102 protein-coding genes (2 of these 102 only partly in view) are annotated in these 115343 nt (G+C 40.5%); 36 read left to right on the forward strand and 66 right to left on the reverse strand.

Features of this window, described 5'->3' with window-relative positions:
• The 3 genes from PASHI_RS22000 to PASHI_RS09985 all read left to right on the forward strand — a co-directional run.
• On the forward strand, positions 1 to 43 hold the 3' end of the coding sequence (locus PASHI_RS22000) for a hypothetical protein (protein WP_130167504.1). It extends 194 nt beyond the left edge of the window; the window shows 43 of its 237 coding nt (coding positions 195–237); its start codon lies beyond the left edge, outside the window; it ends in the stop codon at positions 41 to 43.
• Positions 44 to 120: 77 nt separating this feature from the next.
• Positions 121 to 465, forward strand: coding sequence for a DUF3302 domain-containing protein (locus tag PASHI_RS09980; protein WP_054552213.1), 345 nt, complete (start codon positions 121 to 123; stop codon positions 463 to 465).
• Between the two features lie 3 nt (positions 466 to 468).
• Positions 469 to 1599: an HlyD family secretion protein gene (locus PASHI_RS09985; protein ID WP_062565480.1), complete on the forward strand. Its 1131-nt coding sequence runs from the start codon at positions 469 to 471 to the stop codon at positions 1597 to 1599.
• A 75-nt stretch (positions 1600 to 1674) separates the two neighbouring features.
• Here the strand turns inward: PASHI_RS09985 and dnaJ are convergent, their stop codons facing one another.
• The gene (gene dnaJ / locus PASHI_RS09990; RefSeq protein ID WP_054563084.1) at positions 1675 to 2814 is read right to left on the reverse strand and encodes a molecular chaperone DnaJ; all 1140 of its coding nucleotides are present in this window, start codon (positions 2812 to 2814) and stop codon (positions 1675 to 1677) included.
• Positions 2815 to 3047: 233 nt separating this feature from the next.
• On the reverse strand, positions 3048 to 4970 hold the full coding sequence (gene dnaK / locus PASHI_RS09995; protein WP_055021216.1) for a molecular chaperone DnaK: 1923 nt from the start codon (positions 4968 to 4970) through the stop codon (positions 3048 to 3050).
• Between the two features lie 239 nt (positions 4971 to 5209).
• Between dnaK and PASHI_RS10000 the strand changes: the two genes are divergently transcribed.
• Positions 5210 to 6010, forward strand: coding sequence for a thioesterase family protein (locus PASHI_RS10000; protein ID WP_062565481.1), 801 nt, complete (start codon positions 5210 to 5212; stop codon positions 6008 to 6010).
• Here the strand turns inward: PASHI_RS10000 and PASHI_RS10005 are convergent.
• The gene (locus tag PASHI_RS10005; protein WP_240701529.1) at positions 5999 to 6775 is read right to left on the reverse strand and encodes a substrate-binding periplasmic protein; all 777 of its coding nucleotides are present in this window, start codon (positions 6773 to 6775) and stop codon (positions 5999 to 6001) included. The two genes, PASHI_RS10000 and PASHI_RS10005, sit on opposite strands and share 12 nt — an antisense overlap.
• A gap of 140 nt (positions 6776 to 6915) precedes the next feature.
• On the opposite strand from PASHI_RS10005, the gene PASHI_RS10010 reads away from it, so the two are divergent.
• The 3 genes from PASHI_RS10010 to PASHI_RS10020 are packed head-to-tail and all read left to right on the forward strand — an operon-like array spanning position 6916 to position 10417.
• Positions 6916 to 8154, forward strand: a complete 1239-nt coding sequence (locus tag PASHI_RS10010; RefSeq protein ID WP_062565482.1) for a PqiA/YebS family transporter subunit — start codon at positions 6916 to 6918, stop codon at positions 8152 to 8154.
• Positions 8151 to 9806, forward strand: a complete 1656-nt coding sequence (pqiB, locus tag PASHI_RS10015; protein ID WP_062565483.1) for an intermembrane transport protein PqiB — start codon at positions 8151 to 8153, stop codon at positions 9804 to 9806. The genes PASHI_RS10010 and pqiB overlap by 4 nt, the downstream gene beginning before the upstream one ends.
• Positions 9806 to 10417 carry a PqiC family protein gene (locus PASHI_RS10020; RefSeq protein ID WP_062565484.1) on the forward strand — a complete coding sequence of 204 codons (612 nt, stop codon included), beginning with the start codon at positions 9806 to 9808 and terminating at the stop codon, positions 10415 to 10417. The genes pqiB and PASHI_RS10020 overlap by 1 nt, the downstream gene beginning before the upstream one ends.
• Here the strand turns inward: PASHI_RS10020 and PASHI_RS10025 are convergent.
• Both PASHI_RS10025 and PASHI_RS10030 read right to left on the reverse strand, forming a co-directional pair.
• The gene (locus tag PASHI_RS10025; RefSeq protein ID WP_062565485.1) at positions 10400 to 10891 is read right to left on the reverse strand and encodes a GNAT family N-acetyltransferase; all 492 of its coding nucleotides are present in this window, start codon (positions 10889 to 10891) and stop codon (positions 10400 to 10402) included. The genes PASHI_RS10020 and PASHI_RS10025 overlap by 18 nt on opposite strands.
• Before the next feature lie 3 nt (positions 10892 to 10894).
• Positions 10895 to 11299: an NUDIX hydrolase gene (locus PASHI_RS10030; protein WP_062565486.1), complete on the reverse strand. Its 405-nt coding sequence runs from the start codon at positions 11297 to 11299 to the stop codon at positions 10895 to 10897.
• A gap of 285 nt (positions 11300 to 11584) precedes the next feature.
• Between PASHI_RS10030 and PASHI_RS10035 the strand changes: the two genes are divergently transcribed.
• Positions 11585 to 12967 carry a Na+/H+ antiporter NhaC family protein gene (locus PASHI_RS10035; protein WP_062565487.1) on the forward strand — a complete coding sequence of 461 codons (1383 nt, stop codon included), beginning with the start codon at positions 11585 to 11587 and terminating at the stop codon, positions 12965 to 12967.
• Between the two features lie 49 nt (positions 12968 to 13016).
• Here PASHI_RS10035 and PASHI_RS10040 read toward each other — a convergent pair whose 3' ends face one another.
• Entirely contained in the window at positions 13017 to 15902 is a 2886-nt protein-coding gene (locus PASHI_RS10040; protein WP_062565488.1) for an insulinase family protein, read from the reverse strand.
• A gap of 166 nt (positions 15903 to 16068) precedes the next feature.
• Here PASHI_RS10040 and PASHI_RS10045 point away from each other — a divergent pair, with 166 nt between their 5' ends.
• Positions 16069 to 16482, forward strand: a complete 414-nt coding sequence (locus PASHI_RS10045) for an MAPEG family protein (RefSeq protein WP_062565489.1) — start codon at positions 16069 to 16071, stop codon at positions 16480 to 16482.
• 123 nt (positions 16483 to 16605) lie between these two features.
• On the opposite strand, the gene PASHI_RS10050 is transcribed toward PASHI_RS10045, so the two are convergent.
• Positions 16606 to 17343, reverse strand: coding sequence for a peptidylprolyl isomerase (locus PASHI_RS10050; RefSeq protein WP_062565490.1), 738 nt, complete (start codon positions 17341 to 17343; stop codon positions 16606 to 16608).
• 247 nt (positions 17344 to 17590) lie between these two features.
• Here PASHI_RS10050 and PASHI_RS10055 point away from each other — a divergent pair, with 247 nt between their 5' ends.
• Entirely contained in the window at positions 17591 to 17788 is a 198-nt protein-coding gene (locus PASHI_RS10055) for a hypothetical protein (RefSeq protein ID WP_054563072.1), read from the forward strand.
• A gap of 75 nt (positions 17789 to 17863) precedes the next feature.
• Entirely contained in the window at positions 17864 to 19471 is a 1608-nt protein-coding gene (gene ushA / locus PASHI_RS10060; protein ID WP_062565491.1) for a bifunctional UDP-sugar hydrolase/5'-nucleotidase UshA, read from the forward strand.
• Between the two features lie 57 nt (positions 19472 to 19528).
• Here the strand turns inward: ushA and PASHI_RS10065 are convergent, their stop codons facing one another.
• Together PASHI_RS10065 and PASHI_RS10070 are read right to left on the reverse strand one after the other, a co-directional pair.
• Entirely contained in the window at positions 19529 to 20476 is a 948-nt protein-coding gene (locus tag PASHI_RS10065; RefSeq protein WP_062565492.1) for a hypothetical protein, read from the reverse strand.
• Positions 20463 to 21365, reverse strand: a complete 903-nt coding sequence (locus PASHI_RS10070; RefSeq protein ID WP_054563069.1) for a type 2 periplasmic-binding domain-containing protein — start codon at positions 21363 to 21365, stop codon at positions 20463 to 20465. The genes PASHI_RS10065 and PASHI_RS10070 overlap by 14 nt, the downstream gene beginning before the upstream one ends.
• A gap of 219 nt (positions 21366 to 21584) precedes the next feature.
• On the opposite strand from PASHI_RS10070, the gene PASHI_RS10075 reads away from it, so the two are divergent.
• The 3 genes from PASHI_RS10075 to PASHI_RS10085 all read left to right on the forward strand — a co-directional run bounded on the left by PASHI_RS10075 (position 21585) and on the right by PASHI_RS10085 (position 26489).
• Positions 21585 to 22448: a S1/P1 nuclease gene (locus tag PASHI_RS10075; protein WP_062565493.1), complete on the forward strand. Its 864-nt coding sequence runs from the start codon at positions 21585 to 21587 to the stop codon at positions 22446 to 22448.
• Positions 22449 to 22482: 34 nt separating this feature from the next.
• Positions 22483 to 25605, forward strand: a complete 3123-nt coding sequence (locus PASHI_RS10080; RefSeq protein ID WP_062565494.1) for a TonB-dependent receptor — start codon at positions 22483 to 22485, stop codon at positions 25603 to 25605.
• A 347-nt stretch (positions 25606 to 25952) separates the two neighbouring features.
• Complete coding sequence (locus PASHI_RS10085; protein ID WP_062565495.1) at positions 25953 to 26489, forward strand: hypothetical protein; 537 nt, start codon at positions 25953 to 25955, stop codon at positions 26487 to 26489.
• Between the two features lie 45 nt (positions 26490 to 26534).
• On the opposite strand, the gene PASHI_RS10090 is transcribed toward PASHI_RS10085, so the two are convergent.
• The 5 genes from PASHI_RS10090 to PASHI_RS10110 all read right to left on the reverse strand — a co-directional run bounded on the left by PASHI_RS10090 (position 26535) and on the right by PASHI_RS10110 (position 31459).
• Complete coding sequence (locus PASHI_RS10090) at positions 26535 to 27545, reverse strand: ABC transporter ATP-binding protein (protein WP_062565496.1); 1011 nt, start codon at positions 27543 to 27545, stop codon at positions 26535 to 26537.
• Between the two features lie 11 nt (positions 27546 to 27556).
• Positions 27557 to 29056: an ABC transporter permease gene (locus PASHI_RS10095; protein ID WP_054552193.1), complete on the reverse strand. Its 1500-nt coding sequence runs from the start codon at positions 29054 to 29056 to the stop codon at positions 27557 to 27559.
• Positions 29056 to 30096: an extracellular solute-binding protein gene (locus PASHI_RS10100; RefSeq protein WP_054563064.1), complete on the reverse strand. Its 1041-nt coding sequence runs from the start codon at positions 30094 to 30096 to the stop codon at positions 29056 to 29058. Before PASHI_RS10100 ends, PASHI_RS10095 begins: the two co-directional genes overlap by 1 nt.
• Positions 30096 to 30908 carry a hypothetical protein gene (locus tag PASHI_RS10105; protein WP_062565497.1) on the reverse strand — a complete coding sequence of 271 codons (813 nt, stop codon included), beginning with the start codon at positions 30906 to 30908 and terminating at the stop codon, positions 30096 to 30098. Before PASHI_RS10105 ends, PASHI_RS10100 begins: the two co-directional genes overlap by 1 nt.
• 95 nt (positions 30909 to 31003) lie before the next feature.
• Positions 31004 to 31459 (reverse strand): MarR family winged helix-turn-helix transcriptional regulator, encoded by a 456-nt coding sequence (locus PASHI_RS10110; protein ID WP_062565498.1) that lies wholly within the window; start codon positions 31457 to 31459, stop codon positions 31004 to 31006.
• 103 nt (positions 31460 to 31562) lie between these two features.
• Here PASHI_RS10110 and hmgA point away from each other — a divergent pair, with 103 nt between their 5' ends.
• Together hmgA and maiA are read left to right on the forward strand one after the other, a co-directional pair.
• Entirely contained in the window at positions 31563 to 32867 is a 1305-nt protein-coding gene (gene hmgA, locus PASHI_RS10115) for a homogentisate 1,2-dioxygenase (protein WP_062565499.1), read from the forward strand.
• Positions 32867 to 33496, forward strand: a complete 630-nt coding sequence (maiA, locus tag PASHI_RS10120; RefSeq protein WP_054563060.1) for a maleylacetoacetate isomerase — start codon at positions 32867 to 32869, stop codon at positions 33494 to 33496. Before hmgA ends, maiA begins: the two co-directional genes overlap by 1 nt.
• Positions 33497 to 33549: 53 nt before the next feature.
• Here maiA and PASHI_RS10125 read toward each other — a convergent pair whose 3' ends face one another.
• Positions 33550 to 33780 (reverse strand): TIGR02647 family protein, encoded by a 231-nt coding sequence (locus tag PASHI_RS10125; protein WP_054563059.1) that lies wholly within the window; start codon positions 33778 to 33780, stop codon positions 33550 to 33552.
• A 77-nt stretch (positions 33781 to 33857) separates the two neighbouring features.
• Between PASHI_RS10125 and PASHI_RS10130 the strand changes: the two genes are divergently transcribed.
• Positions 33858 to 34157 carry a DUF1496 domain-containing protein gene (locus PASHI_RS10130; RefSeq protein WP_062565500.1) on the forward strand — a complete coding sequence of 100 codons (300 nt, stop codon included), beginning with the start codon at positions 33858 to 33860 and terminating at the stop codon, positions 34155 to 34157.
• Between the two features lie 56 nt (positions 34158 to 34213).
• Complete coding sequence (locus PASHI_RS10135) at positions 34214 to 34480, forward strand: VF530 family protein (RefSeq protein WP_054552185.1); 267 nt, start codon at positions 34214 to 34216, stop codon at positions 34478 to 34480.
• 4 nt (positions 34481 to 34484) lie between these two features.
• On the opposite strand, the gene PASHI_RS10140 is transcribed toward PASHI_RS10135, so the two are convergent.
• Entirely contained in the window at positions 34485 to 36107 is a 1623-nt protein-coding gene (locus PASHI_RS10140; RefSeq protein WP_062565501.1) for a diacylglycerol kinase family protein, read from the reverse strand.
• A 304-nt stretch (positions 36108 to 36411) separates the two neighbouring features.
• Between PASHI_RS10140 and PASHI_RS10145 the strand changes: the two genes are divergently transcribed.
• Both PASHI_RS10145 and PASHI_RS10150 read left to right on the forward strand, forming a co-directional pair.
• Positions 36412 to 37116: an anti-sigma factor gene (locus PASHI_RS10145; RefSeq protein ID WP_062565502.1), complete on the forward strand. Its 705-nt coding sequence runs from the start codon at positions 36412 to 36414 to the stop codon at positions 37114 to 37116.
• 162 nt (positions 37117 to 37278) lie between these two features.
• Complete coding sequence (locus tag PASHI_RS10150) at positions 37279 to 38376, forward strand: HupE/UreJ family protein (protein ID WP_062565503.1); 1098 nt, start codon at positions 37279 to 37281, stop codon at positions 38374 to 38376.
• Positions 38377 to 38384: 8 nt separating this feature from the next.
• On the opposite strand, the gene PASHI_RS10155 is transcribed toward PASHI_RS10150, so the two are convergent.
• From PASHI_RS10155 to PASHI_RS10185, 7 genes are all read right to left on the reverse strand, one after another.
• A complete protein-coding gene (locus PASHI_RS10155) occupies positions 38385 to 39002 on the reverse strand; it encodes a TetR/AcrR family transcriptional regulator (RefSeq protein WP_058584303.1) in 618 nt (205 codons plus the stop codon).
• Between the two features lie 128 nt (positions 39003 to 39130).
• On the reverse strand, positions 39131 to 40534 hold the full coding sequence (locus tag PASHI_RS10160) for an efflux transporter outer membrane subunit (protein WP_062565504.1): 1404 nt from the start codon (positions 40532 to 40534) through the stop codon (positions 39131 to 39133).
• Complete coding sequence (locus PASHI_RS10165; RefSeq protein ID WP_062565505.1) at positions 40534 to 43665, reverse strand: efflux RND transporter permease subunit; 3132 nt, start codon at positions 43663 to 43665, stop codon at positions 40534 to 40536. The genes PASHI_RS10160 and PASHI_RS10165 overlap by 1 nt, the downstream gene beginning before the upstream one ends.
• Positions 43666 to 43677: 12 nt before the next feature.
• Positions 43678 to 44841 (reverse strand): efflux RND transporter periplasmic adaptor subunit, encoded by a 1164-nt coding sequence (locus PASHI_RS10170; protein WP_062565506.1) that lies wholly within the window; start codon positions 44839 to 44841, stop codon positions 43678 to 43680.
• Positions 44842 to 45055: 214 nt separating this feature from the next.
• Positions 45056 to 46144, reverse strand: coding sequence for a 6-phosphofructokinase (locus PASHI_RS10175; protein ID WP_062565507.1), 1089 nt, complete (start codon positions 46142 to 46144; stop codon positions 45056 to 45058).
• A 75-nt stretch (positions 46145 to 46219) separates the two neighbouring features.
• Entirely contained in the window at positions 46220 to 46654 is a 435-nt protein-coding gene (locus PASHI_RS10180) for a hypothetical protein (RefSeq protein ID WP_156426478.1), read from the reverse strand.
• Between the two features lie 63 nt (positions 46655 to 46717).
• Positions 46718 to 48412, reverse strand: coding sequence for a cyanophycinase (locus PASHI_RS10185; protein WP_156426479.1), 1695 nt, complete (start codon positions 48410 to 48412; stop codon positions 46718 to 46720).
• 343 nt (positions 48413 to 48755) lie between these two features.
• Here PASHI_RS10185 and PASHI_RS10190 point away from each other — a divergent pair, with 343 nt between their 5' ends.
• The 3 genes from PASHI_RS10190 (at position 48756) to iadA (ending at position 54413) form a co-directional block, all read left to right on the forward strand.
• Positions 48756 to 51683 carry a TonB-dependent receptor domain-containing protein gene (locus tag PASHI_RS10190; protein ID WP_062565510.1) on the forward strand — a complete coding sequence of 976 codons (2928 nt, stop codon included), beginning with the start codon at positions 48756 to 48758 and terminating at the stop codon, positions 51681 to 51683.
• Positions 51684 to 51825: 142 nt separating this feature from the next.
• The gene (yfcC, locus tag PASHI_RS10195) at positions 51826 to 53235 is read left to right on the forward strand and encodes a putative basic amino acid antiporter YfcC (protein ID WP_062565511.1); all 1410 of its coding nucleotides are present in this window, start codon (positions 51826 to 51828) and stop codon (positions 53233 to 53235) included.
• 11 nt (positions 53236 to 53246) lie between these two features.
• Positions 53247 to 54413: a beta-aspartyl-peptidase gene (gene iadA / locus PASHI_RS10200; RefSeq protein WP_062565512.1), complete on the forward strand. Its 1167-nt coding sequence runs from the start codon at positions 53247 to 53249 to the stop codon at positions 54411 to 54413.
• Positions 54414 to 54429: 16 nt separating this feature from the next.
• On the opposite strand, the gene paeA is transcribed toward iadA, so the two are convergent.
• The 4 genes from paeA to PASHI_RS10220 form a co-directional block, all read right to left on the reverse strand.
• Entirely contained in the window at positions 54430 to 55716 is a 1287-nt protein-coding gene (gene paeA / locus PASHI_RS10205) for a polyamine export protein PaeA (protein ID WP_062565513.1), read from the reverse strand.
• Positions 55717 to 55855: 139 nt separating this feature from the next.
• Positions 55856 to 56548, reverse strand: coding sequence for a substrate-binding periplasmic protein (locus PASHI_RS10210; RefSeq protein ID WP_062565514.1), 693 nt, complete (start codon positions 56546 to 56548; stop codon positions 55856 to 55858).
• A gap of 124 nt (positions 56549 to 56672) precedes the next feature.
• The gene (locus PASHI_RS10215) at positions 56673 to 57782 is read right to left on the reverse strand and encodes an arginase family protein (RefSeq protein WP_062565515.1); all 1110 of its coding nucleotides are present in this window, start codon (positions 57780 to 57782) and stop codon (positions 56673 to 56675) included.
• A 289-nt stretch (positions 57783 to 58071) separates the two neighbouring features.
• On the reverse strand, positions 58072 to 58851 hold the full coding sequence (locus PASHI_RS10220) for a DUF2189 domain-containing protein (protein ID WP_062565516.1): 780 nt from the start codon (positions 58849 to 58851) through the stop codon (positions 58072 to 58074).
• Between the two features lie 145 nt (positions 58852 to 58996).
• Here PASHI_RS10220 and udp point away from each other — a divergent pair, with 145 nt between their 5' ends.
• On the forward strand, positions 58997 to 59752 hold the full coding sequence (gene udp / locus PASHI_RS10225; RefSeq protein ID WP_058584290.1) for a uridine phosphorylase: 756 nt from the start codon (positions 58997 to 58999) through the stop codon (positions 59750 to 59752).
• On the opposite strand, the gene cdd is transcribed toward udp, so the two are convergent.
• Complete coding sequence (gene cdd, locus PASHI_RS10230; RefSeq protein WP_062565517.1) at positions 59744 to 60670, reverse strand: cytidine deaminase; 927 nt, start codon at positions 60668 to 60670, stop codon at positions 59744 to 59746. The genes udp and cdd overlap by 9 nt on opposite strands.
• Before the next feature lie 165 nt (positions 60671 to 60835).
• The gene (locus PASHI_RS10235; RefSeq protein WP_062565518.1) at positions 60836 to 61204 is read right to left on the reverse strand and encodes a hypothetical protein; all 369 of its coding nucleotides are present in this window, start codon (positions 61202 to 61204) and stop codon (positions 60836 to 60838) included.
• A 337-nt stretch (positions 61205 to 61541) separates the two neighbouring features.
• Here PASHI_RS10235 and PASHI_RS10240 point away from each other — a divergent pair, with 337 nt between their 5' ends.
• Complete coding sequence (locus PASHI_RS10240; protein ID WP_062565519.1) at positions 61542 to 63581, forward strand: tetratricopeptide repeat-containing sensor histidine kinase; 2040 nt, start codon at positions 61542 to 61544, stop codon at positions 63579 to 63581.
• Here the strand turns inward: PASHI_RS10240 and ppc are convergent.
• Positions 63578 to 66223, reverse strand: a complete 2646-nt coding sequence (ppc, locus tag PASHI_RS10245; RefSeq protein ID WP_062565520.1) for a phosphoenolpyruvate carboxylase — start codon at positions 66221 to 66223, stop codon at positions 63578 to 63580. The genes PASHI_RS10240 and ppc overlap by 4 nt on opposite strands.
• A 423-nt stretch (positions 66224 to 66646) precedes the next feature.
• On the opposite strand from ppc, the gene PASHI_RS10250 reads away from it, so the two are divergent.
• Both PASHI_RS10250 and PASHI_RS10255 read left to right on the forward strand, forming a co-directional pair.
• Positions 66647 to 67393: an SDR family oxidoreductase gene (locus tag PASHI_RS10250; protein WP_062565521.1), complete on the forward strand. Its 747-nt coding sequence runs from the start codon at positions 66647 to 66649 to the stop codon at positions 67391 to 67393.
• A 10-nt stretch (positions 67394 to 67403) separates the two neighbouring features.
• Positions 67404 to 68012, forward strand: a complete 609-nt coding sequence (locus PASHI_RS10255; RefSeq protein ID WP_062565522.1) for a flavin reductase family protein — start codon at positions 67404 to 67406, stop codon at positions 68010 to 68012.
• A 15-nt stretch (positions 68013 to 68027) separates the two neighbouring features.
• Here PASHI_RS10255 and PASHI_RS10260 read toward each other — a convergent pair whose 3' ends face one another.
• Entirely contained in the window at positions 68028 to 69107 is a 1080-nt protein-coding gene (locus PASHI_RS10260; RefSeq protein ID WP_062565523.1) for a M24 family metallopeptidase, read from the reverse strand.
• Positions 69108 to 69236: 129 nt separating this feature from the next.
• On the opposite strand from PASHI_RS10260, the gene PASHI_RS10265 reads away from it, so the two are divergent.
• Together PASHI_RS10265 and PASHI_RS10270 are read left to right on the forward strand one after the other, a co-directional pair.
• Entirely contained in the window at positions 69237 to 70457 is a 1221-nt protein-coding gene (locus PASHI_RS10265) for a M24 family metallopeptidase (RefSeq protein ID WP_062565524.1), read from the forward strand.
• A 152-nt stretch (positions 70458 to 70609) separates the two neighbouring features.
• Positions 70610 to 72016 carry a YfcC family protein gene (locus PASHI_RS10270; RefSeq protein ID WP_062565525.1) on the forward strand — a complete coding sequence of 469 codons (1407 nt, stop codon included), beginning with the start codon at positions 70610 to 70612 and terminating at the stop codon, positions 72014 to 72016.
• 88 nt (positions 72017 to 72104) lie between these two features.
• Here the strand turns inward: PASHI_RS10270 and PASHI_RS10275 are convergent, their stop codons facing one another.
• The 8 genes from PASHI_RS10275 to PASHI_RS10310 form a co-directional block, all read right to left on the reverse strand.
• Positions 72105 to 72866 carry a hypothetical protein gene (locus PASHI_RS10275; RefSeq protein WP_062565526.1) on the reverse strand — a complete coding sequence of 254 codons (762 nt, stop codon included), beginning with the start codon at positions 72864 to 72866 and terminating at the stop codon, positions 72105 to 72107.
• Between the two features lie 331 nt (positions 72867 to 73197).
• Positions 73198 to 73476 (reverse strand): peptidylprolyl isomerase PpiC, encoded by a 279-nt coding sequence (gene ppiC / locus PASHI_RS10280; RefSeq protein WP_055021968.1) that lies wholly within the window; start codon positions 73474 to 73476, stop codon positions 73198 to 73200.
• A 63-nt stretch (positions 73477 to 73539) separates the two neighbouring features.
• On the reverse strand, positions 73540 to 74172 hold the full coding sequence (locus tag PASHI_RS10285) for a lysoplasmalogenase (RefSeq protein WP_062565527.1): 633 nt from the start codon (positions 74170 to 74172) through the stop codon (positions 73540 to 73542).
• Positions 74173 to 74230: 58 nt separating this feature from the next.
• Complete coding sequence (locus tag PASHI_RS10290) at positions 74231 to 74629, reverse strand: thiol-disulfide oxidoreductase DCC family protein (RefSeq protein ID WP_062565528.1); 399 nt, start codon at positions 74627 to 74629, stop codon at positions 74231 to 74233.
• Between the two features lie 2 nt (positions 74630 to 74631).
• Positions 74632 to 75654 (reverse strand): zinc-binding dehydrogenase, encoded by a 1023-nt coding sequence (locus PASHI_RS10295; RefSeq protein WP_062565529.1) that lies wholly within the window; start codon positions 75652 to 75654, stop codon positions 74632 to 74634.
• A gap of 13 nt (positions 75655 to 75667) precedes the next feature.
• Positions 75668 to 77074 (reverse strand): TolC family protein, encoded by a 1407-nt coding sequence (locus PASHI_RS10300; RefSeq protein ID WP_062565530.1) that lies wholly within the window; start codon positions 77072 to 77074, stop codon positions 75668 to 75670.
• Positions 77067 to 80213: an efflux RND transporter permease subunit gene (locus tag PASHI_RS10305; RefSeq protein ID WP_062565531.1), complete on the reverse strand. Its 3147-nt coding sequence runs from the start codon at positions 80211 to 80213 to the stop codon at positions 77067 to 77069. The genes PASHI_RS10300 and PASHI_RS10305 overlap by 8 nt, the downstream gene beginning before the upstream one ends.
• Positions 80214 to 80219: 6 nt before the next feature.
• Positions 80220 to 81386, reverse strand: coding sequence for an efflux RND transporter periplasmic adaptor subunit (locus PASHI_RS10310; protein ID WP_062565532.1), 1167 nt, complete (start codon positions 81384 to 81386; stop codon positions 80220 to 80222).
• A gap of 118 nt (positions 81387 to 81504) precedes the next feature.
• Here PASHI_RS10310 and PASHI_RS10315 point away from each other — a divergent pair, with 118 nt between their 5' ends.
• Entirely contained in the window at positions 81505 to 82449 is a 945-nt protein-coding gene (locus PASHI_RS10315; protein ID WP_055199166.1) for a LysR family transcriptional regulator, read from the forward strand.
• 21 nt (positions 82450 to 82470) lie between these two features.
• On the opposite strand, the gene PASHI_RS10320 is transcribed toward PASHI_RS10315, so the two are convergent.
• The 3 genes from PASHI_RS10320 to PASHI_RS10330 all read right to left on the reverse strand — a co-directional run bounded on the left by PASHI_RS10320 (position 82471) and on the right by PASHI_RS10330 (position 86415).
• Positions 82471 to 83502, reverse strand: coding sequence for a GGDEF domain-containing protein (locus PASHI_RS10320; RefSeq protein WP_062565533.1), 1032 nt, complete (start codon positions 83500 to 83502; stop codon positions 82471 to 82473).
• A 117-nt stretch (positions 83503 to 83619) separates the two neighbouring features.
• Positions 83620 to 85473: a serine hydrolase domain-containing protein gene (locus PASHI_RS10325; RefSeq protein ID WP_082710905.1), complete on the reverse strand. Its 1854-nt coding sequence runs from the start codon at positions 85471 to 85473 to the stop codon at positions 83620 to 83622.
• Between the two features lie 93 nt (positions 85474 to 85566).
• The gene (locus PASHI_RS10330) at positions 85567 to 86415 is read right to left on the reverse strand and encodes a DUF6279 family lipoprotein (RefSeq protein WP_062565535.1); all 849 of its coding nucleotides are present in this window, start codon (positions 86413 to 86415) and stop codon (positions 85567 to 85569) included.
• A 546-nt stretch (positions 86416 to 86961) separates the two neighbouring features.
• Here PASHI_RS10330 and PASHI_RS10335 point away from each other — a divergent pair.
• The gene (locus PASHI_RS10335; RefSeq protein WP_054563984.1) at positions 86962 to 87684 is read left to right on the forward strand and encodes a tetratricopeptide repeat protein; all 723 of its coding nucleotides are present in this window, start codon (positions 86962 to 86964) and stop codon (positions 87682 to 87684) included.
• Between the two features lie 21 nt (positions 87685 to 87705).
• On the opposite strand, the gene PASHI_RS10340 is transcribed toward PASHI_RS10335, so the two are convergent.
• The 13 genes from PASHI_RS10340 to PASHI_RS10400 all read right to left on the reverse strand — a co-directional run bounded on the left by PASHI_RS10340 (position 87706) and on the right by PASHI_RS10400 (position 101954).
• Complete coding sequence (locus tag PASHI_RS10340) at positions 87706 to 89058, reverse strand: coniferyl aldehyde dehydrogenase (RefSeq protein ID WP_082710934.1); 1353 nt, start codon at positions 89056 to 89058, stop codon at positions 87706 to 87708.
• Between the two features lie 191 nt (positions 89059 to 89249).
• Entirely contained in the window at positions 89250 to 90680 is a 1431-nt protein-coding gene (locus PASHI_RS10345) for an SLC13 family permease (protein WP_058584394.1), read from the reverse strand.
• Between the two features lie 57 nt (positions 90681 to 90737).
• Positions 90738 to 91697 (reverse strand): porin, encoded by a 960-nt coding sequence (locus PASHI_RS10350; RefSeq protein ID WP_062565537.1) that lies wholly within the window; start codon positions 91695 to 91697, stop codon positions 90738 to 90740.
• Positions 91698 to 91910: 213 nt separating this feature from the next.
• On the reverse strand, positions 91911 to 93281 hold the full coding sequence (locus tag PASHI_RS10355) for a sigma-54-dependent transcriptional regulator (protein WP_062565538.1): 1371 nt from the start codon (positions 93279 to 93281) through the stop codon (positions 91911 to 91913).
• Positions 93278 to 95017: a sensor histidine kinase gene (locus PASHI_RS10360; RefSeq protein WP_062565539.1), complete on the reverse strand. Its 1740-nt coding sequence runs from the start codon at positions 95015 to 95017 to the stop codon at positions 93278 to 93280. Before PASHI_RS10360 ends, PASHI_RS10355 begins: the two co-directional genes overlap by 4 nt.
• Before the next feature lie 23 nt (positions 95018 to 95040).
• Complete coding sequence (locus PASHI_RS10365) at positions 95041 to 97023, reverse strand: TonB-dependent receptor plug domain-containing protein (protein ID WP_244269391.1); 1983 nt, start codon at positions 97021 to 97023, stop codon at positions 95041 to 95043.
• A gap of 183 nt (positions 97024 to 97206) precedes the next feature.
• The gene (locus PASHI_RS10370) at positions 97207 to 97476 is read right to left on the reverse strand and encodes a CBU_0592 family membrane protein (RefSeq protein WP_054552127.1); all 270 of its coding nucleotides are present in this window, start codon (positions 97474 to 97476) and stop codon (positions 97207 to 97209) included.
• A gap of 147 nt (positions 97477 to 97623) precedes the next feature.
• Positions 97624 to 97875 carry a hypothetical protein gene (locus PASHI_RS10375; protein WP_054563976.1) on the reverse strand — a complete coding sequence of 84 codons (252 nt, stop codon included), beginning with the start codon at positions 97873 to 97875 and terminating at the stop codon, positions 97624 to 97626.
• A gap of 39 nt (positions 97876 to 97914) precedes the next feature.
• Positions 97915 to 98319: a DUF1761 domain-containing protein gene (locus PASHI_RS10380; RefSeq protein WP_054563975.1), complete on the reverse strand. Its 405-nt coding sequence runs from the start codon at positions 98317 to 98319 to the stop codon at positions 97915 to 97917.
• A 152-nt stretch (positions 98320 to 98471) separates the two neighbouring features.
• The gene (locus PASHI_RS10385) at positions 98472 to 99005 is read right to left on the reverse strand and encodes a response regulator transcription factor (protein WP_062565540.1); all 534 of its coding nucleotides are present in this window, start codon (positions 99003 to 99005) and stop codon (positions 98472 to 98474) included.
• Positions 99002 to 100213: a sensor histidine kinase gene (locus tag PASHI_RS10390; RefSeq protein ID WP_062565541.1), complete on the reverse strand. Its 1212-nt coding sequence runs from the start codon at positions 100211 to 100213 to the stop codon at positions 99002 to 99004. The genes PASHI_RS10385 and PASHI_RS10390 overlap by 4 nt, the downstream gene beginning before the upstream one ends.
• Before the next feature lie 17 nt (positions 100214 to 100230).
• On the reverse strand, positions 100231 to 100635 hold the full coding sequence (locus PASHI_RS10395) for a nuclear transport factor 2 family protein (RefSeq protein ID WP_054563972.1): 405 nt from the start codon (positions 100633 to 100635) through the stop codon (positions 100231 to 100233).
• 8 nt (positions 100636 to 100643) lie between these two features.
• Positions 100644 to 101954, reverse strand: a complete 1311-nt coding sequence (locus tag PASHI_RS10400; protein ID WP_062565542.1) for a metal-dependent hydrolase family protein — start codon at positions 101952 to 101954, stop codon at positions 100644 to 100646.
• A gap of 151 nt (positions 101955 to 102105) precedes the next feature.
• Here PASHI_RS10400 and PASHI_RS10405 point away from each other — a divergent pair, with 151 nt between their 5' ends.
• Together PASHI_RS10405 and gloA2 are read left to right on the forward strand one after the other, a co-directional pair.
• On the forward strand, positions 102106 to 103179 hold the full coding sequence (locus tag PASHI_RS10405) for a ketoacyl-ACP synthase III (protein WP_054563970.1): 1074 nt from the start codon (positions 102106 to 102108) through the stop codon (positions 103177 to 103179).
• A gap of 69 nt (positions 103180 to 103248) precedes the next feature.
• Positions 103249 to 103635, forward strand: coding sequence for an SMU1112c/YaeR family gloxylase I-like metalloprotein (gloA2, locus tag PASHI_RS10410; protein WP_062565543.1), 387 nt, complete (start codon positions 103249 to 103251; stop codon positions 103633 to 103635).
• Between the two features lies 1 nt (position 103636).
• Here gloA2 and PASHI_RS10415 read toward each other — a convergent pair whose 3' ends face one another.
• Positions 103637 to 104998 carry a leucyl aminopeptidase family protein gene (locus PASHI_RS10415; RefSeq protein WP_054563996.1) on the reverse strand — a complete coding sequence of 454 codons (1362 nt, stop codon included), beginning with the start codon at positions 104996 to 104998 and terminating at the stop codon, positions 103637 to 103639.
• A gap of 88 nt (positions 104999 to 105086) precedes the next feature.
• Entirely contained in the window at positions 105087 to 105497 is a 411-nt protein-coding gene (locus tag PASHI_RS10420; RefSeq protein WP_054563995.1) for a hypothetical protein, read from the reverse strand.
• A 106-nt stretch (positions 105498 to 105603) separates the two neighbouring features.
• Here PASHI_RS10420 and PASHI_RS21825 point away from each other — a divergent pair, with 106 nt between their 5' ends.
• From PASHI_RS21825 to PASHI_RS10430, 3 genes are all read left to right on the forward strand, one after another.
• Positions 105604 to 105756, forward strand: coding sequence for an oxidoreductase-like domain-containing protein (locus PASHI_RS21825; RefSeq protein ID WP_082401749.1), 153 nt, complete (start codon positions 105604 to 105606; stop codon positions 105754 to 105756).
• 297 nt (positions 105757 to 106053) lie between these two features.
• Positions 106054 to 108639, forward strand: a complete 2586-nt coding sequence (locus PASHI_RS10425; RefSeq protein ID WP_062565544.1) for a TonB-dependent receptor plug domain-containing protein — start codon at positions 106054 to 106056, stop codon at positions 108637 to 108639.
• Between the two features lie 145 nt (positions 108640 to 108784).
• Positions 108785 to 110269 carry a tetratricopeptide repeat-containing sulfotransferase family protein gene (locus PASHI_RS10430; protein WP_062565545.1) on the forward strand — a complete coding sequence of 495 codons (1485 nt, stop codon included), beginning with the start codon at positions 108785 to 108787 and terminating at the stop codon, positions 110267 to 110269.
• Here PASHI_RS10430 and PASHI_RS10435 read toward each other — a convergent pair.
• From PASHI_RS10435 to PASHI_RS10470, 9 genes are all read right to left on the reverse strand, one after another.
• Entirely contained in the window at positions 110202 to 111104 is a 903-nt protein-coding gene (locus PASHI_RS10435; RefSeq protein WP_062565546.1) for an alpha/beta fold hydrolase, read from the reverse strand. The two genes, PASHI_RS10430 and PASHI_RS10435, sit on opposite strands and share 68 nt — an antisense overlap.
• Before the next feature lie 488 nt (positions 111105 to 111592).
• Entirely contained in the window at positions 111593 to 111808 is a 216-nt protein-coding gene (locus PASHI_RS22005) for a hypothetical protein (protein WP_063527368.1), read from the reverse strand.
• Between the two features lie 199 nt (positions 111809 to 112007).
• Positions 112008 to 112406, reverse strand: a complete 399-nt coding sequence (locus PASHI_RS10440; RefSeq protein ID WP_062565547.1) for a hypothetical protein — start codon at positions 112404 to 112406, stop codon at positions 112008 to 112010.
• A 134-nt stretch (positions 112407 to 112540) separates the two neighbouring features.
• A complete protein-coding gene (gene catB, locus PASHI_RS10445; RefSeq protein WP_062565548.1) occupies positions 112541 to 113170 on the reverse strand; it encodes a type B chloramphenicol O-acetyltransferase in 630 nt (209 codons plus the stop codon).
• Positions 113171 to 113299: 129 nt separating this feature from the next.
• Positions 113300 to 113551 carry a hypothetical protein gene (locus tag PASHI_RS10450; RefSeq protein ID WP_062565549.1) on the reverse strand — a complete coding sequence of 84 codons (252 nt, stop codon included), beginning with the start codon at positions 113549 to 113551 and terminating at the stop codon, positions 113300 to 113302.
• A 109-nt stretch (positions 113552 to 113660) separates the two neighbouring features.
• Positions 113661 to 113993: a hypothetical protein gene (locus PASHI_RS10455; protein ID WP_062565550.1), complete on the reverse strand. Its 333-nt coding sequence runs from the start codon at positions 113991 to 113993 to the stop codon at positions 113661 to 113663.
• A 115-nt stretch (positions 113994 to 114108) separates the two neighbouring features.
• Complete coding sequence (locus PASHI_RS10460; RefSeq protein ID WP_062565551.1) at positions 114109 to 114615, reverse strand: hypothetical protein; 507 nt, start codon at positions 114613 to 114615, stop codon at positions 114109 to 114111.
• A gap of 116 nt (positions 114616 to 114731) precedes the next feature.
• Positions 114732 to 115010, reverse strand: a complete 279-nt coding sequence (locus PASHI_RS10465) for a hypothetical protein (protein ID WP_055022527.1) — start codon at positions 115008 to 115010, stop codon at positions 114732 to 114734.
• Positions 115011 to 115125: 115 nt separating this feature from the next.
• Positions 115126 to 115343, reverse strand: the 3' portion of a protein-coding gene (locus PASHI_RS10470) for a hypothetical protein (RefSeq protein WP_062565552.1). It continues 202 nt past the right edge of the window; only the last 218 of its 420 coding nucleotides appear in the window; the start codon falls outside the window, past its right edge; it ends in the stop codon at positions 115126 to 115128.

The raw sequence follows: 115343 nt of genomic DNA on the forward strand, positions 1-115343 counted from the left end.
CCGTTGTCTTGCTGATACCGACTACTACGTTGTGCTGAACTAAATCTGAAAATACCGACTAGGAATTAGGGAAATTTCACGTATTATTAAATTGATTATAAGTTAAACAAAGGAAAGTACATGTTTTTAGACTACTTTGCACTGGTCATGCTAGTGTTTGTAACGGTAGTAATATTTTATGGTGTTATTGCCATTCACGATATTCCCTACGAAATTGCCAAAAAGCGTAATCACCCTCATCAAGATGCCATCCATTATGCAGGCTGGGTTAGCCTATTTACCCTACACGTGCTGTGGCCATTTTTATGGGTTTGGGCGACATTATGGCGTGATGACCGCGGTTGGGGTTTTAACCAGATCCAAAAGGAACAAGAAGACTTAGCTGAAAAAGTGGCAAGCCTGACAGCCACAGTGGCAGCGCTACAAGCACAAATAAATGCTCAATCGAATAATAAAGAGAAATAGAATATGGATTTGTTATTAATACTCACCTATACCGCATTGTGCATTGGTATCTTTAAAGTTTTTAAAATCCCACTAAATAAATGGACGGTACCTACCGCGGTACTTGGTGGTGTGGTGCTGATCGGCGCTTTGATCCTGTTAATGAACTATAACCATCCACATTCAAATATGGCCAGCAGTGCCTATGTCACAACACCTATTGTGCCAAATGTACGCGGAACCGTTGAAGAAGTGGCTGTTAAGCCAAATCAGCCCGTTAAAAAAGGTGAGTTATTGTTTCGCCTAGACGATACCTTATATCGAGCCAAACTAAATCAAGCGATTGCCGCTTTGCAAGATGCAAAACAGTCAGTGCTTGGTTTAGAAGCGGCCTATAAATCAGCACAAGCCAGTGCACTAATGGCTAAAGCTGAATATGATCGCAGTAAGAAAGAATACGAACGTTATGAAAAAGGGGCAAAAAGCGGTGCTTACTCAAAAGGCCAAGTTGATAATAAATTAGGTGTATACTTAGCAGCAAAGGCAAGTTACGAAGCAGCACAGGCCGAAGAGCTACGTCAAAAACTTGCATTTGAGTCTGAAATAAACGGCGAACAAACTAAAATTGCCGCAGCTCGCGCTAATTTAGAGCAAGCTCAATTTAACTTAGACAGCACAAGCGTTTATGCACCTACCGATGGCTATGTTACACAACTAACATTACGCCCTGGGATGATTGCAGTACCAATGCCACTACGCCCAGTAATGACCTTTGTGCACAAAGAAGATACCGTTTACGTCGCTGCATTTAGACAAAATTCACTATTAAGACTCGAACCAGGCTACAAAGCAGACTTTATCTTTAAAGCTATTCCTGGCAAAACCTTTGCGGGTGAAGTAATCGATGTATTACCTGCTATTGGTGAAGGGCAAGTACAAGCACAAGGCACACTGATGGGCACTGAGTTTTTTGCTCGCCAAGGCCGCGCAATTGTCACCTTAAAAATCACAGACGACATGAGTGAATATAACCTACCACAGGGGACAAGCACAGAAGTCGCTGTTTATTCAGAACACTTCGAGCACGTATCAGTAATGCGTAAAGTATTGATCAGAATGAAAAGTTGGCAAAACTACCTATTCTTAGATCACTAAAGTAGGCAATTACCAATAAAAAAAGGCGCTTATTAGCGCCTTTTTTACTATCTAACTAAAGTTACTTAACTAGAGTTACTTAGTTAGGTCATCGAAAAACTTCTTAACACCGTCAAAGAAACCTTTTTCTTTTGGACGATTTTTAGAGCCATCTTTACCCATGCTTTGCTCAAGTTCTTCAAGCAATTCACGTTGACGATCATTAAGATTAACCGGCGTTTCAATAACCACTTTACAGATCAAGTCACCTTGAGCGCCACTACGTACAGACTTAACGCCTTTACCACGCATACGGAACATCTTGCCCGTTTGGCTTTCTGATGGGATCTTCAGTTTTGCACGGCCATCCAGTGTCGGTACTTCAATTTCACCGCCCAGTGCTGCTGTTGTGAAGCCAATAGGCACTTCACAATACAGGTTATTACCATCACGTTGGAAAATCGGATGTTCACGTACAGAAACCTGAACGTATAAATCACCTGCTGGTGCTCCATGCATGCCCGCTTCACCTTCGCCCGATAGACGAATACGGTCACCTGTATCAACACCCGCTGGGATCTTAACTGATAAGGTCTTAGTTTTTTCTACGCGACCTTGGCCATGACAGCTGTCACATGGATCAGAAATAATTTGACCTGTGCCCTGACACGTAGGACAAGTTTGCTGAACCGCGAAGAAACCTTGGCGCATTTGTACTTGGCCTGCACCATGACAGGTAGTACATGTTTTTGGTTTAGAACCCGCTTTTGCACCGCTACCGTCACATGGCTTACAGCTAACCCAGGTTGGTACTTTAATTTCGACATCTTTACCACGAACAGCCTCTTCAAGGCTTAAGTCCATGTTGTAACGTAAGTCCGAACCACGTTGTTGACGCGATTGACGACGACCACCGCCACCACCAAAGATATCTCCAAACACATCACCGAAAATATCACCAAAATCACCATGACCGCCGCCGAAGCCACCGCCATGACCGCCACCACCTTGTTCAAAGGCTGCATGGCCGTACTGATCATACATTTGACGCTTTTGCGGATCAGTTAGTACTTCGTAGGCATCTTTTACTTCCTTAAATTTAGCTTCAAGGTCTTTATCGCCTGCGGTACGGTCTGGATGATATTTCATCGCTAAGCGCTTATACGCTTTTTTTATGTCTCGTTCGCTGGCATCTTTGCTCACGCCGAGAACTTCATAATAATCGCTTTTTGACATATCTATCACACTACTCTTTTTACTGCAGCTACACTGCGTAAGGTAAATCGACTGATACAAATCGTATTATGGTCATAACCATTTAAGAGGATTAGCAACTTATCAATTTACCGTTTATATACATGCAAAAGGCGCGTCAAGCGAAATCGCTGGCGCGCCTCAATCATTTCATCCTAACTTAATTGGCTAAACAAAGCAGCCATTATTACGTTAGGCAGAAGCGAAACAAGCAATTACTTGTCGTCTTTCACTTCTTCGAACTCTGCATCAACAACATCGTCGTCTTGTTTTGCAGAAGATTGCTCAGCACCTGCATCCGCACCGCCTTGTTGCTGCTGTGCTTTAGCTTGTGCAATTTCCATTAGCTTTTGCGACTTCTCAGCAAGAGCTTGAGTTTTCGCTTCAATCTCTTCTTTGTTGTCACCTTTAATCGCCGCTTCTAGCTCTGTAAGCGCAGCTTCGATTGCTTCTTTATCTTCTGCAGGTAATGCATCACCCGCTTCTTCGATTTGCTTACGTGTACCGTGAACCATTGCATCAGCTTGGTTACGAGTTGCTACTAGCTCTTCGAATTTCTTATCTTCTTCAGCGTGCGCTTCAGCATCACGAACCATTTTTTCTACTTCATCGTCGCTTAGACCTGAAGAAGCTTGGATTGTGATCTTCTGCTCTTTACCTGTATCTTTATCTTTAGCAGATACATGTAAGATACCGTCCGCATCTACGTCGAATGTTACTTCGATTTGTGGAGTACCACGTTGTGCTGGACGAATGCCTTCTAGGTTAAATTGACCTAGTGACTTGTTATCGCTTGCACGCTTACGCTCACCTTGTAGTACGTGAATCGTTACCGCTGATTGGTTGTCTTCAGCTGTTGAGAAAACTTGTGATTTCTTAGTAGGAATCGTCGTGTTTTTCTCGATTAGAGCTGTCATTACTTGACCCATAGTCTCGATACCTAGTGATAACGGAGATACGTCAAGTAGTAGTACGTCTTTAACGTCACCAGCTAGTACACCACCTTGAATCGCTGCACCTACTGCAACTGCTTCATCTGGGTTAACATCTTTACGTGGCTCTTTACCAAAGAACTCAGCAACTGTTTTTTGTACTAAAGGCATACGTGTTTGACCACCAACAAGGATGATGTCATTTACGTCGCTTACTGATAAATCAGCATCAGCTAGTGCACGCTTAAGTGGCTCGATTGACTTAGTTACTAAGTCTTCAACAAGTGACTCAAGTTTTGCACGAGTAACTTTAACGTTCATGTGCTTAGGACCAGTTGCGTCGGCAGTCACGTACGGTAAGTTAACTTCTGTTTGCTGTGCAGAAGAAAGTTCAATCTTCGCTTTTTCAGCAGCTTCTTTAACACGTTGCATTGCAAGTGGATCAGTTTTAAGGTCGATACCTTGATCTTTCTTAAACTCTTCAACTAAGTAGTTGATAACACGGTTATCGAAGTCTTCACCACCTAAGTGAGTGTCACCGTTAGTTGCTAGAACTTCAAACGTGTGCTCGCCTTCAACTTCGTCGATTTCGATGATAGAGATATCAAAAGTACCACCACCTAAGTCATATACAGCAACAACGTTTTCACCTTTGTTTTTGTCCATGCCGTATGCAAGTGCAGCGGCAGTTGGCTCATTGATGATACGTTTAACTTCAAGACCAGCAATACGACCAGCATCTTTAGTAGCTTGACGTTGTGAGTCATTGAAGTATGCAGGTACTGTGATTACTGCTTCAGTAACCGCTTCACCTAGGAAGTCTTCTGCTGTTTTCTTCATTTTTTTCAGCACTTCTGCTGAAATTTGTGGTGCAGCACGTTTCTCGCCACGTGCTTCAACCCATGCATCACCGTTATCAGCTTTTACAATTTTAAAAGGCATGATACCGATATCGCGTTGTACTTCTTCGTCTTCAAAACGACGACCAATTAGACGCTTGATTGCAAATAATGTGTTAGTTGGGTTAGTTACTGCTTGGCGTTTTGCAGGTTGACCAACTAATGTTTCACCGTCTTGCGTATATGCAATGATCGATGGTGTTGTGCGATCGCCTTCCGCGTTTTCGATAACGCGTGCTTTATCACCGTCTAGTACTGCTACACAAGAGTTAGTAGTACCTAAATCGATTCCAATAATTCTACCCATGAATCTTCTCCAACTTCAAAATTCGTTAAAACGTTCGATGACTAGTAAATAGGGGTGCAGGAAACTGAATTCAACTGTAAAAATGAAAAAAATTTACTTTTTTTTGAAATATTTTCGAAATGGGCGTTTTTTCCACAAAAAGCGCTGTTTTCTCAACCTGCTTGCAGGATAAACAAACTGGTCTGATGACTTTAGCTATGCTATAACAAACACCATAACAATAAATGTTAAGGAAAATTATGCATTTTGAACAATTACTCGCCATGGCAGCTGAACTAGGCAAAGACAAAACAAAAGTGATGCAGTTTCCAGAAAACTGGTGCCAAGGCCGCACAGCGTTTGGTGGATTATCTGCAGCTTTATTATATCAAGCTATACGTCAGCATATCGATAGCTCTCGCCGCTTACTATCTTTAAGCACTAACTTTGTTGGCCCGTTAATCGCTGACAATGATTTTTCAATCGACGTTGAAGTCTTACGTGAAGGCAAAAACAGTGCGCAGGTACTCGCTAAAGTGATTCAAAATGGCGATGTTTGTGTGATTACACAAGCCTGTTTTGGGGCTGAGCGTCAGTCCGATGTTCGTGTAGATGTCACTAAGACCATGCAGCTAAAACCTGTTGATGAGCGTTTCACTCTACCTTATAAAGAAGGCGTGATGCCGGCATTTTTCCGACATGTGGCACTGTGTTTACAAGACGGCAATATGCCATTCTCTGGAGCAGACACCTCACATTTAGGTGGTTGGATGAAATTCAAACATGTACCAGAGCAAATGACTGAAGCCCATATCATCGCTCTAACAGATGCATGGCCACCAACCTTATTACAAATGTATAAGCAACCTGCACCTGCAAGTAGTATGTCGTGGTACATAGAATTTGTTGAAGAACCTTCAATTGCCCATGATGCTTGGATTGGCTACGAAGCAGTAACACATCATAGTAAGGATGGCTATGGGCTAGAAGATGGCTGCATTTGGAGTGAAGACGGCAAGCTAATTGCGCTAAGCCGCCAAACCGTCGCGTTATTCGCGTAACTCAGGCTCTGAAAGTTGCGCATACTCAGTACCATCAAGGCGAATAATTGCTTGGTACTGGCCTGACTCAATAATCTCACCAAGACCCAAATTAAAGGTGTTTTTTAACGTTTTACTGTAAAAAAACGCAGGTCTTGGTGCTTCTTTAAAGATTGCATGCACAATAAAAGGTTTTACCTCAGCGCTTTGTTTATATTTTTCTAAATAATATAAAAACACCCGTCGCTCTAAAATAATTACATCGACCCAGCCTTTCATAAGGTGATCAACTTGTGCTTCTTGGTTAACTACTTCTTCGTAAGAACGCAAAATATTGGTAACCGATTTAAAAGGTGCTTCAATGAAATTCGTCGCATTTTGAAAGGCAAGCACGCTTTTACCTGCTAAATCGTAAATACTATTAATTTTCAGCTCTTTATTGGCAAGGCTAACCGCCACATTTTGGTAGCTCAGTAGCTCGTCACTTTTATAAACATGCGGCGTGAGTACGGGTGGAAAATTTAATGCAATATCTACTTTGCCCTGCATAAGCTGCTGCTCAGCACGCTTATTAGACATGTAATGGATATCGATATTAGAAATGCCTTGCGATTTAAAAGCAGCTTTCAATATTTCGAGTTGAATACCGCTGTTAGTGTCTTGAATGACGTAAGGAGGCAAAGAGGCGCTTGCAGCAACAACTATAGGCTTTTGCGTATTTGGCTCAGATAAACACTCACCTTTAACACTAACAAACAACATTAAAAGGATAAATAATTGCTTCACTGATCACCTTAAAGAATTAAATGTATTAAAAAGCGTAATCGCTTTGTACAAATATTAGCTTATATTAAACAAAGGTGCATTTGAATTTATACACTATTTGATGCAAACTTAACTAAGTTCTTGTTTAAGAGACCCTAAGTTTGCAAACAGCCTGTCCTAGCTGCGATCTTGTCATTGAGATCCCACACTTAAGTGCAAAACAAGTGGCAATATGCCCTCATTGCAATACAAAGCTTTCGGCATCGCAAGCTAACCAAGATAGTATGGTGGTCGCACTAAGCTTAAGTGCTATTGTTATGCTACTGAGTAGTATGTTTTACCCATTTCTGTCTTTTACCAGTAGTGGTATTACCCAAACAATCACCTTACCCGATGCCGCACGTATTCTCTTTAATTACGACAACGACTTTTTAGGTTTGTTCATCGACACCAGTATTATTGGTCTGCCACTACTTTTATTAGTACTCATAATTCCTCTGCATTTAGGCTTACTAAAAGCGCTGCCGTATCAATGGGGAAAAAGACTGTTAAAAACCACCTTTGCGTTAGAGCCTTGGATCATGTCTGAGATTTTCTTAATTGGTGTGATGGTCAGTATGGTTAAAATTATGTCGATGGCCGATATTGAATTTGGTGTAAGCTTTTGGGCCTATAGCGCTTTTGTTATCTGTTATGTGGCAGCCACAGCAAAATTAAATAAGCACACCTTATGGCAACAATTAAAAGAACCAGAATATATAGAGCAAACACAGCCAAATACGCGTGCTATTGATCAAGGATTAAGAGCATGTCATGTTTGTGGACAACTGTGTGCGACCGAAACCTGTTCACGCTGCGACTCTAAAACTTACAGTCGTAATCCTTTTAGTGTGCAAAAAGCCGCTGCGTGGTTATTAACCTCAGTGGCCTGTTATATTCCAGCCAATGTCTATCCTATTATGTACACCACAAGCCTTGGCGATGAAACTCCATCGACCATTATTGGTGGGGTAATGATTTTATGGAATAGTGGCTCGTACCCTATCGCAATGATCATCTTTTTAGCGAGTGTGGTTGTTCCCCTTGCCAAAGCGCTAATATTAAGTTTTTTATGCTTTATGGTGATGAAGCCAGCAAACAGACAAACTAAAAGCTATACACGTATCTACCAATTGACTGAATTTATTGGTAAATGGTCAATGATCGATGTATTTGTTGTGGCGATTCTAGTAGCCTTAGTACAACTAGGAAACTTAATGTCAGTAACACCTGGCATTGGCACAATATTTTTTACAACCATGGTTATTTGCCAAATGTTGGCAGCCCATGCGTTTGATCCACGTTTATTGTGGGATAACCCAGATAACTTAAGTACTGCGAAACAAGAGACCTTGGCATGAGCGAAACTGCTAAAATAAAAACAGCGCCAAATATATCGGCCATCTGGATCATTCCAGTTATTGCCTTATTAATTGGCGCATGGATGTTGTACCAGTATCAAGCAAATAAAGGCACCACCATCTTCATCAAAATGCCTCATGCAGAAGGTATTGTGGCTGGTAAAACAGAAATAAAAGTACGTAGCGTGAAGATTGGCCAAATCGACCATGTTCGTTTATCAGATAAACAAAATAGCGTTATCGCACGGGCGCAAATCGATAAACATTACGACGATTTACTCACAGATGATGCTAAAATTTGGGTTGTAAAACCACGGATTGACGATACCGGCATAAGCGGCATGAGTACCCTACTCTCTGGTGTGTATTTAGAATTTGCACCGGGTGAAAGTAAAAAGCTGGCCGAAAGATTTGAGCTACAAGATGAACCGGCTCTAATTGGTAAAGATGTAAAAGGTGGGCGCTTCACCCTATTAAGTTATAACGCAGAAGTGCTTGATGTGAGTACCGGTATTTACTTTAAAGATTACAAAATTGGCCAAATAGAAACCGCCACCTTTGATTGGAAGAATCAAGCGATGAAATATGGCATTTTTATCAATGAGCCATATCAAAACTTGATCACCTTAAACTCTATTTTCTGGGTAAACTCAGGCATCGAAATAGACCTCTCTGCAGATGGTATTAATGTTAATACAGGCTCGTTAAGTAAATTGCTCAAAGGCGGTATTTCTGTTGGTATTCCTGAGCAACAAGCGCCCGGTGAAGTTGCCAGTAACGGCCATAGTTTTTCTTTAAGTAATAGCTACAAAGCCGCCTTAGAAGAACGCTTTTATGATTTTGACTACTACTTAATCGACTTTGAGCAATCAATTCGCGGCTTACGCGCTGGCGCTCCTGTAGAATACCGAGGTATGCGTATCGGTAGTGTAGTTGAAGCACCTGCAAGTGTCATAATAGATGGTAAGCCCGCACACTTTAGAACTGATAACACCGCAGTACCTGCCCTGATAAAGATTGAGTATGGGCGCCTCTACCACGACAGTACAGCAGCACGCGAGTTTTGGCATTCGAGTTTAAATGGCTGGATCAAAAATGGTCTTCGAGCATCTTTAAAGCCGGGTAACTTACTCACTGGCGCCGTGTACGTTGACTTAGATATTTACGATAATGCAGAGCCTGCCGAATTAAAGACAATAGCCGAGTACACTGTATTCCCGAGTGTATCAAGCGGTATTACAGTCATAGCAGACCAAGTCTCTGATGTATTAAATAAAGTAAATAACCTTAAAATTGAAGATAGCTTGGCACAAATGCAGACCACCTTTGCCGAGTATCAAGCGCTTGCTCATGACATGAGAGAGCTACTAAATAAGCAAGATACGCAAGACTTACCGGGTGATATTAATCGCAACTTTGCAGAAATGACTAAGAGCATGCAACAGTTCGATAAAACCATGAAACAATTCGAAAAAACTATGGCAAGTTATGAGCAAGGTTCAACATTCCACCAGCAGTTGCAAACAACTTTATCTGAATTTAAACGTTTAAGTGAAGAGCTACAGCCACTCACACGAGGTTTAAACCAGCAACCTAATATGTTGATCTTTGATAAAGAGCTACCAGCAGACCCAACGCCGAGGAAACAATAATGAACTATAAACTCTGTGCTTCAGTGGCATCAGTGCTGTTACTTTCGGCCTGCAGTCAGACTTCGTTCTCAACCATTGAGTATTATCAATTTTCGCAGCCAATTGTAGCAATGCAGCGCTTAGCTGAGAATACGCAAGCTCAGCTCAGAATTAACACCGTACAGTTACGTGGTGCGCTGAATAATCGCGGCATTGCTATGGTTCTCGACAACAACCGTGTCAATGCTGCTAACTACCATTTATGGAGCGAATCACCTGATTTAATGTTAACCGCCAGTGCCCATCAACAGCTTTATACTGAACTTGATAATTGGATGGTAATAAAAGGTTTACCGGTGATAACCGATTTAGATCAGCAAAGTTTCTATGAATTAGAATATGAGCTACATCACTTCAACGGCGATGAACAAGGCAATGCCAACATTGCCGGGCTTTGGCGTTTGTACTATACAAACCCTGAGTCGGGCCGAAAGTTAAAAGCAGTCAATTACTTCAATGAGCTTACGCCATTACAAGACAGTGATTACGAAGGGCTTGTTGCAACACTTGAGTCAACCTGGCTAAAGGTCAACAAACAGGTTGCAAACGAGGTATCAAAGCTTGCTCTTTAATAAGAGTTTTAAAGGCTGATTGTCATCATTAATGATGACATCGCCTAGAAACTCAAAACCGAGTTTCTGTAACACCTTCTGTGAACCAATATTTGTTTGCGAGGTTATTGCAGCAAGCACACCAAGCTCTAATACGTGTTTTTTTGCCATCAATAACCGAGCAGCAGCTGTAATGATACCCTTACCTTCATATTTAGCTAACAAGGCAAATCCTAAATCGGGGATAGCTAACGCATCGCGCTGAAAGAGCCCCACCATTCCAACTGGTGTATCATCAGCTAAACAAACAATATAACTGCCAAAGCCCAATTGCTGGTGGCTATTTATAAAGGTTTGTTGAATATAATGCTCAGCTTGTACGGGCGTATTAATGTTTTTATTACCAATGTGCTCTAAAAATGTTGCTTGGTTTAAAAGCTCAACGATAAAAGTCGCATCATCAGGCTGCCCGGCACGTAAATATATATCTAACATTTATTAAAACACCTTACTAACGACATCATTGGTAAAATTAAGGCAATCAAGAACACGCTCTTTTTGTACTTTAGATAACTCGTCAATATCGAAATAGCCGAACTCTGTGTGCTCATCGCTCAACATTATCTCTGCGTCCTCAGCTATATAAGCACGGAAAATAAACGCATGAGAGTTAAACGCTGTATGATAATAAACACCACTTAAATAAGCTATTTCTACGTCACAATTAAGTTCTTCTTGGCATTCGCGAAGTAACGCTTGATGAATGGTTTCACCTTTATCTAAAGCGCCGCCAGGTAACCCCCAACTTTTTTGACCGTAATCAGCTTTTAGTAATAACACCTGACCTTGGTTGTTGGTGATAACCGCATGGCTACTGAGTCTGTAAGTATCTGAAAATGCCATAATCCCTTTGCTCAATTAATAAAAAGTGACGTTATTGATGAGTGTAAAATAATTATCATCGCAATAAAAATTGTTATTGACTAAATTAATATTCAGGATTATTTTTCTTGCGATGTTTTGGGCAAAACAAAAGCAGTATACCCTCTATACTGTCTGGCGCCAGCCAACGCAGGCACTTTCCCTAATGGGTCCATAAAAGTGTGTTCGCGTAAAGCAGTTACTTGAGTCTATAGACTTTTGATTTCTGTAAGCAATCTCGCATTGCTTAACTGTGTGAAAAATATAATGCAAGAACCTTCTGCGTTAAGTTTACTGCCGCCAGTATTGGTGGTGGTTTTGGCCGTATTTTTACGCCGCCCTATTTTATCTTTACTAATTGGTGCTTTGTTTGGTTTAGCCATGCTAGGTCCAACCGCTGTGTTAGCCAATTTTGCTGATATTTCATTAAAAGTAATGCAAGACGAAACCATTGCCTGGCTAATTTTAGTCTGTGGTGGATTTGGTGCATTAATCGCTTTATTAGTAAGAACCGGGGGGGCAAGTGCCTTCGCCGAATTAGCGTTAAAGTTTGCCAAAGGCCAGCGCTCATCGTTAGTGATGACCTTTGTGCTAGGTGTGATTATTTTTATTGATGATTACTTAAATGCGTTAACCGTCGGTGAAACCATGAAACGTATCACCGATAAGTTTAAAATTAGCCGTGAAATGCTCGCTTATGTTGTTGACTCAACCGCTGCGCCTATCTGTGTGCTTGTACCACTCTCAACATGGGCCGTTTTTTTTGGTGGCTTGTTAGTTGACAATAATGTTGCACCAGAAGGCCAAGGTATTGCCGTCTACATTCAAGCAATCCCTTATATGTTATACGCTTGGTTTGCAGTAATTGTGGTATTACTGGTTAGCTTAAATGTGATCCCTGCTTTTGGTCCGATGAAAAAAGCACAACTACGTGCCATGAATAATCAAATCGAGATCTCGAATAGCCAATACACAGATATTCAAACAGCAGATGAATACGCAGTGAAAGCAGCGGAAGAAAACTTTGAAACAGCAGCATCAAACGGCAAACTCTATAACTTTTTAGTGCCGATAGTTTTACTTGTTGCGTTTACTGTTTACTTTGACATTGACGTATATAAAGGGTTGCTTGCAACCTTTGCCGTTGTTTTACCTTTTTACATGTTACAAAAGTTAATGACATTGTCAGAACTCGTTGAGCGTATGCTCGATGGTTTTAAAAGTATGATCCCCGCTATTGGGACTGTGGTTGCTGCATTTATATTTAAAGATGTGTGTGACCAATTAATGCTTCCGCAATATGTCATTAATACATTAAGCCCTTATATGACAGCACAGTACTTACCTGCCGTGGTGTTTTTAGCAATGGCAGTCCTTGCTTTTGCAACGGGTTCAAGCTGGGGTATTTTCGCGGTAACGATTCCTATTGTAATGCCACTGGCTTACGCTATAGATGCCAACATTCCTTTAGTGATTGGTGCTTTGTTGTCAGCGTCATCGTTTGGTAGTCAAGCCTGTTTTTATTCTGACTCCACGGTACTTGCTGCACAAGGCTCAGGGTGTGATTTAGTCAGCCATGCTATCACACAACTGCCTTATACCTTACTTGCAGCAAGCGCTGCATTTATAGGGTTTTTACTTATCGCATAAATCAAAAAGCCCAAGCAATTGCTTGGGCTTTTGTTTATCAACTATTAGGTTACTTTTGGAATTTGATCCCTTTGTAATAACTCTCTAAGTTTTCAACTTTTGTTTGGTCTTTCAGATCAGCAAATGGCTTATCTGCAAACTTACTACCACGCATTTGAATATTTAAACGTGCAGCTTCACTATTGAACATCGTTTTCTTGTAGTAATCTTTCAGATCAGCCAATGTCACTTTTTCAACTTCAGCGATAAGCTTTTCTTTAGAGTCAAAGTTGAAGTTTTCACGGTACCAATCAGAAATAAGCGGTGACATTTCATCACTTAAATTCTTAGGTTGCTCTTTTAAAGACACAAGCGTTGCATTTTTAAGTTGTGCAAATGTTTCTTTTGTCATGTTATCAAGCTCAACAGCGTATTGCTTTTTGAACTCATCAAAACGCGCTTGCATTTCTTTAGGGCCTTTAACCGGTGTTTGAATATAAAGGCCCAAAGCAGAGTAGTCTTCGATAGGACGTGCAAGCGCACCAACCGCATAAGCTAACTGCTCTTCTGTACGTAACTTATCAAACGCAACGGTTCTAAAGTGGCTTTGTAAAATTTGTGCCTGTGCTTTTTGCTTATAACCTGGGGTTGGGTGAACAACCATATCAATAATTGCTACATCAGCTACATCAATATCTTTTTGCAGTACAATACGTTCACCAGGCTGAGGTAACCAGGCTTTGCTTCTGGCAAACTCAGTCGCTTCATGACCTTTAGGTAGTATAGCGGTTAGCTTACTCGCAATAGATTCAACATCGTTTTGGTTATAGTTACCAAACGTGAATACGCGTAGATCATTGGCTGCAAGTGTTGATTGTTTAATAGCCGAAAAATCGGCAAGGGTTAGTGCATCTGCCGCGGCAATCAAGGTTTCGGTGTCAAATTTACCACTACGAGTAAGCTTAGAGTACTCACCGAATGCTTGATAGAACGGGAACTGTTTTTGCTGATTGAGTAAATCACGCTTAAAACGATCGATTGCTTGGGCAAAACCTTCTTCAGACACATCTAGCGTTAGATTTTCAAGCGCCTGAGCTAAAAGTACGTCTTGTTTATCAGTAAAACCACTTAGTGATAACACAAGGCCGTTACTTGGTTGTAGCCCTAAGCTCATACCTGCAACGGCTGCTTCTGTGCTTAGTTTGCTTTGTTGTAAGTTATAAAGATCAGCCCACACTGCATAAAGAACTTGTGATTTAACATTCACAAGGGCATCAGGTGTATTAATATAAACTTCAACAAGACCTTTTGGTTGCTCAGCAAATTGCTGACTTGCTTGGCGCCAAACTTTTACACCCTGCTTATCAAATACCAGTTCAGGATGCGCTTGTTGTTTAAACTCCGCCGTTTTAATTGCAAAGCTTTCTGGTAATAAGCGGTTTACTGTTGGTAATGCTAAAGCGTATTCGCTCGGTTTGCTCCAGCTTGCAACTTCTGCTTCGCTGATATCTTCAATGCGGTATTTACCATCGTAAAAATGCAGCTGTGAATCTGTTTCTTCTTGCTTTGAAATATACCAAATACGTAGCGTATCTTCGTTTAATTGTGAAAGCACATTTTGCACCGCATCTGCATCAAACTTTGCATAATAATAAGGTGCGTTAATTGCGTTGTTCACAGGGAATTTTTGCATGCTATCAGTTAAGTTACTGACATAACCAAACTCATCACCTTTTTCGAGGAATTGAAATTCATTGTTTAATGATGTACGAATTTCATTAAAGTATTTGCTATCAACACCCTGCTCTTTAATAAGCGCAATGTACTGCATAACCATAGCGACAATTTCTTCGCGGTTTTGCATGCCAGCATCAGTCAATTCAATATTAACCGTTAAGCTGCCGTAGTTACCATATTGTGTTGGAGCATCAGAAGCAGATAAACGTGACACCCAGCCTTTATCACGCAAGATTTGCGCAGGACTACCTTGCATTTCGTTACTTAAAAGGTATGAAACAAAACGATTTGGTTTAACCGCAAACTGTGAACTGTTATCAGCAATTGTGAACTCTAACTGTAGTTGTTTTACATCTTCATTTGGTGAGTAGTAAACACGCTTTCCGCCAGCAACAGAAAAGTCTAACTTATCAGTCACCGTTGGTTTTTCGATTTTTTTATTTTCAATATCAGCAAAATACTGTTTAGCTTTTGCTTCCATTTCAGCAAGTGGACGATTTGAGATCATCGCCACTTTCATAATGTTCGATGAATAATATTTGTTATAGAAAGCAACGGTTTCTTTATGCAGATTGCTGCCTTCTTTGTCCCCTAAAGTTTCTAGGTTACCAATTAAGAAACGGTTTGCAGGGTGTGAGCCCATCATTTGACGCGCTAGTTTAAATTGGCCAAAAAAGTCCATTTCACGACGCATTGACCACTCTGCGTTTACTGCATTTTTTTCTTTGTCTGTGTATTCAGGGTAAAGCTTTGGTGATTTAAAAAAGTCTGCAAAGCGGTCAAGTGCTTCGTCGTAGGCATCATTGTTCACTTTGAACATGTAGTTTGTGATATCTAACCAGGTGTAAGCGTTATGTGCGCCACCATTTTTGGTCATGAAATCACTGTAACCTTTAGTGTCTGGGTAGCGGTCTGTACCAAGGAACAGCATATGCTCTAGGTAGTGCGCCATGCCTTGTTGCGACATAGGATCGTGCAATAAACCAACGCCTACACTCAAAGCAGCAGCTGATTTTTCAGCACTAGGATCTGAAATTAAAATTACATCAATTTCGTTATCTAGTTTTAATGTTTTGTACTCACGGGTGTCGTTTGGGCTGATAACTAACGAGTCAGGAATAAGGTTAGTATTAGCTGCAGGAGGCGTTGTGGTAGAAGTAGAAGAACAACCAGCTAACACTGCAAAAGCGATTGCACTGAGTCCAATTATTTTTTTCATTATTTTGTATCCATTAGAAATTGAATAAATTTTTATTTATCATGTGTTTTCGAGCGCCGCAATTCAATGCTTTTTAGCTAAGTTACAGCAAAACTTTGTAACACATTGTGAAAATGCAATACTTACGGTTAAGATTAATAGCAATAACTATAACAAAGGATGAGCTATGGAAAAGTGGCTAATTGTAGCAATGTTCACTCAGGTCTTTCTGACTTTTTCAGTCATGTACATTATGGGTAAGCGTCGTTTTCGTGCGGCAAAACAAAAAACCATCGAGATGAAAGACTTCTTAACAATGGAGCTTGAAAAGGCTGGGGATAATGTTCGCGTAGCAGATCGGAACTTTATCAATCAATTCGAAATGCCTGTGCTGTTTTTTATTGCGTGTTTAACAGCTCTGCAAGTCAATGCTGTAGGTACTGTATTTGTTGCCCTTGCTTGGGTTTATGTTGCATTAAGAATTATTCATAGCGTAATACACTTAACTTCAAACACCTTGAAGGCGCGCTATTATAGTTTTGTTGTCAGTAGCTTTATAATGCTAGTAATGTGGGTGCTTATTTTAGTTAGAATCTTCTAATAATCATCAATACAAAGAAATAAGGCGCTTTTTAGCGCCTTATATATACCCAAGCCACCTCAAGATGCAGAATTCAGCGTTTCTCAGGAGCTTAATATCAAGGCGTTACTTTGTTGGTTGGAATTATTTACGACGACTAAAGCCTGCAAGAGCTAATAAAGATAGCATCCACGCAAGACTCCCGCCTGAGCTACCACCGCCATTGTCTGAAGAGTTATCTTCATCAATTAGCGTGTTCTCTTTTGGTGATAAAGAAGCAGACGAATTCGGATCATCATCAATCACTGTCACACTGTTAATGTAAAATAAGTTTTCACCACTGAAACCTGATGTTGTATCTGGGCACTGCTCTTCATTAAGATTTACTACTGGGATTTCTCCACAGTGAACTAAAGAGGTGATTTGTTCTAAAACATCCATACTCTGTACAGTTACTTCACCAAAAACAGTAAAGCCACCATTTTGTAAGTCGAGGTTAGCGCTGTTATCTTTTAAATTGAAAAACCACTGACTTGTCGCACTATTAGCATTACCACCAAGCTTGGCCATTGCAATGGTACCTTTAACATTCGACAGCTCTGGCTCATTGGTAATAGCGTCAGCAGTTTCTATCGCCTCAAAATCAGTATCAAATTTAAAACCACCACCTTGCAATACAAAGTTATCAACTGAGCGATGGATAACCGTACCGTCGTAGCTGCCATCTGCAACATAGTTTAAAAAGTTTTCAACGGTAACAGGTGTATGTTGATCATAAAGGTGAACAGTAATACTGCCCAGATCTGTCTGCATTTCAACAATAGTAGCATTGGCTGTAAAACAGCTAGCCAATAAAGCAGGTGCAAGTAGATGTTTTTTCATTGTTTATCTTTCCTGATAATTTTTATTATAAAACTGCAAGAAGCTTAAACAAAATAAACGGCCGCTTAAATAGCAAACAAAACAGTTACACAAAACGCGCCAAAGCAATTACATCTCAGTTACATTAATTTACACCATGTATTCATTATGGTTATAAAAAATTTAAAGAATAAATCAAAATCGTCTTATCAAATAGGCTCAGTTTGTTAGTATCAGCACGACAACAATGAACACACAGGAATGAACCATGGCGAATGAAGAGAACGCAATATGCGATTTTGGCTTACACCAAGGTGAGCCTTACAGTAAGTTACCCGCTAGTTTTTTAAATTGGATGGTCGGCAATAATCATCAAAAGTCTCATTACGCAGAACAAGAACTACAACGCAGACAACTTGCCGCAACAGGACAACTAAATACAGAAAATAGCGACAAAAGTTTATAAAAGACATTTAATTTAAACTTAAGTCGTTTAAACTAAGCGCATAATTAACCTACTGCTCTATTCAGGCAAACAATTATGCGCTTTTTTTTACTAACATCGCTACTGGTTACCCTAACCGCATGTAGCTCCTCTTCTAATAATACTGATTCAGCCCAATATTTAACTCTGCTTCATACTAATGATAACCATGGTCGTTTTTGGCATAACGAACAAGGTGAATATGGCATGGCTGCTCGTAAGACTTTAATTGATCAACTAAAAGCCGAAGCCAAAGCACAAGGTCATGCTGTTTTACTGCTTTCTGGTGGCGATATCAATACGGGTATTCCAGAGTCTGACTTACAACACGCGGAACCAGATTTTAAAGGTATGTCGTTAATTGGTTATGATGCCATGGCAATTGGTAACCATGAGTTTGATAATCCACTGGCAGTACTTGATCAACAACAAAAATGGTCAAACTTCCCTTTTTTATCAGCCAATATCATCGATAAAACAACTGGTGAAACTCGTTACCAAGGCTATAAAATCTTTGAAAAGAATGGGCTTAAAATTGCGGTAATCGGCTTAACTACCACAGATACCGCTAAAATCGGTAACCCGCAATATATCGGTGGCCTAGAATTTAAAGACCCTACAGACGTTACTGCAAAGTTAGCTCCAGAAATTGATAAACAGTACAACCCAGATATTACCATCGCTGTTACTCACATGGGTCACTATGTTGATGCTAACTTTGGTATTAATGCACCCGGTGATGTGACTATGGCGCGCAACTTACCAAAAGGGATGCTTGATATTATTGTTGGCGGTCATTCACAAGAGCCTGTGTGTATGAAAGAAGCCAATGTTGCTGACAAAAGCTTTATGCCAGGTAAAGAGTGTAAGCCTGACCAACAAAATGGTACTTGGATCATGCAAGCCCATGAGTGGGGTAAATATGTTGGTAAAGCTGAATTCAAATTAGAAAACGATGAATTAACTTTGCTCAATTACTCACTTATTCCTGTAAATCTTTATATCGATGATGAAAACGGCAATAAAAAGCTAGCGGCTGAGTACATTGAACCAAACAAAAACTTACAAGACATCCTTGCGGTTTATCAGCAAAAAGGCGCAGCACAAATTGCTGGTAAAATAGGTAACGTGGATGCAAAACTTGAAGGTGACCGCAATAAAGTACGCTATGAGCAAGTAAACTTAGCACGCGTTATTATTGCTGCACAAATGCAGTCTGTGGGTGCTGATTTTGGTTTGATAAGCGGTGGCGGTATTCGCGATAGCATTCAAGCAGGCGATGTAAGTTATAAAGATATTTTAAAAGTTCATCCTTTTAAAAACCGTATCACCTATATTGATATGACAGGCCAAGAACTATTTGACTACTTACAGGTTGTTACTTCTTTCCCTCCTGATTCAGGTGCCTACTTACAATATTATAAGCTAAGCTTTAAACGCGATAACGACACTTTATCTGATGTTAAAATTGCTGGTAAACCACTTGATATGGCTAAAACTTATCGTATGAGCATTAACAGCTATAATGCCTCTGGTGGTGATGGTTACCCTACTCTTACCAGTAAAAAAGGCTTTGTGAGTACAGATGATACAGATGCACAGGCATTAAAACGCTTCTTTGAGCAAAATAGTCCTGTTAAAGCGGCTGATTACGCCCCTAAATAAAGACTACTTAAATAGAAAAAGGGAAGTCAGTGACTTCCCTTTTACTTTTAAACTAGATTACTTCCCAATGACTTCAATATCGGCAATCTCAATCGCTTTCAATCCGTAATGATGTAATCGAGAACGGGAGCCTTCACCATGGGCCTTAGGTGGATAATAGGTTTCTTTTATCTCAGGCTGCTCTTGCCAAACTTCATCAAGTGCTGCCCGAATTTCACTTAATGTTTTTTCTAAACTATTGGTAAAGTTTGGGCGCTTACGTATTGTGTGACCAAGCTCTACTAACCGGTAAAAATACTTGTTCGCTAAAGTAAGTAATTCTTCTGGTACATCTTTATTTTGATTAAGCACTACATCAGGATGTTCTATACAAAACTCAACCAATGCAAGGTAAAAGCACAGCGGTTTATTAGCAAGCGCAACTGTTTTATCAACAGCACAGCTAGCAGCCAAGGTTTTATTTTGAAGATCGACTATCAATTTAGGCTTTTCTTCTGCCTGAACAGCAACTTCTGGTTCGTGTTTTGCAATTTGGATTTTAGTGCGTTCACTTATAAATAATAAATAAGTAAATGCAGCTGCAAATAAACACACCAAAATCAACACAGCGATATCATCTTTAGCAAATAAAGACGATGCCACAACAAAGCTAACCGTTAATGATTTTTGTGGTGCATGCAATTGCTTAGTGATTAAATCTGCACGAGCAGGATAATCAGAGATCCCCTCAATGGAGTAAACCATCACGCCTGAGTCAGCTAATTGTGCATTAAGACGCGCGATATAATTGAGTACCATATCTTTACTACCTGAATGCTTTAAAAAGTCATCAGGTAAATTTAAATGGTTTAAATCAAGAGCAATGCGGTTTTCAACTTTTGCTAGAGTCAGGGCATCATTAGTTGTTGTCTTATAAGCTTTTGCTGTAATAAAGCTGGCAAATAAAACCAGGCAACAGCTTATAAATACTCCGCCATAAGCAAGTTTTACTCTAATTGGCAGCATTGCTATCCCCTACTTTCATTGTTTGCTGAGTCGACTCACATTCCCAAAAAGACTCAACATGATTAAAGTAATGAGAATTTTGATTGTGTGCCAATTGGGTTAACTGCGCTTGAACAGCACATAAAAGGTCGGTGTTCTCATCTTGCATTTTTAAATACCAACGACTGCCACTTATATTGTCGCGTATAGGCGTAATGTAGTTTTTAGAAAAACGTTGCTGATCACTGTCTTGCCAATAAGAAGAAATTAAATCGACCTTACCACTTGCAAGCAGCTCTCTTAATTCAGTATGGGAACTTGCGTAAGTGATATTAAGGTTTTCTAGGTTGATATCTAATTTTTTAAATAATTGTTTAGGGAGAATGTGTCCAGAGCGGCTCGTTGGGTAATCAAGCAAACCAATACGTTTATCTAAAAAGTAGCTTTTTTCAATGCGAGGCTTTTCTTTACTAGAAATTAAATAAGCAGTGTAGTCAGGAAAGCCAACAACCGCTTGGTAGTTATAGGTTGACTCGGCCATAAAGGCATTAATCAAGTTTTCTTTAGCCAGAATCAAATCTGCAATCCCTTTACCTAAAAACTCAATTGTGTCAGAAGTTTTATAACCCCAATAAGAGGTGACCTTGCCGTATTGTTTACTAATGATGTCATCAGCGCACAAAGTTTTAGCAACATCCTCAGCCAACACTTTGCCAGATGAATACACCACCAGCTCGTTAAGGTTAACCTCTGATTTAGTATCACATTGAAAAGACGTTTCAATAAATGCATCTATATCAGATACAGCCGGTTTACCCTGCAAAATTCCGATATAAAAAAACAAAATAACTGCTAGAAACAAAAATGTAACAATCGACGATTTTTTTATTAGTATTGTTCTTAAATTCAATTTTAATAGCCAACAACGCTCCGTTGTCTCTATTTGAACAATTATTCTTACTTATTACAACAAGTAATTTTACCTGAATATTTTAAGTTATTGATAAATAACATATATGAACAAGAAATTATGAATCTTATTGAGTCCTTTCTATTTGCTTTTAAATTCAGGAAAATATGCATCAAGAAATCGTGCTTCAGGGCACATTCATTTTTGGACACTGAGTCAATGTTACAAAAAACAATAAAAATGTTGCTGTTATCGACACCAGTTATTTCTGCGGTGTTAAGTAACCCAGCTAATGCATGGGGTCAGAATGGTCATCGAATTATTGGTGAAATTGCATCTAAGCATATTACAGACACCACCAAGCAAGCATTAGTTCCTTTACTTGATGGTGATTCTTTACCACAGGTAGCAACGTGGGCTGATGAAATGCGTTCTGCTCCAGAAAAATTCTGGCAAAAGAAATCTTCGCGCTGGCATTACATTAACTTTAAAGAAGGTGATGCCAAACCACATTACGAATCACATGCCCACCATAATAAAGAAACCGTGTCAGACATCCTCGAAGGCATGGAATATTCAATCTCAGTATTACAAAACCAAAAAGCTTCTCTAGGTGAAAAACAGTTCGCACTGCGTTTTTTAGTTCACCTTGTTGGTGATAGCCATCAACCTTTTCATGCCGGTCGCGGTGAAGATCGTGGCGGCAACAATATTTCTGTCACATTCTTCGGTCAAGATACCAATTTACATAGCTTATGGGACACAAAACTCATTGAAAATGAAAATTTGTCCTATACTGAGTTTGCGCAATTTATAAATACAACAAATCAAGCGTTAATAACGGACTATCTTGCCAGTTCACCTAGCGATTGGTTAATCGAATCAAATAACATTGCAAACTCTCTGTATAAAGAAAATGAAACAAACGTAAGTTATAGTTATATCTATAAAAACTTACCGATTGTTAAAACTCGCCTACAACAAGGCGGGATAAGATTGGCAGGTTTATTAAATAATCTATTTGATAAATCAGCAAAACCGTTAGTAAAGGCACTTAAGATGCCAACTGACAGCAAACTATAAATGAAACATAACCTCTAACACGGGAAATAACATAATGAAAATCCAACTCCGCAAAACAGCTCTATCACTTGCTATTGCAGCATGTGTTGGTGTGAGTGGTGCAGCGTTAGCAAATGAAACAACATCTGCTATCAAGGGTCAAATCAAAGGTCCTAGCGGCAACCCTGCTGCAGGCACTAAGATTACTATCGTTCACTTACCTTCAGGTTCAACTAAAGAAACTGAAACGAACGATGCGGGTTACTTCACAGCAAAAGGCCTACGTGTAGGTGGTCCTTACCGCGTTGTTGTAGATTCTGACGTATTCGCAGATCAAACATTCAACAACATCAACCTACAAGTGGGTGCTGACTACCCAGTTAATGTTACGTTAGAGAGACAATCTGATGTAGAACAAATCGTAGTTACTGGTCGTCCTATCAGCCGTATGTCTGGTGGTACAGGTCCTGCTGCAACGTTTACTCTTGAAGATTTAGAAAACCAACCAGCTATCAACCGTGACTTAAAAGATATCGTTCGTATCGACCCACGTGTAACAATCGATGATAGCCGCGGTTCAATCAACTGTGGTGGTGGTAACCCACGTTTCAACAGCTTAACGCTAGACGGCGTTCGTATGAACGATAACTTCGGTTTAAGCTCTAACGGTTACCCTACAATCCGTGCTCCTTTCTCTTTTGATTCAATCGAACAGGTTGCAGTTGAACTAGCACCTTTTGATGTTCAATATGGTGGTTTCACATCATGTAACATCAACGCTGTTACTAAATCAGGTGGTAACGAAGTACACGGTGGTATGTTCTTCGATTACACAAATGATTCAATGAAAGGCGATAAAATCGAAGGCGAAGACTACGATAACGGTGATTACACCGAAAAACGTTACGGCTTCAATGTTGGTTTACCACTAATTAAAGATAGCCTTTTCTTATTCACATCTTACGAAAAACTTGAAGGTGTAAAACAATACAACTACGGCGGCCTAGACACAGGTAGTGTTACAGCTTCAGACGTTGCACGTGTACAACAAATCGCTCAAGATGTTTACGGTTATGATGCAGGTGGCATGCCATCAAGCGCACCAGTTGAAGATGAAAAAATCTTGGTTAAGTTAGACTGGAATATCAACGATGACCACCGTGCTAACTTAATCTATAACTATAACGATGGTTTTACACTGTCTCAGTCAGATGCTTACAGCAACACTGTTACTTTAGATAATCACTTCTTCAAGCAAAGTGCTGAATTTACATCGATCATTGGTTCACTTTACTCAGATTGGTCTGATGAATTTTCAACTGAAATTCGTTTAGGGAAATCAGAATTAGATCAGACTGTTCGCTCTTTAGATGCTGCAAGTAGCTTCGGTGAAATGCAAATTCGTACAGAAGACGGCGGTACTATTTATATCGGTCCAGATGATTCTCGTCAATCTAATGCTCTTAGCTACGAAACAGTGACAGCAAAAATTGCGGGTACATACTACCTTGATCAACACACTATTACCGCTGGCTACGAGTTTGAAGAGTTAGACGTATTCAACCAATTCGTTCAGCATACTCAAGGTGAGTGGCGCTTTAAATCTGTAGACGATTTTGAGGCTGGTTTTGCAGACCGTGTTTACTACAACAACGCTGCTGGAACTAACGATCCTACTGATGCAGCAGCTAACTTCTCATACGCTCAACATACTTTATATGTTCAAGATGAGTACAGCTTTACAGATTTAGATGCAACATTAACGTTTGGTCTTCGTTACGACAAATACACAAGTGACGACAAACCTAACTACAATGAAAACTTTACAAACCGTTACGGTTTCAGCAACCAAGGTACATTCGACGGCATCGATTTAATTCAACCACGTGTTGGTTTTGAGTGGTACGCAACAGATGCACTAGAAGTACGTGCAGGTGTTGGCCTATTCTCAGGTGGTAACCCGAACGTTTGGTTATCTAACTCATACTCGAATGATGGTATCACTAACATTGGTACATCAATCAGAGGTGGTGTTGACCTATTTTCTACGCCAAACGTGAACGGCGGCACACCAGGTTACGAAGTACCACAAAGCCTTTACGATCAAGTTGCAAACACAGTCATTGGTTCAGGTGATTCATCAGTAAACGCTGTTGACCCAGACTTCGAAATGCCATCAGAGTGGAAATACTCAGTAGGTGCAACATACACAACTGAAGATGAGTATGTATTCTCACTAGATTACTTATTCACTAAACGTAAAGATGCTGCTTTCCTAGAAGATATCGCGTTACAAGATTCTGGTGAAACAACATTTGATGGTCGCCCAATTCTTGAGTCTAAAGAAGGCCGTAGCGGTGACTTATTACTTACAAACGTAAGTGGTGACAGCGGTGAGTCTCATGTTATCTCAGCAGCAATGAGCAAACGTTTTGATAACGGTATTAGCGTACAACTAGCTTATGCTTACACTGACTCAACTGATGTTAACCCTATGACTAGCTCGGTAGCGAGCTCAAACTACGGTAACTTAGCGACATACGATCCAACTAACCCAGGTGCACACACATCTGATTATGAGATCCCACATCGCTTTACCATGACATTAGGTTACACAACTGAGTTGTTTGATGGTTACAACACTCGTTTCAACCTATTCAGCGAAACATACAAAGGTCTTCCTTACAGCTACACGTTTGATGATTCAGACTATGATGTTTGGGGTGATAGCAACTCAAACGGCGGTCGTCAGCTAATGTATATCCCTGAAGTGAATGACCCTAACGTTGTTTACGACATGACTCCTGAAGAAGTAACTGAGTTTAACGAGTGGATTTCTGCTCAAGGCTTAGCTCGTGGTGAAATCTCTGGTCGTAACCGTCAAAATGCTGATTGGTTCACTAAAGTTAACTTCAAGATGACTCAAGAGTTACCTGGTTTCATGCCTGGTCATAAAGGTGAAGTGTTCTTCGTTATCGATAATTTAACAAACATGTTAAACGATGACTGGGGCGTACTTAAGAAAGGTAGCTTTGTTGGTAACAGCATGGTTACTGTAGAGCTTGATGACCAAGGTCGTTATGTATACTCAGACTTCAACCCTAACAATGGTAAAACTGCAACACAAAGCAGCGCATCAGTTTGGGAAATGCGTGTAGGTGTACGTTACACATTCTAATAACGAGTTAACCTTGTTATAAAACAAAAGCCCGCCCCTACTGGCGGGCTTTTTACTGAAGAGTGCAATCCCTATTATAATCATCCGCAGAATTATTCAATAAAATAAAACAATACCTTAAGACTATTTATAATGGGTCATTAATAATAAAATAAAAAATAACACCCATTTTAAGCGAATAATTTAAATAACCAATATAGCAATAAATCACGACTTCCATTTAACAAATAATAACTTGAAATTAAATAGATCTTAGATTAGATTACAAATTAACCAGTATTAACTTTGAGGATATTAAGATACTTGCGTTAACATTAAAAACATTCATTATTTAAAAGGACAAAAACATGAATTATATTAAATCGTTATTAATTAGCTCTGTCTTTATTTCAACTTATATATTTGCACAGTCTGATAGCTATGTAGTCGATAATGTTGTAGTTTTCCCAAATGCATTTAATACAACTGAGGCTGAATTTTTTAGTGGTTTTCCATATGAAGTTAATGGAACTGGTTCACTTGCTATTTGGGGGTTTGACAGAGCTTCAAATATGCGAGCTTACTTAAGCTACGTTGATATTTATCAAGATGAATTAGAACGAGATATTTTACATCAAGAAGTCTCTAGGGCAGAAAGAGTTGCCTGCCCAATGAATGAAGATAGAACAGATAATAAAGCGTATATGGTTGTAACTTTCACGGATTTAAGCTTTAGACTCCCCGATCAAACCCGCTACTCACATTTTTATAACGGCGATGTAGTAGGCGGAACTGATTGGAATAACAATGGGGAAATAGATGTTCTCGAAAACATATCAGAACTTAGTCTCCATGTCCAATTTGGTCAACGTTATCCTAGCGTTTGTAATATAACATTACGATAAGTAATAATAGCTTTGATTAACTTAACATTAATCAAAGCTACGCCATTATTGTGAATAAACTGCAAGTGGGTGTGTTGTGTTAATAGAAACATGCACTGCATCACCTGGGCGTACCATCACTTCATGGCTAACACGGCTTGTCACTACAGTATCACATGCTAATTTAACCGCGCATAAGCGACTGCCACCTTCGTAACGTACCCATGTCACTTTACCATTACTGGTAGTAGCATTTTGAATAAGGTGAACATCATCAGGGCGAAGTAATACATCAACCTTCGCGGTATCATGATCAACTTTAATCGCTGGTGCATTGCCTAAATCAGTGGTGGCGATATCACCTTCACAATTACCGGCAATGAAACTTGCTTCACCTAAGAAGCGCGCTACAAAGCGATTGCTTGGTAAGCTAAAGCAGCGTTCAGGGGTATCTATTTGCTGAATTATGCCTTCTTTCAGTACGCCAACACGGTCACCGACAGATAAGGCTTCTTCTTGGTCATGGGTTACCCAAATAGCAGGAACACCAGCATCTTTTAATGCATTACGAATATCCCAACGTAGGGTGTCTTTTAAAGCCGCATCTAAGTTTGATAAAGGCTCGTCAAGCAATACAAAGTCAGGTTCGTGAGCCAATGTACGCGCAAGGGCTACACGCTGCTTTTGACCACCTGATAAAGTAGCAGGCTTTTTATTACGAAAAGCTTCAAGACCCAGTAATTTAATCCAATGATCTGCTTTTGAGGTATCGGTTAATCTAAAGCAAATATTTTGCTGAACTGTTAAATGCGGAAATAACGCAAAGTCTTGAAATACCATACCCACTTTACGTTTTTCTGGTGGTACTTTTAACTTTGGGGTAGCTCGCCATGAGCCTAAATTAATTTCTCCTTCGCTGATAGGAATAAGCCCAGCTAACGCTTGTAAAATTGTACTTTTACCACAGCCAGTTGGACCAACTAGCATGAGGATCTCACTTTCCCCAAGTGATAAGTTAAGTTCACTTACCACACGATTGCTACCATAATCGATAGACAGCTTACTAACTGATAGCATTAAACTGATCCTTAATGTTCTAATTGACTGCGCTTTTCGCCTGAGAGCATTATAGCTAAGCCACATGCTGATATCACTACTAACAAGAGCCCAGGTATTGCAGCGCGACCGAAATAACCGGCTTCATAAACACGCCATAAATAAGTTGATAGGGTTTCAAACCCTGTTGGGCCGAGTAACAATGTTGCTTCAAGCTCTCGCATTGATTCTAAAAATACCAAGGCTGCACCAGCAATGATACCGCGTAGGGTTAAAGGCAAGGTAATACGCATAAATGCTTCACGAGGGCTTGCGCCTAATACGCGTGCTGATTTAATTAAACTCGAATCTAAGTGTTCTGTGCTGGTACGCACTGAGCCAACTGCCAGCGGTAAAAATCGCAGCACATAGGCAATCACTAATAATGCCAGAGTTTGGTATAAAAGCGGTAATTGCAGGCCACCATAAACCAGTGCAGTTCCCATCACTATACCCGGAATACCAAATCCGAAATAAGTGACTCGTTCCATAATGCGCCCTACTTTACCGCTTAAGGCAGCATGCGCTACAGGTACTGCAACAACAACAGCAACAATAGCCGCAATACCAGATGCATAAGCAGAATTCCACGCAATGCTGAAATCAAAATCAGCAACACCATCACGGGCAAGCCAAAGGGTAAAAATGGCTAACGGCAAACAAATAGCCAATAATAAAACTGGTAGAAAAGTCACTAGCATTGCTAACTTTTGACCGTTTGATGGAAATAACATTAGCGGTCTACCGTGGCGCTCAGAAGCTGTTTTAATTTGTGATTCGATGAACAGTAAAAAGCCTACTATCACCATTAATTGTAGCGATAACATCGCTGCTCGGCTTAAGCCAAAGGCGTTATATTCAACATAGATCACGCGGGTAAAGGTATCTAAGCGCATCATCGCCGGTGTACCGAAGTCTGATAAGGTATAAAGCGCAACCAGTAATGAGCCCGCTGCTATACCGTTTATTACACGTGGTAATATGACTTTAAACACACTCATTGGCATCGACATACCTAAAGTGCGAGCCGCGTTTACCATGCTGGCATCTAGACTAAGTAAAGACGAACGCGTTGTAAGCATTACAAATGGAAACGTGTATAGCGTCATTACAATGGCAGCACCCGTTAAGCCATACATAGGCGGAGTTTCAAAGCCTAACAGCTGATTAATTTCACCACCGGGGCCAAAAGCTGCATATAAAGTAAACGCACCAATATAGCTTGGAATAGCAAGTGGAGCTGCAAACAAAACAAGCCAAAGCTTTTTAAAAGGAAGTTGAACATAGGCACTAATAAACGCCAGAGGCACGCCAATTAAAATAGAGCCTAAAACAGTTAACACCATAAGTGATAAAGTGTTACCTAGAATTTTTAAATTGTGACTATCAAAAACAGCCGTCGCATCACTGGCTAAAGTGATCAGAATATAAACTGGCACTAACGCCAAAAGCGCTGCAAGCAGCGCCATGGGATAAGAAGCAGGTATGCGCATTATAAAACACCGCTACTGCGCATAAGGTCGAGTGTTGGCCTTAAATCTGCCAATTGAGTTAAATCGATTTTCGGCGGTGACACATCCGTTAAGGCTGGTAATCCAGCGGGCTGGTCAATACCTTGGATCAATGGAATTTCGTAGGCTTCACGTGCTAAGTAGCTTTGTACTTCTGAACTTAGTAAGTAGCGCATAAAGTTCATTGCGTTCGGGTTATCTGTCAGCGATAACACACCTGATGCATTAACTAAACAACCGGCATCTTGATTGGTAAAAGCAAGATCAAGGTTTGCATCTGGTTTACCTGATTTAAGACGTAACGTGTAATAATGATTTGCAAAACCAATATCCACTTCACCACGTTCAACGGCCATCACTACGCCAAGCTCGCCGGCATAGGTTTTCGAACGTTTTTGAACTTTCTTAAGCCATTTAGCCGTTTTATCTTCACCTTCAAGAATACGCATTGCCGTGACAAATGATTGGAAAGAAGCATAAGCAGGTGCCCAACCAATTGATAAATCGCTATCGGCAATAGCCATTATGCTATCTGGGATCTGATCTTTTGATAAACGCTTAGTGTTGTAAGGTAATGTACGAATACGACCTGTCACTGGTGCCCAGCCTGGATAGCGGAACTGAGGTTGTAATTGCGCTTCTAAGTCACTTGGTAGTGGTTTAGCTAAACCTGCGTCTGTTACTAAGCCAATCGCACCTGAGTCAACGGCCCAAAATAAATCAGCACGTTTAACACCCGCTTTCGCTTCAGCCACAATCATGTTGGCAAGTGCAGCAGTTGGACCACGGCGAATTGATAAATTAAGTTTTGGGTTTTTCTTTTGGATTGATTGCAGTACGTTTTCGTACAAACCACCTTCACCACGGCCTAAATATAAGGTTAAGTCACCCTCTAGGGCGGGTAAGTCTTTCACTGAAATAGGGCTTGCAGCAGAGGCTGCAAAGGCACGAGAAAGAGGTAGCGGCATTGCGCCCACTACCCCAAACGCAGCCAGGCCTTGAATAAAGGTCCTACGCTTCACTAAAATACATCCTTACGTGCTTTTTCGGCTTCTTCTAGTAACACCTTAGCGCGATCTAGTTTTTCTTGCATATCAACAACCACTGCACGTACTTGGTCAACAGACCCTTTATCAGAAATAGCTTTAGGCAGGGTTACGTTAAAATCTTTTTCGAGAACTTCTACTAACTTCGCATCTTTTTCGATAAGTGTACCTTCAACACCTTCGAATAAGTGAAGGTAAGTATCGTGTACAATTTGCGTTGCTTCATCGCTTAAACGTTCTGCGTATTTTGCAACAACACGGTCTAATTTATGTTTGATCTCATCGATAGTAGCGCTTTGCGTCATTGTTTCAGAAGCAGTTGCTTTTACAGCTTTTAATAAGCCTTTTTGCTGGAAGTCGGCAGCAAGTTTAACAGCTCCAAGACCCTGCCACAAGGCAGCATTTAAGGCCTTTTGGTGCTCACGTACTTCGCTTGCTGGTTTTTTGTCATCAATGGCCATTTTGATACCATAAATGCCTTGCCAGATTGATGCATAAACCGGTACATAATTCGTTTCAATCGCACTGTGAAACTTTACTGATTCCCAGTATTCAATTAAATCATCGCTTTTAACTGCTTTTGCGCCTTTTGTTTCATAATCGGTAACCATGGTGTCAACTTTACCGATCATCCACTCAACGTCTTCTGAGTAATCTTTTAAATTTTCTTTTAGATGATTAACGTGCTCACCAATTGGGCCATTTGCCAATACAGGTTGGGCAATAAAAGTAGATGCTAATACTAGGCTAAGACCTAGTGTTTTAACGGTGTTTAACGCTAATTTCATAGGGGGGACATCCAAGTTTCTAATTGTAAATGATAGCCATTATCATATACGTATCGATTGTCTAAATCAATTGCTATAAAGCCTTGATTACAGAATTACACATTTTTATTTAAGTGATTGGAAAGCTTACTAAGAGTGTTCATAAATTGATTAAGTTCTCGGCTATCTAAGTCGCTCACTAAACCGGCTTGCCACTCATTTGCTAATGGCACAATTTGCTCATGCAAACGGTTCCCCTCAACGGATAGTGATAACAAACTTGCGCGTTTATCCTTAGGGTTTTCTTTGGCTATTATAAGGTTTCTCGCCAATAGCGACTTTACTGCACGAGACACCGTTGATTTATCCATTTGTGCCATATCACATAATTCTTTGGCAGTACGCTCACCATATTGGGCCAAATTCGCAATTATCCGCCATTGTGGCACCGTTAAATCGAACTGCTGTTGATATAGCTCACTAAACTGCTCACTCATTTGCATTGCAATATTGGTTAATGAATAAGGTAAGAACTGTTTTAAATCGAGCGTTGTTTTATTATCTGTCTTCATGGCTGCACTACTGTCAAAGAATATTTACACAAGTAAATTCAGTGTAGTTTGAATTTAGTCTCACATGAGAGTATCTTACCTAAAACCTTTCAGGAGTCTAGTGATGAATAACGAATTACAATATATGACAGGCTTTGGTAATGAATTTGAAACCGAAGCATTACCCGGTGCATTACCTATCGGTCAATTCAGCCCGCAAAAAGTTAAATACGATTTATATGCTGAGCAGTTCAGCACAACGGCATTTACAGCGCCACGTGCTGATAACCGTCGTACTTGGTTTTACCGCATTCGCCCGTCAGTAATACAAGGTGATTACACGCCAATTGATAATGGCCTTATTCGCACCGCTCCTATTACAGAAGTGCCAACACCACCGACAATGCTACGTTGGGATCCAATTGAAATTCCAGAACAACCAACTGATTTTATAGATGGTTTAGTCACTATGGCTGCCAACGGTAGTGCCAATGCACAAACAGGTATTGGTATTCATATTTATGTCGCTAATAAATCAATGCAACACCGTTACTTTTATAATGCTGATGGTGAAATGTTATTTGTGCCGCAACAAGGTGAGCTATTACTTAGAACCGAGTGCGGGCAACTAACCGTTCGTGCAGGAGAAATTGCCGTAATTCCTCGTGGCATTAAGTTCGCTGTTGATTTGCTCACCGATACAGCACGTGGCTACATCTGTGAAAACTATGGCCATGCCTATATTTTACCAGAGCGCGGCCCAGTGGGTGCCAATGGTTATGCAAATGACCGTGACTTCCACTACCCTGTAGCAGCTTTTGAAGATGTAGAAGGTGATTTCGAACTCGTTGCTAAATTCAATGGCAATATGTTCCGTTGTGATATTGGTCACTCGCCATTAGATGTGGTTGCTTGGACGGGTAATAGTGCACCTTACAAGTATGACCTTGCTCGATTCAATGTTATGAATACAGTAAGTTACGATCACCCAGATCCATCAATCTTTACTGTATTAACATCACCATCGGGTACAGAAGGTGTCGCTAATATCGATTTTGCTATCTTCCCTCCACGTTGGATGGTGGCTGAGAACACTTTCCGCCCACCTTATTACCATCGTAATATTATGAGTGAGTTTATGGGCTTAATCGAAGGTGTGTACGATGCCAAAGAGCATGGCTTTGTACCAGGTGGTTCTAGCTTGCATAACTGTATGTCGCCACATGGTCCAGAAGCCGATGTATTCGAAAAAGCATCAAATGCTAAGCTTGAACCACAACGCTACGAAAACACCTTGGCATTTATGTTCGAATCGCGTTACGTTATTTCACCAACTAAATATGCCCTTGAAGGTAAAGAGCGTCAGCCTAACTACACAGATTGTTGGCGCACTATTAAAAAACATTTCACAGGTAAACAGGACGTATAATGAAACTTTATAGCTATTTTCGTTCATCAGCTGCATACCGAGTTCGCATTGCGCTTAATTTAAAGAACATTGATCACGAGTTGGTGACGGTTAATTTATTAAAATCAGAACAGCAAAGTGACGAGTACCTAGCTAAAAACCCACAAGGGTTATTGCCAGCACTTGAAACTGATCAAGGTGTACTTGCGCAATCGCTGGCTATTTTAGAGTGGTTAGAAGAAACTCATCCAGAAACGCCTCTTTTAACGGGTGATGCATGGCAAAAAGCTCAGATCCGTAATTTATGTTATGCCGTAGCGTGCGATATCCACCCTATCGATAATTTGCGTGTATTAAAGTACTTGGCTAACGATCTTGGTGTTGATGAAGAAGCAAAAACGACCTGGTATAAGCATTGGGTAGAAGTTGGCTTTGAAAGTATCGAAAAGCTACTTAATGAAGCGAACACTTTTTGTGTGGGCAACAAACCAACGCTTGCTGATGTGTGCTTAGTGCCGCAAGTATTTAATGCCTTGCGCTTTAAAGTCGATATGACCAAGTACCCTAAAATTGCTGCGGTATATGAGCAATGTAATAAGCTTGATGCCTTTATTGATGCTGCACCGCAAAACCAGCCAGATGCGATTTAAGCTTTAAGATTTGTTTTTAAAAAGGCCCGAACATTTCGGGCCTTTTTTATTTGTTATCTAAGCGCTGAGTTAATCACACTCACATGGTTAATTAAATCGAGCCCTAAGTCGGTTAAGTAGCCACCATCAGGACTATCTGTAATACCTTTATCATAAAGACGTTTTGCTGCATCTTTAATTGAGCTTTCGGCATCGGAATGAATTTTAATTCCCTGCATTTGAGAGTTGCGAGGAAATTTTGCAAGCAGGGTTAGTTCGTCGATCATATTTTTATCAAATTGCATGTGTTCACCTTTTTATTATTTATTCCTTGTCATAAGCTTAGTGTAGTTATACAGATCTGCCCAACGGGAGGCGCATTTTGTTAAAGAAAATTTTACTGTTAAGTACTTTGTTTACTTTAGGGTTTCTAAACCAAGCGCTAGCAAAGGAAAAACCACTAATTGTGCTTGATGGTCAAGAGGCATTAAACAATCAAAAAGTGTGTTGGTATGAAAATAAACGCTATACCGAAGGTGCGTATATTACTGTTGGCGATATTACGTTAATTTGCACTGCTAAACAGCCTAATTTTTCAAACACTGATTTGGCTTGGCTCAGACTAAATGCTAATGGCGAGATTATTTACCCTAAACAAGCGAAAACGATTCACGTCAATTAGCTTAAAACGCACAGATGGGGTACTATTGCGCGGTTGCAAATAACCTAAGATTTATCATGGACAATCAACCAAATAATCCGTTACATGGCGTTAAACTAGCCGACATCGTTACTAAACTTGAAGAAAAACTTGGTTGGGAAGGTATGGCAGCGCACGTAGACGTACGCTGCTTTCAAAATGACCCAAGTGTAAAGTCGAGTCTTAAGTTTTTACGAAAGACCCCTTGGGCACGAGAAAAAGTAGAGCAGTTATATATTGATACCTTTATCAATAATGACCTAGCTGATGATGGCACTTTCCAATGGAAAAGCATCAAAAAGTAACCACTTAATCTTCAGCTGCTACCATCACCGAAAGCGATTTCGGTGATATCTCTACCTCTAGTTTATCTGCGGTTTTCACCTCACCATCAATAACATAGCTCAACCCTTTTTCTGCGCTTACTGTTACTCGTTTAGCATTTGTGTGATGACTGTTAATGGCAAAACTAGTTTGCGTAATGCTCGAGAAGACTAACTCCGCAATACTTAAAGTACTCGCTTTAGAATCGGCACTAGGTGTTAGCCAATTTACATCGAGTAAACCATCTTGATGATCTGGCTGCCCTGCAGATTGAGCAAGTAAAGTAGTAAATGGCGCGGCGTTGGCGATGATTAAACTGGTGGTATTGATTGTTTGCTCATCGTTATTATCAAGAGTAACAACATAGTCTTGCGCTTCATGCTCACCTAATGCTTGCCAAAACCCTTGTAAATAAGCTAATTGCCCAGACTCATTTTTAGCATCACGATGGGCTTTTTCAATCATCTTTTGTTCAAAACCAATCCCTGCTAGTAATAACATACGCTCGCCATTACACACAGCGGTATCTATTCGACTCGCCTGCCCTTCAATAATAAGCTCACACGCCTGCTCTACCGGAATAAGCTTCGATTGTATACCCATCAACACATGAGCGAGCGCATTGGCAGTACCTAAAGGAATAATACCCAGTTTACACTCTGTATTAACAAGTACACTTGCCACCTCTGTTACTGTGCCATCACCACCACAGGCGATGACTACATCAGGGTTCAATTCTAGTGCTTCTTTGGCTAACTCAGTACCATTTACCTGCTCTGACGTGGTGTAAACAGTTAAATCGTAATACTCAGACAAACGAGATGTAATTTGCTTACGTTTAGCTTCCCACAGTTTTGTGCCAGAAACAGGATTAGCAATGAGCACAGCTTTATTTTTGATTAATAGGTCACCTCTACGATGGCGACGCACAAGATGACGCAGCTGGCGCTTGTTTAAATTTGCAGTTTCTCGTGTCTCTTTAATTTGTGCGAGTACTTGGTGCACATCGGCATCTTTGTTTTGGCTAAGTAAGTAAGCTGCCATTACAAATACTGAACGACCACGCCCTAAGGCGCAATGTACTACAACACGTCTATCTGCTTTTACTTGATGGTCAATCCAATTAATCGCTTGGTGTAGTTGCGCGCGTGTTGGCACGCTATGATCAAGAACAGGGATATTTAAATAACGAATATTCTCTTGCGTAGAAGACCATTCAAGGCCATCAAACTCGCAAGTTACATCTAAAATAGCTGTAATACCCATTTCTTTCATGGTGTCTATATCTGAAGGAAATAAACGACAGGCTAAAAATAAATGCTCATTAATTTGTTGTAATGGTGGCACTTTGTCGTGTTTTCTCGACCAAGCATTGTAAAGTTGTGCACCCAATAAAAATGGAATAAAAGCCCAACGAATATAGATAGGAATAACGCCATTTTCACGTTTTCTAAAAATACGTGCGATATTAAAAAAATATGCGCCACTAACCAAAAGTAACGACAAAGCCGTCCAATAAAAAAACAGCGCAAAGTAAAAAGTTTCTACCCGAATAGCCGCAATTATAAATACAATCGCTAAAGCTAAGTAACTAAATGCTGCCCACATAATCACTCCTTGTTATTCTAATTGCATACTACGTTGCAAGTTTCACTCCAGTAAAAGCCGTTAAATTACCCCTACTGGCTATTTAAAATCAGTAACTTAGCATTTATAAAAAAGCTTACCATTTTAGTTTAGGACATTTTTTCACAATTTTATGAATAACTTACAATAATTTACATAGAACGAATTGCATAGATTTGCCAAGTACTCTTTCCCTGCTAGTCTAAGTTAAAAGCCATGCCTAATAATCACAGGTTTTTAGTAGAGCTTTCGTCAAAAATTTAAATCAACCCGAGCCTAATTCGTTATGAAATACGATGACCAAACGCTACTTAATTTACTTGCAGCAGAATATGTTTTAGGCACTTTACATGGCCATGCCCGTGATAGATTTAGCCGCTTAATGCGTACCTCTCCTCAAGCCCGATACGCAACCTCATTATGGCAAAGACATATAAAAAACCTAGAAAACGCGATTGAATCTAACCCACCTGATCAGCAAGTTTGGGATAAAATAACAAAACGGATTGACCCACTATTTCTACCAACACAGAAGAAAGCAAAAGACCCTAACTTTGGAATATTTAAGGCTTGGGCTGCTATTGCAACAGCGGTTTGTATTGTGTTGGTATTAATTACTTGGCAACCGCAAGAGTCGTTTAGTGATAAAATCAATCACTCGGTAACGTTTTATGACTCAGCAAATAATCCAGTTTGGAATTTAGAAATAAGCGATCACAGTATTTTACTAAAAGCAGCTAGCGGCATGAGTTTACAAACTGATTATGATTACCAGTTGTGGATCCGTTTAAAAAACTACCCCAACGCCATCCCTATTGCTTTATTACCAAAAACAGATAGCAAAGAAATTGCCCGAAACGCAATATTTAAACCAAAAGATATCACTTTACTTGCGATAAGCCGTGAGCCAATTGGCGGTTCACAATCAGGTAGCCCAAGTGAAATTATTTATACAGCCGTACTCGATGCGAACAAATCATACACAGACTAGAAACAATATATAAATACGAGCAAAGCCAGTATTTCTAAGATAGATGACCTAGTCGATAAACCTTTGTACTTGCTATAGTTACAGCCTCTTTTTATTTATATTAAAAGAAATGGGGTCATTCGAGTATCAGACTTGTCTGCCTGTATTATCTTAGGAATAAAAATGAAAAAGTCGTTGTTGTTTACGCTATTTCTATTAATTTTTAGCTCTATCTGTCACGCCCACCAGCAAAGCACCGCTTATCTTAATTTAGAACAACAAACGAGCAATAAGCTATTGCTAGTAGGCTCTTGGCAAGCCTCGGTGAATGATCTCGATAAAGCAGTAAACTTCGATAAAAATCAGGATAATGTAATTACATGGCATGAAATTACATCACAGCAACAAGCAGTATTAGACTATCTAAATAGCCATTTTAATGTGTTACAACAAAATCAAAGCTGCAAGGTCACGGTTGATGGTGCACTTAGTATAGATAACCACTTTAATCAGTCGTATATCCATGTGCCACTACAAGTTGATTGTCCATCTGATAGTTCTATAACAGTTAATTACACAGCCCTATTTGAATTAGATGAGCATCATCAAGCAATTGCTGCCATTGCAAAGTCAAGCCGCGTATTTGAACAAAATACGGCAAAACAAGTTATAAACTTTAAAGAGCAAAGCTTCACCACAACGTTTATAGAATATGTACATCAAGGCATATTACATATTTGGATGGGCACCGATCATATTTTGTTCTTAATTGCCCTATTGCTGGGCTGTGTGTTAGTTCGTAAGCAAGGAGAGTGGCAACATGTCGAGTCTAAAAAACAAATTCTAATTGATACAGCTTGGATCATCACCGCTTTTACACTTGCTCACTCATTTACCCTAACAGCAACGGCAATGAATATCATATCGCCAAACACCCGATGGGTAGAATTAGGTATCGCGCTTTCTGTATTATTTGCTGCAATAAATAATATTTGGCCAATGATTATGCGTTTAGGCTGGATCACATTCTGTTTTGGTCTATTACACGGTATGGGGTTTGCGAGTGTTTTAGGTGAGCTTGGTTTGTCAAATGAATACCAGCTAATGAGTATTTTAGCCTTTAATTTAGGGGTTGAGATTGGTCAACTGGTTATTTTAGCAATCTGTTTACCACTGCTAATGCTACTTAGAAATAACACTTGGTACAAAAAAGCTATTATGCCAGCAGGCTCAGTGGTAATTGCCATTATGGCAATCCAATGGTCTATAGAGCGCTTTTAATAAGCGCTTTATTCAAATGGTAACAACAAGGTTTTCATTGTTGGACGTAGCGCTTTAAGTAACTCATGAATATCTAAATCTGGGTTGAGCATTTTACGCAATAACAGGCCACCCATTACTGAAAACATCACTTCAATACGGGCATTCACTTCTTCAAGTGCTGTGCCTTGTAATGGCCCTCTTTCACCCACTAATAATTCACGCATAGAATCACGAGCGTGGCTATCTGACTCTCGTAATAAGTTAGCCACTTTTTCATTGCGTGCAGCTTCGGCGAGCATTTCTAAATCAAGCGCACCTTGATTCAAATCGGTATGGCGCTCAACGCCTCTGCCTAGACCATCTAGTAATACAGTGACACGATCGCCGGGTTTATCAGCAAACTCTTTAAAGATTGAGAACATTTCTTCCATATCACGCTCAACAATCGATTCTATAATCGCTTCTTTACTGGCGAAGTAATTGTAGATGTGGCCAGCACTCATACCCGCGGTTTTAGAAATTTCGGCCATTCCCGCGCCATGATAACCCTTACGTCGAAAACAATCCGCTGCGGCACAAAGCACTTGATTACGTCTTGCCTCAGCAAGCGCAGGGTCATTGTGTCTTTTCGTTTTTTGCGTCATGGTTTCTCCAAGCTTTATTGACTAGGGTTAACTTTAATTTAAACAAGGTTTACAGGATCTTAATCTTTGAGGAGAGTTAAAACAACTAAGAACCTGCAAAACCTTAAATAAATTATGCTTTTGCTGATTTATTGCACAGATTTTTGTGCATTCCAGCCGCCACCCAGTGCTTTATACAAATTAATTTGGCTCGCCAGATACGCTTGCTTACCCAAAATTAACTGTTGTCCTGCACTGTACCAATTTCTTTGTGCATCCAATACTTGCAAGTAGCTGTCGGCACCCTTTTGAAAACGCGCATCCGATAAAGTAAAAGATAGCTCATTACTCTGATACAAGTCATTCAGGGCATCTAGCTGATGCATATAACCTTCGCGGTCAGCAAGGGCATCAGATACTTCTTTAAATGCCTGTTGAATGGTTTGCTCATAACTGGTTAGTGCCATTTCTTGTTGAGCTTTTGCAACATCGAGATTAGCTTGATTACGGCCCATGTTAAAAATAGGCAAGTTTACCGAAGGCACAAAGCTCCAAGTCCCAGAACCTGAATCAAAAAGATTACTTAAGTCAGCTGAAGCTGTCCCCGCATTCGCGGTTAAACTGATGCTTGGATAAAATGCCGCTTTTGCCACACCAATGTTTGCATTGGCAGCCAATAAATCATGCTCTGCAGCTTTGATATCAGGTCGCTGAGTCAATAGCTCAGACGGTAACCCTACTGGCACATCAGGCAAACTAAGTACATCATCTATACTTTCACTTGGTAATAAATCTGCAGTGACGGTTTTACCTACTAGAAAATCGAGGGCATTTTTATCGCGCTTAAGTAAACGCTGATAGTTTGCAATATCGACCTTAGCGGTTGCTACTGTGCTTTCAAGTTGCGATAGCGTTAACTGAGAAGCAGCACCTAGAGCAAATGTCTTACGAGTTAGCTCTAAAGACTCCTGCTGAGACTTTAAAGTCTCGTTTGCAAGTGCCAAAAGCTCTTTGTCCGTCGCATAGTTAAGCCATGCATTCACTAATTCGGAGATCAAACTAATGCGCACACTGGTTAAACTGTACTCGGCCGAATATAGGTTTTGTAATGCTTGCTCTGATTGGTTGCGTACTTTGCCCCAAAGATCAATTTCGTAAGCGGTTAAGCCAACAGTCGCTGAATAATTTTCAGAGATATTTGCTTGACCAGTACCAGATAAATCTGCCGGAAGACGCTGACGAGTACCCGATGCATTTAGGTCTATGCTTGGGTAAAGCGCTGAATCTTCAATCTGATACATTGCTCTAACCTGCTGCACATTCAGTGCAGCAGTTTTAATATCTTTGTTGTTTTCCAGTGTGAGCGCAATCAGCTGTTGCAGCTGCGCATTACTGAAAAATGACTGCCAATTCAGCGCATTGATATCGCCCGCTGTACCTTGGATATCATAGTTTTGAGCAACGGGTAATTCACGTTGCTCCATATCTGGCGCCATATTACATGCAGATAACATAAGTGCAGCAACAGACACTGAGATAAGTTTAGCTTTCATTATGCCTGCTCCTCATTAGTTGATTTTGTTTTGCCTGGGAATACTCGGCGCACCAGTACAAAGAACAGCGGCACAAAAATTACTACGATGGTCGATGACGCAAGAGTACCGCCAATAACAGCAATACCGAGTGCGTTTTGTGCACCTGAGCCTGCACTTGATGCAATTGCCAGTGGTAGTACACCACACACAAATGCCATTGATGTCATAAAGATTGGACGTAAACGTAGACGAATAGCTGCTACCGCGGCATCGACAAGTTTCATACCTTCATCCATTTTATGAATAGCAAACTCTACAATTAAGATGGCATTTTTTGATGCCAGACCTATGGTGGTTAATAGACCCACTTGGAGATAAATATCGTTTGATAAATTAAATACAAATGACGCAATCGACGCACCAAATACACCAAGCGGTACAATGAGCATAACTGCAGCAGGAACTGACCAGCTTTCATATAACGCCGCTAAACATAGGAATACAACCAACAATGAAAGTGCATAAAGTAATGGCGCTTGACCACCACTTAAACGTTCTTCATATGAAATTCCTGTCCATTCGAACGATACGCCCGGTGGTAATTTCTTAACCATTTTCTCAACTTCAGCCATCGCTTGACCAGTACTGTAGCCTGGAGCAGCAGCACCTTGGATTTCCATCGCTGAGAAGCCGTTATAACGCTCAAGACGCGGTGAGCCATAAGTCCAATAAGAATGAGCAAAGGCAGTAAATGGCACCATGTCACCATTGGCGTTACGTACATACCACTCATCTAGGTCTTCTGGCACCATGCGTGATTCTGGCGTACCTTGTAAGTACACTTTTTTCACACGACCACGGTCAATAAAGTCATTTACATAGCTACTACCCCAAGCCGTTGATAACGTATTATTGATATCTGCTTGAGTTAGGCCTAATGCTTCGGCTTTTGCTAAATCAATATCAAGCTCTAGCTCAGGTTTATCTTCTTGACCATTTGGACGAACACCTGATAACACCGGGTTTTGTGCAGCCATACCTAAAAACATGTTGCGTGCTTCAAGTAGTTTTTCGTGACCTAGACCAACCCTATCTTGTAAGAACAAGGTGAAACCGTTTGCAGTACCAAGCTCAACAACCGCTGGAGGTGGGAAAGCAAACACGAACGCTTCTTTAATCGTTGAGAAGTACCCCATGGCTTTACCCGCAACCGCACCGACAGTTAAATCAGGACGCTGACGTTCATCCCAGTGTTTTAAACCCACAAAGCCGATTGCCGCGTTTTGACCAGAACCTGCAAAGCTGAAACCTGTTACCGTAAAGATAGACTTAACCGCTTCTGATTGTTCTTCTAAGAAGTGGTGTTCCATCTTTTCAACAACTTTTAAAGTTTGCTCTGTTGTTGCACCGGCAGGTAAGCTTACTTGGTTAAACAAAATACCTTGGTCTTCATCTGGTAAGAATGCCGATGGTAATTGTGAGAAAATAAACACCATGCCACCCACGATTAAACCGTAAATAAGTAAATAGCGTTTACTGTGCTTGATCATACGAGACACAAAACCTTGTGTACCCGAGTTCGTTCTGTCAAAACCACGGTTAAAGCCAAGGAAGAAACGACCAAATAAAGATTTATCGTTATGTACATGACTTGGTTTTAACATTGTCGCACACAAAGCAGGTGTTAAAATCAATGCAACTAGTACTGATAAACTCATCGCAGTTACCAAGGTAATTGAGAACTGGCGATAAATAACCCCTGTTGAGCCTGGGAAGAACGCCATAGGCACGAATACAGCCGACAGCACCATCGCAATACCAACAAGGGCACCTTTGATTTCATCCATTGATTTACGTGTTGCCTCAAGAGGAGATAAGTTCTCTTCGGTCATTACACGTTCAACGTTTTCAACCACGACGATTGCATCATCTACCAGTAGACCAATGGCAAGTACCATCGCAAACATGGTTAAGGTATTAATTGAGAAGCCAAACACTTGCAAGATAGCAAACGTACCAAGCAATACAACAGGTACTGCAATAGTCGGAATAAGTGTTGCTCTGAAGTTCTGTAAGAATAAGTACATTACCAAGAACACCAGCACAACAGCTTCGATTAGAGTGCTGACAACTTTTTCAATTGAAAGCGAGACGAATGGCGTCGTATCGTAAGGAACAACCGTAGTTAAACCTTCAGGGAAGAAAGGCTCAAGTTCAGCAAGGGCCGCTTTTACGCCATCTGCTGTATCAAGTGCATTAGCACCACTGGCAAGCTTAACACCTAAACCTGATGCCGGTTTGCCGTTAAAACGCGCAACAACACCGTAGTTTTCACCACCTAATTCAACATCAGCAACGTCACTTAAACGAACAACTGAACCATCAGCATTGGTTTTTACAAAAATATTTCGAAATTGCTCAGGTGTTTGTAAGCGGCTTTGTGCAGTTACCGTTGCATTTAATTGTTGGCCACTTACTGCTGGCAACGCACCTAATTGACCTGCTGAAACTTGTGCATTTTGAGCACTGATTGCAGCACTAATATCAGCAGGAGTTAATGAGTACTTCAGTAATTTAGCTGGGTATAACCAAATACGCATTGCATATTGAGAGCCAAACAGCTGCACTTCACCGACACCGTTTACACGAGAAATAATATCAAGCACGTTTGATGAAACATAATCACCTATATCGATGTTGTTCATACTGCCGTCTTCAGATACAAAGCCTACAACCATTAAGAAGTTACGAGCCGATTTTGCAACCGAGACACCTTGACGTTGTACTTCTTCTGGTAATAACGGTGTTGCAAGCGACAATTTGTTTTGTACTTGAACCTGTGCAATATCAGGGTCTGTATCTGCACTAAAGGTTAAGGTTAACGTCGCTGAGCCGTTAGACTCTGAGGTTGACGACATGTAGAGCAAGCCATCTAGCCCTTTCATTTTTTGTTCAATAACCTGTGTAACCGTATCTTCTAGAGTACGGGCCGACGCACCAGGGTATGTGGCTTGAATACTAATTGCAGGTGGTGCAATTGATGGATACTGTGCAACCGGCAAACTTCTAATTGCTAAGATACCTGCCAGCATAACAACGATAGCAAGCACCCAAGCAAATATGGGCCGATCAATAAAAAATCGTGACATTAAGTTTCTCCGTTACTGGCTGTTAGCTGCTGATTCTGCAGGCATTGCATTGACTGGTGCACCTGGGCGGATTTTCTGTAAACCTTCAACAATTAACTTATCGCCGCTGTTTAGGCCGTCTGTCACTAACCAGTTTGAACCAACAGTACGATCAGTTTTAAGCACGCGTGCTTCTACGGTATTGTCTTTGCTTACTACCATGGCAGTAGGCTCACCTTTGGTGTTTCTGCTTACGCCACGTTGCGGTGCTAAAATCGCATCACTTTTCACACCTTCAACAATCACTGCACGAACATACATACCAGGCAGCAGTAATTTTTCAGGGTTAGGAAATTCAGCACGTAAGGTTACTGAGCCTGTGCTTGGATCAACAGTCACTTCAGAGAATTGCAATGTACCTTTATGTTGATAAGTACTGCCGTCTTCCATCTTTAATTCAACTTTTGAATGTAAAGCGGCATCTTTATCAAGCTCACCCGCAGCAATGGCTTTTTTCAAACGTGTTAGTTCACTGCTTGACTGGGTTAAATCAACATAGATTGGGTCTAATTGAGTAATGGTTGCTAATGCTGTTGCTTGATTAGCACTCACAAGGGCACCGGCAGTGACATCTGATTTACCAATTTGGCCACTAATTGGCGCTAACACTTTGCTGTAGTTTAAATTGATTTCAGCGGTTTTAAGCTGCGCTTGAGCTGTCAGTAAGTCAGCTTTTGCACCTTTGTATGCTGCATCAGCTTCGTCGTAATCTTGTTGGCTTACTGCTTTGATGCTCAATAGCTCTTTATAGCGTTCTGCTTTTGCTTTGGCATTTGCAATACTTGCTTGAGCTTTAGTAATAGCAGCTTTACTAGTCGCTACTTCAGCTTCAAATGTAGATGGGTCAATCTGATATAAAGCTTGGCCTTTTTCAACCTCAGCACCTTCAACAAACATACGTGATTGAATAATACCGTTAACCTGCGGACGAATTTGCGCGATACGTGAAGCAGCCACACGACCCGGTAATTCTTTAGTTAGCGTAAGTGGTTTGCTTTGCATCTCAATAACACCAACAGGAACAGCTTGAGCTGCCTGCGTTTGCCCTTGAGCCGATTCTGATTGGCCGCAGCCTGATAATAAAACAGCACCAGCCAAAGCTGACACTGCAAAAAATGGAATGCGAGAGCGCTGCATGTGTAGTTCCTTAGTTTTAGAGTGAACGATCATTCTAAACTAAAAAAGGCACAGATCAACCATCTTTAAAGAACTTTACATTAAATAAAATGCTTGCTTTAACGCATGAATTTTGTGCAATAAATAAATTGCTAATTGAATTATTACGAACGTAACTGAGAAAGTTGTTTTAAAACTATTAGTTATGCGAATTGAAGTTATATCAATTCGCAGATTATTCGCCTAAACACATGCCCATTGCGCGGGCACTTGCTATTAAAGAATGTTCTAGAGGGATGACGCGATATTCAGAAGTAGCTTCTTTTAAACTGATTGGTTTAATTTCACCGTCTTTACTGACAGGAATAAAACCAAACTGGCCTTTCTTTACTAGCTCGAATGCTTGCACCCCAAACTCTGCTGCAAGCACCCTATCAAACGCATTAGGTGTGCCTCCACGTTGAATATGCCCTAATACGGTTACTCTTACATCAAGATCAAGCGCCACACGTATTTGTGAAGCAAGCTGCTCAGCAATGCCACCAAGCACTGGGTTTTCGTAACCAAGTTCATTTGATTGTTTACTAACAACACCACCAGCAACAGGCTTTGCTCCTTCTGAAATGACAATGTTGGCAAATCCATGGCCTTTATCAAATCGTGATGTTAGTTTGGCTTTAATAGCTTCAATATCGTAAGGAATCTCTGGAATAAGTGCGACTTCTGCGCCAGCTGCAATAGCAGAGTGCAAACAAATCCAACCGGCATCGCGCCCCATTACTTCAGTCACAATCACTCGGTTATGACTTTGCGCTGTTGGTATTAAACGATCAATGGCTTCGGTGGCGGTGTCGACAGCAGTCTGAAAACCAATTGTGTAATCAGTGCCATATAAATCATTATCAATAGTTTTTGGCACGCCTACGATATTTAAGCCATGTTCAAATAAGTGCTGAGATACCCTATGTGAACCATCACCACCAATATTAATTACGGCATCAAACCCAAGTTGCTTAATAATACTGATTAACTCATCAGAGCGGTCAATAAACACTTGTTCGCCCGCTATTTCAGCAGGAAATGCGGTTGGGTTCCCTTTATTAACTGTTTCGAGAATTGTTCCACCACGAACATGAATACCCGCCACAACTTCACTAGTTAAGTGTATAATATCATTTGGCTTTTCAAGCACACCACAATATGCTCTTCGGCTACCATACACCTGCCAATTGCCATCATGTTCGGCTGCTTTAACCACCGCTCTGATCACCCCATTGAGCCCAGGGCAATCACCCCCACTTGTTAATAGCAGTAATTTTTTCATTGTGTTACCAACTTCGTTCACTGATTAATTACAGATTAGCTTATATGTTGAAGTTTCGCGTATGACTTACATCAACTAAAACTTGGTTTTTTTATGCGTAGAAAAAAGCGCAACAAATAGCACTAGTAATACATACTTAGGCAGACTAGTCAGTAAAGTGGTGTTATCAATATTTGCAGAAAAGGTGTTAACAGCAAAATATAAATGCAGCGCTAAAAATGGTGTCAGCAATATAAAGTATGAATACGTTTTATCTTTAAGATACAGCGACTTACTAATGAGTAAAAATATTAAGAGTAACGCTAATAAAGGAAGACCTAAAGTAACGATATCAACCATTGATAAAGCAAAGTTAGGTGACAAATCATAAAGGGCTGAAAGTACTTCGGTTGGAATCGCAATAGCCGAGCCATAACCTATGACTGGTATAGATAAATAGGCAAATAAACAGCCAAAAATAAATAAAAGTAGTACGTTATATTTCATAACCCCATTCCATGGTTTGTTCATTATTAGCCTTACGCTAACTAATAATGAACAAATAATCCACTACTTTTTCAGTACCTTACATCGTTAAAATGTCTTAACTTTAAAGGCTAGGTTTTCCACCGCACAGCCTGTACTACTCGTATTTACACGGTAATAATGAGTATTGTCTGTGGCATTTAAATCTAATAAAAACTCATCATGCTGAGCGACTGCTTGTTGCTCTTGTGTTAAGCACATAGCTTGTACAAGCGAACGTAATTTAGCATCTGAAAAAATAGTGCCAAAACGCTGCATCGGCAGTGGCGGAATTTTAATACTAGGGAGTGCATTATCAACAGTTCGTTTAGCTAGAGTAAAACCATCCTTTGTTACATCAATAACTGCACCAGCAGGCCAATAACTGATTGCTCCGTTGTTTTTAGCGTCAGATTTAACATGCACGACACCGCTTTTACCAATCACCGTCATTAGTGCTGTTTCACCAGCTCGAATTGATACAAGGGCTGTGGTCTCATCAATGCCAAAGCCATGCTGTTGCCCGGTATCTGCCAGTAATCTTGCCAAACGCATTGTTCTGTTGCGCTCGCTAAAGTGTGTATCAAGAACACCATAAGTAAAACTGCCAAGCCCACCTTGTTTTTCATAGGTAAGACTATCAGCCGAAATCTTATCACCGCATTCATTTTCACAGCGCTCACTCGGCGCAGACACCGCAAACGAGCCTTCTCTCATTGCCGCTAAACTTGTACCATTTGAAATCATCGGCACTGTGCCATAGGCATTTTTACCACCACTTTGCACCGCTGTACCTGCGCTTGTGCCAACAAGTAATGGTCTTTGTAAAATTGCGTGAGTCCAAGGATATTGCTTGCCGTTGTCATCAAACAGTACTTTTCTGGTTAAACTCTGATCGCCACCGTTAAACATAATACCCGTAGCGTTTTCAATCAGTTTAACTAAATGATCGACCCCTTTATCACAAAGCGCTTTTTCGGCCTTAATTCGATCAGGGTAAATTGTCTCACGATTAAAAACGCCCATAGAGTCAGTGCGTAAAGAATCCAAACTCTCACATTGCTTACTAGTAATCGCTTTTGCTAAGGCGGGGGTTAGAGGTAACCAGCTTGATTCTACACCAGTAAAGTCTAATAGCCCTTCATAAAAGTCAGCTGATTCATATGGATCTCTGCTTGAAGCCGTAACCGCTAAAATTGTTGGTGATTCGGTGGTTGTTTTTAATGAAGCAGCAACAAAATCTAAAATATCATTGGCCGCACGTTCGTTATTATCACTAGTACTAACCTGCTCTATTTGACGGGTCGAATCTGTATTTAATACAGCCACTTCAAGTGAGTCTATGACAAAGCTGTATTCTGAATCAGTGAGTTCGTTTAGTAACTTGTTATCTAAATCACGCCATGCCCATAAAATATCACTTTTAGTGATCAAACCTGACTTTTCACGTGCAATCTGTGCTAATACCTTAAGCGTTTGCTGACGATTTTTTTTATTCTTGCTTGGCCAATTTGTCTTTATTGTAGATAAAGCATCATTATTTAATCGATATTGATTATTCCGTTTACCACTAATCTGTTTATTCGAAAGGCAATTTTTAGGGCTCATACTTGAGCAGGTGGTCAAGGCACCGCCGACTAAGACCAACGTTTGCTGTTGATCATTTGCATAGACTTTGCTGCCAAATGATGCGAAAAACAAACCAAATACCAAAGAAAAAGCTGAAGTTTGATATTTAGTCTTTTGCTCCTTAAGGATGTTCATATTGTTACACTCTTGTAAAAAAATATTAGAAAATTGCTTGCGCAGCTTTTTGTTGCTTGCTATAAAAAAAAGGAACATTTAAAAACGCGAGTAAGCTAGCACTGTATTACTAGCTTTGTCAAAAGACCTTACGGATTGGAATTATGTTGAAAAACGCATTATCGCTTTGCACATATTTCTACTCTCCACACTACCTTTCGGAGTGGTTTGACGAGTAGCCACACCTCACTTCCTGTGAGGGGCTAGTTGTGTCTATAAACCACTGCCCTGTCTAAAAAATTATAACAATTATTCAAAACGTCACGGTTTTGCCGTGTGTTTTTTAAGACAAAGGTAAATCAATATGTTTCGTCAGTTATCAATTGCTGTAGCAATCAGTGCTGTGCTGTGCCCAGTACAAGCTGTGTATGCTCAAAACGACCAACAATCAGAAAAAATTGAACGAGTAGAAGTAACAGGATCACGAATTAAAGGGGTTGATTTAGAAGGAACCATCCCGCTTACAGTGCTTGACCAAGATGCAATCAAGCGCTCAGGAGCGAACACTATTCATGAATTATTAAAAGATTTATCCGTTTTTAAAGGCGGATCCGGTACCTTTTCAACATCAGAAAGTGGTGGTACATCAACCTCAACGCCAGCGGGTCAATCCGCTGCGAGCCTTAGAGGTATGGGTCCTTCTGCAACATTAACGCTGATTAATGGCCGCCGTGTTGCACCAAGCTCGTTCGCAGCAGGCACTGAAAACTTTGTCGATGTGAACTCAATTCCACTTGCTGCAATCGAGCGCATTGATATTTTAGCCACTGGCGCATCAGCAATTTATGGTGCTGATGCTGTCGCTGGTGTTATTAACTATATTCTTAAAGATGACTATCAAGGAGCTGAAGTAAATACTTCTTACACCAATAGTTTTGACAGTCATGACGAAGCTAAGAAGCAGCTTAACTTAGTCTACGGAACCAATATCGGTGAAAGTAACTTAACGGTATTTGCTGATATTTACGACCGCAATGCCTTTAAAGCTACCGACAGAAGTTATACCGCAACACCTAATCTAGTGAATGGTTACTCATATTTACCGAAACTTGAGAACTCACCAAACATTTATTATTACAGCAGCCGAGATGGCAATGAACTACCAGCGCCAAACTGTAAAACAGAGCTTGTCACGACTGAGTATGGTGAGCAAATTTGTGCTTACTATGCTAACCAAGATGATTACCTAGAAACCCCATTTGAAAGCCTTTCAACTGGCTTTATGTTTAACAGCACCTTAGGTGATTTAGATTGGCATACCGATTTCTTCTATAGCCAAACTAAATCAAAAGCCTATTCATCACCTGCACCAATCAATCAAATAAACGATGATGATGGTCCGTTTATCATAGAAGATGCGCTATTCATTTATGATAACGCTGATGGCAGTAATGACTTAATGGACCAGCTTTATATTGATCCATTTACCACTCAAGCAGGTCGAGATGTTTATGGCTTTGCATTTGATGCACGTTTTAATTCACCGCGTACTGTTGAAGTTGAAACTAAAAACTTTCGCTTAGTCAGTAGCCTAGCTGGTTACATTGGTGATTGGAGTTGGGAGTCAGGTGTAACATTTTCTCGTTCTAAGTCAGAGCAAGAAGCGATTGATGGTATTTACAACCGCTACCAATTTCATGCTGCAATCACTGGTGAATTATGCTCTGACGGTTCAACGGCTACATACGATGGAACACAGCTCAATTGTGCGCAAGGTCAGTTAATGCCATTCTACAACCCTTTTTTACAGGGTGATGCTAATAATGATGCGGTGCTTGAGCTTGCAAAAGCAAACCCTAGTAGAAGTGGTGAAAGTACAGTTTACGGATGGGATTTAAACTTTAATGGCGACTTATTTACATTTAATGAGTTACCCATTTATGCTGCATTTGGTGTTGAGGCTCGCCGAGAAGAGTTAAAAGATATTCCGTCTTTAGACTCTCAAGCGCGTGCTGAAAATGGTTATTTAGTTGATGTTTTTGGTTTTGGCTCGAGCTTATCAGAAGCAGACCGTACGCAATACGCTGCATTTGTAGAGTTGAATATGCCAGTTACTGAGCAGCTAGAACTGCAAGTTGCTGGTCGTTACGATCATTACAATGACTTTGGTGGAACGTTTAACCCTAAAGTTGGTTTCAGCTACCGCCCTTCAGATTCTCTAATTATTAGGAGCTCTTGGTCAACGTCGTTTAGAGCACCTTCATTAACTCAAGCTGGCGTAAAATTACGTACCACACAATCAAGCTTTGATTGCGGCGCAAATCAGGCAGTTGCAGACTTATACTGTATGGGTGATGGTACGGAAGTCAGTGTTAACAGCCTAGAACTTGGTAATCAAGCACTCAAAGCCGAAGAGTCTGAAGCGCTCAGTATTGGCTTTGCATGGAGCCCATCTGTAAATACCAATCTAACTGTCGATTATTGGCATTTTGATCATGAACAAGTTATCGATACCAATATGACTGCCGTCCTAGATAGAGCAATTACGGATGCTTCTCTTCGTCACTGTGGCTTAGTACCACAAGGACAACAAGGTATTTCGTACGAGCAGCAGCTGTGTGAAGTAACCGATAATGCTGGCCTTAATATCGAAAGTGATGGCGCTAATCTTTCAGAGATCCTAACAAACTATATTAGTGAGTTTAACCCGCGAGAAGATGAGCTATTCCTGCCACTATTTAGAGACCATGTTATTCCACTGGAAAATACCGGCACACAAACCTTAGCGGGTATCGACTTTAAATTCGATCATCGTTTTCTTTTTGCAAAAGGTAATTTAACACTCGCTTTTGATGGTACACACTATTTAGAGTTTGAGCGAAACAAACCCGGTTCAGATGCAATCGAAAAGCTAATCGGCACTTATCGCTACCCTGAAAATGTTGGCAGATTCTCTATCGATTGGGATGCCGAGAGTTATTATTTAAACCTAGGCGCCAATTATACCAGTAGCTATGAGGATGATATTGAAGGGCTTCGTGGCCGTGAAATAGATGAGCTAGCAGAACTTGGCGAGCTTAATGATGAGTTAAAACGCGATGTTGATGACTGGCTAGTATGGGATTTATCTGCCGGGTATTTTATCAATGATTCATTATCAATCCGTGCTCGTATCGATAATATCTTCGATAAAGAACCGCCTAAACTGTATGGTTCAAGTCGAGGTTTTGATTCTATAAACCATAATGCTTATGGCAGTCGCTATACGTTAAGTTTGAGCTATCGCTTTTAGCAAGGTTTGGGCGGCTTAATAGTCGCCCACATCTTTGAGCTTACGTTATCTTAAACTGACGACTCTCAGTATTAATCTTTCTTAGCAAGGGCTACAATACCTTGCTTATCTTATAAACGTCGAATGACATTTAAGTGACTTTATGAAAAACAAACAGTTTGCGATGCCAGATGCGAGCATCATTTTGTTGTGCGTCGCAGTTATCGCCTATTTTGCCAGCCTATTTATAACCCCCGGTGTGTTTAATGCCGAAAAAGATAGCCATAGCGTTGAATTATCACAATATCAAACAGCCTCAGATCATACACCGCCAGCATTTTTTGCAGAAGGTGGTGAAATTGGCCTAGCTAATGTCTTATTTGAAGGGTTAGTGTCAGGTGATAAGTATGGCGCAGCGATTGGTGTAATGGCGTTTATTTTAATCACTGGCGGTGCGTTTGGGATTATCTTAAAAACCGGTGCGATAAATAACGGCATAATGGCACTCATTAATAAAACACAACATATTGAGTGGGTATTCATTCCTCTCTTGTTTGTGCTTTTCTCTTTAGGGGGGGCGGTTTTCGGCATGGGTGAAGAAGCCATCGCCTTTTGTATTGTGTTATTCCCGATTATGAAACAACTTGGCTATGACGCAAAAGTGACGGTATTAACAACCTATGTTGCTACACAAATTGGCTTTGCTACCTCATGGATGAATCCATTTAGCATTGCCATAGCTCAATCAATTGCTGAAATTCCCGTTTTTTCTGGCGCAGGGTTCAGAATGGTTGCTTGGCTTGTTTTTACTTCATTTGGCCTTGTATTCACCATTCGCTATGCCAATTCTATCAGAGCAACTAAACAACAATCTAACCAACACATAAACAGTGCAATAAATTTAGATAACGCAGATAAACTAATCTTACTTACTTTTATTGCTGGCATTGTTTGGGTTATTTGGGGCGTGATGGCTCGGCAGTATTATATTCCTGAACTAGCAGCGCAATTCTTTTGCCTAGGTATTGCTTGCGCTGTAATAGCCAGCCTATTCAAAAAACAAACTGCCAATGAAAGCGCAAACGCATTTAAAGAAGGTGCCCAAGAGCTCTTACCTGCAGCGCTTTTGGTTGCTTTGGCAAAAGGCGTTATTTTAATACTTGGCGGTAGCGATTTAACGTCACCTTCGACCCTTAATACCTTACTGTACTATAGTGCCACCAGCATCTCAGTTGTGCCCGATTATATTGCTGCTTGGGGCATGCTATTATTTCAAAGTGTATTTAACTTCTTTGTTTCGTCTGGTTCAGGACAAGCAGCCATAACAATGCCGCTAATGTCGCCGCTCGGTGATTTATTAAATATCTCACGTCAAATTGTGGTGTTGGCATTTCAGTTGGGTGATGGTTTAACTAATATTTTTATTCCTACTTCTGCTAGTCTCATTGGCTGTTTAGGTATTGTTAAATTAGATTGGAGTGAATGGGCACGTTTTATTTGGCGCTTCACTTTGGCTTTGTTTGGCCTTGCCAGTGGTTTTATTTTTCTCGCACACTTTATTAACTATCAGTAAAAGATTTAATTATGTTAACACTTATAAAAGGCGCAGACGTTTTCGCCCCCTCACCTTTAGGCATTCAAGATGTCCTTATTGCTGGCACAAAAATAGTTGATATACAGCCTGAAATAACTATCGATACCTATCAGGGGATTACCAAGGTAGATGGCACTCATTGTATTTTGGCCCCGGGGTTTGTGGATTCACTCGTTCATATAACTGGCGGTGGCGGCGAAGCTGGCTTTGCAAGTAGAACACCAGAAATGAACCTGACTGATGCAACACTGCATGGTACAACTACTGTTATTGCAGCCCTGGGCACTGACTCAAGTAGCCGAACTCATAGTAACCTGATTGCTAAAGCAAAAGAGCTGAAAGAGCTTGGGCTCAACGTTTTTTGTCATTCGGGCTCATATCATTTACCTGCGAAAACACTGACAGGCTCTATCACCAGCGATTTAATGTACATAGATGAGTTTATTGGCGTGGGAGAAGTTGCTATATCTGATCATCGTAGCAGCCAACCCACAGTGCAACAGCTGGCAGAACTGGCTGCAGAGGCAAAAGTGGCCGGCATGTTAAGTGGTAAAAAAGGCACTGTCAGCATTCATGTTGGCCCTGTTGATACACATTTATCGATATTGCATGAGGTTGATAAGCTAACCGATATTTCGCTAGCACAATTTTACCCAACTCACATGAATCGTAATATCGACTTACTTAATGCTGGGGTAGAGTTTTGTAAAGCCGGTGGCACTATCGATTTTACAACAAGTACAACAGAGTATGACCTTGCTCATGGTGAATACTCTGCCGCACACGCACTTGCCTATTGTATAGAGAATAAAGTCGACCCAACGAAGCTCACTATGAGCTCTGATGGCCATGCAAGCCTCCCTATTTTTGACAAAAGCTATAATCTGCTTGGCCTTGAAGTAGGTAAAGAGTCCACATTGCATGGCTCGTTTGTAGAAGCAGTGCAAAAATTTAATGTTTCGATTGAACACGCTTTAATGGCTGTTACATCAAACCCTGCACAGATACTGGGTATAAATAAAGGTGTAATTAAGCAAAATGCAGATGCCGACCTTGTGTTACTTAATAAAACAACGCTTGCGCCAACAGAATGCTGGTCAAAGGGTGTTCATATGGTAAGCAAAGGCAAAGCACTTGTTAAAGGCACCTTTGAATAAGGCCGCAATCGGCGGCCTAAACAGTATCCGAAATTCGAGTAACAAGTAGTTGCTCGACTTTCACCCCTTCAACATCAACAACCTCAAACTTATAGCCACCGTAATTAATAAACTCGGCGCGTTTAGGCAGGCGTTTCATGGTGTATATTAAAAACCCTGCGACTGTTTCGTAATGAGACTGTTCAGGGAACTCTTCAATTTCAAGTACCTTAGCAAGCTCAACCACAGGTGTTAAACCATCGACCAGCCAAGATGAATTATCACGTTGAATAATTAACTCTTCACCCTGGTGGCTAATTAAGTCGCCCATAAATCCTTTCATTAAATCTTTAACAGTAACAATACCTACCATTAGCGCATACTCATTAACCACTACGGCAAACGGCTCTGCCGCTTTTTTGAAAGTATTTAGCGCCTCTGAAAGACTCAATGTTTCTGGCAGATAAAAAATATCTTGGCTTATCAGTTCATTATCGATTTCAGCGGTTTGCCCTTTTAGCACTTTGCGCAAAATATCTTTTGATTCAACCGAACCAATTAATTTATCTAAACTACCATCACAGACTAAAAAGTGATTATGAGGGTGCTCAATAATTTTGGTTGCAACTTCTTGAGCATCCGCCTTTACATCAAAAAACACAATTTGATCACGAGGAGTCATCACACTCGATAAAAAACGTGCCTCTAAATCAAATACATTGCCAATTAGCTCATATTCTTGTTGCTGTAAGCTGCCGTACTCTGCCCCTGCATCCATCATCGCAACGATGTCTTCTGTGGTGACAATATCTTCTCGTTCAGCGGGTACTTTAAACGCGCGTAAAACCAAATTAGTTATACCATTAAAGAAAACAACAAAAGGAGTGAGCGCAAAGGTCACCCAACGCATAATGGACACCACGTTAACTGCAACTGCCTCTGGCATAATCATGGCTAACCGTTTAGGTAATAAGTCAGCGAATAGAATAAACAAAGAGGTAATACTCAAAAACGAAATCAAAAAGCTGATTTGACTCAATAACGGGCCTTGATAAATCATGCCTAAAATTTGTTCTATGTAAGGAGATAATGCTTGCTCACCAACAATACCACCTAAAATGGCAATTGCGTTGAGGGCAATTTGTATCATGGCAAAAAATGCCCCAGGTTGCTCTTGCAAACTAAGTACTGCTTGGGCTTTTTTGTTGCCTTCGTCCACCATAACTCGTAATTTGATCTTACGAGATGCCGCAATCGCAATTTCGCTCATTGCAAACAATGCACTGATCAAAATTAAAATCATGATAATGAGTAAATCACTCATTGTAGCTCCTAATAATTAAGCGCATTCAGAGTGTTGAATGCAAACAACTTTTTGCTCGTTTAGGCTAGCGAGAGTTTGGCGAGAATGGACAAAAAGCAGCTGATTATAGCCACTTTGTAGCAATCAACAAGTGCTATTTTTAATCGTTAATAGCAAAGCCTTTATTTAATTTTTCAAGAGTAACAGGATTGATATTTTTATTGCAGGCAAAGTATAACTGAGGTGTGCCAACGGGCAGTTTAAATATCGGTTTTAAATCTTCAAGGGTGCTGTCGTTATCGCGCTCATATTTAAATTGTTCATCGCTGAGGATGACTAAATCTATACTTGAGCGTCTGCTTTTCAGTACATCGTAAATATTGTCAAAACTATCAAGTAAGATCAGCTGATTACGCTCATCAAAGCCGTTTTCTTTTAGGTAAATGTGTGAATAGTTATTTTTTAATACTGCAATTCGGTATTTCTTAGCTTCATCTATGTTAGCTATAGTTACTTGCTCAGATTTAAAAGAATAGAATGACGCTGAAAAGCCACCAATTTTCGCTACCCAAGTAAACTTATCTTCGCGTGCCGGAAGCCTTGCCATAGAAAAGATGCAGGTATTGCTATCACGCAATGCAGCGTTATATGAAATTGACCAAGAATTTACTGACAGCTCATAATCTACGCCACTTTTTTCTAAACCTGATTTAACTTTATCAACCACAGTGCCAGTTAATACGCCATTTTTATCTAGGTATTGAAAATTAGGAAAGTTTTCGGTCACCACAGTGATCGCTGCAAAACAAGGTTGCAGAAAAAGCAGCAATGACAGGGTTAGAATTGTGCGCATGATGAGCGATACCAAATAAATTATAATTATTTTTTATAATAATATAGCTCGAAGTTGCAGATATTGAAATATTATTTAGTAAAAAGGAATGAGCGGAAACAGGGTGTTTCCGCTATAGAGTCAATTACTTATTCATTGCATTAATCAAAAAAGCTGAGATTTTAGCGCCTTCTCTTAGAGTTGTTTCAGAACTTGTCTGACCGATTAATGAGCTATCTGTGAATGGTGCAATTTCCATCATGTCAGCACCAGTAATTGGGAACTCGTCAGCCAATGCAACTAGAATGTCTAATGCATGCTGAGGTGTTAAACCACCGGCTTCTGGTGTTCCTGTCGCTGAAGCAAAGCTTTCATCAAGTGCATCAATATCAAAGCTCACATAAAGCTCATCAACATTATCTGCTTTTAGCTGCGCAATAACTTCTTCAGCAACAGCTTTAGCGCCACGTTCGATGATTTCGTGTGCCCAATGTTGTTTAACGCCAAACGTGTCTTCCCAGTGTTGCTTAGGCTTACCACTAGAGCGAATACCAAATTGAATTAAGTTACGTGGAGCTGGTAAGTACTCAAGAATATGTGTACACCACGAACCAAAACATAAATCGATACCTAAACGTTCTACTAATAAGTCTGTATGAGCATCAAAATGAATGATTGCAGTGCGTTTACCTGCATCACGTTTTGCTTTTAAGTAAGCTTTAGTCAGCGGGTAGCTAATTGAATGGTCGCCACCAATACCAAAAATACCCTTATCTGGGTAATTTGCATAAAAGCCATCACAGACATCTTCAGTGATAGACAAAGGCGATACATGATATTCGCTGTTTTCATCAGCATATAACGCTTTTTGACAGTTTGTAATGGTTGCATCGTTAAGGTATTTATCATGCAATAAATGCGGGATCACACGAACATCGCCTAAATCAAAGGCGCGCGCTTGTGGTTGTTGATCAATCAAAGTAGAACGTAAAAATAATGGACCCCAGTTAGCACCACGTAAAATACCACCGCCACAGTCAGAGCTAATACCTAAAATTACCGCTTTGTGTTCAGACTCTGCCAGTGTTTCAAGTGACTCTTTCCAAAGCACATCAACATTATCTGTTTGACCGTATAATTTAGTACGCAGCGCATCTTTACGTTCTTTTGCTGTATTAACTGTAAATACGCCATCGCCAGGAGGACAAAGACACTGACTTAGTTTTTCGTGGAAGGCTTTTTGTGTGTTACTCATCTCTACTCCGCTGATCTTTATCTGCATATTCATGCGTAATTAAAAAAGTTACGCAATTAAGTTTGTGTATAGTCTAGATTTTTGAGACTCAACAATCACTTGCTCAACCAAACCTATAACTCACTGATATTAAATGGTTATAATTTTAATGCAGATGAATTTAAACTGCTCTAGTCAAATAAGAGCGCTGTATTTTGGCAGGTATAACATGCGCGAAAAGAAAGTCAAATTTTGCGGCAACCTAGGTGATTGCCGCTATAGATTTATATTCAAACGAAGTGAATACTCATTATTCGTAGCCTCTTGGCTTCTTAGTTTTGATAACGGCAATGTATGCATGCCAGCTGGCGTAGCTCAATAAAGGCATAATGACAATAAACCCAGCAGTGCCTGTAATAAAGCCGACAAATACTAAACATAGTATCAAACCAGCCCAGACAACCATGGCACCGAAATTGGTTTTAACCGCATTCATTGAAGAAATTACCGCAGTCATAATATCAACTCTGCGTTCCATCATAATTTGCGGGGTAAACGCTGAGATAGCAAATACAGTGACCAGTAAGATACCACCGACAATACTACCGAGCGTTAAAAACGCAGATAACTGCTCAAAACTCGGGTTAACAACGTTCGGGTACAATGCATGAATAAGTGCAGCTAAGCGCATCCAAACAATCATAATTACCATTAATAACACCGCAAAGCCCCATTCACCTGCAGGGTTTCTAAACATCGATTTAAGGCTGTGCATTAAAGTGGGTTTGTGGCCTTTTTCAAGCTCCCATGCGACATCGTAAAGTCCGGCAGCAAAGGCAGGACCAATTAATGCTAAGCCAACGACTGCAGGCAATATAACTAAGTGCGTATCAAACTGATAAACAAAATACATGATAGTCGCAGGTATCAAGGTAAATACTAATCCGTAGACTAGACTCAGTATGGGCGCATTAGCGATATCTTTAAATGCAAGTGCTAACCAATGAAAAGGCGCACCAATTGAAATTTTCGAGCTTTCTAAACAGCGTGCAAACTCATGGTGTTTACTCATAGAAGATGAAGCAGGCATAATATATCCTCTTTTATCGTTACTTCTTTAGGTTTAGGTTATCTGTGCAATTCTTGCAACATTGGTGATCTAATAGGACATCTGTCCTGTACTTTAAACACATATGATTAAAGTATTACGCTTTAGACAAAAATAAGGTTTAATAATGGAAAAGGTATTTCACTTAGGGCTTACTCGTCAGGACTTAAACGGCGCAACCCTTGCGATTGTCCCTGGCGACCCTGACCGCTCAGCACGCATTTCAACACTTCTCGATAACCCTGAATGCTTAGCGAAGACCCGTGAATTTCATGTATACCGAGGTGAGCTTAACGGCCACAGTGTTGTAGTTTGTTCTACCGGTATTGGCGGCCCATCTACATCAATTGCTGTTGAAGAGCTTGCTCAGCTAGGTATTGATACCTTTTTGCGTATTGGCACGACCGGTGCAATTCAGCCACACATTAACGAAGGCGACATTTTAATTAGCCAAGCTTCAGTTCGTTTAGATGGTGCTAGCCAGCATTTCGCACCACTAAGCTACCCTGCTGTGTCTGACTTCTTTGCAACACAAGCGATGGTAAATGCATGTGATAAGCTAGGAATTAATTTCCACATTGGTATTACTGCATCGAGTGATACTTTCTACCCGGGTCAAGAACGTTACGATACTTATTCTGGCTATGTTCCTCGCTCATTCCAAGGCAGCTGTGAAGAGTGGCAAAAACTAGGCGTGATGAATTATGAAATGGAATCAGCAACACTATTTACTATGTGTGCCGCCCTTGGCTTACGCGCAGCCTGTGTTGCAGGTGTATTAGTAAATCGTACTAAACAAGAAATTCCGAATGTTGACCACGGCGAGATTGAGAAAAAATCAGTCGCCGTCGTCATTGAAGCTGCAAAACTATTGCTAAACTAGTTTAGCAACACAGTGCTCAAATGCTGGTGGGTTTGCAAAGCTTGCCAGCACACTTTTAGCCACCTCATATTGATTTTCTGCCCCTTGTGTTTCTAACAAGGTGATTGACTTAACTGTTTTATCATCAAAGGTTAAGCCCGCAAGATAAAACTGACTCAATGCACTTTGTAATGGCGAAAGGCTTGGACTATAAGCAGCATTTTCAGCATAACTTCCGTAAAAGTCACCTTCATCAAAAGTCGTTAATTTTACCGCGCTAAAGTTACCTGTGTATGGCACGTATGCATTGAGTGCCAATTGAATAAGTTTAGCATCATCAATCGAAAGCTCAGTAAACTGTTTATCGCTTTGCTTATTAGAAAATAAACAGGCTTCATTGCCTAGGTCTTTTGGGCCAAATGAATAAGGTAATAACTCATGCAGATTAAAGTCACGTTCTGGCAATAAAATCTCAAGTGAGTCTGCGGTGCTCAATTCATTCATAAATTGACGGCAGTAACCGCAAGGTGCATCGCTAATAGCAATTTTTAACACTGCTTGCGCGCCATTAAGCCATGCATTATTAATGGCTGATTGCTCAGCATGAACGACCAAACTCAATGCTTGATGAGAAAACTCAACATTTGCGCCAAAATAGAAATTTGTTTCGCCTTGCTTGTTTAACCCAACTGCAATGGCGCCCACATTGAATTTAGAAATAGGCGCGACAGAAAATAAACTTGCGACGGGTACACAAGCTTTTAGTAACTCAAGTTGGCTAACTTGAAACTGCTGACAAAGAGAAGAAATATCAGATTGAGATAAGATGCCACGTTGCTGTTTAAGCTGGGCAAAAAGAGAATTTTTTTGTTGATCATTGAAGCTAAATGGCTCTGAATTTTGAGCTAGTTTGCTTGCATCTATCCTAGTTGCTGTCATAACAAATTATAATTATTAATTGGCTAAACAGTTTAAAAGGTTACGTAATGAATTGCTAGGTTTTGGCGGTAAACATCAAGGTAAATCGCACAATAAAAGCTAAAAATTAGCGGTATTTGTAAGCCCAGATATACACAATAAAATAGCGATGACTAGCTCGACTAATTATTGACGAACCAGCCAATTTTTTGCTTTGTTAAAACATTCAAAGTTTTCAGCTTGTAAGTTATAGCGCTTTGCTTTTTGCATAAATAAGTCGTGCATAAAACCATCAAAACTTACAACTATTGCTACAACAGCTTTTTTCAAAGAGTTTGCCACTTCCGGCATAATGGTGAATAAATCAGCAGGTGCGAAATTGTGCGTCATCTCAGACACATCAACGAGTATTTTCTCTGACCCATGTAATTCTGAATATTGTTGGGCAATTTGGTAAAAATTTATCACATCCTGTGCACTAGCAGTCCCTCTTAACGTCATCATCACGAGTGACGTCGATGCATCATAAGTGATGCAAGTAGACACGTTTGGCATAAGTTACTCTAAAAAAGCGTGGGGGTTGATTTGGCTTAACGGTAGCTGAACCAAAAAGCTGGGCTATTTTATTAATATCGCCTCTCTAGTCAATACCTAGCAATAAAATAGGTATGACCAGTTGTAAAATTCAGATTTTAGGATTAGATCTACTTTAAAGAGTTGTTATGCAAATTCATATCTTATTTACTTTAGACACAAGTATGAGTTTTCCTTTCATAGAATCAGCTTTTTCAGATAAACCTATATTTAGTTAAAATTTATAATATTTAGCGTTAATTAGACAGCAAAATGGGTGAGCGTTTTTTAAGCTCACTTTTAAATGGATTGGTGTGTCATGAAAGCGCGATTGGTTATATTATTTGGCTTTACCTTGTTGATTTTATTAATTTCAACAACACCTAAAGCGATGCCCATTAAAGAATTTGAAAAGCTTAGAACCTCAATAAGGCAAAGCTACGCCAGTTCACCTCAAGAAGGGCTTGAGTTTGTCAATGCGCTGATTGAAACTACCGAACTAACACTAGAACAAAAGATTATAGTCACTAATTATAAAGCTTGGTTTTTGCTTGAGACTGACAAGCTTGAACAAGCCATGGAAACCATTGTTAAGTACATGAATATGGTTTCTCAATCTGATGAAAAAGACCTCATGTATGGCTATTTTAATATTTCAGGGGGCATTTATGCGCGCTTAGGTCTATATGAAGAAGCCTTAGCGTACTATCGCGATGCCATGCCATTTGCACAATCTCGAGATGAGCGTTTAGTTTATCAAACCGAAAATAATATCGCTTTAGTAAAGCTACGTTTAAACCGTTATAAAGAAGCTGCCGACTCGTTCACATACTATCGAGATTATGCCCACAGTAAAAATCAAACTCTCAACGAATCATTTGCAAGTAATAATTTAGCGCTAGCTTTAATTGGGTTAAAACAGTATCCAGAAGCACTCAAGATTATCAATGAAGCTATTGGGCTGCAAAGCCAACACAACTACACCACTCACCTTGCTTCAAGCCTTGTTTTAAAAGCCAAAGTATTACGTTTTCAAGGTTTTTTAGAAGACTCAGAAAAGGTACTCAACGAGGCTTCAACGCTTATTGAAAATAAACAACTTGAGAATGAGCAACTTAATATTATTTTATGTTTAGCAGAAACGTATGAGGCACAAGGACATACTGATAAAGCACTCACAACGCTTGCATCCGTTGATACTCACACTGTTAGCCATACTAATTTTGAAACCCTATTATCGATTGCCAAATTAAGTGCAGAGCTTTACGAGCAACAAAAAAATTATGTAAATGCACTTAGCGCTTATAAACAATATTCGTACATTAACGCCGCTATTTTAACCAGACAAGCCAAAGTGAATTTAGCAAAAGCACTTGCAGAAGCCGATGTTGCCGCAAAAGAAGTAAGAATTTCTAACCTAACTCGTGCTGAGCAAATAAAAGCAACTAAAGCCAACGCATTTAAAGACCTCACGATTGTAGTAAGCATCTGTTTAGTTGTTATTTTATTTGGCTCACTTATCGCCATTAACAGCATAGACAAACAAAAACAAAAATTAACTAAAGCATTAGAGCAGTTAAAAGATACACAAGATCATCTGATTGAAATCGAAAAAATAGCCTCTTTAACAGCACTGGTATCTGGTATGGCGCATCAACTTAATACCCCTATTGGCACCATAGTGACCGCAAGTTCATTAATCGATGATTACATGGAAGGTTTAGAAGAAAAATTTAAAGCCCGAGAGCTCTCTAGCAAACATTTTCATAAGTTTATTACCGATACCAATAGCGCTAAAGAGTTGGTGATCAGTAGCATTAATCGACTTGCCGGAATTGTCGAAGAATTCAAAGCGCTCAATGTGTCTATTCACCTTGATAAACCAATGAGCAAAATACAGCTACCAAGCTTTATTAGTCATCGTTTATACCCTTTGAGTAAACATCTTGGTAAGCAAATTGAGTTTAAAATTCATGGTGATGAGGCTGTTATTACGTCATATCCAACTATCTTAAGTGATGTATTAAAAACCTTGGTTATTAATTCCTGCGAGCATGGCTTTGTTAATTCTGACCAAGGTGTTGTCGAGGTAACAGTTAAAGCCTATACACATGTGGTTGAAATTACTTACCAAGATAACGGCGTGGGAATAAACGACGAAATACTTCATGAAATATTTACGCCATTTTACACCACTAATTTAGGCGGAAATCATTTAGGGCTTGGTTTAAACGTGGTATTTAACGCGGTTAAATATAACCTAAGAGGGAAAATCGGCGCCGAGCCATGTAACCACGGCGCACGATTTGTTATTAGCCTACCAATCGATGCTCGATTGGTCGATGATACTAGCTATTAACCGGTATTACGCATACCTGCAGCGATACCTGTCATAGTGATCATCAAGGCATTATCAATATCGCCTTCAGATCCCTCGTCAGCTTCGCGTGAACGACGCAGTAACTCGACTTGTAATAAGTTAAGTGGATCTGTGTACGGGTTACGAAGTGCGATTGACTCTTTGATCCAAGGTTGGTCTGCAAGTAAGCTCTTTTGTGGGCTAAGCGACTGAACAAGCTCAATCGCCTCGCTCAATTCTTGACGTAGCTTCACGCCTAATGGCTTATATTGTTCAGTTACTAGTGCATCATCGTAATGCGCACTTAACCATGTATCTGCTTTACTAAATACCATTTCTAGCATCTCTAAACGAGCACGGAAGAATGGCCATTTTAAGCTCATTTCATGAAGTGTCTCGATGCCATACTTATCTAAAGCAGCTTTAAGGCCTGTTAATGCACCCAACCAAGCTGGAAGCATTAAACGGTTTTGGCTCCATGCAAAAATCCATGGAATAGCACGAAGGCTTTCTACTCCACCGTTCGGGTTACGCTTCGCAGGGCGAGAACCAAGTGGTAATTTAGAAAGCTCTTGCTCTGGCGTTGCCATTCTAAAATAAGGCACAAAGTTTTCATCATGGCGCACAACTTGACGGTAATGCTCACAAGAATCTGCACTAATAAGCTCCATAACATCACGCCATTCGCTCTTAGGCTCTGGTGGCGGCAACAAGTTACTTTCTAGAACTGCACCGGCATAAATATTTAAGCTTTGTAGCGCTACAGCAGGCAAACCAAACTTAAAGCGGATCATTTCACCTTGCTCTGTTACACGTAGGCCACCTTTTAATGAACCTGGAGGCTGTGAGCGAAGAGCTTGGGCAGCTGGCGCGCCACCGCGACCAACAGTACCACCACGGCCGTGGAATAAAATAAGTTCAATACCGCGATTTTCGGCTAATTGTACCAGCTTATCCATAGCTTCATATTGTGCCCAACCGGCAGCCATCATACCTGCATCTTTTGCTGAATCTGAGTAGCCGATCATGACATTTTGCTGGTTTTGAATATGACCTCGGTACCAAGTGTTATCAAGTAAACATTCGATAACCTCTTTACCATTATTTAAGTCGTCTAACGTTTCAAATAATGGCGCAACCGGTAAGTTAAACTTACAACCACTTTCTTTAAGCAATAACTGCACTGCCAGTACATCAGATGCGGTACGTGCCATCGAGATAATATACAAGCCAAATGTTTGAGCATCTTGCGCTGCGATTACATCGAATGTATCTAGCACCTCTTGTACTTCTGGGCTTGGTTGCCAATGTTTTGGAATTAGCGGACGTCGAGAGTTTAGCTCAGCAAGTAAAAACGCTTGTTTGTCTTCTTCTTGCCATTGATGGTAATCACCTAAACCTAAATAACGTGTTAGCTCAGAGAAAACATCACCATGACGCGATGAATCCTGACGTACATCAAGTTTTGCAAGGCGCAGACCAAAGCTATTAATACGGCGCAGAACATCAAGTAGCAAGCCATCGGCAACTACTTTCATGTTGGTCTTAATAAGCGAGCGATAACACACTTCGATTGGGTGTTTAATTTGCGCGATATCGGTAATTAAATCTTCAGAATCAGTGCGCTTTTTCTTAATTTTAGCGCCCAAATGCGTCACAGTTTCAGCAATTTGATTCTTTAATTTTTTAAGTACCGCACGGTAAGGTTCAAAGTCTTGGCCCGCAAGCTCAATAAGCTCATCGCTTGCATCCGACATAGATAACTCATTGCTTAGCGTTTCGATATCACGCGAATACAAATCAAGTGCCATCCAGCGACCATGATCAAGTACTTGCTGTGTGACTTCAGCAGTTACAAACGGGTTACCATCACGGTCGCCGCCCATCCAAGAAGTAAATTCAATTGGGCTGAAATCAATAGGTAGCTCTAAATCAAGCTCTGCTTTTACGTCTTCGCCAAACTCACGTAAGAAACGCGGAACAGCGTGCCATAAGCTATTTTCAATAACCGCAAAACCCCATTTAGCTTCGTCAATTGGCGTTGGGCGTGAGCGACGAATGTCATCGGTATGCCACGCTTGGCTAATAAGTTGGGCAATGCGGTTTAATAAATCTGCACGTTCACTAGGTAAGTTGTCTTTACGCTCTAAAGAGGCAAGGCAATCACTTAATTCTACGTGTTTATTGATCATTGTACGGCGTGTCACCTCAGTTGGGTGAGCCGTCAGAACTAAATTGATGTGGAGTTTTGAGAGTGTTTGCGCCAAGTGATTAGGATCAACTTGACCTTGCTTTGATGCTGTTGCTAACGCTTTTAATGTTTGAGTGAGAGGGTTTAGTTGGCAAAAACCAACATCATTAAAGCGAGATACGGTATGAAATTGTTCAGCAACATTAGCAAGATTCAAAAAATGATTAAATGAGCGTGCAACCGGTAATAGTTCTTCATCTGTGAGAGCGTGTAGTACTTCGATAAGCGCTTGTCTGTCGGCTTCGTTACCACTACGTGACGATTTAGATAAAGCACGAATCTCTTCTACCTTATCTAAAATGGCTTGTCCTTGTGCATCTTTAATGGTTTGACCCAGCATTTGTCCAAGCATACTAACATTACCGCGAAGTGCAGCGTATTGTTCACTCATTCTCATACTCCTTTCTTTAACTAAGTTGAAAGTACTTACTGCACAGTATTTAGCCAAGCACGAACGCAGCTAAACACTGATCCCTTTTATTAATATCATTGTCAGCGTTAATTTAATAGATCGAATTTTCTAACATACTCGTAAAAAAGAATAACCAATCTATAAACATAAAAGTGTAATAAATACGCAGCTTAGTCAGCTGCAAAGCGTTAAAGCCAGCTCAATTGGTAAAATGGACTTACCAATTTAAAAGGTAAAATCCCCGTAATTTAAGGCATCCTTAAAGTTTGCATGGTCAAATTTTTACCCGCCTTTTTTATGTGTTTGTAGGTTTAGATCAAGACAAACAGAGCTACTATCACTTTATTAGTTGGTGATAGTTTGAGCGAAAAAATTTTCAAATATTTTTATAACAGGTCAAAAATGCAACTCTATATTTTGTGCGGTGCAAGCAGTGAAATTGCAAATGCCTATTTCACCACTCTATATAAACGAATAAACACGGGTCATATCGTAACCATCAGTCGAGGTGAATTTAAGGCAAGTTTTAATGAATCTATAAGCAATGAGATAAGCCACCAGCATTTTATTACTGACTACTCAGAGCAAAGCTTAAGTGGTATTGCGAAAGAACTTGCCGGTGGCCAATATGATTTGGCCCAGTTGATGATATTTAACGGCCTATTGCATGATCCAGATAATGTGCCTGAACGTAAACTTGAACAAATATCTGAGCAGCACTTTATAAATAGCATGATGACAAATGCTCTACTACCAATTCGCTGTGTGACGTTATTCTCATCGCTTTTAAAGCCACAAGTTTCAACTGTGGTGTGTGCCCTTAGTGCACGTGTTGGTAGCATTCGTGATAACAAGTTAGGCGGTTGGTATAGCTATCGGGCATCGAAGGCGGCATTAAATATGTTATTTAAATCTGCAGCAATTGAACTTAGCAGACGCTATAAAAAATGCCACTGCGTGTTATTTCACCCAGGTACTACTGATACGCCATTATCAAAACCTTTTCAGGCAAATGTGCCCGAAGGAAAGCTATTTACCCCTGAGTTTGTAGCTGAGCAATTGTATTTATTGATAAGTGATGCTGACTATTTACAACAATCACACAACCCTGCCTACTTTGACTGGCAAGGAAAACCCATAGACTGGTAACAGGAAATTTATGCATTTAACAAAACAAGCCATTGCTGATTTAGAAAACCGCTACCGCGCCCATCTAATTAATAGTTTGTCGGGGTTTAAAAGTGCCAACTTAGTCGGCACACAAGATAATAATGGCCAAACTAATTTAGCCATTGTTAGTTCAGTATTTCATCTTGGGGCACATCCCCCTTTAGTGGGTATGATAATTCGCCCTCATTCAGTGCCTCGCCACACCCTAGAGAACTTATTAGCGACTAAGCACTACACGATTAACCATGTCAACAAAGACATTTATAGCAAAGCGCACCAAACATCGGCACGCTACGACAAGGACGAGTCTGAATTTGATGCAACAGGGCTTACTACTGAATACCTAAATGACTGTACAGCGCCTTTTGTTAAAGAAAGTAAGCTTAAATATGCGCTTGAGCTGAAAGAACACCACCACCTTGCAATTAATGGCACTGAGCTAATCATAGGTGAAATAACCGATATCTACTTAGATGAGGCTTGCTTGCAAGAAGATGGCTTTGTCGATATTGAAGCCATTGATACAGTCGCAGTGAGCGGGCTAGATAGTTACCATGTAACTGAACGTTTAGCCCGCTTAGCGTATGCTAAAAAATAATCTTTAATTTAAGCACTAGAGTATAAATGGCTTAGGCGCATGGGTTAACACCTCAAAGCCAGATTCGGTGACAACAATGTCATCTTCTAGGCGCACACCACCATAGCCTGGTATATAAATGCCAGGCTCAATGGTGATCACATTACCAACTTCAAGGTTGTAGTCTGTCAATGTGTTAATAAATGGCACTTCATGTAAAAACAGCCCTAAACCATGACCAAGACCTTTACCCGCATACTCGCCAAAGCCCCCCTCTGCAATTACATTGTTTGATATAACATTTAAATCTAAACAATTAACACCTGGTTTAACCATTTCAAGTGCCGCATTTTGTGCATCGAGTACGGTATTATAAATACGGGTTTGTTTTTCTGACGCTTCGCCAATGATGTAACTGCGGGTCATATCAGAGCGATAACCATTTACAACCGCACCAAAGTCAAGGGTTACAAAATCACCTTGTTTTAAAACCTGATCTGACGGGTTACCATGCGGCAAGGCTGAGCGTTCTGCAAACAGCATAATAGTAGCAAACGACATTCCTTCTGAACCGAGCTTTTGCATTCTAAATTCAAGCTCTAACGCAAGGTCACGCTCAGTTACACCCGGTTTAAAATAAGGTAGCGTTTGTGCTAATGCTTCATCAGCGATGGCTGCAGCAGCTTTAATTTGTGCAACTTCCCAGCTATCTTTAACGCGTCTTAGTTTTTCAATTAAACCGTTTACCGCTGTTAAAGTGTGGCCGCTTAGCTCATCTGCCACACCTTGCCAAATTGCTACCGTGACATAACTTGCATCAAATGCGACATGGCTGTTCGGGTTAAGGTGTCTATTTATACAATGGCCAAGGGTTTCGTTGTCTCTGTCTCGACAAACAATTTCGAACCCTGTTGTTTCAGCAATTGCACGTTGGTGGTATCTGTAATCAGTGATCAACACACACGCATTTTGAGTAATTAATGCATAAGCAGCATTACCGCTAAAACCACTTAAGTAACGAATATTTTCATGACCAAGTACTAACATGGCGCTGTAACCTTGTTGCTCTAGCAAGGCTTTAAATTCAGCTTGTCTTTTTAAGTAATTAACTTGCATTGTCGCTCCTTATTTTTTGCGCATGCTAACAGTTATGTCCATAAATACGAATATTATGCGATTAGTCGCAGTGAGTTTGCATCAGCTGTTTACTCAAGCCACAATGCACAAAAAACCAAGGAGTACACAATGACAACTTACGGTATTGGCACACAAACGCCAGAGCAGGCGCTTGACTCTTTGTCAGATATGACAACAGATTTAACCCCTATTCAAAATGACGAATTTCATGCACGTATCGCAAAAGCACAAGCGTATATGCAAGCAAACAATATTGATGCAATATACTTAAATGCAGGCACTAACCTAGCCTACTTTACAGGTATGCGTTGGTACGCAAGTGAGCGTTTAGTTGGCGCTATTTTACCTGCTAAAGGTGATGTGCAATACATAGCACCGTTTTTTGAAATCGGCAGCTTAAACGATTTTATGGTGATTGATGGCCCAATTCGTGGCTGGCAAGAACACGAAAACCCTTATCAACTGTGTGTAGATGTTCTTACAGAAATGGGCATTAGCAAAGATGGTACCCTTGGTATTGATGAAAGCGCACAGTTTTTCATCTACGACGGCATTAATAAAGCGAACGGCAATTACAATATTGTTAACGCACAGTGCGTAACAGCTCACTGCCGCATGCATAAGTCAGCCAGCGAACTTGCCCTAATGCAACGTGCAATGGACATGACTTTAGAAGTACATAAAGCAACGGCAAGTATGCTTTATGAAGGTATCACCACAACTGAGGTTGAAGCCTTTATTAAAAAAGCGCACCAAAAAGTCGGCGCACCGGGTAACTATTTTTGTATTGTGTTATTTGGTGTTGCGTCGTCTTTCCCGCATGGCGTTAAAAACCCGCAAACCCTTAAAAAAGGTGATGTGGTACTGATTGATACTGGCTGTAAAGTACATGATTACCTCTCTGACATTACCCGTACTTATGTATTTGGTGGAGCAACCGATCGCCAACGTACGTTTTGGCAACACGAAAAAAATGCCCAACTTGCTGCTTTTGCTGCCGCAAAAAATGGTGAGCCATGTGGCAAAGTAGACGATGCTGCAAGGCAGTACCTCGCCGAAAATGGCATGGGACCAGAGTATCAAACACCAGGCTGCCCACACAGAACAGGCCATGGCATTGGTTTAGATATTCATGAATGGCCATACCTAGTGGGTGGTAACCCTACCCCACTCGCAACAGGTATGTGTTTTAGTAACGAACCTATGTTAGTAATACCGGATGAGTTTGGTATTCGCTTAGAAGATCACTTTTATATGACAGACGAAGGCCCGCGCTGGTTTACCGAGCCTGCTCATAGCATTGATGACCCATTTGGTTTAGCTAAATAAAATTCAAATTAACTTTATAAGGCCAGTTTTCTGGCCTTTTTTGTATCTGAATTATTACAATCATTAACAGTGTGGACATTTTAGAGACAACCTATCAGCTTTTATCATGTTATGATTTCAAGAATTTAACCTAACATAATTACGGAGAATAAATGGGTTTACGTTTTAAAGTTCCACATACCCTGATACTGCTGCTGTGCATGATGGTTGTTGCGCTTATTGCTACTTGGTTAGTACCACAAGGTTTTTTCACTACTACATTAAGTGAATCAGGCCGAGAAATGGTTGTTGCGGGCACCTATCAAACAGTTGCTGAGCGCCATTACTTAACTCCATGGGATTTATTACAAGCCATACCTCGCGCTTTTGCTGCTGCTCAAGATGTTATTTTCTTTGTGTTAATTGTTGGCGGTGTATTAGCTGTTGCACGTGCCACAGGCACTGTTGATGCTCTCATTGGTAGGCTTTTAGAGCGACACGGTAAAAAACCACAACGATTAATCTTTATGGTGGTGTTTTGCTTTGCCTTAGCATCAAGCAGTATTGGTACCGCCGGCGAATATATTCCTTTTGTTATTATTCTTGTAGCGCTTTGTAAGGCAATGCGCCTAGATGCAATGACTGCCGTAGGTATGATAGTCGCAGGTTATGGTATTGGTTATGGTGTTTCGGCATTTAACCCATTTACGGTATTAATCGCACAGCAAATTGCAGGTATTCCTGTTTACTCTGGTCTGTGGTTACGTTTAGCTATATTCATTCCATTTGTGCTCATTGGTTTTCATCATGTTTGGCAATACACCAAAAAGGTAGCGAACGATCCGTCTAAATCGATGATGATTGGCGTGCCTTGCCCACTGGAAAATCAAACAGCAACAAGTTACCCAGCACTTGCCCTGCGCCATAAACTCATTTTAGGCAGCTTTATTATTACCCTTGCAATTGCAGTATGGGGCATCGCAACGAAGGGCTGGTACTTATACGAGCTAGGTGGTGTTTTTATTGCTTGGGGTGTGGTTGTCGCCATTTTAGGCAAACTGTCTGCTGATGAAGCAGCTAACAAATTTATAGAAGGCGTGTCTGATCTTGTTACTACTGCAGTGTTAATTGGTGTAGCACGGGGTATTGCACTAATTTTAGAAGACGGCCAAATCCTGCATAGCCTTGTACATGGCATGTCGTTACCGCTTTCTTATGTATCAGCTGAAATATCTGCAATTGGTATGTTGGTTATTCAAACCCTGCTTAATACCTTTATTCCTTCTGGTTCAGGGCAAGCTTATGTCACCATGCCACTAATGGCGCCACTAGGTGATTTAGTGGGTGTACCAAGGCAAGTCGCCGTGCTTGCTTATCAATTTGGTGATGGCTTTTCAAATATGATCATCCCTACCAATGCCGTACTTATGGGTATTTTAGGCATGGCTGGTGTGCCTTACGGATATTGGTTTAGATTCTGTTTGCCACTACTGATCAAACTAATGGTCGCAGCATCGGTTGTATTGGTATTAGCTGTAATGTTTGGCTATGGCTTAGATGTGCAGCCACAGATAAACTAACTCGTTTGGGTAAAAAAAAAGCGTCAATTGACGCTTTTTTATAATCCTATTAAAATGTTTATTATGTTAACTATGGATTAATTATGTCTTAATTAAACCTTCTTAAACACATTGCTTTAACACGTACATAGTTAAAACCATTACCATAAGCCCTTGAAAAATTGACTTCCCAACTTGATGTTGATAACACCTTACTGCTTGAAATATTAACATTACGTCCCGTACCTAAAAGCCTTAATTCAGGACCACCACTCACTGCAAAATAACCTGAAGGGCAGTTACCTGAAACCGCTCGCCTCATCACACTATAAGACGAGCTAACTGGCACATATCCGCCGACTCTAACCAGTATGCTTTGGTACGTATCGCTCGTATCTACTTCGCAAATAAAGCTTCCGTCAGGATAAATCACCCTAAGCGATGAATTAACAGGGCAAGAGCCATCTAAGACATCTTGTTTAGATGCTAAGCTTGCTTCTAAGTTATCTAAGTCAGATTGAAGAGCTGCAGTTTCTGCTTCTAAAGCTGATATTTGTGAAGCATTCGCATCAACATCACTTTGTAAAACCGCGATATCATTTTCATTCGCTGTTATACGCGCAGATAAATCACTGATATCTTGTTGAATGAGCATTACATCAGCTTCAATGCTAGCAATAGATGCGCCTGTGCTTGCTGCTAAGGCGTCTAAGTCAGCTTTATTTTGATCTATTTGCTCTTGAAGATGCTTAAAAGGAACACCATTTGGTGTTTCTCCATTGCCTTTTCCAGATGGTTCTGCATGTAATTGGGTAACGAGTAAAGTACTCGCAGCCAAAACGGCTAGTTTTAATCTTGATTGAGTATTCATAATATACCTCCATTTAATGATCACTATCGTGCTAGAGGTATATCCAATTACATAAAACTTCATAAGCCACACTCTAGTGGTTTAAAATACACAACATTGTAGGTATGGATTTATCTCTACCAACGAATTAACGTTAGTCACTGTTAACCCAAAAGCACTATTTAGTGGTGTATTTAAAGAAGTCTGACCAAAAAAAAATGTAAACTTAAATATTAAAAAAGTTTACTTTATAGCTAGTTCCAGAAAATGAAAGTTCAATTACTATAAAGTAATGCCTAAAAATTGAATATAAATTAGTATGCCTCACATCAGGAGGCATTCTTATTAGGAATTAAGTTCGGTACAGCACTTTAATTACATGCCAACCAAAGCGCGTTTTCACTAAATGAGGCTCTAAGATTTCGCCGCTGAAAGCTACTTTGTCAAACTGTGGCACCATTTGCCCACGTCTAAATTCCCCCAAGTCGCCGCCTTTTTTACCCGACGGACAAGTTGAATGTTTTTTAGCTAGGGTCTGAAACTTAGCACCTTTTTTTAGTTGCTTGATAATGTCTTCAGCTTGTTCTTTGTGCTTAACAAGAATGTGCAGTGCGTGCGCTGTATTTGCCATGGAAAATCTCGAAAATTAAAACGCGCATATTTTATCACGGCAATCACCACTGAGCCACTGCGGCTATTTATGTTTACTTGTTGCCTGCAAAAATCCTGTCACCAAACAAAATTGCGCAATGTAATACGTTATCATTATTGCGATATCTGCATGGGCTATTTCTAAATAAAAACGATTAAGGCCAAGAATAGAGTCTGATATTACAAACACTGCCCCACCTAACACTAAAAAGCCGTTCGACTTATCCGTCATCCAAGTAAGGCTTGCCATTATGGTAAGTACCAACATATAGAAAAGCACAGGGACGAGCATGTCATTTAAGTTTGGATAGAATAAGCAAAAAACGATGATGGCCAAAAATAGATAAAGAAGTACAACGTCTAGTCGCCAGTTTTTAATTGGCAACATGGTAATGATATAAAAGGTATGGCTTATAAAAAAAGCCGCTAAACCACCTATAAAGAGTTGCCCTGTATCAAGGGCTAGCAACACATCACCTAGTGCTGAAAAACTAAGAGCGAATAATAAAGTAATAAAAGTGCGATTTTGTACCTGACTACGCCTTTTTAACACCATCACAATCAATAGGCCGATTGGTAATGTTTTAAATAGCTCCAAAAAAGGTTGAGGCAATGCTGGCTGTAATAGCAGTAAAGCAATGTAAAACGTACTTAGGGTTAGAAAGAGAATGTTCATATTGTTATTATTGTTGTTTGTTCCCAATAATGAGAATAGCAAGCTTTGCTTTAAATGTTTATAAAAAATGCTGCTTTTGTCTTTCAGTCAGTAACTTACACTGTGTCCGTTTGCCAAAAAAACGATAACGATTACGACCAACCCAATCATACATACGATCGCGAATGCATTTTGGCAGTAGCTTGAAAACGTTAGCCAAAGAGAATGGAAAACCTAGTTGAGTTGCGATAAATAACACAGCATCACTTTGTTTATATAGCTGGTTTTTATCAATGACTAACATTGAGGAAAGTGGATCTTTAACTGCATGAGCCTTTAATAAACGCTCACCTTTATCGCTTTGCATTGGGCATAACTTAAAAGTGATTTGCTTATCAAAGCGAACAATAAACCGCACACAAAAATGGCACAGATTACACTGACCATCAAACAGGATGACTGGGCAGTGAGTTTGCAAAATTAACCGCTTACTTGCACGACTTGTTTACCAGTAAAGCCACCTGCAAGTTGTTTATTTAAAGCTGCTGAAACAGCCTCAGCGTTAAAATCAACGGCATGGATTTGTGGTAGTTTGATCTCACCACGGGCTGCATTATCGAGTAATAAATTTCCCATAAAACTCAGCTTTTGTTGCGCACATAAGCTATTTGCAAGCCATGCACCACCTAAGGATACAATGCCAATATTTGGTGCGCGTCTAAACATCAGTTCTTGTTCAAACTTAGGTAACTCATTTAAACAGGCAATACGGCCACAAAAGCGCATAAGCTCAACGTTACGAACAGTGGTATCACCACCAATACAATCAAGCACTGCATCAAAGCCCTGCGGACCTAATTCACGGCGAATTTTATCTTCAAGTTTTGGGTCTTTGTAGTCAAACACCACATCAGCACCTAATTGCTTAAGTAACTTATGATTGTGTTTGCTAGCAGTGGTAAATACGGTTGCGCCACGTTGCTTAGCAAATTGAATAGCGAATTGGCCAACGCCGCCTGCACCTGCATCAATAAACAGTGAATCCCCTTCGCTTAGCTGCAACTTATCAAGGGCAATTAATGCCGTCATACCTGAACAAGGTAAAGTTGCAGCATCTGCCGGTGATACGTTATCTGGCACAACCGATACCGCATAGTTTGGTACCGTTGTGTATTCAGATAACACACCTTGGTCACCAAGGCTGGCGTGCCATACAACACGTGCACCCACACCAGGGAATACACCTTTATTTGCTTGAACAACCACGCCAACAGCATCATGGCCTAATACATGCGGGTAATGCCATTTACAAAAACCTTGTTTTGCAAAGTTGGCATCACCATGATTTAAGCCCACATATTCAACTTTTATCAAGAGCTCGTTGCCTTCAGGGCTCGGTACTGGCACAGAAAGCTCAGATAACGCAATCGCGTCATTTGGCTCAAGCAGTGCGAGCGCGCGCATTGTTGACGGAAGTTCTGTAGTTTGTTGAATATGTGACATTGAATACTCTGGGTTAAAGGTTGTTTAGTTCAAAGCTCCAGCGACCATTAAACGCTTGATAAGCACTTACTTTGGCCTGTAACGAAGCAATTGTTGAATCAACAGCGTTCTCTTGCGCTATTAAAACATCCTGTCTCGCATCTAACAACTCTAAGTAAGGAATTTGTCCTTCTTGATACATTGCTTGAGCTTGACCAAATGCTTTATTCGCATAATTAAAACGCTGATCAGCATAACTTAACTGTTGCTGCTGTTTGACTAGTCTTTGTAAAGTAAGTTCACTATCGCTAATGGCTTTTAATACTTTACTTTGATAGTCACTGTAAGCGGCTTCACTTAAAAACTGCTGTGCATCACGCTGCGCTAATAATGCAGGATAGCTGAGTAATGACCATTCAACTTTTGGCGTTACTTGCCATTGTTGCACGGTATCTTCTAAGCCATTACTGGTTAAGCTCACCACACCTGCAAACCCTGCCAGACTAATATCTGGCAGTAGTGCTTTTGAGGCGGCAACACTTAGCGAATAAGCCTGACTAAACTGATACAAAGCACTGGTAATATCTGGTCTGAGAGCCATTGCTTCACTGGCTTTAGTAAACGAAACGCTAAATTCGTGGCTGAGTAACTCAGGCTCTTCTATCAAAGTTATGTCGCTTGCAAGTCGACCAGTTAGTACCGCAAGGGTTGCGAGGTCACGATATTGCAAGTAACTAAGCTCAGGAATAAGCGCTTGTTGCTGCTTTAACTGCGCAAGGGTACGGTTAAGATCAAGCTCATTCGCAACCCCCTCTTCTACTCGCGCTTTGAGCACATCTATACTTTGCTCGAGCGCCTCGATTTGCATCTCAATGATAGCTTGCTTTTGCACATTACCTTGATAGCTTACATAGCCTTGCACTACAGCTGAAACCACTTCAACCTGTAATGCTCTTAGCTGCTCTGCTTGGTTTAGTGCACCTGCATTAGCTGCATCCACCAGCGCTGTAATACGGCCAAACAAATCAAGCTGCCAATTAACATTAACCCCTGCGTTTGATTGGCGCGTAATTGCGCCATCTAAGCTGCTGCGCTCTGCGCCTACGCTTAGGCTGCCCTGCGGATAATAATCCGCGCGGGCTGCACCTAAACGGGCAATGGCTGCATCAAGCTGAAGTTGACTGGTTTTTAGGTCGTGATTCATTGCTAATGCATCAGTTACTAAATTGTTTAACTGCGGCGAATCTAAACGGCGCCACCAATTATTTTCGCTCGCACCTTCGTTTTGTTCACCAATTTGTGTATCGCTAACAAATTGTGTCAGGCTCACTTGCTGCTCTTGCATATCGACGCTTTGTGCGCAGCCTGCCAGTGCTCCGGCTAACAGCATTGCACTAACTAGTTTGCCGTGTTTAAAGATTGCATGAAGAGGCTTATGCATCATGTTGCTCCTTCTGCGATTTTTTAGTTACTAACATATAAAACACCGGGGTGAACAATAAGCCAAACACGGTTACACCAATCATGCCTGAGAATACCGCGTTACCCATGGCATGACGCATCTCTGCACCTGCACCAGTTGCTAAAACAAGGGGGACAACACCTGCTGTAAAGGCAATTGACGTCATTAAAATTGGGCGAAGTCTTAAGCGACACGCTTTAATAATGGCTTCAAGGTGAGACAGCCCCGTTTTATGCTGATCTCGTGCAAATTCAACCATCAAGATGGCGTTTTTGCTTGCCAGTGCAACCAGTACGATGAGTGCAATTTGCGTGAAGATGTTGTTGTCATCACCAACAAGCCACACACCTAACAAGGCCGAGAAAATCGTCATAGGCACAATCAAAATAATAGCCAGTGGTAATCTTAAGCTCTCGTATTGGGCAGCAAGTACCATGAACACAAGTAATACAACCAGTGGGAAAACATACACCATGGTATTACCTGCTAATATTTGCTGATACGTTACTTCTGTCCATTCAAACTCGATACCATTTGGTAATGTATCGGCAAGGATTACTTCAATCGCATGCTGTGCTTGGTCTGAGCTATAACCTGGCGCAGGGCTACCATTTAGTTCAGCTGTTGGATAACCGTTATAGTGCATTACACGATCTGGGCCTGTTGTTGGCGTTACCGTTAATACAGAGCCTAATGGCACCATCTCACCCATACGGTTACGTACCTTAAGATTCAAGATTTGATCTGGATCTTGACGGTAATCGGCATCAGCTTGTGCATTAACCTGATAAGTACGACCAAACAAGTTAAAGTCATTGACGTACACAGAACCTAAGTACACTTGTAAGGCATTAAATACTTCATCAAGTGGAATACCTTGAATAAGCGCTTGCTCACGATCGATGTCGATATCCATTTGTGGTACTTGAATTCTAAAGGTTGAGTATAGGCCCATTAACGCAGGGTCTTGTTGTGCTTTAGCAATGGTTGCTTGTAAGCTATTAAAGAGTTCCTCAAAGCCTTTGTTAGCACGGTCTTCAATTTGTAGTTTAAAGCCACCTGTTGTCCCTAAACCTTGAATTGGCGGTGGCGGGAATACCGCAACAAACGCTTCATCAATAGTCGCAAACCTTTGATTTAACTGAGCCGCAATTGCCATTGCTGACATACTCGGATCTTGGCGCTCTTCAAAAGGTGCAAGTGGAGTAAACATAATGCCGCTGTTAGGGCTATTTGTGAAACCATTCACCGATAAACCAGGAAACGATACTGTGTTTGCAACACCCGGTACTTGTAATGCAATTTTTTCCATTTCTTGCACGACTTCTTGAGTTCTATCTAAGCTTGCCGCATCTGGTAACTGTGCAACAGCAACTAAATATTGCTTATCTTGCTGTGGGATAAAACCGCCTGGTACAGCATCGAACAATTTAACTGTGCCACCAACAAGCGCAACATAAGCAACTAATACAATCACACTCATACGAATTAGCTTTTGAACCAGCTTTTCGTAGCCATTGGCGCCTTTATAAAATAAGCGGTTAAAAGGTTTAAATAGCCAATTACCGAATATGCGATTTAATAACTTAGTTAAACGGTCTGGTTTTGCATCATGACCTTTTAGTAACAACGCCGATAACGCAGGCGATAGTGTTAACGAGTTAAATGCTGAGATAACCGTCGAAATTGTAATAGTTAATGCAAATTGCTTATAAAATTGACCAGATAACCCCGTAATAAACGCTGTTGGAATAAATACCGCACACAATACAAGTGCAATGGCAATAATTGGTCCTGTTACTTCGGTCATCGCGACACGGGTTGCTTCAAGTGGCGATAAGCCCTGCTCGATATTACGCTCAACGTTTTCAACCACAACAATGGCATCATCAACAACAATACCAATGGCAAGAACCAAGCCGAATAGCGATAAGGTATTAATCGACACACCCAACCATTGCATAACCGCAAACGTACCAATCAAAGATACAGGTACCGCAATAAGCGGGATAACCGATGCACGCCAAGTTTGTAAGAACACCACTACAACAATAACCACTAACGCAATTGCCTCTAGTAGCGTTTTAATAACAGCATCAATTGAGCCGCGTACGAATACAGTTGGGTCATAAACAATGTCGTATTCAACACCTGCCGGAAAGTCTTTTGATAAACCTTTCATGGTTTCACGCACTTGATCAGAAAGCTCTATCGCATTTGACCCCGGGCGCTGGAATACCGGCATTGCAAGGGCTGGTTGACCATCTAACATCGCTCTTAGTGCATAAGTGTCTTGGCCTAATTCAAGGCGTGCAACATCACTTAAACGTGTAAGCTGACCTTGCTCACCTACTTTGATGATCACATTTTCAAATTCTTCTTTTGAGCTTAAGCGCCCTTTTACATTCATCAGAATTTGAAATTGATTACTTTTCGAAGTTGGTTGTGCACCTAAACTACCCGCAGCTACTTGTTGGTTCTGCGCGCGTAATGCATTTACTACGTCCATGGCTGTTAAGTCACGAGCAGAGAGTGCATCAGGGTTAAGCCAAACACGCATTGAGTATTGACCACCACCAAACATACGAACATCACCCACACCAGGAAGACGTGCAATTTGGTCTTTGATATACAAATCGGCATAGTTGGCTAAGTAAGTTGTATCATGCGTTTTTTCTGGTGAGTATAAATGCACCACCATGGTTAAATCTGGTGATGATTTTTCAGCGACAACACCTAAACGCTGAACTTCTTGCGGTAAGCGTGGTAGCGCACTGTTAACACGGTTTTGTACTTGTACTTGCGCACGATCTAAATCAGTCCCTAATGCAAAGGTAACTGTTAACGTCATACGGCCATCACTGGTTGCTTGCGAAAACATATACAACATGTTTTCAGTACCATTGATTTCTTGCTCAAGCGGCGTCGCCACTGTTTCAGCAATTACCGTTGGGTTTGCACCCGGGTAACTTGCCGTCACAACAACAGTTGGAGGCACTACCTCTGGGTACTCACTCACTGGCAATTGAAATAACGAGATTGCCCCTGCGATGAGAAAGATAAGCGACAGCATCGCTGCAAAGATGGGTCGCTGGATAAAAAAGTGTGAAAATTTCATTTTGACCTACTGTTTAGCAACCAAATCTGAGTGATTATTTGAAAGAGTGAATGCAATTCCATCGCTATTAATAGTGACTGTGTTTGGTGAAATAGGCATACCAGGACCAACACGCGCCGGGCCATTCACAGCAATCACATCATTTTCGTTTAGACCCGATGTAATCGCTCGTAAGCTGCCGTAACGCTCACCCACAGTCACTAATTTATATTCAAGAACATTGCCTTCACCTACGGTAAGTACAAAGCGATTCTTTAAATCAGTCCCAATTGCACGTTCTGGCACGATGACTTTTTCGCTCACTTTATTGGCAGCAAGTTTGATACGAGCAAATGAACCCGCACGTAATTGTTGTTCATCGTTTTCAAACACTGCACGTACACGAAGAGTGCCGGTAGTTTCGTTGATTTGGTTATCAATGAAGTTGATTTTGCCATTGTAGTTAAAGCTGGTTTGACCCACTTTTTGCATCACAACCGCTTGTTCACTTTGCGCTGTCACATCAGCAAATGACCGATTCCACGTACGCTCATCAATATCAAAATAAGCATACATTTGCTGGTTTGAAACAATGCTTGTTAATACGCTTTGACCTGCAAGAACATTGTTACCTTTGGTGATATTCGCACGAGATACAACGCCATCAATTGGCGAACGCACTTGCGTAAATGCTAAATCAAGCTCAGCGGCAGTAAGCTCAGCTTGTAGTGCTAGCAATTGTGCTTCGCGTTGTCTTAGAGTTGATTTACGAGACTCAGCTTGCTCCGTTGAAATCGCTTTTCGCTCTGTTAAGCGATCTGCGCGTTTTGCTTCACTTTTAGCTTGCTCAAGTGCCGCCTTTGCGCTCTCGATTTGCGCTTTTAAGCTATCTACTACGGCAGCAAATGGGCGAGCATCAAGGGTGAAAAGCAAATCGCCTTCTTTTACGCTGTCACCTTCTTTAAAGTTAATTTTATCGATAACACCCGAAACACGCGGCATAAGCGCAACTTCTTGTGGCGCCTCTAAACGCGTTGTATAGGTGTGCCAATTTTGTACCGGCTTAACAAGCACTTGTGCTACATCGATTGGTTGTAATTGCTGTTGCTGCGCTGCTTGATTGGCTTCTGTGCCACATCCTGCAAGCGTTAAGCTCGCAATGGTCACTGCCACTGCAAGAATAGATTTGTTCATCACGACTCTCCTGTTAATAGATTGGAGACAATATTACGGAACTAATTAGCGGATAAAAATGATAGATTTTTAAATTCATTAATGCCAGAATGGCACCAATAAAGTTTAAGGAACTGCTATGGATACCACCAGCCGCTTATTAATGTTGCTTGAAGTGATTGAACGAGGCTCATTTGCCAAAGCCGCAGAGTCTAGAAATATAGACCGCTCTGTCATTTCAAAACAAATTAGCCGTCTTGAAGATGAATTAGGGGTGCGTTTACTTAATCGAACCACGCGCTCTTTTTCGTTGACTGCCGCTGGCGCTGAAATGGTAAAAAAAGCAGCTGAACTCAGAGATTTGTTATCAGATACCGTAAGACTTGCAGAGAATTACCACCAAGAACCCCGTGGTACGTTAAAAATTACCTCATCAAGTATTATCGGTAAGCGTTATATTCAGCCTGTAATTAATGACTTTCAAAAACGTTTTCCGCAAGTTGAAGTAGAGCTTCGTTTAGACGACAGACTGATTGATTTAGTATCAGAGGGCTATGATTTGGCTTTTCGTGTTGGCGAACCAAAAGACTCGTCATTCATTGCTCGTAAAATCGCCCGCAACCGTATGTTACTTTTAGCCTCACCTGAGTTCATCGAAACATACGGTATGCCTAAACATGTTGAAGACTTAAAAGAATTACCTGCTGCTAGCTATTCAAGCCCAAGTAAACGCATTGGAGGTATTCGTTATCGTAATGCCGATGGCGATATTATTGAACAAAATATCAAAAGCGTCTTTCGTGCGAACGATGCCGAAGTACTTTTGATGAAGGCTATCTCAGGCAATGCTTATGTGCTAGCACCGGCTTTTATTCTTGATGATGAAGTTAAGCGTGGCGATCTCGTGCCTATTTTAACCGATATGGAATTACTCGATTACAGTGCGGTGTATGCAGTTTACCCACACAGAGACTTACCAGTAAGAACACGTTTATTCTTTGATGCTATGCGTGAATACATAGGCAAAGATATTCCGGTATGGGAAGCAAACATTCCTGACTTTGACACTATGTACAAAGGCTAACTTGCTAAGCTTGAATAGCCACTAACTCGCTTTATTTTGATTGCTTAATTCATAAGCCGTTACCACTCTATTTCGGCCTTGCTGTTTTGCTTGGTATAGTGCATCGTCAGCACGCTTAATAAAGTTTTTTAGGGTTTGATTTGGCATGTAGCAAGCAACACCAATACTAATAGTCAAATTAATAGCTTGCTCGTCTATGTTGTGGATAGTCGTTGATAACTGCTCGCGCAGCATATCTGCAAATTCATATGCACTTTGCGGGTCGCTGTCAGGTAAAAAAATAGCAAACTCCTCACCACCAATACGAAAAACATAGCCTCTGTTAATGCGCTGCCTGAAGAAACTGGTTACTTCAATTAAAATGCGGTCGCCCACATCGTGGCCGTATTGATCATTAATATTCTTAAAGTAATCAAGGTCTAGCATTAAAATAAACAAACCATTTTTGTTTTTTAGCTCAACTTCAAAATAATGGGTCATCGCTAAGCGGTTACCTGCCCCGGTTAAAGGATCAAGTAAGGCTAAGTTTTCGAGCCGCTTACCGTATTGTGCACGACTATTCTCAAAAGTATGAGACACCGCCCATATACTGATGTAGGTAAACGAAAAATTAAGTAAAAAGTTAACACTATTGAGAGGTTCAAGACTTGGCTTGGTTAATAGAATAACACCTTGTAGCACAGCCACTATCAGCGACAAAACTTTGCCGTATTGTTTACCTAATAACAGATAAAACAAGACCGGTAGTGAGCAAGTCCAAATAAACAACAAACTTTTAATGTCGCTGAGATACGTGCCTAACGTGATGAGTAGCGATAAGAAAACGCACAATGTGAGTGATTGCCAAAGATGACCGTTGCGTTTTCGAGTATAAAAAAAGATATAAAAACAAAACGATGCAAAAACGACTTCTAATGCCCCAAGAACAAAAAAGTCATTAATAAAAAGATTAAAACCAGCGAATATTCCTGCAAGTACACCAAGACAAAAGCCCATCCATTTAAGAACGTTATTTCGTAATGCTTGAGTGCCTCTTAGCGCCCCAATATCCATCAGGTTTCTCGTTATTGTTGTAATTGCCTAATTTTAACGCGAAACAAGTAATATAGGAACAAGTTATTACTAAAAAGTGCATAAAGATGCACTCTATTACAGTGAATATTAAATCAACTAGCCCCAAAGCTTTAGGGGGAACACTCCCCAAATCACTAAAATGACAGACCATTGCAATGTGCAAAACATTGCAAAACCATTCAAGTAATTAATAAGAGGCATTTTTTTATAATTTAATACACGCCATAAACCAAACAACATGGCAAACGGTAAAATTGTCGTTGCTATAGCTAAAATACTACTCGCGGGTGTTACCTCACCAATACGCAAAAATGACTGAGTCAAGAACAATGGCAGTGGAACCAGCAAAAATGTCGTAGCTAAAAAAGGAATCAGTACTTTTCTCATTAAGTTAAAACGGCCTAAAACCAAACAAATAGAGCCGTAAATCAGTATCCATATCAAACCGATTAACCCAAATAATAAACTCAACCACATTGGTACCAGTACCCAAAGACTGGTCTGCTTATATGTTCGAAAACCATCGGTGATTAAGTGTTTACCACCGTCAGAAATATATAGTGCATGAGAAGCTACTCGCTTTGTGTTCTCGCGAAATAAATTACCGCCCACAGGGTGCAAGACTTTCTTGTGCCCCTGAAAGGGTTTAAGTACTAAATCCCCCCCATCCAATGATACAGATGCAAAATGAAGTAATTGGTCAAAATACTCAAAACGTTTCATTCGGGTTGGAGAAAGTGTGTAAAAACCTTGCCATTCATCTACTTTTAATTCTGAGCTTAATGGCGTCAATGGTTTATATTTTTTAATATCAAGGTGATTAATCAACATATCATCAAATTGTTTATAATCAGCTGTTTCGATATCAGCATTAAAAGCTATAAAAAATGCTTTTTGCTCATTTGGGAAATAACAAAAGTTAGTCCGATAACCCAAAGTAGAGCCACTATGACATTTACCTACTACACCATGCCTATCGCGAGTTGTAACTCCAAACGCGTAACCAATGTCCGTTAATTGATTTAAAGCGGCTTCGGTTTTGAAAGGCTTACCCATACTTTTTAACAATGAAGATTCGATAAATACCCGCCCATTTACTTTTCCATCACCCATCAAGAATCTAGCAAACAGTGCCATGTCATTAGCTGTTGTTGTGAATTGTCCTGCAGGCCTTAAATACATAGGAAGTGTGACTTGGCTGACACCATTTTCGAAATAACCCATTGCAAGCATTGGATCGTGAAAAGCCCCCTCTTGTGATACAAATTTAAACGTACTCATGTGCATACCCAGAGGCGCTAGTAATTGTTTATCGAGGTATGCTTCGTAGCGCTCATTAACAACCGCTTCAATCACCATACCAAGTAAAGCATAACCAATGTTAGAGTATGAAAGGCGGCTACCTGGGCGATTTCTTATATGTAATTGATTTGGAGCAATAGTATTTTGTAGGGCTGTATCAGGCTCTGCTTTTGTCGTCAAAAGTTGCCAAAGTCGAATATCTTCGAGACCAGATGTGTGATCAAGCAAGTGTCTAACCCGAACAGGGTTTGTTGAAGCCCAGGAATTCTTAAAATCAATATCAGATAAAATTTCATCAACCGGAGTATCGAGAGACAGTTTACCTTCTGTTACAAGGTGTAATACACCAGTGGCAATAAGCGTTTTAACAATAGAACCACTCTGAACTTTGTTATCAGTCGTCATTTTCGAATCTAAACCTGCGAGCCCTTTCGCCCCTAATTCAATTTCACCTTCTGAAAAGGTTGACCAGACGACCCCAACTAAGGATTCATTATTCAATGCTTGTTCAATTTGAGTAGACAATTCACTTTGTGACGTTAACTTTTTTCCCAGTGCGGGAAAGTGAGACACGAAAGAAGATAAAATCAGTACGATATAGAGTATTTTCACAATTTTTTCATTTTTATTTTTATAGATCAGTCCCAAGGCTTAAAACATAAACCCTACTGTTTTAAATTCTTAGGCTATAGTGGCAAAGCGTATTATGGTTAAAATAAACAACTGAACTCCAGTAGAATTTTAGTCATCGATTAAGTCAGCCACTTCATCAATTAATTCATCAAACTCATCGTGAATATTACGACGTTGTTTTTCGGTTAACGTAGGCTTTAGCTCCAATAGTAAGTTAACGTAGTTATCGAGATTTTTATCATCGGCGGCAACTAACTCATCGCTCATAAAGGCAAAACGATCATTAATAATAACAGCAAGTTGTTGGTTGAAATCTGCTGGTTTTTGTTTTTGCATAAACAGCGTTTTTAATGTATCTAAACGCTTTTGTTTGTATTGCATCCACAGTAAAAATGTACTGACTCGAGTATTTGATGAGTTCTCTATCAGTGTTTGTTGCTGTGCAGATAGCTTGGTACCGAACCACTCTTTATAGTTTTCAAGGTTTTCTTCTAAACGTTCTTTTTTATGTTGCTCAGGCGATTTTTCTTCGTGCTCTTTGTACTCATCGTTAATGTTTTCTTGCAGTGCAGCAACAAACTCAACTCGCTGTTCATATGAAAGAGAGTTTGCTAAATCAATAAGTTCAGGCTCGATTTTATCAACCAGCGTTTGCCAATGCTGCTTTGCTTGTACGAAGTGTGCTTTAAGTTCGTTATGATCAACTTGCTTATCTAACATGGCCTTTAAGCTTTCAAGATCACGTTTGTATAAAGGGAGTTGTGTTTCTCGATGCCAATCGCGGCTGGTTTTGACGATATGCTTAAATTTATCAGCTTGGTCACTGTTGAGGTCAACATAATCATCAATCCAAAACCCTGATAACCAACCTAAGTTATTGTAAGTGAAGCTAGGAGAACACCCAGCAACGGTGAACAACAAACTAAATACGATTAGATACTTTGATAGCTTTTTCATTGTAGTTTTTTCAAATCCTGTTTCAAAACAAAGTAAACATACCACCGAGAACAAATATTCAGCAATAGCAATTAAATGAAATTAATTATCATTTAAGTATTGACGAACAGCTAAACCTAAGTAATAATCGTTATCAACAACTTGGTTGGCTAAACTATTCTCACAGCAACATCATGCTGTTAAAGGCTTTGATGCTGTTTAACCAAGTTAGTTCAAGACGTAACTCTTGATTGTCACCTGTTTCCTCGACCCAAACATAGACATAAAACGTTACACTTTACTTGCTACATTGCTCATATCGGTGACGGTAGATATGACACGAAAAAGCCCGCTACGGGCTTTTTTTATTTCTTTAATTTTTCTGTAAAATCTGTATCTTAAGCCTACTTGTTAATTGCAAAGCTTGCCGCTGTCTATAAATTGGGCATTTGCAGCTGTTGGGTCTAAACTAAAAGTGATGTTTTGCTCAGTGGCTGTTTGGCAATGCATTTTATCAATAGCTCAATGCTTTGTTATTGATACCTAACACACATTTGGAGGCAGACTATGATCAAGCCTAATTTTAAATCACTATTGCTCGCTAGCACGTTAATCTTGTCACCTTTAGCAAATGCCAGTCTTGAAGATGCCCAATTAGCGGCAAATGAAGGTCGTTTTGAAGAAGCGCTTCATGAATTTAATTACCTTGCAGACAGAGGTTATGCCCCTGCAATGTATGAGCTTGCTAAAATGTACGAAGGTGGCTTTGGTGTGCAACGCGACTACCGTAAAGCAGCAGAGTTGTACGAAAAGGCAGTAAAAAAAGTACATGCTGATTCAATGTTTGCATTAGGTGTACTTTATCAAGAAGGTAAAGGTGTCAAACTTGATAAAGAAAAAGCAATTTCATTATATGAAATGGCATCACAAAAAAATCACCCAGCAGCGCAGTTTAATTTAGGGGTTATGTACGCCAATGGTGAAGGGGTAATTCAAGATTACCGCACAGCGCTTAGCTGGTACCAAAAAGCGGCAGCAAATAACTTTACTCTTGCTCAGTTTAATATGGCATTGATGTATTACGAGGGTTTAGGTGTTCCTAAGAATCTCGAGAAATCATACATTTGGAATACCATTGCTGAATACAACGGCAACATGGATGCAAGCCATAGCCGTAAGCTTGATGAGCGCAATATGATGCCTGCAGAAATTGAAGCTGCGAAAGAAAAAGCAGACGCGATTTATGCAAAAATTCAGGCTGGTTTATACGCACCTGATGGGCGTCTATAACAAGCAGTGTACTTGCGCTTATCAGCGCAAGTACATCCATTTTAATAGTTTGATAAGCAACTTATTTTGCTTTAACAACAAGCTGGTACGTGGATTAAATTTACCTGATACTAAGGTATTTCGTGCATGGCTAAAGGTTTTAAAGCCCTCAATACCATGATAGTGCCCCATCCCAGACTCACCAATACCACCAAATGGTAACTGATCGGCTGTTACTTGCATCAATACATCGTTAATTGCCAATGTACCACTTCTGATTGATGCGCTTAATTTGCTGATTTTGTCTTTGTCATGACCCAAAATGTATAAGGCAAGAGGTGATGAATCGGCATTGATGGTGCCAATCACCTGTTGCAGTGATTCATAACTCACAATTGGCAGTAAAGGACCAAAGATCTCATCTTGCATTACCTGCATATCGTCATTTAGTTGCGTTAAAATATGCAAACCCATGCGATGTTTAAGTTCATCGACTTGATGCCCTTCTATTGGCTCAAACACTTGAGCCCCTTTGTCTTTTGCATCATTTAATGTCGCAATTAAACGTTGATATTGTCTATCAGAGACAATAGACGTTAGATTCTTACCTTCAACACCTTGTTTAAAGTGCTTTTTATACAATTCACTAAGTTGCAGAACTAACTGATGCTCAAGCTTTTTAGGTACAAATACATAATCAGGCGCAACACATATTTGCCCTGCGTTATTTAGCTTGCCAAATAACAGAGTTTTTGCAGCCTCTTTGATATTCACATCATCAAGAATCACAACCGGTGATTTACCGCCTAACTCAAGGGTCACTGGGGTGAGGTTTTTACTGGCCGCTTGCATCACTTTACGCCCTACTGATGTTGAGCCAGTAAATAGTAAATGAGCAAAAGGTAAATCACAAAAAGAGGAGGCAGTGTCGGCTTCGCCTTCAACAATAATACAGTGCTCAGCAACGTCACCGTCTATTATTTGCTTAATAACAGCATTAGTATGTGGGGTAAATTCGCTTAGTTTTAACATCACGCGATTACCCGCCGCTAATGCGCTAAGAGCCGGTACTAATGCTAATTGAATTGGGTAATTCCACGGCGCAATAACACCCACGACACCTTTAGGTTGGTAATGAATATGTGCCGATGAAGGCCATAAACTGATACCCACACTGCGTGATTCGTTTCGTGACCATTTAGGTAAGCGCTTTATGGTGTCGGTTAATGATTTTACCGTTGGCAATAAGTCACCCAGTACCGTATCGAACTCGGTACGGTAACCAAAGTCTTTGCTTGTTGCTGCAACTAGGGCTTGCTCATTTTCAATTAGGCGGGATTTAATCGTTTTTAAAAGCTTAATACGCTGATCAATGGCTAAATAAGGCTCTGCCATAAAAGCATCGTTGAGTTTTATAAATTCACTCTGTAATTGTGCGTGTATATCAGTCAAAACATCATCTCTTGATAAACGATTTTAGCCACTATAACTAGCTAAATTTATCTGAGCAACTTTATAAATGTAAAAACAGCGCTCATAGTGAGCGCTGTTATTGGTTGGAATAGGTTGAAAACTTAAAGGCTTAACTAAAAACCAAATACCACTGCGGCAATAGTCATAGTAACTACAGTGATCATCGCAATAGCAATTATGTTCAGTGCAAATCCAGAGCGGATCATATCGCGCATTTGAATTTGCCCAGAGCCGAACACTATTGCATTAGGCGGTGTCGCAACTGGCATCATAAACGCACAGCTACACGCAATAGCCGCTGGAATGACCCATACCAGCGGTGTACCAAATACTGACTCAGCAACAGGGCCTAATAGTGGTAAGAAACCTGCAGCTGTAGCTGTGTTACTAGTGATCTCAGTTAAGAAAGTGATTAAGGTTGCCACTGCTAGAACACTTAACACCAATGGAATTGCACTCGCCCCTTCAATCATGTGAGCAATATACTCAGCTAGGCCAGATGATTTGATTTGCGCAGCCAGTGTTAAGCCACCACCGAATAGAAGCAACACGCCCCACGGTACTTTAGCGGCACTTTCCCAATCAAGAATACGCTCACCATCACCTTTGTTTGCCGGTAACACGAACAACAATAATGCTGCAGCAATAGCAATACCCGTATCAGAGATTTTTAAGCCCGATAAGTCGGCAAGTACAGGTCTGAAGATCCAGCATACTGCCGCTAAAACGAACACGGCTGCTACGCCTTTTTCAGCGCGCTGCATTGCACCAAGCTCTTGTAACTGCGATAAGAATAACGATTTAGTATCTTTACTTGCTGCTTTGGCACAATCGGTATCTACTTTATAAGCAAACTTAGTTAACCAAACCCAACATAAAGCCAGCATAACAGTTGCAAGAGGTACACCTACTTTCATCCACTCAGCAAAGCCAATATCAATTTTGTAGCTGTCTGATAAATACGCAGCCATAAGTGCATTAGGTGGGGTACCAATTAAAGTAGCAATACCACCGATACTTGCACCATAAGCGATTGATAATAACAACGCTTTACCAAATTGATCATTTTCAGGGTTAGACTGTTTAACCAACATAGTAATTGACATAGCAATTGGTAACATCATCACAGCAGTTGCTGTATTTGACATCCACATTGATAAAAATGCCGTTACTAACATCATGGCTAAAATTTGTAGGCTTGGCTTAGTACCAGCACGAAGCATGGTATTGAGTGCAATACGCTTATGTAAACCCCAACGCTCCATCGCGATTGAGATCAAAAAGCCGCCTAAGAATAAAAAGATCAAAGGGTGTGCATAAGGTGACGCGACCCCTTTGATTGCTGCAATGCCAGCAAGAGGTGATATAACCAGTGGCAATAATGAAGTAGCAGGAATAGGCACAACTTCGCTTACCCACCAAGAAGCCATCCAAAATGCAAGGCCTGCGGTACGTAGTGCTGATACACTCATACCCGCTGGTGGATCGATTAAGCAAGTTAATAACATCACTAATGGGCCCAGCAGTAACATTACTGTGCTCATTAATGGGCGTGGCTGTGAGCCATCTTTTGTTTGATTTACTAATGACATACCGACTCCTTAGAACTTGTATTTAAGGCCAATTGCAACGCTGTTGTCTGATTCAAGTTCTAAATCTAAATCAGTATAGAATAAGTATGCTGTGGTTTGTTTATCAAAAACATAGTCTACACCTGCTGTCCATTGTTTACCTTCTTCAGCATGGCGAATTTTTGAGTCGTCTTTAACATATTGCAGCTTAGGTACCCATTTATCGATTGCATAGCTTGCGCTAAGTGCATAGCCATTGCCTTCTTTCGTACCGTCGGTTGATTCGCTACGCTGGAATAAACCCGCTAACTGTAGGTTATCAAGTTTCCATGCTGCAACAACACGGCTCGCTGTTAACTTATTAAGTGCATCAACATGGCTGATAGCAACATAATAGTCTTTAGATTTTAATGCACGGTCACCATAAATAACCGTTGCCGCAAAACCATCTTCATCGTTGCTACTGTCATCTTTTGGTGCATAAGTTAACGCAAGTGATGCGCCACCGTATGTTTTTGAGCTGTAGGTAATGGTATCGCCGATACGGTCTTGACCTGGGATCAACTGAGCAATATCTGCTTGGGTTTCGTTAAAACCGTCTACTTTACCTTCTGAGTATTTAAAACGAGTGTCGTTACGACCTACAACCACTTCACCAAAATCACCTGCAAGGCCTAAGTAAGTATTACGAGCTGAAAATGGCTCGCTGGTATCGTCATGTTCAAAGCCTTTTACTTGAACTTCGTATTTGAATACTGCTTTTAGCGACTCAGTTAGTTTGTGGCTACCTTTAATACCAATACGAGAAAAAGGTGCTTCGATTTGCGTACCTTCATCTGCATAGCGCATAACGCCTGTATCTGTGTTTGCTATTTGAACTTCTGCTTTACCGTATACCGCGTAGTCTGCTGCCATTGCTGAGCCAGCTGTGCTCGCTAAAATCACAGCCGCTGCTACGCGTGTTTTTGTCTGAGTGTATATTGTTGTCATTATGCGCCCCTTATTAGGTTCAAATTGTTGTTCCTAACTGTTAAGGCAAGTTGGTTGCCAACTTAGTTAATTTTAAAAAAGCTGTTAAATAACAGTAAATTAACTTTATTGACGTAAAAGAGGCTGTTTTTTATGGGTGGATATCCACACATTTTTAAAAATGTGCTGTCACCAGTTCCACCCATTGTGAAGAGTTTAATGTGAGAGAGTTGCTTAGTCTTTGAACATTTCGCGATTAATACCGTATTTGGTCATCTTGTCGTAGAGGGTTTTACGTGCAATTTGTAATGTGGCCATGGTGTCTTTTATGCTGCCATTGTTTCGTTCTAGCGCTTCTTCGATAAGTGACTGCTCATAAAAGCTAATTTTCTCAGCAAGGCTTAAGTCTTGAGCAAGCTCGTTGTCACTGTTTGCATCACTGTACGAGGCAAAGGCCAGATCAGAGCCTAGCAATACCGCACGTTCAGCCTGATTTCTAAGCTCTCGCACATTACCCGGCCAATCGTAAGCAAGAAGTCGCTGCTTTGCTTCACTACTTAGTGGTGCAGGCGGTTTATGAAAACGTGTCGCTGCTATCGAGCTAAAATGTTTAAACAGCAGTGGAATATCGGCCTTTCTGTCTCGTAATGCCGGAATACTCACTTTAACTAAGTTTAAGCGGTAATATAAATCGGCTCTAAACTCCCCCGCTTCGACCAGTGTCATTAAGTCTACTTTTGTAGCTGCAACTATACGCACGTCTAAATCAATGGCGTGGTTATCACCTACAGGCGTTACTTTACGCTCTTCAAGCACCCTTAATAACTTTACTTGTAAACTTGCAGGCGTTGACTCTATTTCATCTAAAAAGACAGTACCGCCTTTAGCAAATTCAAATTTACCTTGGCGAGATTGCGTAGCACCTGTGTATGCACCACTGGCTGCACCAAAGAGTTCGCTTTCAATCAGTTGCTCGGGAATTGCACCGCAGTTTATGGCAACAAAATTAGCCGCTGATCTGTTACTTTGATCGTGCAAGTAACGGGCAACTAACTCCTTACCTGTTCCTGTTTCACCTTCTATTAAAACATCAGCGGGAGTATCGATAACTGCATTGAGTAAATGCATCATTTGTTGCATTTGCTCGGTTTCACCTAAAATTCGCACACCCGGCGCAGAGGTTTTCTCTACTGCGATTTTTAAGGCGCGGTTTTCCATCACTAAAGCACGTTTTTCTGAAGCGCGCGCGATACAATCTAACAATTGCTCTGTTAAAGGTTTTTCGAATAAATCATAAGCGCCAAGCTGCATGGCTTTAACAGCTACAGATACATCGGCAAAGCCGGTAAGAAAAATAACCGGAAGTTCACTATCAAAGGCTTTCACTTGTTCTAAAAGTGCCAAACCGTCCATTTTTGGCATGTTTATGTCGCTTAAAACGATCCCTTCAAAACGACGACTTAATTTTGAAAGTGCCGCAGTTGGCTCACTAAAACACTGAACTTGATAACCTTCAATCTCAAGGAGTTGCTTTAATGAATCGCGGATCACCGCTTCGTCATCAATAACGATTACCTGATTACAGGTCGCTGCAACTACACTCATGATGGTTCCTTATTTGTTTGTAGGGTTATTATAAATTGTGCGCCGCCTTCAGGACGGTTATGCGCCGATAATCGACCGTTAAATGAGTCGATAATTTGTCGTGAAATAGATAAACCCAAACCTAAACCGTTGCTGGTTTTTGTACTGTAAAATGGCTCAAAGATGTTACCTAATGCGTGTTGATCAATACCTGGGCCTGTATCAAGAATAGAGAGTTTTACGCGGTCGTCGAATAGTTCGAGGTCGAAACTCAATTCGCGCTTTTCAGATTCACTCATTGCTTGGCTGGCATTGGTGATCACGTTTACCAAGACTTGTTCAAACTTAACGCTGTCGACCCACACCGTTATGTTTGCATCAATATCAGCAGCTTTTACCTCGATATCGTCTTGCTTTAACTGGGCGCTGGCGATCATTAACGCATTTTTTAACATGCTCGCTAAGCTTTGCTGCCTAAGTTGGGTTTGTGCGGGTTTACTAAAATGCTTAAGCTGAGCGACAATTTTGTGAACACGCTCTATTAGGGATTGCACCAGCACTAAATTTTCGCTGGCTTGCTCAATATTGCCTTTAATAAGCAGCCTCTTTGCACTTACTAAATAAGTGTTCATGGCACTTAAGGGCTGATTGATTTCATGGTTAATGCCCGCACTTAATTGACCTATCGTTGCAAGCTTAGCTGTTTGGATCAGTGCTTTTTGCGCTTTTTCGAGCGCTTGGGTTCGTTCAATTACTTCTTGCTCAAGGCTATGTCTTGAAAACAAGAGCTTTTTGTAGCCCGCAAAGCGCACCATCGCCATATGAATTAACACCACGGCAATAGCATAAAACACACTAAACCAAAGCAGCCGAGGTATTTGCGCAAGCTCCACATTAGTTACATCCACCAGCACACTGGCTTTGGCGTTTATAATGTCTATTGTTTCTGTGGCACTAATAAAGCGCGCTTGCTTGCCATTAAGCTGAATATTTTGCTGTGCGGTTTGTTCACTTAAAGACTTATGATTATGTTTAAGTAAACTCGGTTTATGTGACAAATAGCGTCTCGACTTAACCAAAGCAGCCATTTGTTCGTCGTTAAGCGATTCAAGTGACTTTAATCGCCAGTCCTCAACGTCTGACATCACTATGACGCTATCTTCTAGTGCGATATAAAAGTGAGTGCTGTCTGATGCATTAAGTAGCTGTCGGTCTTGTTCAAACTTTTTCGCATTCACTTTTAACGTGACAACGGCAATCACTTTGCCCTTCTCTATAACGGGCTCTGAAAAGTAAATGCCCCGCTCACTGGAACGCATACCTAAAGCAAAATAAGCAACTTTTTCACCTTGCTTGGCTAAATAAAAATAAGGCCGAAAAGCAAAGTTACTACCCAAAAAGGTGTAATCAACTTGCCAGTTACTACTTGCCACCACCGAGCCTGTTAAATCCATTAAATAGACATCTGATGCACCACTGGCACGTTGGATATCTTCTAAATAATAATTAACAGCCTGCTCGCCTATACCTTGCTTAACCACAAAAGATTTAACTAAATCATTGGCACTCACTAGGGTCGGAATTGTTTTAAATCGGGCTAATTCGCTTGAAAAATAATGACTTAACTGAGTAGCTTGAACACGGCTTTGTTGCTCTGCTTGTTGATAGTCGTGAGCGCGTCCAAGGTAAAAAACTAACACAAGCAACAATAAAAGCATTGCACCTGCAATAACTAACTTTTTACTTAATGACGACATTCAAACCTTTGAGAGCAGCGCAACTAGAAATTAAACTGGTAGTGTAACGATAAATCTTCTGTTGTACCAGCGACAGCGCCATTGTCCATACGTGGATCAAACACATTATATTTTTTACCTAACAGATTTTCTGCTTTGAGCATTAGTTGGCTGTTAGCGTTTAGCTGCCATTTTAAGCTGCCACCCAATAAACTATAGGCAGACTGTTTAAAGTGAGCACCGGTAACTGAACTTACTTCTACTTTATCACGCCATAGTAGGTTTAAACTCACTTGCCAGCTGTCAGATAAATTATAACTACTCACTAAGCTTGCAAAACGCTTAAAGCTCGCATTAATTGGGTCTTCAAAGTATTGCGTATAAGTACCTGTTACAGAGAACTCTTTACTCGATTGCCAAGTACCATCAAGTTCAATACCGCTGTTTTGGGTGTTAAATGAGTTTGTAAAAGTAAACAAGGCATCATTAGATTGCGTTGGCTCAATGTTTATAAAATCATTGAGTTCATTATAAAAAAGCACCGCATTAGCCTGTAACTCTGAGGTTTGATAATGCCAAACAAGCTCAGTGGTTTTGACCGATTCAGAGCGAAGTGATGGGTTACCTACTGTGACATCATCATTTGAAAAAAGCTCATTAGTAACCGGGGTTCTGAACGATTCGCCATATTGCACTTTTACGGTATGCTCTGGATTTATTACATAAACACCCGCAAGGCGAGGCGAAAGTTTACTGTCGATGTCTTTCACATCGTCATAGCGTGCCCCTACAAATAAAGTAAGTGCATCTGAATAAGGTATTTTTAACTGCCCGTAGGCGCTATATGTTTCGAAGGTATATTTAAGTGATGCAAATTCAGGAAAGTCCATCACCGTCACAATACCTTGCTGATAATAAGCGGGGTCAATAATCACTAACATCGACTCATCATCATAGTAATTAGTACGTACCCCAGCTTCGACTTGTTTAGCCTCTGCGTATTCTATACCAGCGGCAAGCTGCCATTGATTATCAAATTGATAACTCAGTTCAGTCTCAAATTTGCTATCGATCGTTTGCCAAGCTGGACCAAGTAAAAAGTCAGGTATATCGTCAAACGCAGCGATTAAACCAGCACTTGAGATATTATGTTTAGTGTACGAGTAACTAGAGTCTAGCTTTAACTTGTCGTTATTAATCCAATTATATTTAATGCCAACAAAAGTGTTATCACTAGTGTGTTGGTTTTGCGTTGAATAGCCGGCAAGGTTTAAAAATTCATCAAGAGAGGTTTCGTTGTAACGAGCACGTAATTGCAGCTTTTTGTAATCAACACCTGCTTCTAGGTAAAGCGCTTCAAGAGGATCTTTTACTCCTTGCGGGTAGCTTTCGCCGTCTTTTTGATCATACGAAAAACTCGCAAAGAGTGATGTATCATCATTAAAAGAGGTATTGAACTGCCCTGTTGCCCCGTAGCGACCATTATTGCCAACCACAAGTTGCAGAGCATTTCGCTCTTTAGAGGTAACAATATTCATCACCCCTAAAAACGCATTACTGCCATACAGCGCCGAGCCTGGACCGCGAATAAACTCTATTTTTTCAATGATTTCAATAGGAATATAAGGCATGTAAACAGAGGCTTTACCAAATGATGATTCATTGACACGCTCACCATTGATCATCACCAGTACATTGCCGCTATCAAGGTATACACCCCGAGCATGATCTTTAGGCACAGCACCAACCCAATCGCCACGGGTTGATTGCATACCTGGCACAAAATTCATTACCTCATAGGCGTTATCAACACCAAGCGCTTGAATTTGTTTACGGCTAAATACACTCATGGTTGAAGGAACAGATGACAAGGTTTCGCTGGTTTTACTAGCAATATCGACTTGCACATTAAGCAAGTCTTCAAAACTTAAAGAGAATAAGTCTTGCTCGTCAGTCGCATTTGCAACCATTGGAATGGTTGAGGCAACTGCAATTGAAAAAAGTGCTGAACATCTTAAAAGCTTCACGCTGCGAGATACCTGTACTAATAGCCCATGCTGCAAAAGCAACACCTTGTTTACACTATTAATACAAAAGATTGGCAAGCTTGCAATGTTTTTATAGTTTTAGTTGAAGACTTCTCGGAAGTAGATACAAAAAAACCCACTTTCAGCTAAAAATGGGTTTTAATTTTATTGAGCTAAGCTTAATTAAGCTGTTTCAACATTACCAGTACGCTTTGCCTTGATGTACTTATATAAACCAATAAGTGACGCCGCTATCCAGAAAATTTCGATAACAAAACTAGCAAGGTTAAAGTTATAACAAAGACTAATCAGTAACAGAATCGCACCTGTTAAGTTCATCATGTTATACACAAGGCCGGTTGGCGATGCTTTATTCAGTTGTAATAAAAAGAAAGCACCAACCACTAAGAATGTGCCTGTCATGCCAATAATATCAAATAAAAGTGCTATCACGTGCGTGAATCCATTTTGTTCATGTGTTTATACCCATACAACTGGCCCAATCCATGGGGAGGGTTGTTTTCATTCATTGAAACAGCAAACCGGTCAATAGTATCAGAGCATGAGGGATAAACGAGGATAAATGTCCGTATTTTAATTCTATTTATGCGTTACCTTACCACCGATAATTTTTAGAGCAGGTGCACCGCGGATCATTGTTTCGCGGGCGAATTGACGTTGGCAGTCAGGGCAGATACCTGTTTCATTGGTAAAGTCTTGGCTAATACGTTCAACAAAACATTTAACCAACGCTCCTTTTCCACCTTTGCGGTATTTAAATAATTGGGTTTTACATTGTGAGCAAAAAATATCGACTGTTTTGGTCGGGCCTTTTTTGTTTGGTTTTGCCATTACAACTACATTGCTAAAATAAAACCTTACCTTAACATGTTAGGGCCAGAGCCCCAAAACTAAGCCGATAACAGAAAACTGTAATATTGAATAACTTGCATTAACTAAGAACAATTTTAATGGGCGTTGTTCAAAAATATAGCCAATACCTAAGGCACAGCTAACCCAGCACAAGCCAATAATAAACCCTGTGCCAACAGCTACTCCCACATTGACATTTGCGCCAATAAATAACGATAAACTAAATGCAATTAAACAACATAAAACAAAGCTACCGCCAAACACCATAACTGGGTTAATACTCTGTAGGTCAAGTTCAGTTAAACCACAGCTTTCCATCCAAATACGTTTAAAAAGCCAAGGTGAATACCACACAGCGCCCAATAAGAAAGATGCAAGGGCAGCAAAAAAGATCGCGAAGTAATTAAGTTCTGAAAAATGCATACGCCAGACTCATACAACTAACAGGTTTAATTTGACTTTAGTTAAGGATCAGCGATGCAGCAAATCAAAAAGGCTGAGTTTTGTACCTATTAATATCTAAACCATACTTTAGGATTAACCGCAGAATTATTTCAGTTTAATAAACAATCAATTTAGTGTTGTACGGGTTTTTTCTGTAATTTACGTTGTAGGGTTCTTCTGTGCATATTCAGTTGGCGCGCAGTTTCAGAGATATTACCATTGTTGCTATGCAATACATGTTGAATATGCTCCCACTCAAGACGCTCTGGCGACATTATTTGGCTTGGCTCTGGGTTTACCGATGAGGCACCAGCTTCAACATCACCCAAGATTGTTTTTAATAATGAATTGAAATCGACAGGCTTTGGTAAGTAGTCATCAGCACCTAAACGTATAGCTTCTACTGCACTGGCAATACTGGCAAACCCCGTGAGCAATACGATACGAGCTGAAGGAAATTGTTCTCTTAAAGGTTTAATTAGCGCAAGGCCGTTATCATCCCCGAGTTTTAAATCCACCAGAAAGTGGCTTGCCTCAAAAGTGGTTGTTTTTTGTAAAGCTTGCTCAGCGTTATGAGCAAGTGAACATGTGAAGCCTTGTTTTGTAAAGCGCCTCGCAAGCGTGCTGGCAAGGTTTGCATCGTCTTCAATAATTAAAAGTTTCATACAATTTTTAAACTAACCATCGCAATCGCGCCTTGCTGTGGGTGATTACTTAGTGTTAATGAGCCATTTAAGCGCTCTAAGGTTACATTAGAAAGCATAACTGCCATTCCCATTCCATCGCTACTTGGCATGAGCTGACCGCCTAATGATGCCATTTGTTGCTCGCTAAATCCTTGACCGAAATCACGTAACGACAATGAAAGTATTTGCTCATCGATTTGCCATTTAGCTTCGATGTTGTGTTGCTGATTATGGTTATTTGCCGATACGGCGTTTTGTAACAAGTTTAAAATAGCCGGTAACAGCATAGCATCACTTAAAATCGAACAATCAGGGGCGTCATTTAGCCACTGTAAGCTTTGCTCAGGAAAATGCAGAGTCATCGCATCTTGAATGGTATTTTGCAGTGCTTTAGCACTAATCACTTGTTGTGTTTCACCAGTTCTTAGTGCATTTGAAAGTGACCTAAAATGAGCAAGTTGCTCTTTACACTGAGCTAATGGCTTGGCCATTTCATGCACAATGGGGTCATCAGCTTGTTGCTCTTTAAGCTCTTCAAATAACAGCTGTAAGTTTGCTATCGGCGTTGCAAGTTGATGCGTTACTTGTGCGGCAGCGCCATCAAGCGTTAATAATTGCTCATGCCTTAATTGTTGCTCGCGGGTACGGGAAATAGTAGCTTCTCTGGCTCTTAACGTGCTGTTTAATGTGCCAATTACAAAGGCAATAACGATGGCGCTGATAACAAAGTTAATCCACATACCAATAAAATGATGAGTCATCTGCATTTGGTGCATGGTGTGTTCGGGCATTTTTATCAGTAAAAAACTATAAGCGGCGATTGCCAGCACAGCCGTGTAAGCAAGCCCTTTCGCATTAACCGTCACCGCCGCTATCATTATCGGTAACAGTAATAACGAAACAAATGCATTTGTTGCTCCACCACTTAAGGAGAGCAAAATAGTTAAAAACAATAAGTCGGCTGTCAACTGCATCAACACAGCTGCTGGCTTGGCTTTCGTTACTTTTCTATAAGCGAATATACTTAACAGCTGAAAGATTGCTTCAATACAAATTACAGCAAGTAAAGGTAATAATGGAATTTGGTATTCAAACAGAAAATATACCGCAATCACAGCAACAAACTGCACGGCGATTGCGGCGCTTCTTAAAATTAGTAGGCGACTGATCGCCGGATCGGTTTGCATAACGGACTCTTTAAAGCTTAATCATCGTCCATTGAAATTGTAAAAACAGCACAAGGCGTTCCTTGATGAAACACCATTTGCCATTGTTTACCATTAAAACGCCACAGTGACATACGCACTGAGTAGTTAAACTCTGAGCGAGCTGAACGTCTAAAGGCCGCTTGATAGCTTAGCTGTGCAATATCATCACTGAGCATTCGGCCTTTAAAATGTTGATTATAAAACTGCGGTACCACCTCAGTTGGTAGGCGGGTTAAAACTTGGAACTTATTAAATGACGTGCCATCAGCGGCTATTTCAATAAAATCATCATCAAGTAATGCATCAAGCGCTTCAGCAGATTGACGTACCTCTGGCTCAAGGAGCTGTCGCTCTGCATCAATTAAATGATTAAATAACGTCTCTTTAATTTTACCGCCCATAGTAACCCTTACTGTTTGAGCACTTTACCGCCCTTCATAACAAACTGAACCTGACTAAGTTCACTAATGTTATCAAGTACATTCATATTCACGCTGATAATATCTGCTTGTTTACCAACACTCAAGTCACCGAGGTTATCACTTTGACCTAATAGTTTAGCAGCTTCAACGGTGGCTGATTTAATAGCTTGTTTTGGTGTCATGCCATATTTAACTAATAACTCGAACTCTTTAGCATTATCACCATGCTTAGATACGCCTGAATCTGTACCAAAGGCTATTTTAACCTTGTTTTTTAACGCCAATTTAAACGATGCTTCCATTTTTGGCGCAACTACTTCGACCTTATCAGCAATTGCTTTTGGCATATTCGGATTATTAAGTACCTCTTCTTTAACTGTTGCGCCAGCGAGTAAGGTTGGAACTAAATAAGCGTCTTGCTTTTTGAAAAGCTTAACCGTGTCTTTATCTAAAAAAGAGCCGTGTTCGATTGAATCAACACCTGCTCTAAGTGCTGCTTTTATACCTTCTGTGCCATGAGCATGAGCGGTCACTTTGCGGCCTAAATGATGGGCTGTGTTTACAATGGCACTGAGTTCTTCATCAGTAAATTGCTGATTAACCCCTGCCGCTGTATTACTTAATACACCACCTGTCGCGGTAATTTTAATTACATCTGCACCGCTTTTAATTACATCGCGTACTGCACGAGTACAATCGGCAGCGCCATCACACACCCCTAAGCCACCCCCTTCTGTCGCTTTGGTGATATCACGGCGATAGCCATGCATATCACCGTGACCACCGGTCGGTGTGATCATATCTCCCGCTGCAAAAATGCGCGGGCCAACAATGTCGCCACGTTCAACTGCTCGCTTTAATGGAAAGATAACTTGATAGCTGCTACCTAGGTCGCGCACAGAGGTAAAACCTGCATCAACCGTACGTTGTAAGTACTTTAGAGAGCGAAGAGCGTAATCGGCTTCGTATTCAGTTGCCCATTGGTGTGGGTTACGTTTTGCATCTCGCTCAAAGGTAACATGAACGTGCATATCAATCAGACCCGGCAATACCATCTGATTTTTTAAATCAATAACATCTGCATCACTGAGGTTTAATTGCTGCTTTGTTAGAAAACCAGCTTTTATTGCGGCAATTTTATTGTCTTCAATAACCAGCGTTTGCTGCTCTTTGACATCTTGATCAGTGCCTACCAGAATCTTTCCAGCATGAATAATGGTGGTTTGTGCATTAACAGCAAACGAAGATAATAAAGACAGTACCGATAATGTACTTATTTTTAGGTTTATTTTTTTCATAATCGCCTCTTTTTTATACTAGGTTTAACTTAAATACTCAGTAAATGCCATTATTTACGACATAGCGCGGCAATGAACTAGTGTTAACAAGTGAATTTTGATATAACTTCGGAAAAATTTAACAAGTCTGACCACATAAAGAGAACACATTATGTCTTATGCCCAAATTACTGGCTGGGGTAAATGTATACCACCAGCAAGCATCAGCAATGATGAAATTAGCAATATTGTTGATACCAATGATGAATGGATCACAACACGTACAGGCATCAAATCTCGCCGTGTCAGCCATGTTTCTACTGCCGATTTAGCGACCGTTGCCGCAAAGCAAGCCCTTGCTTGTGCTGGTGTTGATGGTAAAGACATTGATCTTGTACTTCTTGCGACTTGTACACCATCAACTATGGTGGCAAATACGGCCTCTTTAGTGCAGAAAAACATTGGTGCGGTTGGCGCAGCAGCAATGGATACTAACGCTGCATGTTCAGGCTTTTTATATGCATTACAAGCAGCAACGGCACAAATTCGTGCAGGCATGATCAAAAAAGCGGTTGTTATTGCTGCTGAGCGCATGACTTGGTACATCAACTGGGCGCGTCGCGACAGTGCTGTATTATTCGGTGATGGTGCTGGTGCGGTTGTTTTAGAAGCTTCAGATACACCATCAGGTTTACTTGCGACTAAAACAGGCTGTGACAGTGAAGACCGCGATATCTTGCACATCGAAAACTTTGGTAGCGATTTAAATAAGTACGAGCCAATTGGCCCGTCTAACTTATTATTCGAAGGTCGCGAAATCTTCAAGCGTGCTGTTAAAGGTATGAGTGAAGCTTGTGACGACGTGCTGAACCAAGCACAGTTAGAGCTTGATGACATTGACGTATTAGTTCCTCACCAAGCCAATTTACGTATTATCCAAGCTATTCAGCAACGTTTGAAAGTAGCTGATGAAAAAGTAATGGTGAACATTGCCGACTACGGTAATACGTCTGCTGCAACAATTGCGATTGCAATTTGTGAAGCTGTTGAGCAAGGCCTTATCAAACCTAACTCAAACATTATGTCAGCGGCCTTTGGTGCAGGTTTAACGTGGGCGGCAAGTTACATTAAATGGGGCGAACGCGTGACACCTATTGCAGTGTCTGATGCAGCCTTACCTGAGTGTGATAAAACAGGCCTTGAACTTGTTGCACCAGCTGTTGCAGCATGTAAAGCGGCAGAATAATACCCCTATTATTTATAGAAAAGCGCGGCTTAGTCCGCGTTTTTTTATGAGCAAAAAATGGACTATATAATGGAATTATTAGGCATACATCACGCTGCAATCATTTGTAGCAACTATGAAAAATCAAAGCATTTTTATAATGAAGTATTAAAACTGCCGATTATCCACGAACTATACCGTGCTGAACGTAACTCGTATAAGTTAGATTTAGCACTTCCTGATGGTAGCCAATTAGAATTGTTTTCGTTTCCTGGAGCGCCACAAAGACCCAGCTATCCAGAGGCACAAGGGCTACGCCATTTGGCGTTTAAAGTTGCTGATATTGCAAAATCTAAGCAGTACTTAGAACAACAAGGCATTTCGGTTGAAGAAATAAGAGTGGATGAAATCACCGGGAAGCAATTTACGTTTTTTGCCGATCCCGATGATTTACCGTTAGAGCTTTACCAACTCTAGATTATTGGAAGCGATCTTGTAAGTAATTGAACACGGCGCGAATACCCAATGCCTCACCACCTGTAGGGCGACCTGGTAATGCACGTAAGTTCCAAGCCATAACATCAAAGTGAACCCAAGGAGTACTTGGCTCAATAAACTCTTTTAAATAAAGAGCAGCAGTGATCGCACCACCAAAAGGAGTGGAAGCACAGTTAGCAATATCAGCTACGTCACTTTTTAATAATGCTTTATATTGATCAAATAACGGAAGTTGCCATACAGGATCATGGCAGCTTTCGCCTGCATCCATCAATTTGTTAGCAACATCACGGTTATTTGCGAAAAAGCCCGGTAATTCAGTGCCGAGGGCTACACGACAAGCACCAGTCAGAGTTGCAAAATCAACGATAAGATCGGGGTTATCATTTTGTGCTTCAGCAAGTGCATCACACAGCACTAAACGACCTTCAGCGTCCGTGTTATCAATTTCTACTGTGATCCCTTTGCGAGTTTTGATCACATCACCTGGTCTAAATGCATTTCGAGAAACCGCATTTTCAACCGCAGGTACCAGTACTCGTAAGCGAATTGGTAAGTTGGCAGCCATAATTAACTGGGCAAGACCAATAACATGCGCGGCACCGCCCATGTCTTTTTTCATATTACGCATGCCTGAGCTTGGTTTTAAATCTAAACCACCTGAATCAAAACACACGCCTTTACCGACTAAGGTAATCTGTGGAGCATCTTTTGCGCCCCAGCGTAAATCAAGTAAGCGAGGCTTATTCTCAGACGCACGACCAACCATATGAATTGTCGGGTAGTTTTGCTCTAATAATTCATCACCAACCCACTCACTAAACTCACCATCAAAGGTGTCGGCTAAATCAGCCATCACTTGTGATAGGTGTTGCGGCATCATATCTGCAGCAGGCGTATTAACTAAATCACGCACTAAATTAATAGCACTTGCATGCTGCGATAGACGCTTAACTAAGCTTTCATCTTTAATAGCTAGTGTGGCACGTGGCGATGGTTTTTCTTTATATTCACTAAACTCGTAACCACCTAACACAAAACCCAGCGCTACTTGTTCTACAAATTTGTCATCACCTTGAATTTGATAACAACCTGCTGGCAGTTTTGTTGATAAGTCACCTGCTAACCAAAAGTCTTGTAAATCATTAACTAAACAATACACATGCTCAAGTGAACCGGTTTCACTATCAGCAATTAAGGCCATGCCTTTGTTTTTAAAATCACAATTCGTTAGCCAATTTTGTAAGGCTTGCGGCTGCTCGGTTAACCACGTTGATAGGTCAGCTTTAGCAATAAATGACAGGGGAATTCCCGTAGAAGAATGGCGAATTAATGAACTCATTAAACGACTCGATATAAAGAAAAGGTATTTAAGCATACCAATATCTTGATACAAAAGGTATAGGCAAAATCAGATAAGCAAAACCTAATCAGTCTTTGTTTTGCTTCTCTTTTTCTTCTTTTTCTACTTGTTGATCAATCTCTTTAATCGACTTATTGATATTGAATGAGCTAGGTAGCACATCAACACCAACCCATTGCCCCAGTTTTACAACCAAAGGAATTGTCACGGGTGCAAAGGGTAATACAGCAAATACGCCCAAACCGAGTCCTTTTAATATATCTAAAAATTGCTCATTGGCAGTATGCAATTCTTCTTTAGTAGCTTGGCCTTGGGTGTATCGCCTATAGATATGAAGCATCTCTTTTGTTTCTTGCTTTTCTTGGGCAAGTGCGATTTTAAGTGCTACCATAGCGCGCTTGAAGCGTAGAGTCTGACGCTTTTTGGTAATTTTAGCCACTCTGAATGGGGCTCGATGAATAACTTTGTATAATCGCATTTGGTTATTTTCACACAGCATGTGAAGTTCACAAAGCATAATTTACTTATATTAGTTTTTGTTTTATTCTTAATACTCTATTCGTAATTATTTTTCAGTATTAAACATGAACACACCTATACAACAGGCTGAGCCAAAACCCCAAAAGCCGGCCCCAGATGAATGTTGTGGTGGTGGTAGTTGTTGCCCATGTGTTTGGGATGAATACCGAGAAAAATTAAAGCAATGGCAATTAAACAACATTCCGCAACAAGCCTAATAGACCGTTCCAAATCCAATTTCGCTTAAAAACCAATCAAAAAATTCCTTTTTTAAAATATTTTTAGATATTTTATATACTTTCTTACGCTTAAAAGAAAAAACAAGAATAAATTATCCCTTTTGATTTCATGCACATAATTAAAAAAACAATAATAACGTGCAAATAAAAACGCCAAAAACAACATCGCATTAACAATTTGCAAAATAAATTTACAGGCTGTATAAGAGATTTACACCAAGTTTATTATTTAACTTCGGTGACATAATCATAAATATTCTAACTGGGGAAGTCAGAATGAAATTCAAAAATAATGCGCTACAACAAGCAATTAAATTTGCTCTAGCGACAACAACAGCAGGTCTGTTTGTGTCGGGTTCGGTTGTTGCTGCAGAGCAAGCAGCAGAAGAAACGAAAGTTAACAAAAACGTAGAAAAAATTGCCGTGGTAGGTACTCGTTCTGCGCCACGTTCAATCGGTGATTCACCGGTGCCAATTGATATCATTGGTGGTGAAGAGCTAGATAAAGGCGGCAACACCGATATGCTAGAGCTTTTAAAAGGCTCAGTTCCTTCTTTTAACGTTCACCAAAACCCAATTAGTGATGCAGCGTCACTTGTACGCCCTGCTAACTTACGTGGTCTTCCTTCTGACAGCACATTAATACTTGTTAATGGTAAACGTCGTCATCGCGCATCAGTTATTGCCTTCTTAGGTGGTGGTATCAATGATGGTGCTCAAGGTGCTGATATCTCAGTTATTCCAAGTATTGCCCTAAAGCAAGTAGAAGTACTTCGTGACGGTGCTGCGGCACAATACGGTTCTGATGCAATCGCTGGTGTAATGAACTTTGTATTAAAAGATGCCTCTGAAGGTGGTTCATTCGAAATTCGTCAAGGCGAATACTACGAAGGTGATGGCGATACAACACAAATTTCAGGTAACGTAGGTCTACCATTTACCGATAGTGGTTTTGCTAACTTAAGCTTCCAATATAAAACAGCTGATGCAACTAGCCGTTCAGTACAACGCCCTGATGCTGCGGCACTTAACGCAGCTGGTGTACCTGAAGTATCTTCTTTAGCACAAATTTGGGGGGCACCTGAAGTTGATGATGATATTACAATCTTTGGTAACATTGGTCTTGAGTTAAGCAACTCATCTGAATTCTACATGTTTGGTAACTACTCTGAGCGTGACGTACGTGGTGGTTTCTACTATCGTAACCCACACACTCGCCCAGGTGTTTACTCAAATGACGGCGGTGAAACACTGCTTGTTGGTGATTTAACTGGCGATATGAGCGGTAACTGTCCTACCGATATCATGATTGATGATAACGTTTTAGATAACCAAAGATACATCGATCTAGTTGCTAACAACCCAGACTGTTTTGCATTTAACGAAATGCTTCCAGGCGGTTTTACACCTAACTTCGGTGGTAACATCACAGATACTGCATTAACAATTGGTACTAAAGGTGAAATCACTTCTGGTTTCCTTGAAGGTGCTTACTATGACTTAAGCGGTACAGTTGGTTACAACGAATCTCGTTACTTCATCTACGACACAATCAATGCATCATTAGGCCCAGAAAGCCCGCGCGATTTCAGCCCAGGTAAATACTCACAGTTAGAGAAAAACTTTAACGCAGATTTATCAAAAGGTTTTGACTTTGGCTTAGCTTACGATGTAAACGTTGCCGGTGGTCTAGAATGGCACGAAGAAACATTCACAGTTGTTTCTGGTGACGAAGCGTCTTTCACAGCTGGCCCACTAACAGAACAAGGTTTTGGTATCGGTTCAAATGGTTTCCCTGGTTTCAAACCATCTGATGCGGGCGAGTATACACGTCGTAACTATGCTGCATACGTTGATGTTGAAGCACCATTCACAGAAGACTTCCTAATGGGCTTAGCACTACGTTATGAAGATTATGATTCATTTGGTTCAACAACTAACTACAAGTTAACTGGTCAATACCACTTAACTGAAGACTTAAACATTCGTGGTTCAATCAGTACAGGTTTCCGTGCACCAACTGTTGGTCAAGCAAATGTAAGTAACGTTCAAACAAACCTAAGCAGCGGTGTTCTTGTTGACTCAGCACTTTTACCACCAACAAACCCAATTGCCGTGCAATTAGGTGGTACAGAGCTTGAACCTGAAGAATCACAAAGCTATACATTTGGTGCAGTTTGGACAATTGGTGACTTATTCTTCACAGTTGACTACTACAACATCCAAGTTGATGACCGTATCAGTCAATCAGATAAAATTGAGTTAAGCCAAGCTGATAAAGACACACTTGAAGCAGCAGGCGTACCAAACGTACAAAACTTAGCGCAAGTAAGCTTCTTCACGAATGACTTTGATACAACAACCCAAGGTGTTGATGCTGTAGCTAACTACTCAACTGATTTGTTAGGCGGTAGCTCAACATTCAGCTTAGCGTATAACTGGAACGACACTGAAGTAACTAAGTCAACAGACATTACTGGTGAGTTTAAAGTAAGCCGTTTAGAAAATGACTTACCAAATCACCGAGCAACGCTTAGCTGGGCACAACAGTGGGAGAATTTCTCTGCATTTACACGTGTTAACTACTATGGCGAATACCAAGGCGTACACGTAGATTACGATGCAACAGCGAAAACAGCTGATGCTGCAGTAACGATTGATGCAGAAGTGACTTACTTCCTAACTGAAGAGCTTAGCTTCTCTGTAGGTGCGACAAACTTATTCGACCAAGAAGCAGAGAAACTTGATTTCTATGACAGTACTGGCATCCCTAACAATAACTGGGGTGGTAAATACTACGAAACGTCGCCATATGGTATCAACGGCGGCTTCTATTACGTGAAAGCTACGTATACTTTCTAAATAGAACAGCTTTCTAGGTTGAGCAATCAACCTAGAAAGTCGATACCCCGGATTTATTCTGGATATTTATAGTTAACCAAGGCGAAAGACATTTCGCCTTTTTCGTTTTATAGTAAATAAAAATAACAAATAACCCGCCATTCCTATGCTGTTACAAAAAGCGAATCAACTACTGAATGAAAACAAGCTTAAAGAGGCTGAGTTTCATTTTAAAACCATTCTCGATTCAGATCCTGAAAATGGCGAAGCGTTATTTGGATTGGGCCGTATTGCACTGCGTTTAGAACGTTATGATGCTGCGGTTTACCTTCTACAAAGAGCCTGTGAACGACTACCTCACATGCTTGAACCGCTCCATGCTCTTGCCGATGCTTTTAATGGCGTGCATTCACCGCAAGATGCATTAACTGTACTAGAATATGCTAAATCAATTGCCAGCCATAACCCTGAGCCACATTACTATCTTGCTCAGCATTATCTAACCTATGGTGAGCTAGACAAAGCGTACATTATTTTAAAGCATGCCCTTGGTATGGGAAATTACCCTGTAAAAGCATACATTTTATTTGAGTTAGTGCAGTTTGGACGTTTTAACAACGAACAAAATTACATAAATGAGCTACACCAGTTTTTAACTTTAACCAATAATCTGCGCTTAAAAATGGTGTGTTATTATGCACTGGGTAAAAGCTATGATCAGTTAAATGATACAGGACAAGCTTTTAACTACTTCAGCCTTGCTAATAAGCTACAAACAAAACTCACGCAGTTTAAAACCCGTGACTTAGTACCATTTTATCAGCGCATCATAGAGCAAAATACTGCCGAGCTAATTGATGCCAGAGACAAAACATTCACAGGCACAATCACACCCATTTTTATAATTGGCATGCCAAGAAGTGGCTCAACGCTGGTAGAGCAAATGCTGGCAAGCCACAATGACTTTGCCAGCCTTGGCGAAGATGCCAGTATCAGTAATCAGGTTGTTGCATACCTTGAACAACAAACGCAACTCCCCTACCCAGATTGCTTAGCAGAGCTGAACCAAGGGCTAATTAACAATGCCCGCAATATTTATATTGAACGAATAAAGCAAGCCCCAGTTGTGCGCCCCTTTATGATCAATAAGCTACCAGCTAACTATCAGTCACTTGGATTGATTTACTTACTCTTTCCTAACGCCAAGTTTATTAATATGCAGCGCGAGTATAATGCAATGGCTTGGTCAGTTTTTAGCAACTATTTTGCTGAAAACGAACCTTATTTTTGTTCACTCCCAGAGTTTAAACAGTATTTTGATTTGTATCAGCAGTTAATGGAGCATTGGCAAAACGTGATGCCAGAGGCGGTTTTTGATTTAAGCTATGAAGCACTTATCAGTGACAGCGAACAAACACTAACAGCCCTGTGTAAGTTCTTAAACATTGAGTACAGCACACAGTTTTTAGATTTTTATAAGTCAAAAAAACCGGTGGCAACGCTCAGCAAAACGGCTGTAAGACAGCCGTTAAGTGATAAAGCATTAGAGAAATACAAACGCTACGAGAGCGCAATGCACACGCTTATGCGTGAGTCTCAAACCAGTTCAACAAGTCAACAAATTGATCAAAACGCGCCTGTGGGTGAGTAAGCATATTTATGTGATCATAATCGACCTTATGGCCAAACTTACGGCCATAAATGGTCATCGTTTGCTTGCCGATGCCCGACTCTTCCATAAATTTTTCAATATCAATCGGCTGGCATAGGGCTTTATCTTTAATACCCGCCACATGCATAATGGGCGGCAGCGCCTTATCAGCTAATGCGTTGGCGTAATCAAAGCCATCGTCAGTATCGACCCAAGGTTTACGCTTAGCCCACTGCATACTTTGATAATGTGATTTACGGGTTTCATCATCACTGCCCCATTTCAGCTTTTTAGCAGGCACAAAACCATGCTTACGGGCAACTAATGGCGCCAAACCATACCAAATCAAATTACCTTGAATATACTTGCTTGGGTGATGGTTATACAAAGACCGTTTAGAACCAAAATAACCGCAGGCTTTCACATCATCAATCAACTCAGGAAAACGGGCAAACACACTGTTCATTAACACCCCGCCCCACGAGTGCGCCACCCAATAACGCGCAGGCTCGCCTTCAAGCTGCTTAATTTTATCTAAAAATGCAGGGATATCTTCTAAAATAGCCTCGGTTTGACCATACTTTGCATGCTTTGAAATCGCAGGTTTACTCTCACCACGACCACGTAAATCTGCCACATAGCAAACATAGCCATGCTCAGCTAAAAATGGCGCTAAACCTTTATTGCTGTGGGTGTAAAAGATTTTGCCATTTTCAACGGCACCATGCATAAAAAACACCGCAGGGCCTTTCGCATCAGTCTTACTGATACGGCGTAAATGTAAGGTTTGGCTTTCGGCGAGTTTAATAAACACCGATTCTTGTTTAATCGTCACGTTTGACCTTTTTATTCTTATAGACTCATCGTACCAGTGTTAAGTTACGCCAGTCTATTCAGCAAAGCAAGTTTTGGTGTGTGGCGATTGCCATTCAAAATGAGAATCTCAGGCACGATGAGATTTTGACTAAATTGTAACACCAATGCAGAGCCATTATTTATCGATGTTAGAAGTTCGAGTTACAGAAGCCTTTGGCTAAATGATCTCTAACAAAAAGGCTATGAAAAAGTGCTGAAGAAGTTTGTTTGGTGATTTTAATGCTACGTAATTAACATATTCTGGAGAGACGGCATTGTGCCATGTGCGGTCATTAGGCCATCATTGAGTGTGACTAGACGTTGAGCATGACCATATTAGGACAAAAATGTTTAGAGTATTTATTTGGTAGCTCAACACTAAGAGACTGATAATGCTTGGCTAAACTTGTGTAGCGAAGCGAAACTGAGCCAAGCGTTAGCAGTCACACCTTAATTGGCTTGTTATGTTTAATCACTAAGGCTAATGACACCCAAATTAAATTTATCCATTTCTTCTGGGTAATTTATTACAGTTGAATAAACCAAAGTTCCATTACAGCTTACTGTTACTTTATAAATATCGCTTCTAGATAATACCGTAAATCCTTCATTGAATTTTCCACTTACATCTCGGGTATAAAAGTTATGAATGATTTCGGCATCATTGGGGATTAATGAAAGCAAACAGTCTCCTTCTACTTCACCCGAAATAGAAACAACATTTTCACCTATTAATAATAATGAGCATCCGGAAACGACCCCAACACAAACGAGAATACAATATCGAATCATAAATTAAACATAATGCCATAATAAACAGCGCAAAATATCAGGCTAAACTAAGCGAAGAATGAGCGCAACCCCGCTGTTCTATGTCCATTGTTTAATTAATTTGTTCTGTTCTCTTTTTAAACTGTACGTATTTAACATGTACTTTATTACCGTCTGTACCAAATGCATTAGGTAAGACTATTGCTTTTCTCAGCCCTCTTAATATGACCCTTGAATGTATTCGTGGTGGATTAATACTCAATATTTTTAAATTTATTACTTTACCTTCATTTGATACATCAAATTCCACGGTGGCTTCTGTATTTGTTACTGCACAAGCAGAAGGTAAAGAAGAATTGAACCGTATTGTACTGGGTTCAAAAATACTGTCTTTACCTTCTATTGGTGCTGCGATGCTTATGGGCTCATCTAGCAAATCAACATCAGGGTCATTGCATGCTTTAGTTACGCCAAATTGGACACCAACCACAAGTAATAATGTGCTAATCATTATACCTCCTGAGAATATAACGCCGCGTTAAGGGTGCCGGCACGCAATACATAAGCTTCTGCAATGCACCGTAAACACTGAACCCAACGCAAACCAAAAATGCCACGCGTGCCAAATCCCTCTTAAACGCTTTGTTATGTGCGTACTTCCTGCTTCCAATAATTGTAAAGGTTTTCAATGTCACAGGAGCAAAGGTGCTTAATACCGCCCTTTAAAACGCTCTCAGGCCAATCCCACCACTGCATTTCAAGCAACATGGCTATCTCTGACTCCGAAAAACGGAACTTAATATGTTTTGCTGGATTTGAACCGACAACCTCATATGGCGCTACATCTTTGGTTACGACAGCTCTACTTGCGATGATGGCGCCATGACCTATTTTGACGCCAGACATAATCATTGCTTCTGAACCAATCCAAACATCATTGCCAACTACAGTATCACCTGCGCGTTGAAATCCATCAGTAGCATCGGCGAAAATCTCATTGTCTTGGTAAAAGAATGGAAATGTACTAATCCAATCGTTTCTATGCCCCTGATTTCCCGCCATCATAAACACCGCGCCGGAGCCTATTGAACAGAAACTACCGATAATAAGCTTATCAACATCATCTCTGTCCGGACTGAGATAACGAGCACAGTCATCAAAGCTATGGTTGTGATAGTAACCAGAATAGTAGCTATGCTTGCCTACAATAATATTCGGGTTTGTCACTTGTTGCTTTAACGTGATCCCCGAAAAAGGAGATTCAAAATAATTCATAATCTTAATTTATCCTAGAAGCACATAACGCTTTGCTAAGGGGCAATTGACTGTTGGCAATACTTGCGCGAAGCGCCAAGCCAACTGTTAATTGTCCCAGTGAGTTTACGAACGAACTTGAGCAACTTGTTATAAGCCATCTTTAGCACCATGCGTAAACAGTAAAAACTTGGGGGCATAACCCGTAAATACAACATGCCCTGATATATATGACATACCAAACGTCACGATACCTAATAGCCAAATACTATGATCATATGGTTCAGTGAACGCAAAAGTTACCGTAGCTAAAATAGCAAACAATGAGAGTACAAAGATGAAACCCGCAAGCACCCTAAAAGGAGTTCTAACTTTAGCTAATTGTTCCTTCGGTAAACTCATATCTTCCTTTGGCTTATAACGCTTGGCTAACCGGCGCAAAATAGCAGGCTAAAATTAGCGACGAAGGAGCGCAAGCCTGCTGTTTTGCGTCCCTAGGTTTAGGCACTTGTTATGTATTTTTTAACCTTAGCTTATACAAACCAGTTAACCTTTTTGATAAGCCCATACAAATCATCACTGCATAGAGCAATGCAACAATATTCCACCCTAGATAAATTAGAACTCCAGTATTAATAAAGCTATTAATATACAAAGCCCAACCTAAATTTCGGTCTATTGCTCCTTGGGCAAAGTCAGTACTATTTACTGTAAATAAAGCAACAGTCCCCATTAACGCAAAAATGAAGAAAAGTACTGAAACAGGATAATAAATCCACACAACTTCAAAATATGCACTTAAAGCGAAGATTATGGTGATTATTGCCCACCTAATTGTTTTCATACTCAAAACCTAAGAAATACATAACGCTTGCCGTAAACGGCACAAAATAGCAGGCTAAAATTAGCGACGAAGGAGCACAAGCCTGCTGTTTTGTGTCCTTTGTTTAACGGCCTTGTTAGCAGTTGCTTTGTTTCCGCCATGCTCTTATTTTTTTAACTAAAGAGACTTCATTTTCACCAGCTACTGAAGAGCCATAAAACTGCGGGTTAATTTTGAAACCATAAGGCCCCATAACTCTGTACTCTGGAGCAACTGAGATAATTACGAGACCGGCTTTTAGGCCTCCAGTAGCTCTATGAACTGGATTTTTGCAACCTCTCACGGCTTTTTTAGGTATGGTCTTCATCCCAAAAACTGTGCAAACTTTTAAAGAATCAGAGTTAAGCTCCAATGCTCTACCACGTGGGAAGAACAGCATTATTTGATAACCAAATTCACACAATACAATCCATATGAGACACGCAACAAAAACAATAAAGTAAAAATCACTTAACTCATTAAAATTAACAACGCTATCAACAAGATCTTGCCACAAAGCATTGATCAGCCACACTCCACCAATAAAAAGAAGTATGTTCAGAATTAATGTTGATAATTTGAAGGTAAAATTTTCGTTGTTCACTTTTGACTGCTAACGCCCTGTTAATGGGCGGATTACGCTTGGCTAAAATTAGCGAAGAATGAGCGCCAGCCAAGCAGTAAGGCGTCCATTTTAAACAGCTTGTTAGGTTACGAACCTCAATCTACATTGTGATACTGTGCTGCTTGTTCGTAACAGTTAACACATACGACTGACATTTGATTAAACTCTCTGAATCTTTCTGTCATGCCGTCCTCTTCCTCAAAAACAGCCTCACATTGATAACACCAAGCTTGAAGATCATTTGGAACGCTTGAATTTTCAATGAAACCGAGAGGCTCTCCCTCAGGTTTGACAAGATGACCACATAGTACGGCAGCCACTCGCTTTCCATGCTTACCGCAATCAATATACATCGGTTCTATATCTGTACTCATTAGTAACCTAACGCCCGCATAATGGGCGGATAAAGCTTGGCTAAAATCGCGAAGAATGAGCGCCAGCCAAACTTTAGACGTCCATTTTTAATGCGCTTGTTAGGTGTACTTACACTCAAATGTTTTGTGTATATGCATTAATACCAATTAATTCGGAAACACCATTACCCGATTTTAAAGCGAAATTTATTGAAGAAACAAACATATCCAATGATAAAACTTCAAATTGAACCGTAAATTTTGCTGAATTCGATTCGCCATCTGAAACTGAAATAAATACAGCAGTATGGCCAGCAGAATCGATGCAATAAAACTTAAGAAAACAGTGTCCAT

The sequence above is a fragment of the Pseudoalteromonas shioyasakiensis genome, assembly GCF_001550135.1.
In the GTDB taxonomy this organism is placed as follows: domain Bacteria; phylum Pseudomonadota; class Gammaproteobacteria; order Enterobacterales; family Alteromonadaceae; genus Pseudoalteromonas; species Pseudoalteromonas shioyasakiensis.

Excerpts from the sequence above, each read along its gene's own strand:
- maiA (WP_054563060.1), top strand. The coding sequence starts at position 32,867 with ATGAAACTTTATAGCTATTTTCGTTCATCAGCTGCATACCGAGTTCGC.
- PASHI_RS10345 (WP_058584394.1), bottom strand. The coding sequence starts at position 90,680 with ATGAGCACAGTAATGTTACTGCTGGGCCCATTAGTGATGTTATTAACT.
- PASHI_RS10440 (WP_062565547.1), bottom strand. The coding sequence starts at position 112,406 with ATGATTAGCACATTATTACTTGTGGTTGGTGTCCAATTTGGCGTAACT.
- PASHI_RS10235 (WP_062565518.1), bottom strand. The coding sequence starts at position 61,204 with ATGCCAAACGTGTCTACTTGCATCACTTATGATGCATCGACGTCACTC.
- PASHI_RS10385 (WP_062565540.1), bottom strand. The coding sequence starts at position 99,005 with ATGAAACTTTTAATTATTGAAGACGATGCAAACCTTGCCAGCACGCTT.
- PASHI_RS10390 (WP_062565541.1), bottom strand. The coding sequence starts at position 100,213 with ATGCAAACCGATCCGGCGATCAGTCGCCTACTAATTTTAAGAAGCGCC.
- ppc (WP_062565520.1), bottom strand. The coding sequence starts at position 66,223 with ATGAGTGAACAATACGCTGCACTTCGCGGTAATGTTAGTATGCTTGGA.
- PASHI_RS10050 (WP_062565490.1), bottom strand. The coding sequence starts at position 17,343 with ATGAAAAAACATCTACTTGCACCTGCTTTATTGGCTAGCTGTTTTACA.
- PASHI_RS10000 (WP_062565481.1), top strand. The coding sequence starts at position 5,210 with ATGCATTTTGAACAATTACTCGCCATGGCAGCTGAACTAGGCAAAGAC.
- PASHI_RS10190 (WP_062565510.1), top strand. The coding sequence starts at position 48,756 with ATGTTTCGTCAGTTATCAATTGCTGTAGCAATCAGTGCTGTGCTGTGC.
- PASHI_RS10110 (WP_062565498.1), bottom strand. The coding sequence starts at position 31,459 with ATGAAGACAGATAATAAAACAACGCTCGATTTAAAACAGTTCTTACCT.
- PASHI_RS10330 (WP_062565535.1), bottom strand. The coding sequence starts at position 86,415 with ATGAAAAAGCTATCAAAGTATCTAATCGTATTTAGTTTGTTGTTCACC.
- PASHI_RS21825 (WP_082401749.1), top strand. The coding sequence starts at position 105,604 with ATGAACACACCTATACAACAGGCTGAGCCAAAACCCCAAAAGCCGGCC.
- PASHI_RS10180 (WP_156426478.1), bottom strand. The coding sequence starts at position 46,654 with ATGAACAAACCATGGAATGGGGTTATGAAATATAACGTACTACTTTTA.
- PASHI_RS10420 (WP_054563995.1), bottom strand. The coding sequence starts at position 105,497 with ATGCGATTATACAAAGTTATTCATCGAGCCCCATTCAGAGTGGCTAAA.
- PASHI_RS10030 (WP_062565486.1), bottom strand. The coding sequence starts at position 11,299 with ATGGCATTTTCAGATACTTACAGACTCAGTAGCCATGCGGTTATCACC.
- PASHI_RS10155 (WP_058584303.1), bottom strand. The coding sequence starts at position 39,002 with ATGACGCAAAAAACGAAAAGACACAATGACCCTGCGCTTGCTGAGGCA.
- PASHI_RS10040 (WP_062565488.1), bottom strand. The coding sequence starts at position 15,902 with ATGAAAAAAATAATTGGACTCAGTGCAATCGCTTTTGCAGTGTTAGCT.
- PASHI_RS10090 (WP_062565496.1), bottom strand. The coding sequence starts at position 27,545 with ATGCTATCAGTTAGTAAGCTGTCTATCGATTATGGTAGCAATCGTGTG.
- PASHI_RS10150 (WP_062565503.1), top strand. The coding sequence starts at position 37,279 with ATGAAAAAGTCGTTGTTGTTTACGCTATTTCTATTAATTTTTAGCTCT.
- PASHI_RS10065 (WP_062565492.1), bottom strand. The coding sequence starts at position 20,476 with ATGCTGCCAATTAGAGTAAAACTTGCTTATGGCGGAGTATTTATAAGC.
- PASHI_RS10175 (WP_062565507.1), bottom strand. The coding sequence starts at position 46,144 with ATGAAAAAATTACTGCTATTAACAAGTGGGGGTGATTGCCCTGGGCTC.
- PASHI_RS10240 (WP_062565519.1), top strand. The coding sequence starts at position 61,542 with ATGAAAGCGCGATTGGTTATATTATTTGGCTTTACCTTGTTGATTTTA.
- PASHI_RS10400 (WP_062565542.1), bottom strand. The coding sequence starts at position 101,954 with ATGAAAAAAATAAACCTAAAAATAAGTACATTATCGGTACTGTCTTTA.
- PASHI_RS10270 (WP_062565525.1), top strand. The coding sequence starts at position 70,610 with ATGGGTTTACGTTTTAAAGTTCCACATACCCTGATACTGCTGCTGTGC.
- ushA (WP_062565491.1), top strand. The coding sequence starts at position 17,864 with ATGCGCTTTTTTTTACTAACATCGCTACTGGTTACCCTAACCGCATGT.
- PASHI_RS10415 (WP_054563996.1), bottom strand. The coding sequence starts at position 104,998 with ATGAGTTCATTAATTCGCCATTCTTCTACGGGAATTCCCCTGTCATTT.
- PASHI_RS10310 (WP_062565532.1), bottom strand. The coding sequence starts at position 81,386 with ATGAACAAATCTATTCTTGCAGTGGCAGTGACCATTGCGAGCTTAACG.
- PASHI_RS10160 (WP_062565504.1), bottom strand. The coding sequence starts at position 40,534 with ATGAAAGCTAAACTTATCTCAGTGTCTGTTGCTGCACTTATGTTATCT.
- PASHI_RS10320 (WP_062565533.1), bottom strand. The coding sequence starts at position 83,502 with ATGGATATTGGGGCGCTAAGAGGCACTCAAGCATTACGAAATAACGTT.
- PASHI_RS10145 (WP_062565502.1), top strand. The coding sequence starts at position 36,412 with ATGAAATACGATGACCAAACGCTACTTAATTTACTTGCAGCAGAATAT.
- catB (WP_062565548.1), bottom strand. The coding sequence starts at position 113,170 with ATGAATTATTTTGAATCTCCTTTTTCGGGGATCACGTTAAAGCAACAA.
- PASHI_RS09985 (WP_062565480.1), top strand. The coding sequence starts at position 469 with ATGGATTTGTTATTAATACTCACCTATACCGCATTGTGCATTGGTATC.
- PASHI_RS10405 (WP_054563970.1), top strand. The coding sequence starts at position 102,106 with ATGTCTTATGCCCAAATTACTGGCTGGGGTAAATGTATACCACCAGCA.
- PASHI_RS10350 (WP_062565537.1), bottom strand. The coding sequence starts at position 91,697 with ATGACAACAATATACACTCAGACAAAAACACGCGTAGCAGCGGCTGTG.
- PASHI_RS10080 (WP_062565494.1), top strand. The coding sequence starts at position 22,483 with ATGAAAATCCAACTCCGCAAAACAGCTCTATCACTTGCTATTGCAGCA.
- PASHI_RS10380 (WP_054563975.1), bottom strand. The coding sequence starts at position 98,319 with ATGCATTTTTCAGAACTTAATTACTTCGCGATCTTTTTTGCTGCCCTT.
- PASHI_RS10105 (WP_062565497.1), bottom strand. The coding sequence starts at position 30,908 with ATGAAATTAGCGTTAAACACCGTTAAAACACTAGGTCTTAGCCTAGTA.
- PASHI_RS10125 (WP_054563059.1), bottom strand. The coding sequence starts at position 33,780 with ATGCAATTTGATAAAAATATGATCGACGAACTAACCCTGCTTGCAAAA.
- PASHI_RS10265 (WP_062565524.1), top strand. The coding sequence starts at position 69,237 with ATGACAACTTACGGTATTGGCACACAAACGCCAGAGCAGGCGCTTGAC.
- PASHI_RS09980 (WP_054552213.1), top strand. The coding sequence starts at position 121 with ATGTTTTTAGACTACTTTGCACTGGTCATGCTAGTGTTTGTAACGGTA.
- PASHI_RS10075 (WP_062565493.1), top strand. The coding sequence starts at position 21,585 with ATGTTACAAAAAACAATAAAAATGTTGCTGTTATCGACACCAGTTATT.
- PASHI_RS10260 (WP_062565523.1), bottom strand. The coding sequence starts at position 69,107 with ATGCAAGTTAATTACTTAAAAAGACAAGCTGAATTTAAAGCCTTGCTA.
- PASHI_RS10355 (WP_062565538.1), bottom strand. The coding sequence starts at position 93,281 with ATGAGTGTAGTTGCAGCGACCTGTAATCAGGTAATCGTTATTGATGAC.
- PASHI_RS10020 (WP_062565484.1), top strand. The coding sequence starts at position 9,806 with ATGAACTATAAACTCTGTGCTTCAGTGGCATCAGTGCTGTTACTTTCG.
- PASHI_RS10025 (WP_062565485.1), bottom strand. The coding sequence starts at position 10,891 with ATGTTAGATATATATTTACGTGCCGGGCAGCCTGATGATGCGACTTTT.
- pqiB (WP_062565483.1), top strand. The coding sequence starts at position 8,151 with ATGAGCGAAACTGCTAAAATAAAAACAGCGCCAAATATATCGGCCATC.
- PASHI_RS10360 (WP_062565539.1), bottom strand. The coding sequence starts at position 95,017 with ATGTCGTCATTAAGTAAAAAGTTAGTTATTGCAGGTGCAATGCTTTTA.
- dnaJ (WP_054563084.1), bottom strand. The coding sequence starts at position 2,814 with ATGTCAAAAAGCGATTATTATGAAGTTCTCGGCGTGAGCAAAGATGCC.
- PASHI_RS10135 (WP_054552185.1), top strand. The coding sequence starts at position 34,214 with ATGGACAATCAACCAAATAATCCGTTACATGGCGTTAAACTAGCCGAC.
- udp (WP_058584290.1), top strand. The coding sequence starts at position 58,997 with ATGGAAAAGGTATTTCACTTAGGGCTTACTCGTCAGGACTTAAACGGC.
- dnaK (WP_055021216.1), bottom strand. The coding sequence starts at position 4,970 with ATGGGTAGAATTATTGGAATCGATTTAGGTACTACTAACTCTTGTGTA.
- PASHI_RS10430 (WP_062565545.1), top strand. The coding sequence starts at position 108,785 with ATGCTGTTACAAAAAGCGAATCAACTACTGAATGAAAACAAGCTTAAA.
- PASHI_RS10140 (WP_062565501.1), bottom strand. The coding sequence starts at position 36,107 with ATGTGGGCAGCATTTAGTTACTTAGCTTTAGCGATTGTATTTATAATT.
- PASHI_RS10465 (WP_055022527.1), bottom strand. The coding sequence starts at position 115,010 with ATGAGTACAGATATAGAACCGATGTATATTGATTGCGGTAAGCATGGA.
- PASHI_RS10035 (WP_062565487.1), top strand. The coding sequence starts at position 11,585 with ATGCAAGAACCTTCTGCGTTAAGTTTACTGCCGCCAGTATTGGTGGTG.
- PASHI_RS10085 (WP_062565495.1), top strand. The coding sequence starts at position 25,953 with ATGAATTATATTAAATCGTTATTAATTAGCTCTGTCTTTATTTCAACT.
- PASHI_RS10305 (WP_062565531.1), bottom strand. The coding sequence starts at position 80,213 with ATGAAATTTTCACACTTTTTTATCCAGCGACCCATCTTTGCAGCGATG.
- PASHI_RS10215 (WP_062565515.1), bottom strand. The coding sequence starts at position 57,782 with ATGAGTAACACACAAAAAGCCTTCCACGAAAAACTAAGTCAGTGTCTT.
- PASHI_RS10295 (WP_062565529.1), bottom strand. The coding sequence starts at position 75,654 with ATGTCACATATTCAACAAACTACAGAACTTCCGTCAACAATGCGCGCG.
- PASHI_RS10375 (WP_054563976.1), bottom strand. The coding sequence starts at position 97,875 with ATGGCAAAACCAAACAAAAAAGGCCCGACCAAAACAGTCGATATTTTT.
- PASHI_RS10220 (WP_062565516.1), bottom strand. The coding sequence starts at position 58,851 with ATGCCTGCTTCATCTTCTATGAGTAAACACCATGAGTTTGCACGCTGT.
- gloA2 (WP_062565543.1), top strand. The coding sequence starts at position 103,249 with ATGGAATTATTAGGCATACATCACGCTGCAATCATTTGTAGCAACTAT.
- PASHI_RS10165 (WP_062565505.1), bottom strand. The coding sequence starts at position 43,665 with ATGTCACGATTTTTTATTGATCGGCCCATATTTGCTTGGGTGCTTGCT.
- PASHI_RS10045 (WP_062565489.1), top strand. The coding sequence starts at position 16,069 with ATGGAAAAGTGGCTAATTGTAGCAATGTTCACTCAGGTCTTTCTGACT.
- cdd (WP_062565517.1), bottom strand. The coding sequence starts at position 60,670 with ATGACAGCAACTAGGATAGATGCAAGCAAACTAGCTCAAAATTCAGAG.
- PASHI_RS10450 (WP_062565549.1), bottom strand. The coding sequence starts at position 113,551 with ATGAGTTTACCGAAGGAACAATTAGCTAAAGTTAGAACTCCTTTTAGG.
- PASHI_RS10395 (WP_054563972.1), bottom strand. The coding sequence starts at position 100,635 with ATGGGCGGTAAAATTAAAGAGACGTTATTTAATCATTTAATTGATGCA.
- paeA (WP_062565513.1), bottom strand. The coding sequence starts at position 55,716 with ATGAGTGATTTACTCATTATCATGATTTTAATTTTGATCAGTGCATTG.
- PASHI_RS10285 (WP_062565527.1), bottom strand. The coding sequence starts at position 74,172 with ATGAACATTCTCTTTCTAACCCTAAGTACGTTTTACATTGCTTTACTG.
- PASHI_RS10170 (WP_062565506.1), bottom strand. The coding sequence starts at position 44,841 with ATGCAGCGCTCTCGCATTCCATTTTTTGCAGTGTCAGCTTTGGCTGGT.
- iadA (WP_062565512.1), top strand. The coding sequence starts at position 53,247 with ATGTTAACACTTATAAAAGGCGCAGACGTTTTCGCCCCCTCACCTTTA.
- PASHI_RS10335 (WP_054563984.1), top strand. The coding sequence starts at position 86,962 with ATGATCAAGCCTAATTTTAAATCACTATTGCTCGCTAGCACGTTAATC.
- PASHI_RS10275 (WP_062565526.1), bottom strand. The coding sequence starts at position 72,866 with ATGAATACTCAATCAAGATTAAAACTAGCCGTTTTGGCTGCGAGTACT.
- PASHI_RS10340 (WP_082710934.1), bottom strand. The coding sequence starts at position 89,058 with ATGGCAGAGCCTTATTTAGCCATTGATCAGCGTATTAAGCTTTTAAAA.
- PASHI_RS10055 (WP_054563072.1), top strand. The coding sequence starts at position 17,591 with ATGGCGAATGAAGAGAACGCAATATGCGATTTTGGCTTACACCAAGGT.
- PASHI_RS10185 (WP_156426479.1), bottom strand. The coding sequence starts at position 48,412 with ATGAACATCCTTAAGGAGCAAAAGACTAAATATCAAACTTCAGCTTTT.
- PASHI_RS10095 (WP_054552193.1), bottom strand. The coding sequence starts at position 29,056 with ATGCGCATACCTGCTTCTTATCCCATGGCGCTGCTTGCAGCGCTTTTG.
- PASHI_RS10210 (WP_062565514.1), bottom strand. The coding sequence starts at position 56,548 with ATGCGCACAATTCTAACCCTGTCATTGCTGCTTTTTCTGCAACCTTGT.
- yfcC (WP_062565511.1), top strand. The coding sequence starts at position 51,826 with ATGAAAAACAAACAGTTTGCGATGCCAGATGCGAGCATCATTTTGTTG.
- ppiC (WP_055021968.1), bottom strand. The coding sequence starts at position 73,476 with ATGGCAAATACAGCGCACGCACTGCACATTCTTGTTAAGCACAAAGAA.
- PASHI_RS10300 (WP_062565530.1), bottom strand. The coding sequence starts at position 77,074 with ATGCATAAGCCTCTTCATGCAATCTTTAAACACGGCAAACTAGTTAGT.
- PASHI_RS10250 (WP_062565521.1), top strand. The coding sequence starts at position 66,647 with ATGCAACTCTATATTTTGTGCGGTGCAAGCAGTGAAATTGCAAATGCC.
- PASHI_RS10255 (WP_062565522.1), top strand. The coding sequence starts at position 67,404 with ATGCATTTAACAAAACAAGCCATTGCTGATTTAGAAAACCGCTACCGC.
- PASHI_RS10425 (WP_062565544.1), top strand. The coding sequence starts at position 106,054 with ATGAAATTCAAAAATAATGCGCTACAACAAGCAATTAAATTTGCTCTA.
- hmgA (WP_062565499.1), top strand. The coding sequence starts at position 31,563 with ATGAATAACGAATTACAATATATGACAGGCTTTGGTAATGAATTTGAA.
- PASHI_RS10315 (WP_055199166.1), top strand. The coding sequence starts at position 81,505 with ATGGATACCACCAGCCGCTTATTAATGTTGCTTGAAGTGATTGAACGA.
- PASHI_RS10455 (WP_062565550.1), bottom strand. The coding sequence starts at position 113,993 with ATGAAAACAATTAGGTGGGCAATAATCACCATAATCTTCGCTTTAAGT.